Below are 109,420 nucleotides of genomic sequence, written 5' to 3' on the forward strand. Positions count from 1 at the left end.
CGGTGCCGGCCACCCACGAACATCACCCACCGTCACCTCTACGGGTGTCGATCAGGTTTTGAATGGCCCTCCGGGCGCAAAGGCGCATACCGGGTATTAATAGTCCGCTGCTCTGCCGATTGAGCTAACAGCCCGCAAGGTTCAAGACTACCGCAACGTCGAGTCCGAGTCTGATGCCCTCTGACCTGCGGGTTCGGGACCGCCGCGGTGTTGTCGGTGTGTCAGGTCTGCTGTTGGTGGGGCAACGCGGTCGACTCTTGCGGGAGATCGACGTGGAGATGGAGCCGCGCCGGTGGGCAGCTTATCGGGGTGAGGTGTGGCCGTGGCCTGCTCCAGGGGATGGGGGTGCCCTGGGCTGAGGTCCCCCGCTTTCGTGGAGCGGTGGTTACCTGACGCCGGTCGGCGCCGGGATGGTTCCGTCCGAGTCTGGCTGATCGATGCATGTCGACGCCCAGGCGGGTGGTGTGGGTGGTGATCACCATCCGGCTGCCGGCCGGTAGCCGCTGTGCGAGCTGGGTTGTCAGGTTGTGGAGGTGTTGGTCGTCGAGGTGGTGGGCAACGCTGGTGGCCAGGACGGCGACCGGCACTGAGAGGTCGACGCGGATGGCGACCGCCGCGGTGATGTGCGCGGGATCGGTGAGGTCGGCGTCGACCACAACCACGGATCCGGCCGGGTCGCTGATGTGCAGGGCGCGGCAGTGAGTTAGGACGAGCGGGTCGTGGTCGACGTACACGATCGTGCTGGTCGGGGCGGCCTGTTGGGCGATGGTGTGGGGGTCGGTACGGTCCGGGTCGGGTAGGCCGGCGCCGAGGTCGACGAACTGGCGTATCCCGTCGGCGACGGTGCGGGCGGCCGCCTGTCCGGCGGCGCGACCGTCAGCCGGTCCTGCCCAACGGGCTACGACGGGTCGGCCAGACCCGCACTCTTCAGAACGTCGAGCACGTCGGCGACGGCCGGATGGTCGGGGACGAGCGTCTCTAGGGCGGCGGCGAGGGAATTCCCCGGTGCCAGGTGCCGGTATGACGCGAAACTCCGCACCAGAGAGAACAGCTCCACCCGGGCGGCGGTGTCACGCCGTAGCTGGTGCACAATCACCGGGGGCAGCAGTTCGTAGACCTGTTCACGGAAGGCCGGCTCGGTCATCCGTGGGATAGCGAGCAACCGATCCACCAGAGCGCGGTACAGGTCGGCCGTAGCGCGGGCCGACGGCGTCGTCAGGGGGAGCCGATCGCCGGACGGTCGGGGTGCCGGAGCATCGGTCATCGACAGGGCCTCCCTCAGGTGGCGTTTCAGGGCCACGTAGGAACGGTGCCGCTGTGAATCCGGCTTGATGATCGAGAAGTGGTCACCGGGTAGCACCCCTACCTCGGGGAAGACACTCCTCGCCGAGACGGGTGTCACGACTCCGTCGCTTTCACCGGCGTAGGCGACAATTGGGATCGGGCAGGTGGCGGCTGTGACGGCGGTGGCGTGGATGATTTGGTTGACGACGAGCCGGTGCGCGTCGGAGATAGCCTGGTTCAGCGGCCGCAGTTCACGCTCCTGGGGATGCCGCCACAGGCCGCCTCGGCGCAGCAACAGGGCCAGTTCGGAGCCGGAGTTGGGACAGGCGAACAGGACGATCCGGCGGATACGGGCCAGCTCCGGGCCTCCTCCGTCGGCGAGGGTACGGGCAAGCATCCGCTGCACCACGAGACCCCCTTGGCTATGCGTGACCAGTATGAGTCCAGAGTGGTCACTGCAGTCGTTCGTCAGGTAGGTGCGAAGACTGTCGGCGATGTCATTGATGTTCGGAATCCGTCGCAGCGGGCTCAGTGAGACGGGCGGGCTCGGGTACTCGAAGGTGTAGGGGTCGAGGGCCACGAGGTCGGCGTCGGTCTCGATGATCCGCAGAAGTGGCGACCATGTGTCGGCCGACGACAGAAACCCGTGTACGAGCACGACTCCGAGGCGCCCTGACATGGTGACAACCTACCGCAGGAGGGCAACTTGGCGGGTTCCCGAAGTGGACTCCGGACGCCACCTACCGCTTCCGGAATCGTCACCTGGTACGACATGATGAGCGAAGGATCCGTGGCGACGTGAGGAGACGCCGGTCGTGAGCCAATCGATCGACGACATTGAGTCGGACCTGGTGGACCTCACGGAGGTGACACTTTCCGATCTTCCGAGGTATGACGAGCAGATCCTCGCCGCGACCATGCGACGGCTGCTGCAGCGGATCGATGATCCCGAAAGCATCACCAGTGGATACAATCCTCAGCGCATCGACTGAACGATTGGCTTGGAAATTCCGGATGGGCAATGACGGTGCTGTGCACAGGCCGCCCCGCCAACATCGACTCGACGAGCAGCACGTCAGCGTGCTTTTTGCCGGCGGCGGTGACGCGCGCACCGTCGCTGAGCTCCTCGCCGTCGAGCGGAGCTGGCGCCTCCTGCAGTTGCGCGCCCTGCTCGACATCGTCGGCCCCCACTTCGACGTGAGCCCGCTTCCGTCCGTCTGGACCGCCTGGGAACTGCTCTCCGAGGTGGAGCAACATGATCCTGCTGTGGTCGACGCCCTACTGCTGCACCCCCAAGCGGGTGTCTGGGCGGGTTACACGTTGCGGCGTCTGCGTGGCAGCGCCCGCTCCGCGGCACCGCTATGGGTCGACCTCGGCTATTTGCACACTCTCGCCGCAGCAGCAGCCCTACGTGCCGGTATCGGCTTCAGCATCGCCGTGCCGGTGCGGGACGGTTTCACGGTGCTGCCGACCCTCGGCGCCGTCGCCATACCGGGTGCCGCGCAGTGGGATGTCACCGAGGTGCGCGGGTCTGCCGGCCACGGTGTCGTCGGCACGCTGGCGGGCGAGGTTGGAGTGGGTGGCGACGGCTGGAATGCCATGCCCAGTGTGCATGTCCAGGCCGACGGACACACCCTTGCGGTGCGGCTGGATTGCCTCGACCCGTACCGGAATCTGCGGGCTCCGACGCCGCCCCGGGCGCTGAGCGAACCGGAACTCGATCGTTGGCGTGGTCTGCTCACGCATGCGTGGCAGTTGCTCGTCGAGACCAGCCCGGCGCTGGCATTGCCGATGACACTGGGCCTTTTCTCGGTGGTGCCGCAGCCGCAGGCGGAGCGGTTCCGAACGATGAGTGCCTCGGCCGGTGATGCTTTCGGCAGCATGATCATGTCGGAGCCGCGTGACGCCCTGGAGCTCGCGGTGACGCTGGTGCACGAGTTCCAGCACATCAAGCTCGGCGCCCTTCTGCACCTGGCTCCGTTGCACACCGCCGAGCCCGCCGAGCGTCTGTACGCGCCGTGGCGAGACGATCCCCGGCCGTTGGGTGGTCTGCTGCAGGGGGTGTACGCGTTCGCAGGCATAGCCGAGTTCTGGCGGGCGGTGCGCTATCGGGCCACGGGCAGCGCCGGCACGCTGGCGCACTTCGAGTTCGCCCGGTGGCACCGTCAGGTACGCACCGTACTGGCCCTGATGGCAGAGTTGCCGCAGCTCACTGAGGTCGGCCGCCGACTCGTGGCAGGCCTCACAGCGACTGCGGACCGATGGCAGACCGACAACGTCCCCGATCAACCACTCGCCGCCGCCGGCGATGCTGCCGCAGACCATCGGGCCCGTTGGCGGCTGCATCATCTGCGACCGCCCGTCGAGGTGGTCACTGCGTTTACGGAGGCCTGGACGGTCGGCGCTGACCGACCCGACCTACCCGCCGTCGCGCCGGCTCTGGAAGCCGACCCCAGCGCCCGCGGACTCGACGCGCGAGCGGTCCTGGAGCTCTGGCGCCTGACCGACGCCGCCGGGTTCGAGCGGCTTCGAGAGGGCCCAGCGACGATCGGCGACCAGGTGACGGGTGCGAGCCCCGCAGACTTGGCCTACGTGGCCGGTGATCGGGAGACCGCCCGGCGCGGGTATCTGCACGAGTTGTCGGCAGATCACGACCTGCCGAGCGCCTGGGCCGGACTCGGGCTGGTCTTGGCGAATACGCGGCCAGGCCCAGCCGCGGACGCGCTGCGGGAACGTCCTGAGTTGGTTCGGGCCGTGCACCGGGCTGTGCGCCGTTGCGGCGGTGCCGCTGACCCTGTCGAGCTTGCAGCATGGATCGGGCCGGGCTGACCGGCATCGCCTACAGCGGCAGTGGGTCCATGTCGCAGTTGGCCCGCCGGTTCAGGTCTACTGCGGCTGCTGTGGCCGGATGATCGTCGCCGAGGAGTTGCCGGAACAGTGCCACCGTCGCCGTATGCAGCTCTGCGGACTCCTGCTCGCGGCCTATTTTGAGCAGGTCCATCGCTAGATTGCCGTAGCCGGCCAGAGTGGTCGGATGCTCCGCACCCAGAACACGCCGTAGTCGTTCGGTTGCGTCCACGTCCCGCTCGTGCGCCTGCTCGTAGTCGCCCTCGGCGTAGTGGTCGCTTGCGAGGTTGAGCGCCGCGGCCAGGGTGAGCGGATGGTCGTCGCCGAGTTGCTCCCGCAGTTGGGCGAATCCCTTCTCGTCCATCTGCCGTGCCTGCGCGAAATGGCCGCGCATCCGCTCGGTGACGGCCCAGTTGAGCCGGGCGGCGATAGTGTGCGGGTGTTGGTCATTCTGCAGCAGCCGGCGGTAGCTCTTGTACACCTGCTCGCCTAGCTGGGCAGCGCCGTCGAGATCGCCGGTCTCCCGGAGGTCGCTGGACAGGTTCAGGGACGCGGCGATGGTATTCGGATTGTCCTGACCGTAGCGGGTGAGGAAGCCGTCGCGGACTTCTTCGGAGATTCGGCGGGCTGCCTGGTGGTCGCCGGCTTTGCGTAACGTGACGGCCAGGGTCCGTAATGTGCGCAGGGTCTGTGGATGGCCGGGGCTGAGTTGGTGACGCAGCCGGTCGGCGACCGCCTCCGCCTCCGCGCGGGCGCCCACGTAATCGCCGAGCTCACGCCGGCTGGTGATAAGGTTGCGGACGCTCTCTAGGGTCATCGGATGATCTGTACCGTAGAGCTGGATTTGCAGTCGCTGGTTCTGCTGGTCGAGCTCGTAGGCCCGTTTCAGGTCGCCGGAAAGCCGTAGGCTCACGGCGAGGTTGTGGCTCGCTGTGATGGTCTCCGGGTCTTCCGGTCCTAGGGCCCGCACGTGCCGTTGATAGATCTCCTCGGCGAGTTCCAGGGCGCCCTTGAAGTCGCCAGCCACCCGACGGTCGGCGGCAACGGCGCCGAGCGCGCGCAGCAGGTCCTCATTGTCCTCCTGCGCTATCTCCTGGTAGGCGTTGAGCACCTCCTGGTTGTGACGGGCTGCCTCCTCGAACCGGCCGAGGACGAACAGCAGCCAGCCCACCCAGTGGCCCATCCGTAGCGTGAACGGATTGTCGGCACCGAACTGGTCGCGCCGGACTTCGTAGGATCGCTCGGCCAGGTCGAATGCGGCCTGGTGGTCTCCCCACCAATAGAGATAGCGGGAAAGATTGTCGACAAGCTGCTGCACCCACGGATCGGTTGACCGGAATGCCTGGGCCGCCATTGCGTGCGGGTACAGGTCAGCGTAGGTGCGCCAGTTGTCCGGTGAGCTCGGGTCGTTCGGGTCGCCGTCGGCGAGCATGAGGTGGGCGCTGTGCAGCATCGTCGTCTGCTCGGCGTCGTTGAGCCGGTCCAACAGTACCGCCTGGACTAGCCGGTGCATCTGGACTGAGTTTGTTCGATAGTCGATCTTGGCCAGGGCATAGCGGTTGATCTCGCGGATGGCCATGTTCAGCCGCATCGGGTCGCGCCGCACCTCGTCGAGTTCCGGGTGAACGTTGCTGGCCCGGCCACGGCTGAACAGGGCCCGGGGGATGGGCTCGGGGGCGAAGTACGAGCACACCTGCAGGAGCCGCAGCGCTCCGGGGCTGAAGTCGGCCAGCCGGTCAAGGGACACGTTCCAGGCGGCGGCGACCGGCAGCTGATAGTCCAGAGGCACCGAGACCTCGAGTAGCTCGGTGCGCTTCTCCTCGTACAACCGTAGGTACTCGTCGGCGGGCATGCCGGTCTCGGCGCGCCAGGTCGCAGCCTGGTCCAAGGCCAGCGGAAGGTCGCCCATGGCCTCGGCCAACCGGTTGGCGTCCTCGTCGCTGAGTTCCGGGCTGCGGCGGCGGAGCAGTTCGATGCTCTCCTGCCGGGCGAATACGTCGACTTCAACTTGGTGGGCTATGTTCGACCACTGTGGGTTGCGGGAGGTGACCATGATGCGGCCGGGCCCGCCGCTGGGAAAGTAGCGCCGTACCGCTGCTGGGCTTTCCGCGTTATCGAAGATCAAAAGCCAGTTCGCGTACGGCTGCCCGAGTCGCAGCGCCTCCCGCACAGCTGGGACAGCGGCGTTGGCCTCCGGGCCCACCGGCAGTTGCAGGCGCTGTGCGAGCTCGGCCAGCGCGTTGCTGATCTGGGCTGAACGCTCCGACGGAATCCACCAGATCACGTCGTATTCGCCCTGGTGGCTGTAGACGTACTCGACCGCCAACTGCGACTTGCCGACGCCGCCCATGCCGTGCAGCGCGTGCGGCAGCACGGCCGTCGTGCCCTCCCGCATGCGCTGGTGTAGGTGCTCTAGCAGCGACTCGCGGCCGGTGAAGTTGGGGTTGCGAGGCGGGACGCTGCCCCAAACGACAGGCGCGCCGGCCGGTGCTCTCTGTGGTTCAGCCACATCCGCAACCCCGCTCGACATGGTTGGCGCTCCTTCTGTCGTTCGCTCATCGGCACCCGATGTCGTCTCCATTGTCACAGGAGGCGTGCCCGGTGTAGTAGTGGCCGATGGCGTGTCCGCATCGATACCGAGCGCCTCGTGTAGATAGCGCGCGCGGGCGAGATAGCGACCGGACAGCGCGTGGAGCACCGCCTGCTCGACCCGCAGGAAGGGGGCAGTCTCCGAGGTCACCGATGGCACCGGCGTGGCGTCGGGGTCGTCGAGCATCCGGCTAAGTCCGCGGACCGCCGGAACCCTCGGCCCCAGCTGCTCGTCGACCACCCGCAGCACCCGTACCGCGTCCGCCCGGCGCCCGGCTGCGAGTAGTTCCTCGCGGACTCCCCGGTGGAACTCGTAGGTCACCTCTGCGCTGTCGGCCGCATCGACCGCAGTGGCGACTGGGTGCAGCAGTTCGCTGTTGAGAATTTCGGACAGGTGTGATGTCTGTGAGTCCGGGATCAGGGCTCGCTGCACCCGTCGCATCACGGCCAGGTTGAGCGGGGCAGCGGCGAGCTGCGTGGCGAGCGTGACTGCGGTCGGCGTGGCCCACGCGGTGAACTCGCGCACGCGCGTTCGCGCGGAATGGGCTACTTCCGTCGCGGGCGGCGCGACGGTGTCCGTGACCCGTGTGGCGGCCAGCACCGCGGGTAGTTGGGACTCGCCGCCGTTGAACAGCCGGACCCAGGCAGCGAGCCAGTGTGGATCGAGTTCGAGCACAGGCACCGGGACTGGGTCGCCGCCTGCGGGCTCGCAATCGTCAAAGAAGTGCGGAACCGGGTTCTGCACCTCCCACGCTAGGTCGGCGTTGGCGGCACTGCCGGACGCGGCTTGCCACATCCGCAACCGCCGGGGTCGGATTCCGGTCCGGTGCCACTGTGTTTGAGGCAGCAGGTGCACGATGGCGACCGGTGCGCGGCGGCCCCAGGCTCGAAGCAGCGCCGGCATCGTTCCGGCGAGCCAGGCCCGACCCGCGCCATCGGACAGCACCAGAACTATCCGACCGTCGGTCGCAACGTGCCCGACCTGGCTTGCTCGGTCCATTTCGGAGGTGTCGAACATGACCACCTCGACGTTGCCGAAATCTTCATGATCCCGGAAAACGGCCACCACACGTTCGACAGTGTCTCGCCACACCGCCATCGAGGGGGCGTCGTCGACCAGCACCGTCACCCCCCACCTGGTCGCCGGGGCGGGCGAAGATCCGGAGGGTGGCCGCAGCGCCTGGGAGATCGCCTCCCAGTCGTCCTGCGCGTCGACCCCGGTCACGAACTCTCCCGTGTTCCTCGATCAGCGGGAGCGCCCAGCGCGTCGGGCCTGCGCTCCGGATCGTCCCAGAGGATCGTCAGATGGTGGCCGATGTGGCCGTCCCGCAGAGCGGGCTCGAGCCGTAGCGCCTGATGCCGCAGTTCTTTGGCACGGGTCGGCAGTTGTCCCAGACCTCCGTCGCCTACCAGACCGGTGACCGCTTCCCGGAACTCGGCGCTGGTACAGTCACCCCGATGCCAGATGATCACCGGCAGTCCGGCCCGGAGGGCCGCCTCCATTTCCTGCTGACCGGTTTCGCCGCGCTGCGTCGGTGGCTCGCTGAGAACCAGTGAGACCACACGGTCGTCGGCTTTCAGCTCGGACTCGAGTCGGGTGAAGTAGTCCTTGCCGCTGGGGTGGCTCCAGAAAACGGCGCTGTGGGCAGGAGCCGCGAGCAGTTGCCGCCAGCGCTCGTGCCAGGCGCGGTGCCAGCGCCGGGTCCGCAGCCGTTCCAAAATGCGGACCACCACCGGATAGTCCATGGCTAGCGCGATCGGCCGCGAGCTGTCGATCTCCTTGCGCCAGCGGTCCACCCCGACGTTGAGCAGTTCCCAGGGCAGGACGAACTCGACCACGACGGTACCGGTTCGGTCCGACCAATCGATTTCCATCTGCTCGATCACCCGCTCCACTTCCCGTTCCAGGTCATGGAGACGGACCAGGCGCGGTTCACCCCGCCGGGAATGCCAGGCGTCGGCGCCGTACCACTGGCGGAAGTGCGACACCGCGTAAGTGTCGTCGCTACCGCCGGGATCCAGGTGGGGCTCCACCTGGACGACCAGGTAGGCCGTGGTCTTCGTCGGCTGTTCACCACCGCTGCGCAGGTATGCCCGCCGATCCTCCAGCTGTGACGTCAGACCCTGTCCGGTGGCCAGCCGGCTGTTGCGTAGCCGGATCCACCGGGCGTCTTGTGCGTCGAGCTGGTCCTCGAGTAGCACCAGGAAGGCGACGCTGGGCGGCAGGCCGTCGGGACCGGCATTCTGCCCGGCAAGGTGAACAAACGCCTGCCAGGCGTCGGCGCACCACGATGGCGGCCCGGGCGACCGGTGCTCGGTGGCGCGCTGGTACAGAACCGTCATGTTGGTGGGCACGAAATTCCCCAGGAGAGGACGCAGCCGGGTCCAGTCGTCTTCGGTCAGGACCTCGACCGCATCCCACTCGTCCCGGAGACGCAGCAGCCAAACAACCTCCTCCGTGCCCGGTTCCAGGTGCTCGACCGTCTCCACCAGGATCTGCAGCCCGTCGGGGAGCCGGCTGCATACACGCACCAGTTCAGCCATCTGTAGCCGCAACTCGGGGTGTTCACGGAGCGGGAAGAGGCCGAGACGATCCTGGAGCTGTTCGATGAGGAGTTGGCGGCTGCTCTGCCCTCGCATGAGCCGGGTGCGTTCGAGCACACCGACGAGCACCGTCTGAATCCGGTGCCGCATCTGGTCACCGCTAGTCTGCGCAGACTTCATGGGCTCACAGGTTTAGGGCATGGCGGTTTGGCCGGGCGGACCCCGGTCGTCACAGGCTACCCTCTGGCGGTCCTCGACGGGGGCTCGTGAGAATGTCAGAAAGTGTCCCGGTTGGATCCGGGACGATCGGCGGCAGCGGCCCCGCACCTGACCTGGAAGATCCTCAAGACCAGCTACCACCGGATCATGACTGACTTCCCCGACACGCTACGCACCATCACCGCCCTGGGGAGCTCCAGCACCACCGCACCGAGTTGTGAACGGCCTTCAGGGCTCAGTTCAGCCGATACGGCCGACGCCGCCGAACAGGTAGACCTCCGGCTCATCGGACTCCGGGTCCGGACGCCAGCGCGAGCACGTGACGACGCCGGGCTCCAGCAGATCCATTCCACCGAAGAAGCGTTCGAGCTCCATTTTGGTCCTGGCGCGGATCGGCGTGCCGCCGCGCTCGGTGGTTTCCCGCATCACGCGTAGCATCGGCTCGCCGTGGATCTCCGCGGTGGAGTGGGTGAGCACGAGGTAGCTGCCGGCGGGCATCGCCCGCACCAGTTGCGCGACCGAGCCGTACGCCACATCGTCGTCCAGGATGTGGTTGACGACACCGAGGAGCATGAGCCCGATCGGCTGTGAGAAGTCGAGCGTCCGCCGCACGGACGCGAGGATCGTGTCCGGCTGCCGCAGATCGGCTTCGACGTAGTCGCAACTGCCTTCGGGGGTGCTGGTCAGCAGTGCCCGCGCGTGCGCCATGACGAGCGGGTCGTTGTCGATGTAGACCACCCGGCAGCACGGGTCGATTGACTGTGCGACCTCGTGGGTGTTGTCCGCCGAGGGAAGCCCGGTGCCGACGTCGAGAAACTGCCGGATACCGGCATCCTCGACGAGGAACGAGACGACGCGCTTGAGGAACGCGCGCTCGGACCTGGCCCCAATGGGGATGTCCGGGATGTGTGCGGTCACCTGATCACCGACGGCTCGGTCGACCGCGAAGTTGTCCTTGCCGCCGAGCCAGTAGTTCCAGATCCGGGCCGAGTGCGGGGCAGCGGTGTCCAGCTTGGAGCCCGGAGGTAGCTCGCAGTCCTCGGTCATGGAGGGATTGTCCCGCGCCGAGGGGTCGGCGACGCAAGTGGAGCGGTGGCCCGACGTACCGCGCGGGGCTCCAGTGGGGCGTCAAGCCGTGTTCCGGGCTCCTCGCTGTCGTGGTGAGGCGGGTGGGGTGATGACCTTTACCTGGTTCGCGGCGAGGGCGTCCCGCAGCTCGGCGGGCGGCAGCGTGTCGGTGACCAGGTAGTCTGCGCTGCCCAGCTCGGAGACCTGGGCGAACAGCCGACGGCCGAACTTCAAGGAGTCTGCGAGGATGGCCACTCGACCAGCGCGGGAGATCATCTCCTGCATCATCGCGGCCTCGGCGAGATTGCTCGTCGTGTAACCGGCCTCCGCGTCGACCGCGCCGACACCGATCAGTGCCAGATCGCAGCTGATGTCCAGTTCGGCGCCGCTGGTGGCCTGGAACCGCACCGGCCCGATGGTGGCGAGAGTCAGGGTGCGTACCGCACCGCCGAAGACGTAGATGTCGCGGACCGCCGTGGGCGGCAGCGCTCCGGGCACCAGCAGGTTGTTCGTCGCGACGGTGAGATCGCGGTGCTGACCGAGGTTGCGGGCGACCGCAAGGGTCGTCGTTCCACCGTTGATCATGATTGTCGAGCTGTCCTGGACCAACGCCGCAGCCAGTGTCGCGATCTTCTCCTTCTCCTGCTCCTGCAGACTGAGTCGCTGGTCGACAGCGCGGTCGGTACGGGAGACTGTGGACAGACTGACTGCTCCGCCGTAGGTGCGTACGAGCGCCCCGTCGGCACTGAGCTGGTCGAGATCCCGCCGCACGGTGTCGATCGAGACGCCGAAGCGTTCGGCCAGCTCGTTCACCGTGACCTGACCGGTATCGGCGACGTACGCGGCCAGCTGGGCCTTGCGCCCGGCGGGCAGGTTCCGCTGCCGCTCGTCCTTGTCGACGTTCATACATCCCCCTTGTCAAGGCGGGAGTATGCCACAACCCTGCACTTCCTGCCGAGTCTGCTGCATGGAACAGCACCGACCGGCAGGCGGGCACCTCTGGTCAGAGAGTCGTCACTACGACCCCTGGAACAGGGAAGACAGCGCCCAAGGCCCTTCGCCCGAGGCGCGCCGACCCCGGTACGGCCGCGTGAGTCTGCGGTGCTCCGCGTTTTTTTGCTGTTCTACTCTTGTCCTTGCCCGTAACACGTTGCTAACGTGGCGCCAACATCGCATAGAAGCGAACGATCTCCATATAGAAGGGGTCCGCCATGGTGTTTCGTGTCAGCCGGCTGAGTAGACTGGTGGGGGCGGTGACTGCGGCGACGACAGTCGCGTTCGTCGCGGCATGTGGTGCGGACGAGGGCGGCTCGGACGGGGACGGCACCGTCACGCTCGAGTTCGCCCAGTGGTGGGGTGCCGAACTGCCGGCCGGGGAGTTCGACCGGATCATCGACGAGTTCACGGCACAGAACCCGAACATCGAGATCGAGTTGCTGAGCGCACCGTACGCCTCGACCAAACAGCAACTACTCACCGGCGCCGCCTCGAAGACCCTGCCCGACGTGGTCGGTCTCGACGGTGCCTGGGTGAACGACTTCGCCAAGCAGGGCGCGATCACCGACCTGTCCAGCCTGATGGCCGACGCGGACTACGACGACAGCCAACTGGCCAGCCAGATCCAGATCGACGGCAGCACCTACATGATTCCGGTGGTCAACTTCGTCTACCCGCTGTTCGTCAACAAGGAACTGCTCGCCGAGGCGGGCGTCGCGGATGTGCCCACCACCCGCGGTGAGTTCCTCGACGCGGCCACGAAGATCAGCTCGAGTGGCGGCGACGTCAAGGGCTGGGCGCTCCCGCTCGACACCGCCGTGCCCAACGGCATCCAGAACGACGTCATGTCCTGGCTCTGGGCCTCCGGCGGCAGCATGCTCACCGACGATGGCAAACCGAATCTGACCAGCCCGGAGGTCAAGAACACCGTCGAGTACGTGAAGAGCCTGAACGACGCCGACGTCATCGCCCCCGGCACGCTCACCATGAAGGAGCAGGACAAGGTCGAGAAGTTCAGCAACGGCCAGATCGGCATGATGATCGACTCGCTCGCGCACATCAACCTGATCCGGGAGAACCAGCCGGACATGGAGTTCGAGGTGGCGGCCCTGCCGGCCGAGGACAGCTACACCGGCGAGCGCGGCATCCCGTACGCGTCGTGGGGCATCGGCATCTCCGACTCCAGCGAACACAAGGCCGAGGCGTTCAAGTTCGTGTCGTACCTGATGAGCCAGGAGACAAACGCGCAGTTGAGCACGATCGCGAACGGCTTCCCCGGCAACAAGAACGCCGAGCCCGACTTCGACAGTAGCGATCCGCTGTTCCGGACCGCCTTCGAGATCTACCAACAGGGCTACCCGGCCAACGAGTTCGTCGGCCTACCCAAGTCCGAGGACTTGATGCGTAGCTTCGCCGAGCAGCTTCAGCTGGTACTGACCGGCGGGGCGAGCGTTGACGACGCACTCGGAGCAGCGCAGGAGAACTGGTCCTCGGTCATCGAGTAGTCCGGCCCGGGTGCCGCGCTGGGTCCTACAGCGCGGCACCCGACCAAGGAGAAGCCATGACACTGACGGCACCCCGGGCCTCGACCCGCGCCGCACCGGCCGCCTCTCGGCGGCCCCGATCCACGCTAGCCCGGCGCCTGGTCCCGTACGGCTATCTGTCCCCAACGGTGCTGCTGATCGTGGGCCTGATGGTGGTCCCCATCGTCATGGTGGTCGGCTACTCGTTCCGGGACAACGTGATCGTCCAGCAGAATTCGGTCTTCGCTGGGTTCGCCAACTACACCAAAGTGCTTACCGACCCGGACTTCCTGGCCGCGCTGCGCAACACCGCCGTCTTCATCTCGGTCAGCACCCTGGCGCATCTGGTCCTCGGTCTCACCTTCGCGATGATGCTCAACACCCAGCTGCTGAGCGGGGTCACGAAGGCCATCTTCCGAATCGTCTACATCCTGCCCTGGCTGTTCACGATCGCCGTGATCGCGGTCATCTGGCGACTGCTGTTCGACCCGTCCGGCGTGGTCAACTACGTGCTGCAGACGGTGGGGCTGGTCCAGCAGGGCGTGAACTGGCTCGGCGACCCGACCACGGCGCTCTGGGCGGTGACGTTCGTCAACATCTGGTCCGGCTATCCGTTCTTCATGATCAGCCTGCTGGCCGGACTGCAGGGGATCCCCGCCGACCTGTACGAGGCCGCCGCCGTGGACGGCACCAACTGGTGGCAGCGGTTCCGTCACGTGACACTGCCCCAGCTGCGGCCGGTGATCGTCAGCATGGCGGTGCTCGACCTGATCTGGACGTCCCACCAGTTCGCCTTGATCTGGATGACGACCGGTGGCGGACCGTTGAACTCCACCGAGATGCTCAGCACCTTCACCTACAAGCTGGCCTTCAGCGAGTACGAGTTCGCCACGGCATCCGCTGCCGCCGTGATCGTCCTGCTGCTCACGATGGTGTTGGCCTTCTTCTACGTACGCTCGCAAAGGGAGCGGTGAGGCACATGACCGCCGTCAAGACTCGGCGTACCCTCGCGAAGGCCGGCGTCGTCACCGGGCTGGTCCTCGGCGGACTGTTCGCCGGCCTGCCGGTACTGTGGATGCTCTCCACCTCGTTGAAGCGCAACGGTGAGGTCTTCCAGAGCCCGCCGCAGCTGATCACCGAGGGCTTCTCGTTCGACGCCTACCGGGAGATCCTGGGCAACGGCACCCAGCTGCGGTTCTTCCTCAACAGCTATATCGTCGCATTCGCGGTGACCATCCTGACGCTGCTGGTGGCGGTCCTGGCCGGCTACGCATTCAGCCGGTTCAGGTTCCCCTTCCAGAAAACCATCAACACGGTGATCATCAGCGTCCAGGCGGTGCCGCCGATCACGCTCGTAATCCCGTACTTCGGGCTCATCGTCGCGCTCGGCCTGTACGACACCTACGCCGGCCTGATCCTGACGCACATGGTGTTCACTCTCCCGTACGCGATCATCATGATCACCGCGTACCTGAACACGCTACCCCGGGAGCTGGACGAGTCCGTCAAGGTCGACGGTGGCACCGGGTGGACCGCACTGTGGCGGATCCTGGTGCCGGTCTCGGTGCCCGGCCTGGTCGCGGTCGGTGTCTACACCTTCATGATCTCGTGGAACGAGTACCTGTTCGCCCTCACGCTGACCCGCACCGAAGACATGCGGACCGTGCCGATCGGTATCCAGCTGCTCATGGGGCAGCACTCGTACGAGTGGAACCAGATGATGGCGATGAGCATCCTCGGGTCCATTCCGGTACTTGTTCTCTTCCTTCTTTTCCAGCGTCGCTTCGTTGGCGGACTGACCGCCGGCGCGGTGAAGACCTGAGACCTGCGGTGCAGACCTTAAAGCTCCGAACGTCAACCAGCAATCAAGGAGAAAATCGGAAATGCTGACGACCGGCAAGGCGATCCTCGATGTCGCCAATGCGCACAGCTTCGCCGTGCCCGCCTTCAACATCAGCGACTGGGCGATGTTCAAGGGCATCGTGGAGATCAGCGAGGAGACGAACGCACCGCTGATCGTCGGGATCCACCCGGACGAGATGCGGCACATCGGGCGCGAGATGATTCGCGGCATCGCTGAACGCTCGCACAACTCGAGCGTCCCGATCGCGATCCACTGGGATCACGGCGCCACCTACGAGCAGATCCTGCAGGCGGTCCAGTTCGGCTTCACCTCGGTGATGATCGACGGGTCGCTGAAGCCGTTCGAAGAAAACATCGCGATCACCAGGAAGGTGACCGACTCGGCGCATGTTCTCGGCGTGTCGGTGGAGGGCGAACTCGGCACGATCGGCGGCAACGACAGCTACGCCGAGGCTGGTGCCGCCGAGATCATCTACACCGACCCCGACGACGCCGTCACGTTCATCGAAGAGACCGGCGTGGACAGCCTCGCTATCGCGATCGGCACCTTCCACGGCCTCTACCCGGCCCATCTGAAGCCGGAGTTGAAGCTCGACCTGCTCAAGGAGATCAAGAGCCAGGTACAGATCCCGCTGGTGCTGCACGGCGGCTCCGGCAACCCGGACGACGAGATCCGCGAGGCGGCGCGGATCGGGATCAACAAGATCAACATCTCTACCGACATCAAGGTCGCATATCATGACAAGATGCGCGAGGTCCTCGGCAGCGACCGCAAGGTACGCGAGCCGAACGCCATCCAGCCGGCCTGCATCGAGGCCATGAAGGTGGTAGCCGCCCAGAAGATCGAGCTGTTCGGTGCCGCCGGCAAGGCATCGCTCTACTGACATGGCGGACCCGTCCCGCGTCGTCCTCGGCCTCGGCGGTTGCGTCGACTACGAGCTGAAGCTCACCGCCGACGCCCTGGAACAGCTAGTCGCCGACTACCGCGTCGCCGCCGCGGAGCTGACCTCGCCGGTCACGGTGGCCAGCGAACGGGATCTCGTGGTGTCGATCCTCGGGTACGTCGCCCGGGGCGGCGGCGGTGAACACTACGTCGCCTCCGCCCCGGCGCTGGAGCTCTTCGCCAGCAGGTTCCCGCACCGGGTGGCGCTGGGCGGCACGTCGGTGCGGGCCGGGATCCTGATGAGTCGGCTGGGCGTGCCGTCGACCCTGCACCTGGTCAGCGTCGACGACACCGTACGCCGGCTGCTGCCATCGGACGGCGAGTACCTGTCCAGCGGCATCGAGGACACCCTGCACCCGCACCTGATCGTCCAGTACGACCGGGGTCTGCGGATCCGCGCCGGTGAGCTCGACATCACCGCGCCGTTCCCGAACCGGCTGATCTACGTCAACGATCCGGCCAACGGCACGATGCTGCTCAGCGACGAGCTCGGCGACCGGCTCAGCCGGGCGGACGTATTCCTGATCTCCGGATTCAACGCCATGCGCTCCGCCGAGCAACTCGAGCGCCGACTGGCCGAACTGCGCGTACACATGCGGCGGTTGCCACCCGGGGCGGTGACCTACTTCGAGGACGCCGCCTACCACGAACCCGCGCTCAACCACCGGGTCCTGGCCGCGCTGCGCGACGCGATCGACGTGTACGGCCTGAACGAGGACGAGATGCAGTCCTATCTCGGGCACCCGGTCGACCTGCTGTCGGCTGGGGAGGTCGCCGACGCGCTGACGGCCATGCACGCGCTCGTACCCGTACCGATGCTGGTCCTGCACACGAAGTACTGGGCCGCTGCCTTCGGCGCGCAGGCCGCCAGCTACGCCGAGGCGCTCGACACCGGCACCGTCATGGCCGCCCTGCGCTACCGCCACGGCGACGACTTCACCGACTCCGACATCGAGCGGCTGCGCCGGCATCCGCGACGGCCCGGGTCCGTTGCCTTTGCCGCCGAGCTGCGGGCGCGGCTCGGCGACCGGGTGCACTGCGTACCCGCGTTCGCACTCGACGTCACGAACCCCACCACGGTCGGGCTGGGTGACACGTTCGTCGGCGGCTTCCTCACCGCGCTCGCCCGCCGGAGCACCGCTGCGGCCACCAGCCCGCCCCCGCACCAGCGATCGGACCATGATCGATGACCGTCGAGGTACTGTCCGCCAACCAGCCGGAGACGTTCTACCGGGGTGCCGGCCGGATAGCCGGGTTCCGCAACGGTGCCGCACTGCCCGACCGCCCCGAGGACTGGGTCGGCTCGGTGACCACCCGGTTCGACCTCGGCCCGGCCGGATTGTCCACCCTGTCCGACGGACGCGTGCTCGCCGACGCGATCGCCGCGGACCCACGCTGGTGGCTCGGTCCGCTCCGCACCGACGCCGGCGTGCTTGTGAAGCTGCTCGACGCAGGCCAACGACTGCCGCTGCACGTACACCCGGACCGCCGCTTCGCCATGACACACCTGGCGTCGCCGTACGGCAAGACCGAAGCCTGGGTGATCGTCTCCGCGCGACCCGACGCGTACGTCCATCTCGGTTTCGCCCGGGACGTCTCCGCCGACGAACTCGCCGGCTGGGTGACCAACCAGCAGACCGGGCAGCTGCTCGACGCCACCAACAAGATCCCGGTGTCGGCCGGCGACGGGATTCTCTGCCCCGCCGGCCTGCCACACGCCATCGGCGACGGCATCCTGCTGGTCGAGGTCCAGGAGCCGACCGACTTCTCCGTGCTACTCGAGTACGCCGATTTCGGCGTCGCCGACGGACACCTGGGCCTCGGCTACGACCTGGCCCTGCGGTGCGTCGACCGCAGCAAGTGGACGCCACAGCAGCTCGACCGTCTGCGGGGCGGGCGACACCTGCTGCCCGACGCCGCTGACGAATTCTTCACCGCCCGCCGACTGCGCGACGGCGACCGACTGGAACAGGGGTTCAGCGTCCTGGTCGGGATGGCGGGACAGGGACGGATCATCGGTGAGCACGACGACGTGCTGTTGCGCCGTGGGGACACCTTGCTGGTGCCGTACGCCGCCGGGCCGCTGCGGCTGGCCGGCTCGATCGAGGCGATCCGGCTGGCCGGGCCGCAGCAGCCCGGGTCACGGTGACCTCGACAGCCGGGCCCTCTCCGGTCACAGCGGCTCGACCGACGGCTCCCATCCACCGGGACTCGACCGACGGCTCCGATCCACCGAACGCCTGCTACCGGGACGCGGCGGTCGTGGCGGGCACCCGGATCTCGAAGTGCACCACTCGGGAGCCGTGCGGACTGCCGTCGCGGGGGTCGTGCACCACCTCGGCCACGTTCCGCCAGAACGCCTCCGCGCCGGGGACCCCGGTGTCGGTGTGCAGGTAGACCGCCCGGTAGCCGGGTTGATCGGCGGCGAATGCGACGGCCCGTCGGACCAGAGCGCGGGCGAGCCCGTTGCGGCGGTGTTCCGGCCGTACGTAGACCCGGAACAGCTGGGCGGTGCTCGCCGCCGGGTAGCGATCGACGAGCCAGCGGGGATGCGGCGGGCTGTTCGGCGCGGCGGCGCGCACGGCGGTGGTGGCGACCACCTCGTCGCCCTTGACCGCTACGAACAGCGCGTGCCGCTCGGGCCGCAGGTAGGTGCCGGCGAGGTCGATCACGTCGGCGTGCCACTGCGGCTGGTAGCCGTAGCCGAACACCTGGTAAAAGGTGTCGAACATGACGCTGCGGGCGCCGTCGAGGTGCTGCGGCGTGGCGGTCCGGATGTCGTACGGCCCGATGTTCTGGTCGTTCACGTGGTGCTCATCTCTGCGGTGCTGGACGTGGTTGCGGGTCACGGTGCTGGACGTGGTTGCGGGTCACGGTGCGGTTCGCGGCAGGTCAGGGTCGAGAAGCGCACGGGTCAGCGGTTGCTGGCCGGCGGTCAGCAGGGTGGCGGCGGGTCCGTGTTCGACGACGCGTCCCTGGTCGAGCACGGTGATGTGGTCGGCGAGCCGGTCGACGACGTCCGGGTCGTGCGTGATGACCAGCAGCGCGAGCCGGTGGGCGCGGCACAGGCCGTCGAGCAGGTCGAGAATCCGGTTCTGGTTGACGTGGTCGAGACCGGACGTGATCTCGTCGCAGACCAGCAGGCGGGGTCGGGCCACCAGCGCCCGGGCGAGAGCGGCGCGTTGCAGTTCACCGCCGGAGAGTTGGTCGGGGCGGCGGGCGGCGAGAGCAGCACCGATCCCGACCTGCTCCAGCAGGTCGCGGGCGGCCCGCAGCGCGTCGGCGGTCGGTTGGCGGTGCAGCCGCACAGCGGGGCGGGCGACTTGGTCGAGCAGGGCTGCGTACGGCTGGAAACTGGCCCGCGGATCTTGGAAGACGTACTGCACGACGGCGAGGTCGGCCCGCTCCCGGCGGTCGATCGAGTCGGCGAGCCGGCGGCCGTCGAGCTCGACACTGCCGCCGCTCGGCGGGTGCAGTCCGGCCAGGCACCGGGCGACGGTGGTCTTTCCGCTGCCGGAGCGGCCGACCAGGGCGAGACGCTGACCCGGGCCGATGACCACGTCGATGCCGTGCAGCACGGTACGGTCGTGGTGCGCCGCGGTGAGCCCGGCGACCCGCAGCAGTTGGCCGGAGCCGCCCGCCGGGTCGGCGTCCGGCGTAGACCGTGGTCGGATGGCGAGTGCCGGCTGTGGCCAGTCGGCCGGAGCCGGCCCCGGCCGGGCCAGGCCGGTGTGATCGAGGACCGTGTCGGTCGGTCCGGTGGCGACGACGGCGCCCCGGTCGAGCACGAGGACGCCGTCGGCGACCGCCCGGACCAGGTGCAGGTCGTGGGTGAGCAGGACGATCGCGACGCCGGAGCCGGCGAGACCACGTATCTCGGCGGCGACATCGCGGCGGCTGAGGCAGTCCTGCCCGGTGGTGGGTTCGTCGGCGACCAGGACACGGGCCCCAGCCAGCAGGACGTGCGCGATGACCAGCCGCTGCTGCTGGCCGCCGGAGAGCTGGTGCGGGTAGCGCCGCAGCAGGTCGCGGTCGTCCGGCAGGCCGACGCGGGCCAGCACTGCCCGGACCGCTTGCCGGACCGACCCGCGTCGCGCCCGGCGCGACGGCGTCGGGGTGTGCCGGCGGGCGATCTCGCGGAGTACCGAACCGATCCGGCGTACCGGGGTCAGCGCCGCTGCTGGCTGCTGCGGGATGTACCCGACGGTGCCGCCGGCCGGCGATGTGTCGGGGATGACCGGGCGACCGTCGATCTCGATGTCGCCGGTGAGCCGAACACCGGGTCCGGCTTCGCCGAGCAGCACCCGCCCGAGCGTGGTCTTGCCGCTGCCGGACGGACCGACGACGGCGAGGACCTCGCCGGCCGGCACGGTGAACGACACGTCACGCAGCAACCGGTGTCCAGCTGCGTCGGCGCACAGCCCGTCGACCCGGATCATTCCGCGACCTTCGGCCGGGCGACCTTCGGCCGGGTGGCCAGCAGCTGATCGGTGACCAGGTTGACCCCGACGGCGAGCGCGACGAGCAGCACGGCGGGCACTACGACCGCCCATGGCTGCAGGAAGATCCCGGCGCGGTTGCGGTCGACCATGACGGCCCAGTCGGCGGCGTCCGGGGCGACGCCGATGCCCAGGAAACTGGCGGTGGCGACCAGGTAGACAGCGCCGATGAACCGGATTCCGGCGTCGGCGAGCAGAATCCGGCGGATGCCCCGGGCGACGTACCCGATCGCCCGACGCCACCACGTCTCCCGGTAGAGCCGCATCGCTTCCATCGCGGGTCCGTGGGCCAGCGGCAGGGCCGCGGCGCGGGTGATCCGGGCGATCTCCGGCAGGGCGATGACGGCGACGATGACCACCAACGTCACCGCCCCCCGGGGCGCGGTGGCGGCGAGCAGGATGAGCAGCAGCAGCGACGGGACAGCCAGGAGCAGGTCCAGCGGGCGCATCAGCACCTCGTCGAGCCAGCGGCGGCGGGTGAGCGCGGCGAGTAGACCGACGGGTACGCCGACCAGGTAGGCCAGGGCGGTCGCGGCGGCGGCGACCGCGACGACGGACCGGCCGCCGAGCAGGATCTGTCCGGTGACGTCCCGGCCGACGAAGTCGGTGCCGAGCAGCCCCGCCTGGTCGAACGGCCGGGTCCGGTCCGCGCCGTCGCCGACCAGGACCAGGTCGACCAAGGTCGGACCGGCGAGTGCGAGCAGCAGTGGTACGGCGAGCAGGACGACCCCGGTGAGCAGGCGCGGCAAGCGGCCGAACCGGCCCAGCCGGCGCGGCGCCCGGCCGGTCACCGGGATCCGCCCGTACGCGGAGCGAGCCGGAACGCGACCAGGTCGGCGGCCAGGTTGACGACCACGGTGGTGACCGCCACGATCACGCACAGCCCTTGGACGGTGGGCACGTCCCGGGCGGCGACCGCGTTGACCAGGGCGGTACCCAGACCGGGGATGACGAAGACCGCCTCGACGACGATGACGCCGCCGAGCAGCCAGTCGGTGGTACGGGCGAGCTGCTGCACGACCGGCGCGGCGGCGGTCGGCAGTGCGTGGGCCAGCCACCGCCGACGGGCACCGAGGCCGAGGCGCCGGGCGTGGGCGACGTACTCGGACCGCAGCGCGTCGACCATACCGGCGCGGGTGAGCCGGCTGAGTGAGCAGATTGGTCGGGCCAGCAGCACCAGCAGCGGCAGGACCAGCACGGCCGGCTGGGCGAGCAGGTTGGGTCCGGTGCCGACGGCGGTCGGCGGGAACCAGCCCAGCTGTACGCCGAAGACCGCAACCAGCAGGATGGCCAGGGCGAACTCCGGTACCGCGTAGAGCCCGACGGCGACGGCGCTGATGGCGCGGTCGAGCCGGCCGCCTTCGCGTCGGGCGGCGAGCATGCCGAGGCCGATCGCGAGCGGGACCAGGACGAGCAGCGTCGCGGCGGCCAGCAGCACGGTCGCGGCGGCGCTGCCGACGATCAGGTCCAGGACCGGCCGTTGGGAGATCAGTGAGACGCCGAGGTCTCCGTGCAGCAGCCCGGCGAGCCAGTCGACGTACCGGTGCCAGGGCGGCTGGTCGAGGTCGAGCTGTTCGCGGATCAGCGCGATCCGCTCCGGGTCGGGCTGGTCACCGGCGATCACCACCGCCGCGTCCCCGGGCAGCGCCTCGGTGAGCACGAACACGATGGTGGTGATGCCGGCGACCTGCCCGACGCCGAGCAGGAGCCGCCGTACGGTGTAGCGGGTCAGACTCAAGCCAGCCATACCTTGTCGAAGCGGGCCCAGTCGATGGTGTTCGCGGGTGCCTCGGCGGACACGCCGCCGACCCGGGGCGCGGTGGCGACGAGGAAGTCGGCGAAGCCCCACACCAGCAGCCCGCCCTCGGCGTGCAGCATCCGTTGCATTTCGCCGTACGCCTGCCGCCGGCCCGCGTCGTCGGTGGTGGACACCGCGGTGGCGTAGAGGTCGTCGAACTCGGGCCGCGTCCACTTGGTGGCGTTCGTCGTGGAGGTGCTCAGCAGCCGCTGCGAGATGTGGGTCTCGATCGGCATGGCGCCGGAGCGGAAGCAGGCCATCACCCCGTTGTCGAGCACCTCCCGCCAGTAGGTGTCCTTGTTGCGTTGCACCGGTTCGACGTTCAGCCCGACCGCGCGGGCCTGGTCGGCGAAGACACTGGCCGCTTCGACGAACCCGGCGGCCACCGGCGCGGTGTCCAGCGGGATCCGCAGTCCGCGGGCACCGGCCCGGTCGATGAGCGCCCGGGCCCGGTCGAGGTCGGGTTCGCGCTGTGCGATGTCGTCGGCGTAGTACTGGTAGCCCTTGCCGAACAGGTCGTTGCCGATCTGCCCGGATCCGGACAGGACCGTCTCGACCAGCTGCCGCCGGTCGGTGAGCAGGAACATCGCCTCCCGCAGGTCCCGGTTGTCGAACGGGGGCCGGTCCAGCTTCATGGTGAAGCCCTGCAGGCCGCTGTTGGCCATCCGGGTGATGGCGATCCGGTCGTCGGCGGCGTAGCTGCGGGCCGTGGTGGGGCTGAGGTCGTGGGCGTAGTCGACCTGCCCGGCGAGCAGGGCGTTGACCCGCGCCGACTCCTCGTTGGCGATTACGTACTCCAGCTCGTCGAGGTGCGCGGCGCCGTCCCAGTAGTCCGGGTACCGGGCCAGCAGCAGCGACGTACCGGGGGTGAAGCTGCTGAACGTGAACGGTCCGGAGCCGATTGGCCGGTCGAACGATTCGCTGCCCTCGGGCACGATGTACGCGCCGAACGCGGCGAGCACGTTGCCGAACTCGGCGAACGGACGGGTCAGCGCGAACTCGACCGTGCGGTCGTCGACGGCCCGGCTCGCCCGCAGATCGATCAGGGACAGGCTGGCCTTGGCGCGGAAGGCCCGGTCCGGGTCGGTGATCCGGGCATAACTGGCCAGTACGTCGGCGGCCCGTACCGGCCGGCCGTCGTGGAAGGTCGCCTCGCGCAGCGGCACCCGCCAGCGGGTGAGGTCGGCGTTGGGCTCCCAGCCCAGGGCGAGCCGGGGCTGGATCGACACGTCCGGGCCGTAGTCGGCGAGCTTGTCGAAGATCGCCTTGGCCCGGGACGCCTCGTTGAACAGGTTCGCCAGGTGCGGGTCGAGGCTTTCGGTGGCACCGCCACCGGCGAACGCGACCCGCAGCCGGCCGCCCCGCCTCGGCGTGCCGCCGCTGACGGCGGTGTCGGAACCAGCGGGGGTGTCGGCGCCGCAACCGGCGAGGAGCGCGGCGGTCACGGCGGCACCGCCGCCGAGCAGTGTCCGGCGGCGTAGTCGGGCAACAGTCGACATGTCGGTTTTTCCTTCCAGAGGGGATTTCAGGCCGCGTCGTCGCGGCGGCGGGCGACCAGGTGCAGGCGGTCGCCGTGTAGACCGGTCGCCAGCTCGGCGCCGGAATGCCAGGGTGGTTCGGTACGCGGTCCGGGGGCGTCGAACAGGGCGAGGACGTCGAACCCGGCGTGGTCCAGCAGGTGGCGCAGCTCCTGCGGAAGGAGCAGCCGCCATGCGGAGGTCTGCACCAGCTCCTGCGCCGCATCCGGCCAGGTCCATACCCGACGGCGGCGCAGCAGCTGCGCCGCCGCGTCGATCCACAGTGTGGTACGGGAAGTGTAGGTGACACCACGCCAGTGCACCGACCGAATGGTGGGCCCGTCGAGCAGGTCGGGGTTGCCGAGGAAGTACGCACCGTTGCGCATCTCGGCGACGAGCAGCCCACCGGGGGCCAGCTGCCGCCGACAGTTGGCGAGGGCGGCGGTCAGGTCGGCGTTGTCGTGGCAGTACAGCAACGCACTGTCCAGGCAGGTGATCACGTCGAAGCCGTCGCCGAGCGCGAACGTGCGCAGGTCACCTTCGACGAACCGGACCCGCTGGTGGTGGCGGCGGGCGTAGGCCAGCATCCGGGTGGACAGGTCCAACCCGGTGACGTCGTAGCCGATGCCGGCGAGGTATCCGGCGTCGCGGCCGGTGCCGCAGCCGAGGTCGAGCAGCCGCCGGCCGGACAGGTCGGGCGCGAACCGGTCGACCAGGTCGGCCACGAATCTCGCCGCCCGGTGCTCCGGGTCGGGAAACTGGGCCTCGTACAGCTGCGGGTTGTCGGTGAGCAGGTTGTCGCCGGTCACCACCGGCCCGCCCTCCCGCGTCACCACCGGCCCGCTCACCGGTCCGCCTTCCCGGCGGCGGCCGGCACCGTACGGGGGGCGAGCAGGCCCCGGCGGTGCAGCGCCCAGACGGCGGCGCCGCAGGCCAGGCCCAGCCCGGCGCAGAGCAGCCAGGCTCCGGCGGGTACGCCCTGCGCTGCCCCGTCCGGCTCGCCACCGTTCTGCATGAACCGGCCGACGGCGGTGGTGGCCAGCGCCGCTACGACCCCCGAGGCCAGGTAGAACACCCCGAAGTAGGTGCCGGTCAGCCCGTCGCGGGCGAAGCCGGGCACCAGTTCCAGCATGAACGGCTGCGCCATCATCACCCCGACCGCCAGCGCCAGCGCGGCGGCCAGCGTCGGCAGTGCCCGTACCGGGGGCGGGCCGGTCACCGGCAGCAGCGGAAGCAGGAAACCGAGACCGGCCACCGCCATTCCGGCCGCGATGGACAGCCCACGGCTGCACCGCTGGCGCAGCCACCCGGTCAACCGCACCTGCCAGACGAGTGTGACTACTGTGGACACGACGAAGAGTGCCGCCACGGCCAGCGCAGTGCCGGCGGCGGCCTCGGCCTGCACCGGCAACACCAGGTAGAGCTGGGTCTGCAGGGCGAACAGCGCGCTCAACGCCACCGTGAAGGCCAGGAACCGGCCGTCGGTCAGGGCCTCCCGCCAGTCCCGGCCGACGCTCTGCCCGCTGCGGGTCACCGGATGCGGCGGCAGGACCCGCAGCTGCGCCACGGTCAGCCCGGCGAACACCACCGTCGCGCCGATCGCGGCGGCCCGGAAGTCGACCAGCAGCAGCGCGCTGCCGAGCAGCGGCCCGAGCAGTGCACCCGCACTGGCGAAGACGTTGAACAGGGCGAACGCCTCGGCCCGGCGCTCGGGGGCGGCCTGGGCGAGGTAGGCGCGTACCGCCGGGTTGAACAGCGCCCCGGCCAGCCCGGTCAGCACCGAGGCGGCCAGCAGCGCGGGCAGCGACCCGCCGACCGCGAACACCGCGAAGCCGACCGCCCGCAGCCCGCAACCGGCGATGATCACGCCGCGGGCGCCGAGCCGGTCGGCGGCCGACCCACCGACCAGGAACAACCCTTGCTGGCTCAGGTTGCGCACGCCGAGGACCAGGCCGACCAGGGTGGCCGACAGGCCGATGTCGTCACGCAGGTAGCCGGCCAGGTAGGGCAGCAGCATGTAGAAGCCGACGTTGACGCCGAGCTGATTGACCACCAGGAGCCGGATCGCCGGCGGGAAACTGGTCAGCGTCGTCCAGGTCGCCCTCACCGCGCCGCCTCCGTCACGCCGAGGCCGGGGGTGTCCGCCAGACGCAGCACGCCGTCGTGGCCGCCGATCCCGGTCCACGGGTCGTCGGCGATCAGCAGGTGTCCGTCCAGGTCGACCCAGCGGGCGAGGCCGGCCAGGTGCACGGCCGGTGCGACGCCGAGCGTGCTGGCGGCCAGGCAGCCGAGCATGATGTCCAGGCCGCGTTCCCGGGCGGCGTCGGCGATCCGGGTGGCGGCGGCGATTCCGCCGCACTTGGCCAGTTTGACGTTGACCCCGGCGACGGTCCCGGTGAGTCGGTCCAGGTCGGCCAGGCACTCGGCGTCCTCGTCGGCGACGACCGGGATCGCGGTGCTGGCGGCCACCCGAGCCAGCAAGTCGGGCCGTCCCGGCGGGATCGGCTGCTCGACGGCGTCGATCCGGTACGGGGTGAGCCCGTCGAGCAGCCGTACCGCCTGCTCGGCGGACCAGCCGCCGTTGGGGTCGAGCAGCAGCCGGGCCGACGGCGCCTCGGCGCGTACCGCCGCCACCCGGGCCACGTCGGCGTCGTCGCCGGCCTTCACCTTCAGTACCACGAACCCGGCGGCGACCAGCCGCCGCGCGGCCGCCGCCGCGGCCGCGACCGGCACCAGACCGATCGTGTACGCCGTGGCGACCGGCGTGGGCACCGGCACTCCCAGCTCTCGGTGCACCGGGAGCCCGCTGGCCTGGCCGAGCAGGTCGTGCACGGCCGTGTCCAACGCCGAGAGCACTCCGGGCGGTCCGTCGAACAGGCTCAGCTCGTCGCGCAGGGCCGTCGGATCCGGGTAGCGGGCGAGCTGACCGGTCCAGCCGGCACAGGTCCGTTCGATCGCGGCCCGGTCGAGTCCGTAGTAGCGGCTGGTGACGACCTCGCCGTGGCCGGTGCGCCCATCGTGGGTGACGGTCAGCCGGACCGCTTCGCGGTGTGCCATCACCGACCGGGAGATGCGCAGCGGTTCGCGCAGCACCAGCTGGTACGAGTGCCAGGACAGTTTCATGCCGGCACCCGCTCATGGCGCAGCGGGTCGTCGGCCACCCGGCAGCGGCTCCACCGGGTGACCTTCACCGCACCGGCGTGCGGTATCTCGACCGGATGGCCAGGGGCGGGGCCGAGCAGCCCGTGCCGGACGCACCAGCCGTCGTCGAAGATGGAGTCGAGGTAGCGGTGCGGGCCGTCGGGGAAGACCGCCAGCACCCGGGTGTCCGGCTGGGTGCGTGCCGCCCAGGCTGCCACCCTGGCGACCGCGCCGGTGGACCACCCGCCGGTGACGAACGCCGTACGGGCCAGCCGGCGGCAGGTGTCCACCGCTTCCGCCGGCCCCAACCAGTGCACCTCGTCGAACGCCGGATAGTCCACGTTGTTCGGATAGATGCTGCTACCCAGCCCGCGCATCACCCGCCGCCGGGCCGGCTGGCCGAAGATCGTCGAACCGATCGAGTCCACGCCGATCAGGCGCAGCTGCGGCCAGTACCGGCGCAGCGTCCGGGCCAGTCCGGCGCTGTGCCCACCGGTGCCGACGCTGCACACCAGCACGTCCACCGCGTCTACCTGGGCGGCGATCTCGTCGCCGAGGCCCGCATACCCGGCGACGTTGTCGGGGTTGTGGTACTGGTCCGGCCAGTACGCGCCGGGCAGCGCCGCCAGCACCTGCGTCAGCCGCTCCCGGCGGGCCTGCTGCCAGCCACCCGTCGGGTGGGGCCGGTCGACCACCTCCAGCCGTGCCCCGTACGCGCGCAGCAGCGCCCGCATCGACGGCTCCAGCTCCCGGTCGACGACCAGCACCACCGGGTGGCCGAGGGCCTGACCGGCGAACACCAGTCCGATGCCGAGGGTGCCGCTGGTCGACTCCACCACCGGTGCGCCGTCGCGTAGCTCGCCGCGTCGCCGCGCGCCGGCCAGCATCGCCACCGCCGCGCGGGCCTTCATCCCGCCCGGCGCGGCGGACTCGACCTTCGCCCAGAAGCCGCCGTGCGGGTGCGGCAGCGGCGCGTCGACGTACACCAGCGGGGTGTGCCCCACCAGGTTCAGCAGCTGCGGTGCTCTCACCCGGACACCCCGTACTGGTAGACGGTGGTGGGGCCGCCGTCGAGCCAGAAGAACGGGTACGGCTCGGCCGACACCGCCGTCAGCCCGGCGCCGCGGAACCACGGCAGCACCGCGCTACCGGTCTGCGCGAACGCCACGAACGGCTTGCCCTCGGCGGCGGCGTGGGCCAGTAGCGGCTCGAAGGTTCCGTTGCCGAGCGTCATCCCCGAGGCGAGGATCGCGTCGCAGCGGTCCAGCAGCGCCGCGGCGTCGGGCAGACACGGCTCGTCCCATTCGGTGCGGCCGCCGGCCAGGTCGCACGGCAGGTACCGTCGGTCGGCGGCGCGGAGCCGGGCCAGCAGCGAGTTCACCACCCCGACGACCAGGACCGGGCCGCTGGTAGCCGGCAGCAGGTCGACCACGGCGGCGGCCCGGGCCTGCGACTTGGCCAGCGAGCTGCCGGCGGGGACGGTGACCACCGTGTCGGCCGCCTCGGCGTGCGGGCGCTGCGCCATCAGGTACGCGTCCAGCGCGGCCACCCGTACCGGCGGCAACGGGTGGGCGAGCAGATCGGCGACCGAGGCGCCGACGCAGTCGTAGACGACCTCGTCGGGCAGCTCCCCGGGCTCGACCGCGCAGGAGCCCACCGCCGCGTCGACCCGCAAGCTCAGTACCTGGTTGCGGTAGCTGCGGAACCGACTTGCGTGCCGCGCGCCCTGCCTGGTCACGAATCCCACGCTGACCTGCCGGCAAGCCGGATCCGCGCCGTGTCGTCCGGCCCGTACCGCGTCGATCAGTGCGGCGAGGGACCGGTACGCCGGCCGGGCCGGCGATTCGGACGCCGCCGGGGTGCTGTCGGTGGCCGCCGTCATACCGCCGCTCCGGCCGGCGCGGCGGCGGACCGGTCCCGGTCGGTGCTGCCGTCCTCGTCGACGTAGCCGACGCGTACCTGTGCGGCCAGGCCGTCGGCGACGGTCCGCGCGCCGGCCCCGGCCGTGTCGACCACCATCACGTGGCCCAGGTAGTCGTTGTTGCTGCCGCTGTCACCGGCCCGGTGGCCGGCGGGTTTCACCGACCAGTCGACCACCCGCGGGTCTGTCCGCCAGGCCCGGGTTCCGTCGATCCGGGCGATGGCACCGGGGCGCGGCGGCAGCACGAACGCGATCGCCGCGCTGCGTACGCCGGTGTCGGCGGGTGCGAGGTCGGCGGTCTCGCCGAGCGCCAGTTGTGCGTACACCATGGGCAGGTCGATGCCGGTGACCCGGCGCACCAGCTCGGTGATCTGGTTGCCGGCCGGCCGGGGGTTGACCTCCACCACCCGTGGTCCGGTCGGGGTCAACCGCAGTTCGGTGTGGGCGACGCCGCGGTCCAGCCCGACCGCCGCCAGCGCGGACACCGCCACCTCACCGGCCCTGCGGGTGGTCGCCGGGTCGAGCAGCGCCGGGAACATGTGTCCGGTCTCGACGAACCCAGAGGCGCCGCCGAGGCTCTTGTCGGTCACTCCGACGACCGTCGTGTCCCCGTCCACGGTGACCGTCTCCACGCTCACCTCCGGGCCGGACAGCAGCTCTTCCAGCAGCACAGTCGGCACCCGGGGCTGGTGTCGGGCGTTGACCGGGAACCCGGTGAGGGCGTCGAACGCCGCCCGCAGCCCGGCCTCGTCGGCAACTTCGCGCACGTACATGCCGGCGCAGAGGTCGACCGGTTTGACCACCAGCGGGAAGCCCAGCTCCCGAGCGGTCCGTGCGACGTCGGACCAGCTCTGCGCGAGCGCGTACCGGGGTTGCGGCACGCCGGCGGCGTCCATCGCCGCTCGGGCGAGGTCCTTGCGGTACGCGCGGCGCACCGCCGCCGGGTCCGCGCCGGGTAGTCCCAGGTGGGCGGCCAGCTGGGCGGTGGTGTCGAGGTAGTAGTCGCAGGAGGTGAGTACGGCGTCGAAGCGCAGCGCCCGGTGCAGCTGTTCCGCGTGCTCCAACAGTCCGGGCAGGTCGTTGGTCTCGGCGGTCAGCACGTTGTGGGCGCCGAGCAGCGGATGCGCACCTCCGGCCGGTGCGCCGCGCAGGTAGTGGTGCAGGTCCCGGGTCAGGAAGGAGAACCGGTGCCCGGCCTCCAGTACCGCCCTGGGCAGCAGGCGGGCCATCGCGCCGACCCAGCTCTCCACCAGCAACACATGCGCCATCGACGTCTCCTCGCTCGACAACCGGCATGGCGATGATAACGGTTTTCGTTTCCTAGCGTAAGGCAGCTGGTCCGGCAGGTGGTCAGCGACCTCGTGGGTGTTGTCCGCCGAGGCAAGCCGGTGCCGACATCGAGGAACTGCCGGATACCGGCATCCTCGACAAGGAACGAGACGACGCGCCCGGGGAACGCGCGCTCGGACCCGGCCCCGATGGGAATGTCCAGGATGGCGGCCGGGGGAGCGGGGCGGGTCGCGCTACCGGACGTCGGTCACGCAGTCGGCGTCGTGGCAGGCGGGGCAGTCCGGCAGCGGTTCTCGTGGTCAGGGATAATTCAGCCCTGTCTTGGGCGCGCTGGATGGCAAGCAGGGCAGGCGACCCGGTGTCCGACGGTCCAGCGGCTCGGGCCTGATCATGAAGCAGGGAAACGACCTTGACGATGAAACGCCGTTCACCGGTCATGGTCCCGATTCCGGGCACGTCCCCGGTCACTCACCTCGAGGAGAACATGGGCGCGGCCGGCATCGAACTGACCGACGAGGAGTTCGACCTCCTCTCCAGCGCCTCCTGAAGCCGGCTTGATGATCATCCTGATCCACAGTTCAAAGACGATGCGTCCACCGCCGGAGGCGCTCGGTCGCGGAACACTCGGGGTGCCGGCTCTGCTGGAGCGCTCCACCGAGTTGATCACGTACCTGCGGACCCTGTCGGACGCTCAGCTCGGCCGGATGATGGCCGTCTCGGCCGAGCTGGCGGCTCGGACGAAGCAGCAGTACGCCGAGTGGAGTGCCGAGCCGCAGCGGCAGAGCCCGGCGGCGACGGCGTTCGTCGGCGACATCTACAGCGGGCTGCAGGTCGACACGTTCAGCGCGGCGGACCGGGCACACGCCGACCACCACCTGCGAATCCTTTCCGGCCTGTACGGGATCCTGCGCCCCTTCGACGGTGTCTGCCCGTACCGGCTGGAGATGGGCTACCGGCTGCCGGCCACCGCACCGAACGCCAGCCTCTACCGGTTCTGGGGAGGGTCGATCGCCGCGCAGCTGCCCGCGGACGGCCGGATCGTCAACCTCGCCGCGAACGAGTACAGCAAGGCCGTACTGCCACATGTCGACGCCGGTCGGGTGGTCACCCCCAGGTTCCTGACCGTCGATCCCGCGTCGGGCAGGCCGAAGTTCGTGGTGGTCCACGCCAAGATCGCTCGCGGCGCGCTCGCCCGCTGGCTGGTGCGCCGGCGGGTCGCCGACGCTGTCGAGGACCCGGTCGACGTGCTGTGCGGGTTCGACGACATCGGCTACCGCTACGACGAGGCGGCCAGTACGCCGGCCGAGCCGACCTTCGTCTGCCAGGAGTTCGGCGGCAAGGGTTTGTCGGTCCGGCTCACCTGAGCCCGGTGTCGTTGACTGATCCGGATTCTGGTCCGCGGTCACCAGTGGTCAGACGGCTTGCCACCTGGTCCGGTCAGGGACGGCGGGCGGCCAGCCGTTCGATCAGGCCGAGCCGTAGCCGGCGCCGGCGCTCGGCGACGAATCCCTGCCGTAGCGCCAGATCGGCCGGTCGGGTCTGCCGCCAGCGGCGTTCGTAGTGGTCGAGCAGCAGCAGCCGGCCACCGGGTCGCAGCACCCGGTGCATCTCGGCGAGGGCGCCTTCCCGGTCGGCCACGGCGCAGAGCGCCAGGGTGCAGACGACGGCGTCGAACGATGCGTCGGCGTACGGCAACGTGGTGGCGTCGGCCTGGCGAATCTCGATGTCCCGGCCCAGGGTGGCGGCACGGTTGCGGGCGACGTCGAGCATGCCGGCGCTGGAGTCGATGGCGACGAGGGTCACCCCCGGCGGGTAGAACGAGAAGTTGCGGCCGGTGCCGGCGGCGACTTCCAGGGTGCGGCCGGTGGCCTGTTCACACAGCCAGGCACGGCTGTCTCCGACGATCAGTCGTTCGGCGCGCAGCCCGATGGTGTCGTAGCGGGCGGCGCGGCGGTCCCAGGGGTTCGTGGTGTTCGGCTTGACCATGGCTCCCACTCTGCATGTTAATGTCAACATGAAGTCAACTCACCTCTCCGCCGAGTTCAGCATCGGCGAGCTTGCCGGCCACTTCGGGCTGGCCACCCACGTGCTGCGGCACTGGGAGTCGGCGGGGTTGCTGCAGCCGGCGCGGCGGGTCAACGGACGCCGCCGGTACACCGCCGAACACCGGACCCGGGTGGCGATCATCGTGCACGGCCGGCAGGCCGGTTTCCCGCTGGACGAGCTGCGCCACCTGCTCACCGCAGGCGACGGCGCCGGCCGGCGTGAGGTGCTGCGCCGGCAGTCGGCGGCGCTGGCCACCCGGATCGACCAGCTGGCCATCTCGAAGGAGCTCGTCGACCATGCGCTCGGCTGCGCGGCGGAGGATTTCCTGCAGTGCCCGGAGTTCCTGCGCCTGGTGCACCCGCTCGCCCCGTCAGCCGGCTGTCAACACACCGACGACCGCTCCGAGCACCAGGAAGGGACCGAACGGCAACTGCTGTGACCAGCTGATCCGCCTGGCGGCGAGGAGCAGCACCGCCGTCACGCCGGAGCCGAGGAAGGCGACCAGCATGCCGAGCAGGACGACCGGCCAGCCGAACCAGCCGAGGACCGCGCCGATGCTCAACGCCAGCTTCGCGTCACCCAGCCCGAACCCTCGGGTGCCGAAGACCAGCGTGGTCGCCGCGAACAGCAACGCGAGACCGCCGGCGGCGGCGATCGCCCGCACCCAGGCAGCCGGCTCGCCGGTGACCCCGGCGGCGAGGCCGAGCAACGCCCAGCTGCCGGCGGCGGCCGGGTAGGTCAGCCGGTCCGGTAGTCGATGCACGGCGACGTCGACGAAGGCCAACGGGATCATCCAGCCGGTCCACCAGACCAACGCGACGGTGACCGGCCAGGGATGACCGGCCGACAGGGTCGTCACCAGCGCCAGCACCGCGACCGCTTCGACGGCGAAGGGCGGGGCACCGATCCGCGTACCGCAGGCGGAGCAGCGGGCCAGCGGCGACAAGGCGCGTGGTGGTCCGGCCGCATCGATCGGCGTGCGGCACCCTGGGCAGGCGGTGCGCCACGGTTCGCCGGGCGGGACCGAGTGGGTGGCGACGGCCCAGCGCAGCACGGGCGTGATCGCGAGTACGCCGAGCAGCCGACCCCATCGACGGCCCGACCCCCCGGCGGTACGCAGATCCGCCCGGCTGCCAACCGGACGCTCGCTGCGCACGGTCACCGGCACCACCGGCCGACACCCCGGCAACCCAGGTCACCGTAAGTAGTTTCATGATCGCTGACGCTGGGTTGATCACCGGTCGACCCGGCCCTGCCGGCGGGCTCACGGGCACCACGGTCGTCGTCTCGGCGACAGCAGGACGCCGCCCACCAGCCAGGTTCCAAATGGGACAGAATGCGATCGTTGCCGGCAATTCGCTGGGGTCGCTGCCCGTTTTTGATCAGTCCAGCGGCCTTGACATCCGCCCCCTCGTGCTTGCCGAGGAAAAGGCCGGAATGGAAGAGCATCGAACCGCCTCCCGCTGCCACCAGACTTGAAGATCGTGACCCTGAGTATTGCTCGGAATTGCCCCTGTTGCTGTCGCGAACGTCAGCCTATGCTCCCCCATTGAGCGATGCACTACCGCCGGGAAACATCCGACCGACCGGCGGAATTGCATCGTCGGCACGTAGTCGGACCAGCCGGAGGCAGCCCTGGGTCATTCCAGCGGACAGTACAGCAGCACGCCGACACATCGATGTTGGCATTAGTGCCGGTGGCCTTCCGCCATGATGGCCAGGCCGGCAGGCACCGAGGAGGACGGACCGTGGGGCCGACGCAGCCACGCTGGGCAGCGAGGACGCTGGCCGCGACACTGTTCGCGGTAGCCGTCCTCAGCGCCTGCGCCACCGAGTCCTCCGCCACGCTGCCGCCGCTGCGGGCACCGGCGGCAACCGACGAACCCGCGGCCGCCGACGCCGCCGCCGCGGCGCTCGCGGCCTACACCGGCTACCTCGCCGCCGCCGAGGAAGCCGAGCACGAAGCCGACCACAATCATCCCGATCTAAAGAAGTACCTGGGTGATCCGCTCTTGACACAGGTGCGGCTGGGCATTCGAGAAGCGAAGGAGCACGGCGCCATGCGTACCGGCTCGCTAATCTCCGAACCAACGGTGACCGAGGTCAATCTGGATTCGGTTCCGGCGACGGTGGTGATCCAGGACTGCCTGGACGCCACGAATTACCGGATGGTCTACGCCGACGACACCGACAAGCTCGTCCCCGGCATGCAGGTCGGCCGCTACCTGGCCACCGCCACCGCGACCCGGTACGACGACGGTCGCTGGTTGATCAGCAACGGCTCCGCGCACCGGGACCAGCCATGCTGACCAGGGTCGATGCCCCGAGACGTCGGCGGTTCGCCGGCCTGGCGGTCGTCGCCCTGCTGGCCAGCACCGGGCTCACCGCTGTCAGCCTGGCCACCGCCGGGCCGGCAGCCGCGCAGAGCGGTGGCGGCTGCGGCGGGGTCACCCAACCCGTGTGCGACGGCTGGGTCGAGGAGCCGGGCAATCCTGGCAATCCCGGTGGCCCCGGCGGTGGCGGCCCCGGACCCGGCAACGGTGGTGGCGGCAGCGCAGCCCCCTGCTACCGCAACGGCGTCGAGCTGCCCTGCTACGACAGTGTCGTCGGCTGGTTCAACCGCGAGGACGGGTGCTACTACCAGGCGTTCGAGCCGCAGCCACCGGGCGATGGCCACGAGGGGCAGACGGCGTACCGGACCAGTTGCATCGCCGGTCAGTCCTCTTCGGAGCCGGTCTGGCGGGACGACCCGCCGCCCGGCTTCGAAGAAGCCCCACCCGACCCGGACGAGCTGCGCCGATACGCGTACGCCCAGATCCGGTTCGACCCTCCGGTGATCCACACCGCGCCCGGCTCCGGCAAGGCCGGCCTGGTCGGGTTGCCGGTCTGGATCTGGTCACAACCCAACCGCTCCGTCTGGGGGCCGCTCGAAGGGCGCGAACGCGACCGCGACGTCAGCGTGCTGGTGGAGGCCGAAGTCGCCGAGATCGAAATCACGATGGGCAACGGTGACACGGTCACCTGCGCGCCCGACGACGTCTTCACTGCGTACGACCCGGACCGCCGCGACCCGTGGGACCCCGACTGCGGCTACGAGCCGGGCTACCCGGCGCCGGGCAGCTACGAGGTCGTCGCCAGCGTCCAATGGGATGTTTCCTGGTACATCAACGGGGAGTTCCAGGACATCTTCGACAGCGTGACGACGACCAACAGCGACAATCCGGCGATCGTCGAGATCGATGAGCTTCAGGTGGTACGGGAATGACCGTGGCGACCACACGTACCGACCCTGGTGGCGTCGACGCCCCGGTCAGCCCGCCGAAGATCGTCCGGCAGCGGCGGGTGCGTCCCGGGCTGCTCGGCCTGGCGGTGCTGCTGATCGCCCTCGGCGGGCTCGGATCCGCGTTCGCGGTCACCTCGGTGCGGGCCACCGGCTCCTACCTGGCCATCGCCCGGGACGTGCCGGTCGGCACCGTGCTCTCCGCCGACGACCTGATGACCGTGCAGGTCGCCGGTGGGCAGGCGCTCTCCCCGGTGCCGGCCAGCCAGCTCGATCAGGTGATCGGGCTGCGGGCGGCGGTCGCCCTGGTGCCGGGCAGCCTGCTCACCCCGGCCCAGCTGACCAACGAGCCGATGATCGGGCCGGACCAGCAGCAGATCGCCCTCGGGCTGCAGGCCGACCAGGTGCCGGCCCGGCAGCTGCATCCCGGCGACAAGGTGCTGCTGGTCGGCACCCCGGCCCGGGGCGACGGTGACGCGGTGACCCGGTTCGAGTCGACCGTGATCGACGTCGCGCCCAACGAGCGCAGCGGGGTCATCGTCTACCTGGCGCTGGCCTCCCGGGACGTGCCGGCGGTCGTGGTGCTCGCCGCGGAGAGTCGGATCGCGGTAGTGCTGACCTCGGCGGCCTGACCCGATGGCCATCGTCGCCCTCGTCTCCGCAAAGGGCTCCCCCGGAGTCACCACCAGCGCGCTGGCCTGCACGCTGTCCTGGCATCACCGGGTGGTACTCGCCGAGTGCGACCCGGCCGGCGGTTCGCTGATGGCCGGCTACCTGGGCGGCGCGTTGGACGGCCCGCGCGGAATCGGGGAGCTCGCGGTCAGCGAGCTGCGCGACGGCAACCTGGAAGAGGCGTTCTGGGCGCAGTTGGTCGATCTGGACGCGCCCCGACGGGAACGGCTGCTGCTGCCCGGCGTGGTCGATCCGACGCAGATCGGCAGCGTACTGCCGCTGTGGCAGCGCTTCGCCGACTTCTTCACCAGCCTGGAGCGGGGCCGGCCACCGTACGACGTGATCGTCGACTGTGGTCGCCTGTACGTGGGGAGCCCGCCCTGGCCGATCCTGCGGGCCGCCACGATCGTCCTGGTGGTGGCGGCCGCCCACCTGCCCGACCTGTCGAGTGCCCGAGCCGCCGTGACCGCGATCGAGCGCGACTTCGCCGAACACCGGGTGCCCCCGGGGTCGCTGCGGTTGCTGCTGGTCGGCGACGGGCACAGTCGGGCCGAGATCAGCAGGGCGCTGCAACTGCCGGTGATCGCCCGGCTGCCGGCCGATCCGCGGACCGCCGAGGTGCTCAGCCACGGCGGCACCGTCAAGCTCAACCGGCCGCTGCTGCGGGCGGCCGGGGCGCTGGAGGTCCCGGTCCGGTCGTTGATCGAGCGACGGCAGGCCCGGCTGCGCTGGCCCGCGTTGGAAGGAGCGCCCAATGCGGTTTGAACCGGTGCTGAACGATCCCCGCGACGATCCCGCCGACGACCAACGGCGGCGACCAGCCCAGCCGCAGCAGCCCGCTCAGCCGCAGCCCGGTCAGCCACCGCCCGGTCAGCCACCGCAGCCTTGGCATGGTCGGCCGGACGCGGTCACCTCGATCACGCCGCCGCTGGGCCCCAACGGCATCCCCGGCGAAACCGCACCGCACGACAACGCGCTGCCCGCCGGACGACACAACTGGCCGCTGATCGCCCCGGTGAGCGCGGTGCCCATTACACCGCCGGTGCCCACTGTGCCGCCGGTGCCCGGCATTCCAGTGCCGCCACGGCTGGACAGGCCGGTGGCACCGCGTACCGGCGGAGCCGTCCGGCCGGCACGGCAACCCGGCGCGGCACCACCCACCCTGCCCGCCGCGGTCCCGACCAACGGCCACCGCCCGGCAGCGGGCGGCGGCCCGGCCAACAGCGGCCCGCCCACCGGCGGCACCGCGACCATCGGCAGCGGGCCACCCCGGCCCCGCACCGACTTCGCCCTGGTCCGCGAACTGCGCCGGGAGCTCAGCACCCGGCTGACCCGCTGGCAGCGCGGCCGCGAGTTCACCATCGACGAGGAAGACGTCGAACGGGCCCGGATCGCCATCGCGGTCGTCGCCGAGTACGCCGACCAGGCCCGCCGGGCCGGGACCCCGCTCACCGCGCACGAGGAGCGGATGCTGCTCGACCAGGTCACCGCCGAACTCGTCGGGCTCGGCCGGCTGCAGACCCTGCTGGTCGACGACACGATCGAAGAGGTGCACATCCTCGGCTGCGACCAGGTGCGGATCACCCGGCGCAGCGGGCAGGTCGACTGGCACGATCCGATCGCCGACAGCGACGACGAGCTGGTCGAGATCCTGCAGGCCGCCGCCCGGCGGGCCGGTGCCACCGAGCGCTCGCTGTCCACCTCGAAGCCGACGCTCGACCTGCAACTGCCCGACGGCAGCCGACTCGCCGCCGTCTACCTGGTCAGCCACCGCCCGTACGCGGTGATCCGCAAACACAACACCCTCGACATCAGCCTCGACGACGTGGCCGGCGGCCGGGCCGACCTGGACGAGATGATCGACGTACTGATCCGCGACTTCCTGCGGGCGTCGATGCGCGCCGGGCTGAACATCATGGTCGCCGGGCTGGCCGGAGCCGGCAAGACCACCATCATCCGGGCACTGATGAACGAGATCCCCGCCGACGAGCCGTACGTGCTGCTGGAGGAGAGCCGCGAGCTGCTGCCGGCCCGGCGCACCGACCGGCACCGGGCGGTGATGAGCTTCGAGGCCCGCGAAGGCCACGGCGAACGCGGCTTCGACGGCCGGCCGGCCGGTGAAGTCAGCATCGCCGACCTGATCCCGGTCTCGCTGCGGATGGGCGTGCTGCGGATCATCGTCGGCGAGGTCCGCTCCCGGGAGATCGTCCCGATGCTGCAGGCGATGACCACCAGCCGGGGCTCGATGTGCACGATCCACGCCCGTACCCCGTCCGGGGTCGGTGAACGGATCGTCGAGCTGGCGCTGTCGCACGGCCGGGAGATGACCGTCGACCAGGCGCGGCGGATGGCCGGCAACGCCCTCGACCTGATCGTGTACGTCGCGGTCGACGACGAGACCGGCATCGGCGGGCGTAAACACCGCTTCATCTCGCACATCGAGGAAGTGATCGGCGTCGGCGAGGGCGGCCGGATCTCCACCACCACAGTCTTCGGCCCCGGGCCGGACGGCCGGGCCATCCCCCGGCACCTGCCCGAACGCGTCCGCGAGCAGTTGCTGCGGATTGGCTACGACGTCCGCGGGCTCACCCGTTACATCGAGGCCGGGGTCGGCGGTTGGCGCCGGCCCAAGCACAGTGTGCTGCGGGGGCACCGATGAACCTGCCCGCCAACATCGAGGTGCTCGCGGTGATCGCCGGGGCGGCCTGCGTCGGCGGCCTGGTCCTCGCCGTGGTCGCGTTGATCGGCACCAGCAGACCACCGGGCCCCCCGTCGCGCACCAACCGGCTGCTGCGTCGGCTCTGGCAGGGCTCCGGCACCAACCGCACCGAGCAACGCCAGCATCAGGCACTACTCGTCGCCGCCGCGCTGGCCGGCGGGTTCGCGTTCCTGATCACCGGGCTGCCAGTGGCCGGCATCCTGGTCACGGTCGCGGTGCCCGGCGCGCCGTGGCTGTTCAGCGTCGGCAAGGCGGAGCGCCGGGCGATCGCCCGCATCGAGGCCGTCGGCGAGTGGACCCGCCGGCTCAAGGACGTCTCCGGCACCGGCCAGGGCCTGCAGCAGGCGATCGTCGGGACGGTCGCGACCGCGCCAGCTGAGATCAATCCGGAGGTACGCGACCTCGCCGCCCGGTTGCAGGCGGGTTGGTTGGGGCGGACCGCGTTACTGGCGTTCGCCGACGAGATCGGTGACCCGGTGTGTGACCAGGTGGTGGCGGCGCTGATCCTGCACCTCACCGACCGGGGTGAGCGGCTCGGTGACGTGCTCGGGTCGATCGCGAACGCGGCCGCCGCCGAAGTCGCTACCCGCCGGGAAATCGAGGCCAAACGCACCCAGCCCCGGTTCGCGGTCCGGTTCCTGACCGTGATGACCCTGCTGGTCCTCGGGTACGGGCTGGTCAACCCCGACTACATGGCCCCGTACGGCACGACGACCGGGCAGGTAGTGATGATCGCCCTGGGTGTCCTGTTCGTGGCGCTGCTCGCCTGGGTGCGGCAGATGAGCACCCCACCCCGGCCGACCCGGGTCCTCGCCGCCCCGGATCCGGAGGAGGTGCTCGCGTGATCCTCAACTGGCAGTTGACCATCGCGGTGGTCGGTGGCGCGCTGGTCGGGCTCGGGGTGTTCCTGCTGATCCGGGAGACCAGCCCGGCGACGCCGGCGCTCGCTCCGGCGCTGCGCCGGCTGCACCAGGGTAAGCAACGACCGAGCGCGGTCGGCACCGGCGGTGGCGATCTGCAGTGGTTGACCGGTGTGACCCGGTGGCTGCGGCCACCGCACAGGGAGTTGGCGCTGCTCGGCCGGACCCCCGAGCAGTACGCCCTGTCGCTGCTGCTGTCGGCGCTGATCGGGCTGGCCGCGCCGCCGGTGGCGGCCATCGGGCTGGCCGCCGTCGGGATCGAACTGCCGTTGGCGCTCCCGGTGCTGGTCGGGCTGGCGTTGGCCGCCGGCGGGGCGCTGATCGCCCATCAGGATGTGCTGAGCAAGGCCAGTCAGGCCCGCCGCGAGTTCAGCCGGGCGGTCTGCACCTATCTGGACCTGGTGGCGTTGCAGATGGCGGCGGCGCACGGGCCGGTGCAGGCCCTGGAACGGGCGGCCAAGGTGTGTGACGGCTGGGTTTTCGATCGGATCCGGGAGGCGTTGCGCCTGGCCCAGCTGCAGATGCACTCACCCTGGGACGAACTGCGGGACCTGTCCGACCAGATCGGCGTACCGGAACTCGGCGACGTCGGATCGATCATGCAGTCCTCGGGCACCGAAGGTGCCCAGGTGCACGAGACGTTGCGCAGCCGCGCCGACTCGTTGCGCGACCAGATCAGGACCGACAACCTGGCCCGCGCCGAGGCGGTCACCGGCCGCCTCGACATCCCGGGTGCCTTTCTGGTCTTCGTCCTCATCGGATTCGTCCTCTACCCCTTCCTGGCCCGCATCTGACCGTGCGGACCCCGCCAGGGTCTTGAAAGGACAGCCTGACATGCAGTTGTTGACCTACCTGCAGGTCGTGATCGCCGAACGGATCGGCGAAATCCGCAGCGCCGAGGAACGGGACCGCGGCGACAGCCCGGTGCCCACCGCAGTCATCATCGTCGGCCTCGCGCTGGTGGCGATCGCCGTTCTCGCCTGGGCGTCGAACCTGGCTCTCGACTTCATGAACGCCCAGCCGGATCCGGCGACCCAGTTGCCGAACCCGGGCAACGTGCCGGGCGCCGGCGGCTGACCCGTACATGCGCCTGCACCTCACCCGCTGGTCGGGTCGGGCCGCTGCCACCCCGGCGGCCCGGCCCGACCAGCCCTGTCCGCGCGCCGTGCCCCCGCGCGGCGCGGGACGGGGTCGCGCGGGACAGGATCGCGGCGCGGCTCCGGTGGAGTTGGCCATCCTGCTGCCCGGCATTCTGCTGCTGCTGTTCGCCTCCATCCAGGTCGCCTCGCTGTTCCTGGCCCGGACGGTGGCGCTCAGCGCGGCGCAGCAGGCGGTCAGCGCCGAACGCGGCTACGACGCGCTCGGCAGCGGCGACGCCGACACCGGGGTGGGCGCGCAGCGGGCCGCCGCGTTCATCGCCGACGCCGGCGACTGGCTCGATCCGGACCCGCTGCCCGGCCCGGTCGTCGCCCCCAACGGCCGGTACGTGTCGTACACGGTCAGCGGCACCGCGTTGTCCCTGGTGCCCGGGGTGACGTTCACCGTCAGCGAGACCGCCAACGGCGAGATCGAACGCTTCGAACCGGCGGGAGGCTGACCGACCATGCGACGGCGTCTGCCGCAGCCGGCGGACCGGGGGTCCATCTCGGTGGAGGTGGCCATCCTCACCCCGGTGTTCCTGCTGCTGATCGTCGTCGCCTGGGTGAGCGGGCGCACCGTGCTGGCCCGAAACGCCCTCGACGCGGCCGCACACGACGCCGCCCGCGCCGCCTCCATCTCCCGGGACTACGCGCAGGCGCAGCAGAACGCGGCGAACGCCGTGCAGCAGCGCCTCGACTGGGAGGGCATCTCCTGCGTCAACCAGCCGCAGCACACCTTCACCAACTACGGGGTGGACACCCTGTCGCAGGCGTTCAGCAGCGCACCCGGCACCACCACCGCACTGATCCACGTACGGGTGCAGTGCACGGTCGGCTTCGGCGACCTGGGCCTGCCCTGGGCGCCGCCCGACCGGACTCTCGTCGCCGAGTTCCGGTCGCCGCTGGACCGCTACCGGGGTCGGTCATGAACCGCCGGCCGCGCGGCCGCTCCCGCCGCGACGCCGACCGTCGTACCCACGGTCCGGACCGTGGTCTCGCCCGTGGTCTCGTCCGTGGTCGGGACGACGGTCGGGTCAGCGTCTTCGTCGCGATCACCTGCATGGCGGTGCTCATCGTCATCGGGCTGACCGTCGACGCCGCCGGTAAGTACCGGGCCATGCAGCGGGCCGAGAACCTGGCGGCCGAGGCCGCCCGCACCGGCGGGCAGCAGATCGACGTCGAGTTGGCCGTCGCCGGTGACGGCCAGTTCATCGACTTCCCGGCGGCGAGCCAGGCCGTGACGGCCTATCTCGCCGGCATGCCAGGGGTGGTCGGCCACCAGACGACTCAACTGCCGGGTGGGCAGGGACTCCAGGTGACCGTCGACATGACCTACCAGACCACCATGCTCAGCCTCTTCGGCTACCCGTCGTCCATCTCGGTCAGCGGGCAGGCCACCGCGGTGCTCCAGACAGACCCCTAACAAGGAGCGGCCATGCACGCGTCACGCGTCACCCCAGCCCGCCGGCTCGGCCAGGTCGTCACCGGCCTGGGTGCCCTGATCGTTCTGCTGATCCTGATCGCCGGTGCGCCGGTCGCCTTGATCGCTTTCGCCGGCAACCCACTACCCGACCAGGTACCTTCGCTCGCCGACATCGGCTCCGCACTGACCAGCCGCGACGACGGGCAGTTGTTCCTACGCGCCCTGGCGGTCGTCGGCTGGCTGGGCTGGGCGACGTTCCTGCTCTCCGTACTGGTGGAGGTCCCGGCCCAGCTGGCCCGCCGCCCGGCGCCCAGGTTGCCGGGCCTGGGTCGTCAGCAGCGGGTCGCCGCCGCCCTGGTCGGCTCGATCTCGCTGATCCTGATCGCGAGTCCGGCGGCCGCCTTCGCGGCACCGGGGCCGGCGGAGGCGGCGACCGTGGTGGTGGCCAGCTCCGGCTTCGGTGCGGCTCCCGAGCATGCCGCCCCGGCCAGCCGGCCGTATACCTCAACCCAGCTGACCCCGAACCAGCTGACCGGCCCGGCCACTCAGACTGCCTCCGCCGGTCAGAGCTCCTCAGCCGGTCAGGCAGCCTCGGCGGCAGCCGGGTCGCTGGTGTCCCCCACCGCCTTGGCCGCACTAGCCGCCGCCCCGTCCGGCGCCGACCAACCCGGTGCCCCGTCCGGCGCCGACCAACCCGGTGCCCCGTCCGGCGCCGACCAGACGGCGGACGCGCCGGTGTACGAGGTCGCCAAGGGCGACTACCTCGGCCACATCGCCAACCGCTACCTCGGCGAGTTCAGCGACTACCGGCAGTTGGCGGCGCTCAACGACATCGACGACCCGGACCGGATCCGGGCCGGGCAGTTGCTGCGGCTGCCGACCGAGGCGACCGATTCCGGCGTACGGGCACACGCCAGCGGTGCCGTGCTGCCGGTGACCGACCAGCCGGCACCGCGGACCCCGCCGCCCGCGGAGAAGCCGTCGCCCACGCCGGCAGCACCGCAGACCGAAGCACCACCGGCCGCTGATGCGCCGCAGACCCCGGCCGAGCGGCCCACCTGGCAGATCGACAACGACCGACCGGGCAACCTCGGTGGCGGCGTCTCGGCTGGTCGGTCCGGTCCGGAGCAGAACCTGAACCGGCCACTTGCGATCGCTGCGGTGATCACTGCTGCCAGCATCGTCGGTGCCCAGATCGGCACGGTGCTCGGGCTGAAGGGGCGTACCGCCGGATCACCGGCGGACTCGGGTCGCCACCGCCGCGAGCGGGAGTGATCTGCTCAGCGGTCGCTCTGTCAGGTCCGACCCCGCCACGGTCGACGGCTACGGACGAGCCGGGCCGGTTCAGCTCAGGGCAGCTGAGCCTGCACGACGCCGGCCACCACCCGGCTGCGCAGCACCTGCTGGTCGGTGGCGGCCGGACCGTGCGCGACGGTGCCGTCGGTGAGCCGGAACGCGCTGCCGTGCCACGGACAGACGACGCAGGCGTGCCCGTTCGAACTGATCACGCTGCCTTCGTCGAGCGGGCCGTTCTGATGCGCGCAGTGCGCCAGCAGCACGGTGACGTCCTCGCCGTGCCGGTAGACCAGCACCGGCACGTCGTCCACCTGCCGGCTGATCATCGTCGAATCGGGAAGATTGGCGAAGTCGGCCACCGGATGCCAACCGGCAGAGATCCGGTGCAGTTCGGGGGCGGCCTGGTTGACCCCGGCCGCCTGCTTGTAGGCCAGATGCCCGCCGAGGAAACCGCCGGCACTGACCGCGGCCAGGCCGAGGAATCCGAGCGTACGGCCGGTCTGGTGCTGCCCGCGCAGCCGCGCGACCAGCGAACCGGCGTAGCAGGCCAGGCCGACCGAGTTGGCGACGGCGTGCACCAGGCCGACCCGGCGCTGTTCCCGCGACAGGCTCGCCCAGTCGTTCGCCCCGGTGACGGCGGCCGGGATCGCGGCTGCCGTCCCGACCCCGACCAGGGTCGTCGCGGCCCGCCGCTGGCCGGGCAGCATGTCGAGTACGGCAGCGCTCAGCCAGGCACCCATCGGCACCTGGATCAGCACCGGGTGCAGCGGATGCCCCAGCCACACCCCGTGCAGCAGGTCGCGGACCCGTTCGTCGCTGATCCGCCGCTGGACGCTCTGCTGCAGCCGGTCGCCGATCCGGTCCAGCCCGGTCGCCTGCTCGATCCTCATCAACAGTGCCCGCATCGCTGCGACGTTCCCACCTGTCACTGCGTCAAACGTGTGTCGTGCCCAGCGGCGCTGGACCCCGGGGCGCCCGCCCGGATCTCCCATCCATTGCCCGGATTCACCGGGATGCGGTCCGGCCGGGGACCGCGCGACCCGCCGCCGGGCGATCCCCGGGCACGGGGAGAGCCGGGGTGCCGACGCCGCGAGCGGCGGGGTGTGGGGAGCGGTAAGGCGTGACGCCCCGGGGCGTCTCAGCAGGGACCGAGCGGCCTGTCTCGGTCCCGGTCGGGGTCCCCCGAGGCGGGGGCGACGATGGGGTTGCCCGCCCCGGGGGGAGCTCTTGGTGACCGCGCCCGGTCGGGCGAGCGCGTCCTTGTACGGCCGGACCGTGACCGCCTTGCCGTCGCGGTCAGGTTCGCTGTCGTTGATCTCCCGGCCGGTGAGCATCACCCAGGATCGCGTCTGCGGGGCTGGCCACACCTCGATCACCCACAGCCGGATCGGGCGGCGCCCGTCGAGGTGGTCGCACTGCCGCAGTGCCACCAGGTCACCCGGGCACACCAGCCGGTCAGTCGTCACGATCGTCATGTGGGTAGCCGGCCGGCGTCAGCCCGGAGAGCTGCAGTACCGCGCGGATCCGCCGGGCGTTCGCCGGCTCCCACCGGTCGAGGACCGCGATCGCCCGCAGGAACGGCCGGCACGGCCCGGGGATTCCGCCGCACCGGTGACATTCGCCGGTGGAGCGGTTCGGCAGGTGGGTCCGGGCGGTCGAGTTCGCATCGTGGATCGCCCGGGACAGTTCAGCGGACCGGCCGGGAGCCACGCCGCGCGGCTCGGCAAGTTGGAAGCGGCTGTCCTGATCCGGGTCGGTCTCCCCCGGGGTCCGCTTCGGCAGCGCCGGCCGGCCCGGGGTCGGCGGCGTTCCTATCGAGACGTACCGAGCAAGGCGGGGAGTCCCACCGATTCCGTCGTTCCTGAGCATTCTTACCCCCTCAGGTGAAGTCGATCAAGGATGTCGTCCGTCGATTTCTACCCTGGACTGTCGAGTGGGCATCAGGGAATATGAGTACCGGGCACTACAACGACACCAACACACATCCGGGGGTGATCAAACGTGAGTGAACTACCCGCCGAGATCCGGCGGCTTCGCATTGCGCGTGGGATGAATCAGAGCCAGCTCGCCGCTGCGCTGCGGGTGTCCAAGTCGCTGGTCGCGGGGTTCGAGTCGGGGCGGCACATCCCGCAGGCGGACACCGCCGAGACCATGGACAAGATCCTCGACAGCCGCGACCAGATCCAGAAGAAGTCGGCGATTGCCCGCGAGGACCGTCACCCGTGGATGCGTTCGTGGGCCGAGCATGAGCGCCGGGCGATCCTGTTACGCAGCTACCAGCCGCTGCTCGTCCCGGGACTGCTCCAGTCCGAGGCGTACATGCGGCTGGTCCTGGAAACGGTCGCGGGGAACGAGGGGCGGATCGACGAGCTGATGCGCACCCGGCTGGAGCGGCAGTCGGCGACGCTGGGGCGGGACAAGCCGGTGGCCATCTCCGCCATCATCGGCGAGTACGCACTGCTGCGCGGCCCCCGCGAGGTGATGAAAGACCAACTCGGGCACCTGGTGGACCTCGGCCACCGCCCGTCCGTCCGTATCCGGGTGATGCCGGATGACGTCGGGCTCCACACCGGCCTCGGCGGCGCGTTCGTGATCGCCAACCTGCCGGACGGCCGCAGATGCGGCTACCTGGACAACCAGTTGAAGGGCACCGTGGTGACCAGCCATGGCGAAGTGACCGACCTCGAACTAGCCTGGGAAGCCGTAGATGGACTCGCGCTGCCCGTGGTGCAGTCCCGGGATCTGATGCTAAGGATGATCGATGAACGCAAGTGAACCGCGCTGGCGCAAGTCCAGCCGATCAGGCAACGGCGGCGACACCTGCGTCGAGGTCGCCGACAACCTGCCCGGCCAGGTCCTCGTCCGGGACACCAAGGACCGCGACGGCGGGACGCTCACCTTCACCCCATCGTCGTGGGCAGGCTTCGTCGAGTTCGCGAAGCGCCACTGAGCCGCTGGCCCCGCACCCGACGCCGTCGATGTGAGGCTGAGATACCCAACACCGCACTCATTGGGTATCTCAGCCTCACATCGGTGGCGGAGACGGATCAGCCCTGGTACGGCTGCACCCGCTCATGCGGCCTACCGTTCCTTCTGGCCACCGAGTTGGTAGAGCGCAAGGTCGACGCGACGCGCCGACCACCGGTGTCCCTGGTCGGCCAAACTCTGTCAAGCCCGCCCACACCGGTCCGGCTGGTCACACACGCCGTAGGGTCACGGACGTGGACGTGTTCCTGCTTTGGCATGTTCGGCACTCGCCTTTCGTCGATGGAAGGTCCACTCTGCATCGGGGTGAGGACGGCGAACTGATCTGGGACGAGGAAGCCGGAGACGACCTGAAGATCCTTGGCGTCTACTCCAGTCAGCAGAAGGTCGACGAACGCATCGTGGCGGCACGAGAGCTTCCCGAGTCTCGCGACGAGCCGGACTGCTTCCTTGTCGACTCCTTCACCCTCGACGAAGACCGGTGGATACAGGGATTTGTCATGGTCTGACCTATTCGATCGCCGCCTTCAGTATTCAGGAGGTGGGTCGCGGACGGCCGGGAAGGTCAGTGCGCCCGGTGGACCACAGGAGCACCTGGGCCGGATCGCCGGCCGGAGCGTCGGGGAAGAGCCGGGTGAGCACGGCGCTGCAGAGTGATCTCGGCGGATGCCAGTGGATGCCGAGCCCTTCGGTGATGTCATAGGTGTGCACCAGCGTCTCGTTCACGCCCAGCGCCGCGAAGCCGCTCGGGTCGGTCGGCCCCCAGTGCCAGGCCCGTACCGACGGGTCGGACGCGGCCAGCATTGTGCTCAACAACCTTCCCGCGCCGGTGACTGTTCGCAGCAGGTCGCGGGGCGACGCGTCGTCGCGTACCACCAGGTCGAACGGGAGGTACGCGGAGTCAGGTCGGGCGGCGAGTTGCCCGGCGTACGCGAGGAGGTCATGCGCGACATGGGCGACTGTTTCCCAGCAGCTCCAGTCGAGCGTCCCGGCCGGGCGTCGCCAGTCCGCCGACTCGTGCGGTGTCAGCACCCGCACCATCTCGGCCACGGCTTGGTCGACATCACGGTTGTCCATCGGGCGCACAACGAGAAGCCTGCCAGATCCTGCGCCGCCTCGCCGTACAATATGGACTTGCGCAAACAGGTTTGCCGTGGAGACCTGTTGCTATGACCACTGCATCGATGTCCGCCGGAGATCACCGGCGCCTCCTCTCCGACATACGCGACCTGGCCGGCCGCGTACGCCGCGACCAGCGCTCCTGCTCGCCTACACGGCGATCGCATAAGCTATGTACGGGCTGCTCGGGCTGCTCGGGCTGCTCGGGCTGCTCGGGCTGCTCGGGCTGCTCGGGCTGCTCGGGCTGCTCGGGCGCGAGGGCTGGGTGCCCGTGTGCTGCCATATGCGATCACCGGTGCCGCGACAGCCGTCGTGTTCACGGCCGCATATACGGCAGCCGCCGCCTATTTCCCGACCAACCCGCCTTCCGGAGGCGGTCCGATGCCCTTCTGGTGGATCGTTTTGGACCGGCTTATCGCACCATGGGGCCTGATCGGGCTTACGCTGCTTGTGCTGGCTCGTCTCGAACGCAACGTCGCGCTGCTGGCGTTCACCCTGAGCTACCTGGTGCTGGTACTGATGGTGTTACCGACGACCGAAGGCATGCAGATTCCGGAGGGTCATTCAAAACTCGGTCGACACTCATGGATGTTACGCTGAGTGAGATTCGAGGGCGGCTGCGCCACGGAGGACTGTCCGGAGTAGACGCAGCGGCCGGGATCCTGTAGATCATCTTTTGTGAGGAAGTTGATCGAGGGCCAGCCGCTGCGCTGTGAAAGTATGACAGGACTTCCCGCCGACCGGCTCGCCGACCTGATCGGCAGGGTACGTGAGATCGTCGGCGATGAGTGGGAGACGCCGCCGGTCGGGCGTCCGCACGTGTTGCCGCTGCCCACGGCGGTGATCGCGGTACTGTTCGGGCTGCGGCACAACCTGCCCGACGAGGTCCTCGGCGAGGTTTCGGCTGTTCCCAGGCGACCATCACCCGCTATCACCAGATTCTGCAGCCGGTCCTGCGCTGGGTCACCCGACCCGAGGTCGATCAGCGTCTCGACCAGGCTCACCGGGACGGTGTGCTGGTCGACGGGTTCGTCGCCCCGGTCGGCGAACGCGAGGACTACCACGGCCTGTTCTCCGGCAAGAAGCACGTGTGCGGGCAGAACGTGCAGGTCATCGCCGACCTCGACGGCCGGATCGCCGACGTGGGCGAGCCCGTCAACGGCGCCCGCCACGACGCGGCCGCGTTCTTCATCTCTGGCATCGCCGAACGCTGGGCAGACCACATGGCCACCGGCGGACCGGGCATGATCGGCGACTGCGGCTACCAGGGCACCGGCCCGATCACCCCACACAAGAAGCCGCCCGGCGGGGAACTCACCGCCAAGCAAAAGGCCTACAACTACAGCGTCAACCGGCTCCGCGCCGCCGTCGAACGCGCCATCAGCCACCTGAAGAACTGGAAAATCCTCAAGACCGGCTACCACCGGATCATGACCGACTTCCCCGATACGTTACGCACCGTCACCGCACTGGAGATCTTCAGAACCGCCACACCGGGTTTTGAATAACCCTCCCGGACTGGGCGGTCCCGTCGTTCATGTCAGCAACAAACATGTACCCGCGACTGTCCATGACGCCGTCCCAGCTCCTCATCGGGGCCGCCCTCATGGCTGCCGGGATCGCCTTTTGCAACGCACGCCGGAGGCAGCAATGACCGTCGACATCAACGCCCCGGACCCGACCGACCACCCGGCCGCCGGCCTCGATGAGGTCGTGCACCAGCGGGTGCGGCTATGCATTCTCGCGATCGCGCACGAGGCTCGGCGAGTCGAATTCGGCTACCTGCGTATCCATCTCGACCTGACCGCCGGCAACCTCTCCAAACACTTGAGCGTGCTGGAGACGGCCGGCCTGGTCGAGATCGAGAAGGGCTACGAGGGCAAGCGCGCCCGCACCTGGATCACCCTCACCACCGCCGGAAGCGCTGCCCTGGCCGAGGAGATCGGCCACCTCAAGATGCTGATCGCCCGGGTCGAAACCAACACCGAGGTCCAGCGATCCTGAGCTGCCGCCTGCTCGCCGGCGTGCAGCCGTCGAGGAACTCGTCGCCGAGGGTGATGTCGCCGGTGATGGCCCACAGCGTGATCGGCTTTCAGGCGCGGTCGTGGAGGGTGACCTGGTAGCCGTCGGAGTCGGCGAAGGTGAACGTCCGGCCAAAGGGGCCGTCGATCGGTGCGGAGACGATGGTGTGGCCGTCGGCGACGAGAGCATCGTGAATGGCCTGGACGTCGGTGGCGTGCAGCCAGATCGCGGCACCGATGCCGGGCTGAGCGACGGATGCGAGGTCGGTGCCGGGAACGATGTCGCGCAGCGCGAAGGCGATGGGCTTCGTCTCGAAGACGACGGCGTGCGGAGGTCCGGTCGGCGAGCGCACGAGGCCGAGGTACTGCTCATAGAACGCCCGTGAGGCGTCGAGGTCGCGCGCTTGCAGCGAGATGAAGTCGGGGCCGGTGACGGGCATGATGATCTCCGTTCTACGTGTCAGTTTCCTGACACCAGAGAGCCTATGTCAGAATGCTGACATGAGTCAAGACGGGGTGGGCGTCGACCTGGAGACGTCCCTGGGCTACCTGCTGAAAGAGGCGTCGAGCGCACTGCGCCAAGCCATGGAGGAGGTGCTGCGGCCGCTCGGGATGAGCGTGACGCGCTACTCGTGCCTCGAGCTGCTGGCTCAACGACCGGGCTTGTCGAACTCCGAGCTCGCGCGGGGCGCGTTCGTGACCCGGCAGTCGATGAACGTGCTGCTCCAGGCCCTGGAGCGCGAGGGCTACGTGACCCGGCCGGCGGAGGCGCCCGTCGGGAAGGTTCTCCCCACGCGGCTCACGCCCCGCGGTCGGCGGAGTCTCGAGAAGGCGACCGTGGCGGTCCGGTCAGTCGAGGTCAGGATGCTGGCCGGCCTGACCGAGACCGAGCAGTCAGACGCGCTCCGGATCCTGCAGAGCATGGTCCGTTCCCTGCGCGACGGCAACAACGGCGGGTAGTTCGCTCCCCGCCATGCTGCCGGAGTTGTACGAGCTCTTGGCAGCTACCACGGTCGGTTGGACCTGCTCGGGGTCGACGCCGTGCACGTTGAGCGGCGGGTGCAGCCGCCGGACAAGCTCGGCCTCGATGCCCGCCGGCTCCGCGTACTCCGCCCAGGTCAGACGCAGGTTCGCGAACATCCACGCGGTCAGCCGCGCCTCATCCTCAGAAATCAGGACGACCCGGTCGGTCCAGGTCGTCCGGAAGCCCTCGGACACCAGAAGCCCGGCCAACGTACGACGCAGGGTCGAGCTGCCCGACCGCCGCAGATGGTTGCGCAGGATCCGGCCGCGCAGGCTGGTCGCCCGCCCGAGATACAGCATCCGCAGCGACGGGACGCTCCCGTTCGGCGGCCCCGGCAGGTCGGGAAGGACCGACGGCGCAGCCCACCAGGCGTAGACGCCGCTGCCACGGCTCAGCCGCCCGGTGGCGACGTCGAGTCCGACCGGCACTCCGGAGAGCAGCCGCAGGGCTTCGTCGACCCGAGGCCTGTCTGCCGGGCCGTCACCAGGTCGCGTCTCAGGAATGGCCATCGCGCCATCTTAAGGCGTTGAACTCGGACATCGACCCTGTCACGATCTTGCGGGTTGGCAGGGTGCACCGGTCGCCCCCATCCGAGTTTCGAAGATCCGCGAGGGGCGGTGTGGCCATGACTGGTGTGGATCCCGGGCATGCACGCATCCGTCCTCATGTCCGCCGTGCCGTCGACCGCGCTCGTCGGGTGCTGCTCGACTTCGACGGTGTGATGTTCAACGTGAAGGACGCGCTCGGCTCCGATACCCGGGAGAAGGCGATCGCAACGTTGCTGGCGGACCGGGACCACCGTCCACGGCCGGTGCCGATCACCTTCGCCTGGTTCGGCGTGCACCATGACCCTGGAGTATCTCGCGGAGCGTGAGCCCGATGTTGCCGCCGAGGCGGAAGCGGTGGTGTCGGCACTCGAACTGGATGCCGCCCTCACCGCACTGCCCGCCGAAGGTCTGCCGGAGCTCCTCGACGCGTGCGTGGCCAGCGGACGCCAGGTGGCGGTGATCAGCGACCTGTCCGAACCTGCGGTACTCGCGACGCTGCGAGCGCGTGGGATGAACGGACGTGTCGCTGCCGTGGCGCCCGGCATGGACTCGACCTGGCGATCCGTGACGCCGCGCGTCCGGCTGAACGCGCTGCTGACCTGCTCGGCGTCGGCGTGACAGAGTGCCTCGTGGTGAGTGGGATTGCTCGGATGCTCTACGCCGCTCGCGAAATAGGGGCCGTCAGCCTTGGCTGCGAGTGTGGGCGGGACCGGCGCAAACACCTCGCGTGGACAGAGATACCCGTCGTCTCCAACATCAGGACCCTGACCCGAGCACTGCTCAGCTTACGGCCAGCCATGGGCTCCACCATGGCGGCCTACACCGCAGTCTTCACCGACCAGCAGCCAGCCGGCGTTCATCGAGGATGCGATCGGTGCCGGTTGGGAACCGGCGGCGCTGCCACCCAGTCTCATGAACATGAGTGTCCGACGGATCAGCTTGTTGCTCGTGGCCGTCCTGGCAGTGGCAGCCTGTTCGAACGGCACCGAGCGCGCGCTCTACCTCACTCAGCCGGTTCTTTCCTGCCCGTCCGTGGACGGGCTGGCCGGACAACGCCTTGCCGACCCGTTGCCTGCGGATTTCCGTCCGGTCTCGGCCGTCCGGTGCACCTTCCGGCTGGCCCTCACGAAATCCGTAAGCTCGCCCACACCCGGCTTCGCCTGGGTTGCCGCGCACCGGTCCGCCGGTCCGTTCGACGACCTCGTCCAGGCGCTGCACCTACCGCCGCAGGAGCAAATCGGCGAGCCGGTGTGTGCGGCGGTCTTCGTCATGCCGGTGTTGCTGGCGCTGACGGACGCGTCAGGCAATACGCTCCTGCCGGCCCTGCCGGGTACCGTGTGCCGCAGCCCGCTTCCCGAGGTGCAGTCGACGCTCGACGGACTGACCTGGGTGGAGATCGACCGTCAGCAGTAGGCACTGAGCTACGGTGTTCCGATGCAGGCGGATGCAGCCCGGCGAGCAACACAGGCAGCCATGTCGATCGCTCATCGCTCGGCCTGGCTGCCTACGACGCCACCGTCCTGCAGAACTCGAACAAGCTCACCCTGCGTCTGCAGCCCTGCGGTGTGCTGGCACGGGTGGCACCGGCGGCGCACTATCGTGCCCAGTTTAAAGTGGATGTTGCTGGGCGGCTGTCCGAGGTCGGGAGCCCGGTGGCCGCGCTGGAAACGACCAAGGTCTTCGTCCAGGACGACTACGTAGTAATTCTGTGGACATACTACGAACCGTTGGCCTCTCGAGCGATTTCACCCGCGCGGACTACGCCAGAGCACTCGAACGTCTGCACGCCGGGATGCGCCGGGTCGACCTGCCCACCCCGCACGTCACGCACCGGGTTTCCGAGGCCCAGACGCTCGTGGCGGACCACGACCGGACGCCGAAGCTGGCCGACGCGGACCGGATCCTTCTCGCCGACACGTTGGAGCGCCGGTGCCGAGCGGTCGGCGGTAGCGGCCGGCCCGAACAGCTCCTGCACGGTGAACCTCACCCAGGCAACCTCCTCTCGACCCCGGTCGGCCTGCGTTTCATCGACTTCGAGACATGCTGCCAGGGACCAATCGAATTCGACCTGGCCCACGCACCCGACGAGGTCGGCAACCTCTACCCGGGCGTCGATCGCCAGCTGCTCCGAGATCGCCGGACCCTCATGCTTGCGATGATCACTACGTGGCGCTGGGATCGCGACGACCAGTTCCCCGACTGCCACCAGCTCGGCATCGAGTGGCTGAGCGAACTCCGGAAAGCGACGGCCCGGTAAGACACCGAGCCCGGAATCCTTCCCTACAGTGGAACGGCATGGGGATGTACGCCTCGGCACCGTTCAACTGGACGCTGTACCTGTTCTACGGCGGTGACATCCGTGAAGCGGGGCTGCCCTGGCTTCGCGAACAGGTCACCGAGTTGGCCGCGATGCGGCCGGTCGACGATGACGGAGATCGTCCTGCCGGCCTGTTCCTGGTCACGGATGAGCGCGGTGGAGCTTGCCTGTGGCAGGTCCGCGGTGGGTCCGTGGACGAAGGGCCGGCGACGTCCCTGGCGTGGCTCGGTGAGTAGGACACTGTCGGTAGAACCTCCGTCGGAAGGGGACCACTGGCGAGGTGATCAGCCGCGCTGTCGGTAGCTGCTGCTGAGCCTCGGTCGCCGATCGAGAGAACAGAGTTACCTTTCCACGACCGGTCTGCGGCAGATTCGGGCGCATGATCTTGGAGAGCCGTCTCGCAGGTAGGAAGGCACCGCCGAGGACTCGGCTCAACGGCCTGTGCGTTCCGGGACATCAGCCGATCGGATGACCAAAGGCGACGATCGGCTATTTCCATGTGCGCCAGACACCCTGCGACCCTTAGGAAGGAGGCATGGCCAACGAGGTAACCGTTCCCCTGCTGCCGTGCGCATCCATTGACGACATCGAAACCTTTTACGGAGCTCTGGGTTTCCGCACCACGTACAAGCAACGCAAGCCCCACGGGTGTGTGGCGGTGCAGCGGGAAGATCTGAATCTGCAATTCTTCGAGATCGCCGGGTTCGACCCGGAGCAGTCCTATGGCTCCTGTCTCGTAATCTCCGCAGACATCGAGGGACTACACCGGGCATTCGCAGCCGGCATGCGCGCCGCGTACGGCAAGGTACTGGTGTCCGGAACGCCCCGGATGACCCGGCCAAGGGCGCGGAAGAACGCCGACGGGTCGGGCGGATTCAGCGTCATCGACCCGGGTGGCAACTGGATCCGCGTCTTTCGGGATGCCGCCACCGCGCCCAAGCCGGCCACCACGCCTGCCGGGCGGCTGACCAAGGCCCTAGCGAATGCTGTCGTGCAGGCCGATTCCAGGGGAAACGTCGGACAGGCCGTTCGGATCCTCGACAGCGCGTTGGCCCGCCCGCAGGCCGACGACGACCCGGTCGAGCAGGTAGAGGTCCTGGTCTACCGTGCCGAACTCGCGATGGTGCTGCACGATTCAAAAACTGCGGCCGAGATGCTGGCCTGCGCCCAGTCCGTCACGCTCACGGAAGACGAATCCGAGAGGGCGGCACCCGCGTTCGACAACGCCGCCGAACTCGCAGCAGCGCTGCGGTGACTCACCCTAGGAACGCCTCGCTCATCTCGGCACGTCCGGAAGCTGGCGACCAGCAACCACCCTCACCCACGGTGCCTATCAGTTCGCGGCAGATCCGGCGCGCCGTCGGCGCGGTGCATGGCGGCGGCCGTCGGCGGGATGCCCGTCAGATCCGGGGTGCGGTACTGCCGTGCGTGAGCCCTCCACTCAACGACGGACCGGGACGTGGCGGACCGACGTGCCCGCCCGTACCAAGCAGATCCGGGTGTCGGGAGGGACATGGTCCATGCCGGCGGGCTGGCCAGAGCGCACGGCAGCGCAGGCGCGCGGGCGTTCTGGCTCCCGGCTAGATCGCGGCCAGGATCCGCGCCAGCTCTGCCGGTCGCGTCAGCGTCGGCCAGTGTCCGGAGTCGATGCCGACCAGGTCGAGGTGGCCGCCGTGGCTGCGGTCGCGGCCCGCTTCGGCGCGGCACTTCCGCTGGTGGCGCCCGATGCCGTGCCCAGCGACTAGCCCATCGACCATCGACGGTTCAGGGCAGGGCCCGGCTGGTCGCGATGGCGGCGTACCTGGTCGTGCTCGGTTTAGGGGTACGGGCGAACGTTTCCCGGTCCACCGTGTGCAGGCCGAAGTGGAACCGGTAGCCGGCGGCCCACTCGAAGTTGTCCAGCAGGGTCCAGTGGCAGTAGCCGAGCACTGGTACGCCGTCGTCGATCGCGTCGAGCAGCCCGGCCAGCGACGGTTCGACGAAGGCCGCCCGCAGGGTGTCGTCGTCGACCCCGACGCCGTGTTCGGTCACGAAGACCGGCACACCGCTGACCTCGTACGCGTACCGCACCGCGCCACCGAGCGCCCTCGGGTCGATCGCCGAGCCCAGTTGGTGCAGGGTGGCCTGCGGCGGTGGCGGCAACAGCCCGTTGGCGTCGTAGACCGCGCTCTCGTAGTTCTGGATGCCGATGAAGTCGTCGTCGCGGGCCAGCCGCAGCCAGTGGTCGTACACCTCGGCGCGCTTTCGGTCGCGCAGCGTCGCGTCGTCGCCGGCCACCCTGTCGTCCACGATGGCGATGGAGAGCCCCACCGGCAGATCGGGCCGCCTGGCCTTTAGCGCCGTACGGGCGGCGAGATGGCCCGCCGTCATCCCGTCGCGCATCGCGTCGAAGTCCTCCGGCAGCATCATGGTGCTGACCCGATAGCGGGGCACCCCGGCGGCGGCGCTGGCCGCCTCCAGGGTGGCCCGCTCCAGCTTCCGAGCCGATTCCGGCACGTCCGCCCAGGAGAGCAGCTGCGGCAGGTTCGGCTCGTTGAGCGTGACCGCCATCGTGATCCGATCACCGAAGTGGCGCATCACCTGGTCGCATTGACATCCTCGCCGTCCTAAACGGCGGCGATTCCAGCCACGCTGCGCGTGACACGCGCAGCGTTCTGGTGGGTTACCGTTTCACCGCGCGGTGCCGAGACGAGTCCCGGTCCTACCCGCGCTCCACGGTCGTTGAAGTCCGCCTGCCCGGCGGCCTTGATGTTGATCGCGGCGTTGACGTCCCGGTCGTGGTGACTGCCACACGGACACACCCACGACCGAACGTTCAACGCCATCCTGCCGTTGACGCGCCCGCAGTCGGAACACGTCCGGGTGGACGGGAGCCACCGGTCCACCCGGCCGAACGTGCGTCCGTACCTCGCCGCCTTGTACTCCAGCATTGCGGTGAAGCTGGCCCAGCCCGCGTCGTGCACGGACCTGGCCAGCCGGGTCCGGCCGAGACCGGCAACGGCAAGGTCCTCGACGTACACCGCTTGGTTCTCACGGATGATCGTCGTGGACAGCTTGTGCTGCCAGTCCCGCCGGGTGTCGGCCACCCGGGCGTGTGCCCTGGCGACCTTCACGACAGCCTTCTTACGGCGGTTGCTGCCCCGCTGCTTGCGGGACAGATCCTGTTGCAGCCGCTCGACCTCCAGCGTACCTACGAGGACGGGCCGGTGGTCGTCGCCACCGGAGAGGGTCGCGGCACCAGCGTCGAGCATGGACCGTTCCGCTTCGCCTTCAACGATCTGTTCACGTTCCGCGACGGGCTCGTCGCCCGCGTCGACTCCTACGTCGTCCCGCTGCCCTGACCCGCTGGTCAGGTGAGTTGCGCTACGGCGGACTGGATGGCGCGGTGCACCGTCGGGTACGCGTAGATCATGTGCCGCAGGCTGGTCAACGGCACCTCGCCGTGCACCGCCACGGCGAGTGCGCCGAGCACCTCGCCGCCGGTCGGGCCGGCCGACGTCGCCCCGACCAGCACGCCCCGGTCGACGTCGGCGACCAGCTTGATGAAGCCGTCGTTGCCCGGCCCGTGAATCCAGCCCCGTGACGAGTCCGGCACCTCGGTCACCGCCACCGCGACGTCGATGCCCTGCTCGCGGGCCTGCTGCTCGGTCAGCCCGACGGCGCCGATCTCCGGATCGGTGAAGGTGACCCGGGGCACCGCCCGGTACTCGGCCGCCGGCCCGCCCTGGTCGAGGATGTCGCGGACCGCCACGTCCGCCTGGTACGTGGCGAGATGGGTGAAGGCGCCGTGGCCGGCGATGTCGCCGACCGCCCACATCCCGTCGCCGACCCGCATCCGGTCGTCGACCGGCAGGTAGTGGCCAGCCGGGTCGAGCCCGACCGTGTCCAGGCCGAGGCTGCCCAGGTCACCGCGGCGGCCGGTGGCGACCAGCAGCCGCTGCCCGCTCTCCGGGCCGCCCTGGGACAGGTGTACGGCGAACGTGTCGTCGTGGTGCTCGACCCACTCGGCCCGGGTGCCGAGCCGGATCCGGACTCCGTCGGCGCCGAGGACCCGCTCGGCCAGCGCGGAGGATTCCGGCTCCTCGTGGGAGAGCACCCGCTCGCCGGGCTCGACGATGGTCACCCGTACGCCGAACCGGGCGAAGACCTGGGCCAGCTCCAGCCCGATCGCCCCGCCGCCGAGCACCACCAGCGACTCGGGCAGCTCGGCGACCTCGATGGCTTCCTTGTTGGTCCAGTACGGGGTGCCGGCCAGCCCGTCGATCGGCGGCACGGCCGGCACGGTGCCGGTGGCGATCACCACGCCCCGGCGGGCGGTGAACTCCTGCCCGTCGACGTCGACCCGGCCTGGGCCGGTGAGCCGGGCGGTGCCGTGCAGTACGCGTACCCCTTTGTCGGTGAGCCGGTCCACGGCGGCGGTGTCGGTCCAGTCGGCGGTGGCCTCGTCGCGGATCCGCCGCGCCACCGGCGTCCAGTCTGGATGCACGTCGGCGGTGCCGGCCAGGTCGGCGATCCGGCGGCCCTCGGCGAGCGCGTTCGCGGCCCGGATCATCATTTTGCTGGGGACGCAGCCCCAGTAGGGGCATTCGCCGCCGACCAGTCGCCGCTCGACGCCGACGACGGCCAGTCCGGCCTGGGCGAGCCGGCCGGCGACCTCCTCGCCACCGACCCCGAGCCCGACGACCACGACATCCACCTGTTCCGGCTCACGCATGAGGCCAGCATGGCAGAGGGCACGAACCGCCACCGACCGGGCGGCCAGGATCAGTGGTCGGACAGGATCAGCGGTCGGACAGTGGCGGCGGGTAGTCGAGGCCGGCGCGGACGGCCAGCGGCAGCTGCCAGGGCTCGTGGACGGCGGCGCCGGCGACGCCGGCCAGCTCCGGCAGCCAGCGGCGGACGTAGTCGCCGGCCGGGTCGAAGCGGTGCGCCTGGCGCAGCGGGTTGAACCGCCGGTTGGGTCGGGTGTCGTTGCCGGTGCCGGCCACCCACTGCCAGTTGCCGGAGTTGTTCGGCAGGTCGCCGTCGAGCAGCCACCGGTCGAACCAGGCCCGCCCGGCCCGCCAGTCCAGGCGGAGCTCCTTGGTCAGGTACGCGGCGGTGATCAGCCGCGCCCGGTTGTGCATCCAGCCCTGCGCCAGCAGCTGGCGCATGCCGGCGTCGACGATCGGCAGCCCGGTGTGCCCGGTCTGCCAGGCGTCCAGCGCGGCGGCGTCGTAGCGCCATTCCTCCTTGGCGTTGCGCCGGTAGGCCGTGGTCGCCAGGTCCGGGAATGCGTGCGCGACCTGGTAGTGGAAGTCGCGCCAGCAGAGCTGCCGGACGAACGGCCCGTCGCGGTCACCGGCGGCCTGCGCCACCTCCAGCGGGGACAGGCAGCCGAACCGCAGGTACGGGCTGAGCCGGGAGGTGGCGTCGCCGGGCAGGTCGTCGTGCTGGTCGCCGTACCGGTCGAGGTTGCCGAGCCAGTCGCGCAGCCGGTGGCGGCCGACGGTCTCGCCACCGGCGGCGGCCTGCGGTGACTCGCCGGTCGGCAGGGCCGGCAACCGGCCGACGGCGAGCCCGGCGGGCAGCCGGATCTGCTCCGGCGCGGCGCAGGCGGTCCGCCAGTCGGCGGCGCTCCAGGCCCGGAAGTACGGGGTGAAGACCTTGTAGTGGTCGCCACCGGTCGGGGTGAGCGCCGCCGGGTCGACGACGGTCAGGCCGGGGAATTCGCGGTACGCGATGCGGTGCCGCTCGCATTCGTCGCGTAGCCGCCGTTGCCTGCTTCGGGCGTAGTGGCTGACGTCGGCGGAGACGGCGATGCCGCCGGCGTCGATGTCGCGGGCGAGCCGGATCGTCTCGGTCACCGGGTCGCCGTGGCGCAGCACCAGGTCGCCGCCGCGTTCGCGCAGCACGGCGCGCAGGTCGGCGAGGGCCTGGTGCAGGAACCGGTCCCGGTTGGCGGATCGCCCGGCGAGCCGCGGGTCGAGCACGAACAGCGGCACCACCTGCTCGGCGGTGGCGCAGGCGGTGGCCAGCGCCGGGTGGTCGTGCACCCGCAGGTCGCGGGTGAACAGGACGACAGCGGTACGCACGGCGGTTACGGGGCGACCGGCAGCGACGCCTCGGCCGGTGACGGGTGTGCGGGTGACGGCGAGTCTGTCGCGGCTGGCCGGTCGGCGCTCACCGGTGAAAGCTCGGCGGTTGCCGACCGGACCGGGCCGGGCAGGGTCACCGGGGTGCCGGCGGGGGTGAGCAGGGCGCGCAGGGCGACGGCGGCGCGACGCCGGTTCGGCACGGTGGCCCGGCGGGTGAAGACGTCGAACCCGTTGGCGGCGACCTCGTCGAGGATGCCGCCGTAGAGGGCGTACGCGGTGCGCATGCAAGCCTGCGAGGCGGGCTCCAGCATGGTGATGCCCGGTGCGGCCGCGGCGTAGTGTGCCTGTGCCCGGGCGACCTCGTACTCGATGAGCTCGATGATGGCTGGGGTGGCCCGCCGCTGCCGGGCGGCGTCGGTCAGGTCGGCGCGGGTGACGCCGAACCGGGCCAGGTCCTCGTCGGGCAGGTAGGTGCGGCCCCGCTCCAGGTCCTCGGCGACGTCGCGGATGAAGTTGGTGAGTTGGAACGCGAAGCCGAGTTGGCGGGCCGGCTCCCGGGCGGCGGCCCGGTCGGTGCTGCCGAGGATCGGCAGCATCATGGTGCCGATCACCGCCGCTGAACCCTCCATGTAGTCGAGCAGGTCGGCGTAGCGCGGGTACGAGGTGACGGTCAGGTCCATCGCCATGCTGCGCAGGAATGCGGTGAAGTCCGCCTTGTCCAGGTCGAACACCGCGATGGTGTGCAGGACGGCGGGGAGCAGCGGGTCGTCGACCGGGGCGCCGTGCAGGCCGGCGAGGAACTGCCGCGACCACTGGTCGAGCGCGGCGGCCCGGTCGGCGGTCGGCAGCGCGTCGGTGCGGTCGACGATCTCATCGGCATAGCGGGTGAATCCATATAAAGCATGAACATGCCGTCGTTTCCACTGCGGCAGCAGCCGAGTCGCGAGATAGTAGGTGCGGCCGTGTCGCTTGTGCAGCTCACGACACCGGGCATAGGCGGTTGCCAGGTCCGCGCCCGTCGGCCCCTTTTGGTTCGCGCCCACCGGCCCTCCTCAATATCGACGCAAGAATCGACGCAACTTCAGAGCCTAGGGTACGCTCGTTCCCGTGGCCAATCACACAGTTGCGGGCAACACGCTCAGCGTGGCGGCGAACGTCCCGCCGACTACGGCCACCCACGGACCGCCGTCCGCCCGCGTCCACGCCCAGCTGAGCGCCGCCGTCGACGACACCCTGATCGATTTCCTCTCCACCGAGCTGTCCGCGCTCGACGTGATCGACCCGGCGTTGCAACCGTTCGCCCAAATCGCCCGGGACACCGTGCTCGGCGGCGGCAAGCGGCTGCGCCCGGTCTTCGCCCACTCGGGCTGGCGCGGCGTCGTCGGCCCCGACGCGGCGCTCGCCCCGGTGCTGCCGGCGCTGGCCGCGCTGGAGTTGCTGCACACCTTCGCCCTGATCCACGACGACGTGATGGACGCCTCGGCGACCCGCCGCGGTCGGCCCACCGCACACCAGCGGCTGGCCGGCCAACACCGCGACGCCGGCCGGACCGGTGACGCCGACCGGTTCGGTGAGGCGGCCGCCGTACTCGTCGGCGATCTCTGCCTGGTCTGGGCCGATCGGCTGCTCGCCATGGCCGACGTGCCGGCATCCACCATGCGGCAGGTGCGCCGCTGCTACGACCAGATGCGGGTGGAGACGATCGCCGGGCAGTACCTCGACGTCCTCGGCGAGACCGACGCCGGCAACTGGTCGGTCGACCGGGCGCTGCGGGTGGCCCGACACAAGACCGCCTGCTACACGGTGCTGCGTCCACTGCAGCTGGGCGCGGCGCTGGCCGGCCCGGCCGCCGATCCCCCGGTGTGGGACGCGTACCGGCGCTACGGCGCCGACGTCGGTGAGGCGTTCCAACTGCGCGACGACCTGCTCGGCGTGGTCGGCGACCCGGCGCGGACCGGCAAACCCGCCGGCGACGACCTGCGCACCGGCAAGCCGACCGTGCTGCTGCTGATCGCCCGCGAGCTGGCCACCGGGGCGCAACGCGCCGAGCTGGCCGCACCGCCGGTCGGCACCGGCTCCGAGGTCGACCGGTGGGTGGCCCGGATGACCGAGGTCGTGGTCGAGACCGGAGCCGTCGCCAAGGTGGAACGGATGATCGAGCAACGGGTGCAGGCGGCCCTCGCCGCCGTCACGGCCGCACCGATCGACGCCGACGCCCGAGCCGCGCTCACCGACCTGGCCGTGGCCGCCACCACTCGACAGGCATGATGTGAGCAACGCTCATCAAGGAGGTGGTCGCGGCATGCGTACCGTGAGCGGGGCAACCGAGCAGGTGGTCGTAGTCGGCGCCGGGCTGGGCGGGCTGGCCTGCGCGCTGCACCTGGCCGGTGCCGGCCGACAGGTGACCCTGCTCGAGCGCGAGGCGGTGCCGGGTGGGCGGGCCGGACGGCGGGCGGTCGACGGGTACGAGTTCGACACCGGCCCGACCGTGCTGACCATGCCCGACCTGATCGCCGAGGCGCTCGGCGCGGTCGGCGAGGAGCTGTCGGACTGGCTGGACCTGACGCCGCTGGATCCGGCGTACCGGGCCTACTTCCCTGACGGCTCCACTCTGGATGTGATCACCGACACTGCCCGGATGGCCGCCGAGGTGTCCCGGGTCTGCGGGCCCCGGGAGGCCGACGGCTACCTGCGGTTCGTCGACTACGCCCGCCGGCTGTGGCAGCTGGAACGCAACGACTTCATTGACCGCAACCTGGACAGCCCGCCCGACCTGATCACCGGGAACCTGCTGCGGCTGCTGGCCGCCGGGGCGTTCCGGCGGATGCAGACCAAGATCGACCAGTTCTTCACCGACCCCCGTACCCGGCGGATCTTCTCCTTCCAGGCGATGTACGCGGGCCTCGCGCCGCACGACGCCCTCGCGATCTACACGGTGATCGCCTACCTGGACTCCGTTGCCGGCGTGTCGTTCCCGCGCGGCGGCATGCACGCGGTGCCCCGGGCGCTGGCCGGCGCCGCCGAGAAGCACGGGGTGAAGATCCGCTACGGCTGCACCGTCACCAAGGTGGAGACCGCCGGCGGGCGGGCCCGTGCGGTGCTCACCGCCGACGGCGAACGGATCCCCGCCGACGTCGTGGTGCTCAACCCGGATCTGCCGGTCGCCTACCGCGAGCTGTTGCCACCGAGCCGCCAACGCCGGTTGCGCTACTCGCCGTCCTGCGTCGTGCTGCACATCGGCTCCCGGCAGGGCTACCAGCGGATCGGCCACCACAACATCCACTTCGGGCGGCTCTGGAAGGGCACCTTCGACGAGGTGATCCGCCGGGGCGAGCTGATGAGTGACCCGTCGCTGCTGGTCACCAACCCGAGCCGGACCGACCCGTCGGTCGCGCCGGCCGGGCGGCACACCTACTACGTGCTGGCGCCGGTGCCCAACCTGGACCGGGGTCAGCTGGACTGGCGCGGCGACCTGCCGCAGCGGTACGCCGACGAGTTGATCCACACCTTGGAGGAGCGCGGCTATCGTGGCTTCGCCGACGGCATCGAGGTACGCGAGGTGGTGACCCCGGCCGACTGGGCCGATGCCGGGATGGCGGCCGGTACGCCGTTCGCCGCCGCACACAGCCTGTTCCAGACCGGGCCGTTCCGTCCCGGCAACCTGCACCCCACACTGGAGAATGTGGTCTTCGTCGGCTCAGGCACCCAACCCGGGGTCGGTGTACCGATGGTGTTGATTTCCGGGAAGCTGGCTGCGGCACGGGTGACCGGCGGAGCCCCGCGGAGCGGCCGCCGTGGTGGCGGACGCGCGAGCACGAGAGGTGCCGGATGACCGTCCACGCACGAGAAGGCCATCTGGTCGAGTTGGTCGATCCGACCGGTCGACCGGTCGGATCGACAACCGTCGCCGATGCCCACCAGCCTCCTGGCCAACTGCACCGGGCGTTCTCGGTGCTCCTGGTCGACGAACGCGGCCGGCTACTGCTGCAGCAGCGGGCCGCGGTGAAGACCCGCTTTCCGCTGCGCTGGGCGAACACCTGCTGCGGCCATCCGCTACCCGGGGAGGACCTGTCGGTGGCCGCCAACCGACGCCTCGGCGAGGAGGTCGGCGTCGAGCCGGTCGCGTTGACCGAGATCGGGGTGCACACGTACCAGGCCACCGACCCGGTCACCGGACGGACCGAGTACGAGTACGACCACGTACTGCTGGGTTCCCTGGACCCGCAGGCCACGCTGCGGCCCGACCCGCAGGAGGTCGCGCAGCTGCGGTGGGTCCCCGCGCGGGAGCTGCAGGCCGGGCTGGCCGACGAACCGGACACGTACGCCCCGTGGCTCGCCGGAGTCGCCGACCACCTGTTCGCTCAGAGCCACCTGTTCCCAGACGGCGGCGGGTCGGCTCCGGGCAGGCAGGAGTACGGCTCTGTCACGGAGCGGTCGGGTGGGCGATGACGCGCTGAGCGCGGGCAACGCGGCGCGCCGACTCGGCGTGGCGGTGACCACGCTGCGGACCTGGCATCAACGCTACGGCCTGGGGCCGACCCGACACGTCAAGGGTCACCATCGCCGGTACAGCCGCGAGGACCTGGCTCGGCTCGAGGTGATGCGCCGGCTCACCGCCGAAGGGGTGGCACCCGCCGAGGCGGCCCGCTGGGCGGCGACGGCCGGCGGGCCGGGTCCCTCCGCTACCGCCGCCGGTCCGCGTCCGTCCGCGGCGGTGGCGACCGGGCGGGCCGGCGGCCGGTTCGCCATCGGGGTCGGTGCCGCCGGTCCGGCAGCGCGCGGCCTGGCCCGGGCGGCCGTCCGGCTGGACAACCTGACCATGCGGGAGATCCTGGAACAGGCGCTGCTCAGCGACGGGGTCATCGCCACCTGGGATCAGGTGGTGCGCCCGGTGTTGGCTGGTGTCGGCGACCGGTACGCGACGACAGCCGGCTTCGTGGAGGTGGAGCATCTGCTGTCGCGCTGCGTCTCCGAGGCGCTGTCGATGGTGAACCGGCCGACGTCGACCGGCTTCGCAACCGGCAGCGCGGTCGGCCACGGCGCTGCGGCCGTGGGCGGGTCGGGCGTGCTGCTGGCCTGCGCCGACGAGGAACAGCACACGCTTCCGTTGGAGGCTTTGGCGGCGGCGCTCGCCGAGGTCGGGGTACTCACCCGGCTGCTGAGCGCCCGGGTGCCGACGTCGGCGCTGGTCGCGGCGGTCGGCCGGACCGGTCCGGCCGCGGTGGCACTGTGGTCGCAGACGCCGGCGACAGCCGACACCGGTCAGCTGCTGGCGGTACGTGCCGGGCGGCACCGCCCGGTGCTGGTGTTGGCGGTCGGACCCGGCTGGTCGCTGGCGGAGCTGCCGGCCGGGGTACGGCACGCGGGCAACCTGACCGAAGCGGTCGAGCTCTGCCGGGCCGCCGAGGTCGCTACCGGTCCGCGCTCCGCGGATCCGGTCGCCGCGCTCCTGCGCGCCGACGCGCCGGCGGACGACTGAGCGAGCACCCGGCGGGCTACTGAGCGATTGCTCAGCAGAAAGGGTCGAACTGTACGCATTGATCGGCTAACGTATGCAGTCGCTCGGTCTCCGCCAAACCCCCCCGCCCGGAGTCGACATGTCGAGACGCACCGTTTTCGCGGCTGGACTGACCGTGTTCGCCCTGTTCGTCGGCAGCGAAAGTATCTCCGCCATGCGTGGCGCCCGTGAGGTGCCCGCACAGTGGTCGGCCGTCGCCGGATTCGGCGCGGCACCCGGTCAGCCAGATGGACTGTCTGTTGTGGTCCCCGCGCCCCGACCCGCCCCGTCGGTCGACGACACCAATGATTCCCGACCGCCGCCGGCGGGGACCGCCACACCTGGCGCGTCGCCCCGGCCCACGGTCGATCCGGGCCTGTTGCAGCGCCGCACCGGCAACCGCCAGGTGGCGATCACCTTCGACGACGGCCCACACCCACAGTGGACCCCATTGATCCTCGACGAGCTGCGCACCGCCGGGGTGAAGGCGACGTTCTGCCTGGTCGGCGCCCAGGTACGCCGGTATCCCGCACTTGTCACCCGGATCGTCCGGGAGGGTCACACGTTGTGCAACCACAGCTGGGGGCACGAGCTCGATCTTGGGCTCCTACCGGAAGCGGAGATTCGCGCCAATCTGCTGCGTACGACCAAGGAGATCCACAGGGTTGTTCCGGGCGCGCCGGTCGAGCACTTCCGGCATCCGGCCGGCGCCTGGACCCCGGCGGCGGTGGCGGTCGCCGACGAGTTGGGCATGGTGTCGCTGGACTGGGACGTCGACCCGCGCGATTGGGACAAACCAACCAAGGATCAGCTCATCGAGCACATCCAGACCGAGTCCCGACTCGGCTCGGTGATCCTGCTGCACGACGGCGGCGGTGACCGGTCCGCAACCGTCGCGGCCCTGCCGACGATCCTCCAGGAGCTGAGGCAGCGGTACGGGATCATGCCGCTCGGTGCTAACCTTTCCCCCTGATCGTCCGGTCCACCGGGCTGGTTTGGCCCGGGGCATGCTCGTCGCGTATGCTTTCGCAAGCTTCCGGCGGGGCCGGATGGGAGCACTACCGTCAAAGTCGCGATGTGCGATGATGATGGGGCCGCCCTCATCGTCTAGCGGCCCAGGACGCCGCCCTTTCAAGGCGGTAGCACGGGTTCGAATCCCGTTGGGGGCACCAACCGGCCAACCGGCCGGCGCAACGCCGAGGTCCTGTGGAGCAGTTGGAGTGCTCGCCGCCCTGTCAAGGCGGAGGTCGCGGGTTCAAGTCCCGTCAGGACCGCAACACCGGTCGCCGCGTGTTTCGATACGCGGCGATTAGTGTTCTGGGGCACGTTCACCGGGTCTGGAGACCACCGTCGCCGATCCGGGTATGATGACCCGGTTGCCCGGCCAGGTAGCTCAGTTGGTACGAGCGTCCGACTGAAAATCGGAAGGTCGGCGGTTCGACCCCGCCCCTGGCCACAAAGCCTCTCGCCGGGCTTCAGCAGCGCCCGACCGCAGTCTGCGGTCGGGCGCTTCGCTGTTCCTGGGGTTTGCGAGTCGCTGGAGTGGGCGCTCGTCCAGCTCGACGAACTCCGCGACCGGACGCCTGGCAGGCGACCACCGGGCGGGCACCGGTCGGGCACCACCCTGGGTGGGTGGGCTTGACATTCTGCGACGGCCGGTGAGACTGCCGGCATGGCCGAACACGACGACGCCGGCCACGGTCCGGCGTCCGAGCCCACCACGGCGCCGCCCCGCCGGGTGCGGATCGTGCTGGGCGAGGTCAACCGCCGCAGCGGCGCCGACCGGCTCCGCACCGACCTGGCCGAACAGACCCAGGTCGGCGAGGCACTCGTGCGCGGGCTGGTCCGGGCTCAACTGGCCCTGGCGCTGCGGCTGGCGGCGGTGGTGGCGATCGGCCTGGGCGCACTGCCGATGCTGTTCACCGTGGCACCGGCGGTCGGCAGCACCAAGATCGGCGGCGTCAACCTGGCCTGGCTGCTGCTCGGAGTGGCCGCCTTCCCCTTTCTCCTCGCGGTCGGCCTGGCGTACGTGTATCTCGCCGAACGCAACGAGCAGGACTTCGCCGCGCTGGTCCGCCGGCCAGAGCGCTGAGCAGCGCCGATGGCCAACCCGTACCTGATTCCGGCGCTGGTGGCGGTCACCCTGGTGACCGTCGCCATCGGGTTCTACGGGTTGAAACTGGCCCGCACCACGTCCGATTTCCTGGTCGCCTCGCGTACCGTCAGCCCGGGCTGGAACGCTGCGGCGATCGGCGGCGAGTACCTGTCGGCGGCGTCGTTCCTCGGCATCGCCGGGCTGATCCTCAAGTACGGCGTGGACGTGCTCTGGTACCCGGTCGGTTTCGCCGCCGGCTACCTGGCCCTGCTGCTGTTCGTGGCGGCCCCGCTGCGTCGCTCGGGGGCGTTCACCCTGCCGGACTTCTGCGAGATCAGGCTCGGTTCGCGGCGGCTACGCAGGCTCGCCACCCTCTTCGTGATATTCATCGGCTGGTTCTACCTGCTGCCGCAGCTACAGGGTGCCGGGCTGACCCTGGCCACGGTCACCGGCGCGCCGTACCCGCTGGGGGCGTTGCTGGTCGGCGGGGTGGTCACGGCGAACGTGGCACTGGGCGGGATGCGGGCGGTCACCTTCGTGCAGGCGTTCCAGTACTGGCTCAAGCTGACCGCGCTCGCCGTACCGGCGATCTTCCTCGCGTTGCAGTGGCAGTCCGACGGTCGGCCGCCGATCACCCCGCCAGAGGGGGCGGCCTTCATCGAGACCACCACGGTCCTGATCGAACGGTCGGCGACCCTGACCTACCTCGACGGACGCACCGAGCAGGTGGAGCCGGGCACCGAGCTGACCTTCGACGCCGGCGACCCGGTGCCACAGGTCTCCGGAGTCGACGCCGACCGGGGGTTGGCCTGGCTGCTGCCGGGTGACCCGGAGCGCGGTGACCAGGGGCTGTTCGCCACCTATTCCCTGATTCTCGCGACGTTTCTCGGCACGATGGGGCTGCCGCACGTACTGGTGCGGTTCTACACCAACCCGGACGGCGCCGCCGCCCGCCGCACCACGCTGGTGGTGCTCGGCCTGGTCGGCATGTTCTACCTGTTCCCGACGCTGTACGGGGTGCTCGGCCGGATCTACACCCCGCAGTTGCTGATGACCGGCCGCTCGGACGCGGTGGTGATCCTGTTGCCGGAGGCGGCGCTCAGCGGCGGGACGCTCGGTCAGCTGCTCGCCGCACTGGTCGCCGCCGGCGCGTTCGCGGCCTTCCTGTCCACCTCGTCCGGGCTGCTGACCAGCGTCGCCGGCGCGGTCTCCACCGATGTGCTGCGGCGTCCCTCCGTACGCGGGTTCCGGCTGGCGACGCTGGTCGCCGGCGCGGTGCCGATGGTGCTCGCGTTGAACGTCTCCGGGCTCGACGTGTCCCAGGTCGTCGGGCTGGCCTTCGCGGTGGCCGCGTCGAGCTTCTGCCCGCTGTTGGTGCTGGGCATCTGGTGGCGAGGGCTGACCGACGCCGGTGCGGCGGCCGGCATCATCGTCGGCGGCGGCGCCGCGATCGGCGCGGTGCTGTGGACCATGCTCGGCCCCGCACTGTCCGGTTGGCCGGCGGTCCTGGTGGCGCAGCCGGCCGCGTGGACGGTGCCGCTGGCGTTCGCGGTGATGATCCTGGTGTCGGCGCTGACCCGGCGTCGGCTGCCCAATCAGGTGAACGCGGTGATGCTGCGTCTGCACGCCCCGGAGAGCCTGCGCGGCTAGGTCTTCCCCATCCGGCGGGCTCATCCGGCGGGCTCATCCGGCGGGCTCATCCGGCGACGGAGGAGCCTCGCCACCAGGTAGGAGACGTGAATCCTTCCCCGGCCCGAATGCCAACCTGGCCGGCGCTGGCTACGGTCGTACCGTGAACAGCGACCCGATGGACACCGCACGCCCGAGCGCGTTGACCCTGCGTGGGCTCGCCAAACGGTTCGATCACAAGATCGCGGTGGCCGGAGTGCACCTCGACGTGCCGGGCGGGTCCTTCTACGGGCTACTCGGCCCGAACGGCGCGGGCAAGACGACCACGTTGTCGATGGCCGTCGGCCTGCTGCGGCCGGATGCCGGCAGCGCACACGTGCTCGGTCACGACGTCTGGACGGACCCGACCCGGGCCAAGCAGCTGCTCGGCGTACTGCCGGACGGGGTGCGGCTGTTCGACCGGCTCACCGGCGCCGAGCTGCTCGCGTACCACGGACTGCTGCGGGGCATGGACCCCGCGGTGGTCGACCAACGGGCCCGGGAGCTGATCGACGTGCTCGCCCTGGGTGACGCCGGGCGTACCCTCGTCGTCGACTACTCCGCCGGGATGAAGAAGAAGATCGGTCTGGCCTGCGCGCTGCTGCACGGTCCGCGACTGCTGGTCCTCGACGAGCCGTTCGAGGCGGTCGACCCGGTGTCCGCGGCGCTGATCCGCGACATCCTGCAGCGGTACGTCACCGGCGGTGGCACTGTGGTCTTCTCCAGCCACGTGATGGACGTGGTCGAACGGCTCTGCAGCCACGTCGCCATCCTCGCCGACGGGGTGATCAAGCAGGTCGGCACGCTGGACTTCGTCCGCGCCGGGCGTTCCCTCGAGGAGGTGTTCGTCCAGGTCGTCGGCGGTCGCACGGCGACCGGCGAGGAGCTGGCATGGCTGTGATCACGCCGACGCCGCCGCTGGGAGCTGCGGCCGACGGCGTCGCCCGGCCGGTGCGCTCCCGGCACTTCGTCCGGCTCAAGCTGCGGGTGATGGGCAACAACCTGCGCGGCCAGGGCTGGCGGATCGGGTTGTTCATCGGTGGTCTGTTGGCCGGGCTGTGGTTCGCCGGCACCGGATTCCTGATGCTGGCCGCGCCGGGCCTGGGTGACTACCCGCAGGGCATGCTGCTGACCACGGGCTTCGGCGGAGCGCTGCTGGTGCTCGGCTGGCTGCTACTGCCGCTGGTCTTCTTCGGGGTGGACGAGTCGCTCGATCCGGCCCGCTTCGCGCTGTTGCCGCTGCCCCGCCGGACGCTGGTCGCCGGGCTGCTGGCGGCGGCGCTGGTCGGCGTGCCGACGATCGCCACCGGGCTGGCGACGCTGGGGACGGTGCTCAGCGCCCTCCTGCTCGGCGGGGCGCTGGCCGGGTTCGTCCAGCTGGTCGGGATCGCCGCCGGGCTGGTGCTCTGCGTGGTCGCGAGCCGGGCCATCACCAGCGCCTTCGCCGGGATGCTGCGCTCTCGCAAGGTCCGCGACCTGGCCGCGGTGCTGTTGGCGGTGCTGGCCGCGCTGCTCGGCCCGTTGCAGTTGGTGGTGATCGGTGGTCTCGGCAACGCCGACTGGGATCGGCTGGCGGACATCGCGCGGATCGTCGGCTGGACGCCGCTGGCCGCGCCGTACACCATGGGCTTCGATGTGGTCGAGGGGCGGCTCTGGGCGGTCCCGGTGAAGCTGCTCATCGCCGCGGTGACCGTGCTCGCGCTGCTGGCCTGGTGGGCGCGTTCGCTGGAATCGGCGATGGTGGGCTCCGCGAGCACCGGTACGGCGAAGGCCGCCACCGGCGAGCTCGGCGCTCCGGTGGCGCAGCTGTTCCCCCGGCTGCTCGGCCGGACCCCGCGCAACCGCTACGGCGCGCTGGTCGCCCGCGAGACGCGTTACTGGTGGCGGGACATGCGGCGACGGGCCAATCTGATCACGGTCGCCGTGGTCGGGGTCTTCGTACCGGCGTTGATCAACGTCGGCGGATCCGGTGGATTCGTGTTCGGCGGTGACGGCCCGGTGGACGTGGGTCCGACCACGTCGACGACCACGGTCAGCCTCTCGATGCTCTTCGTCGGCGCGCTCGCCACGGTGACGCTGGCAAACCAGTTCGGTTTCGACGGCAGCGCGTACGCGGCGAACGTGATCGCCGGGGTGCCGGGCCGGTTGGAGCTGCGCGCCCGGGTGGTCGGCTTCTCCGTGTACATCGTGCCGATGCTGGTGGTCATCTCCGCCGGTCTGGGCTTCCTCCTCCAGGAGCCCGGCTGGATCCCGATCGCGGCCGGGACGCTGTTCGCCGCGTACGGGGCGGGGTTGGCGGTGAACCTGGTCATCTCGGTAATCGGCGCCTACTCGCTGCCGGAGACGTCGAACCCGTTCGCGTTGAACAGCGGGGCCGGGATGGCAAAGAGCCTGCTCGCGTTCGTGGCGATGATCGCGGCGGCGGTGGCCGCCGTGCCGATGGTGGTGGCGACCGCGGTACTCGGTGACGTCTGGGTCTGGCTGGCGCTGCCGGTCGGCCTCGGGTACGGCGTCGGCGCGGTGCTCCTCGGCCTGTACATTACCGGCGATCTGCTCGACCGGCGCATGCCGGAGCTGCTGGCCACGGTGACTCCCCGCCGGTGAGGTGCGCGGCGGGGCCGCCCGCGACCGGGCCACAATGTTTCACGTGAATCATCTAGAGCCAGGTGCCGAGATCCACTACCGCGACCCGTTCGCCGCCGCCGCGACGGAGCGCTCGCCGGTGCGGCGACTGCGCGGGCGGCTGGCCGCTCCGGTCGTACTCTGGACCGTCGGCACGGTGGGTCCGGCCCAGCCGGACAGCAACACGAATCCGACCGGCCCGGCACGCGGGACGGCGGTGCCGCTGGCCGGGCTGACCGTGTCGTCGACCGTCCTGGTCGACGGCGAACCGCCACGGCTGCTCGGCCTACTCGACGAGGAGTCCCAGCTGTGGGAGGTGCTCCAGGAGGCACAGCGGTTCGCGGTCACCCCGTTGGGTCCGTCGCACCGTCAGTTGGCGGATCGGTTCGCCGGCCTGATGCCCGCGCCGGGCGGCCCGTTCAAGGGGGTGGACTGGCGGTTCACCGAGCACGGCCCGGTTCTCGCGGCAGCGACGAGTTGGGCTGGCTGCCGACTTGACGGCGCCCGACCGTTCGGATGGTCGATGTTGATCGAGGCAACCGTCGAGTCGGTGACGGTCGGCGACGAACCCGACCCTGGTCCGTTGATCCACTACCGCGGTCGGTACCGCCAACTGGCCGACCCGACCGGCCCCCGATGACCGGCCGAACACCGTCGGCATCCGACCCTCCGGCCTGGGTGGCGACCTCCGCCGAGTCGCCCGCGTACCAGTAGGCTTGGGGTCATGCTGCCTGTTCCCCGATTCGGCGACGGCCATCGCGTGCTGGTCACCGGTGGTGCCGGTTTCGTCGGAAGCCATCTGGTCGACCAGCTGATCGCGCGCGGTTGCTCGGTGGTCGTGGTGGACAACTTCGTCACCGGTTCCAAGGAGAACGTCGCGCATCTGCTCGACGGCCCCCGGTTCACCCTGGTCGAGGCGGATGTCTCCGACGGGCTGCCGGATCACCACTCAGCTGTAGGACGGCGATTCGACGCGATCATGCACCTGGCCTCGCCGGCCAGCCCAACCGACTTCGCCACCCTGCCGATCGAGATCCTGCGGGTCGGCTCGATCGCCACGTTGCACCTGCTCGACCGCGCGGTCACCGACGGTGCCCGGTTCATCATGGCGTCGACGTCGGAAGCGTACGGGGATCCGTTGGTGCACCCGCAGCCGGAGACCTACTGGGGAAACGTCAACCCGATCGGTGTCCGTAGCGTCTACGACGAGGGCAAACGGTTCTCCGAGTCCGCCACGATGGCCTATCACCGCTACCGAGGGCTGGATGCCGGGATCGTTCGGATCTTCAACACCTACGGCCCCCGGATGCGTCCGGACGATGGGCGGGCGATCCCGACTTTCATCAGCCAGGCGTTGCGCGGGGAGTCGATCACGGTGCACGGCACCGGGGGACAGACCCGGTCGATCTGCTATGTGACCGACCTGGTCGCCGGCATCGTGGCGTTGCTGGACTCCACCGAGATCGGGCCGATCAACTGCGGCACCGAGCACGAGTTGTCGATGCGCGACCTCGCCGAGTTGATCATCGAGTTGGTCGGCAGCAGCTCGACGATCGATTTCGTCGGCAGGTCGTCCGACGATCCGGAGATGCGCCGCCCCAACCTCACCCTGGCCCGGACCCTACTCGGCTACCAGCCCTCGGTCGAGCCGTCGGACGGACTGGCGCGCACCATCGCGTACTTCCGGCAGCGGCTCGGCTGAATCTCACCGGGCGACTGCCGGCGCACCGGTTCAGAACTCCGGCGCCGACTCAGGAGTCGGCGAGCGTGCGGTACGTACGCTGGAGGCATGTCAGTCAGCAGCCACTACGGTGACCCGTCCGGATCCGCGCCCGGATCCGGACCGGGACGGCCGGTCCGCGCCGGATCCACTGGTCGGGCCCAGGTGCCCGGCGGTCCAGGCGGCCGAGGCCCGGGTGGCCCCGGCGGCTACCAGGGCGGGCAGTACGGTGGCCGGCCCCGCCGGGCACGCCCGCGCTGGGGTCGCATCGCGCTGGTGGGCCTGGTTGCGCTGCTGTTGGTCGCGCTGGTCGCCGGCGGCGGGCTCTGGGCCTACGCGCGAGGGCTGGACCAGGACCTCGCCCGTACCGACCCGTTCTCGGCGATCACCGACGGCCGGCCGCCAGCGGCGGTCGACGGCGCGTTGAACATCCTGATGATCGGCACCGACTCGCGGGATCCGGACGCCCAGCTGGACCAGGCCGGCCGGTGGCGGGCCGACACGATCATCGTGATGCACATTCCGTCGTCGCACGACCGGGCATACCTGGTGTCCATTCCGCGTGACCTGTACGTCACCGTCCCGGCGGAGGCCGGTGCGGCCTGCGACAGCGGACAGCGGGCGAAGATCAACGCCGCGTTCGCCTTCGGCGGGATGCCGCTGGCGGTCCGGACCGTGGAGTGTTTCTCCGGCGTACGGATCGACCACGTGATGGCCATCGACTTCGGCGGGTTCGTCGAGGTGACCGACGCCCTCGGCGGCGTGGACCTGACCGTCGAGCAGGACACCACTTCGATCCACAAGCCGTACCGGCAGTTCACCCAGGGGGTGAATCACATGAACGGGGCCGAGGCGCTCGACTGGGTCCGCCAGCGTAAGCAGTTCCCGGAGGGTGACTTCGCCCGGATGCGGCACCAGCAGGAGTTCCTGCGGGCCCTGATGGACAAGGCTGTGAGTTCCGGCACACTGTCGAACCCGGCCAAGCTGAACTCGTTTCTCAAGGCGACGACCAAAGCGGTGACGGTCGACGAGGGGTTCTCGCTGATCGACATGGCCCTGGAGTTCCGCAAGCTGCGAGGAGAGAACCTGCAGTTCCTGACCAGCCCGCACAACGGCAGCGACACCATCAACGGCGAGTCGGTGGTCGTCTCGGACCGGGAGAAGGCATTGACCATGTACCAGGCGATGGCCGACGACCAGATGACCGCCTGGGTACAAGCGAATGTCACGCCGAGTCCGGGGGCCAGTGACTGAGTGACGACCATCGCTAGCATCAGACGGTAACCAACTCGATCCGACGCGAATTCGAAACCCAAGTAGGGTCGATTTCTCCATCAAACGTCCGTACAGTGGGCACGCCTTATTGTCACGCCCTTCAGGAGCAGACATGCCGGTTCAGACCCGCCGACGTTCGACGTCGACCGAGTCGGCTGGCCCGCATGCCGGTCGGACCGGCCGCCAGCCCGGCAACCGCAGCGGCGGCAAGGGCGGCGCAGGCAAGCGTCCCCGCCGCAAGGACCCGGTCTGGGCCCGCACGATGGTGATTCTGGGCGCGCTGCTGATGATGGTCAGCGGCACCACGATCGTCGGCAGCAAGTGGTTCATCGCGCAGGCGACCAGCGGGATCGAGCAGTCGAACCTGCTCGGCACGGCAGGCAAGACCGACGCCGAGGGCGGCGACAGTCTGGAAGGCCCGATCGACCTGCTGCTGCTCGGCATCGACCACCGCTCCAGCTGGGCGGAGTCGGACACCCGGGCTGACACGATCATCATCCTGCACATTCCGGCGACCCACGACCAGGCCTATCTGATCTCGCTGCCACGCGACACCGAGGTCGAGGTGCCGCCCTTCCCCGCCAGCGGCTACGGCGGTGGGGTGGCCAAGGCCACCGAGGCCTTCTTCCACGGCGCGCAGAACGGCGCCGGACACGCCGGCGGGGCCCAGTTGATGGCCAAGACCATCAAGAACATGAGCGGGATCAGCTTCGACGGCGCCGCGATCATCAACTTCAGCGGGTTCAAATCGGTCATCGACAGCCTCGGCAGCATCCCGATCTGCGTCGACGAGGACACGCCGTCGACCCACATGACCCTGGTCGACGGTGAGCCGATGTGGAACGCCGACGCCGAAAAGGTCTACGGCGACAAGCAGCAGGTGGTGCACAAGAAGGGCTGCCGCGAGATGGAGGGCTGGGCGGCCCTGGACTTCTCCCGGCAGCGGTACGGCCTGGCCAACGGCGACTACGACCGGCAGAAGAACCAGCAGAAGCTGATCAAGGGCATGGCCAAGAAGGCGATGTCCGCCGGGGTGATGACCAACCCGCTCAAGATCAGCGAGTTGACCAAGGCCGCTGGCGAGGCGTTCGTGCTGGACGTCGGCGACGCGGACGTCGCCGACTTCGTCTTCACGATGCGTGGTGTGGCGGCGAACGACCTGGTCATGCTGCGGACCAACGGCGGCAGCTTCAACGGAAACGACTCCGGCCGGGAAGTGCTCGACCCCCTGAGCATGGAGATGTTCCAGGCGGTCAAGAACGACGCCCTCGACGACTTCGTGCTGGCCAACCCGACCGTGCTCGCCGGTCAGCAATAGGCTGGGCGGCATGTTCGGACCCACTGTCCCCACGGTCGTCGTCGCCGACGTCACCGACGAGGCATACCTGATCGACGTACGCGAGCCGCAGGAGTGGGTTGCCGGGCACGCGCCCGGCGCCCACCATCTGCCGATGATGGAGATCCCGCAGCGACTCGCCGAGGTGCCACAGGACGGCGACGTGGTGGTCGTCTGCCGATCCGGCGGCCGGTCCGGTCAGGTCGTGGCGTACCTGCGGCAGCACGGCTGGGACAACGTCCGCAACCTGGCCGGCGGCATGCAGGACTGGGCGGCGGGCGCCCGGCCGATGGTCAGCGAAACCGGTCAGCCGGCGCGGGTCCTCTGACCGGGCGTCCACGACCTCATGTCGACCGACTGGCACCGTCGGCCGCACGCCGGCGGCCTGGCCACTGCCCAAATGGGCCGACAGACGGCAGACTCACAGGCATGCCGGAACGCCCCGACTACCCGAGCCTGATCGCCGGTCACACCGTGGTCCTCGACATGATCAACAACGGGGACGCCGGGCTGCCGGTCCTGCACCATCTGCTACGACTGGCCCAACGCGCCCTCGGCGCCGCCGGCACGTCGTTCGCCGAGTACGGCCCGACCAGTGGCCGGATCATCGCCGCGGCCGGGGCAGCCGAGTGGTCGATCGGCCGGCCGGTCGACCTCGGCGATCCGGTGACCGCCCAACTGCTCGCTGGTCCGCGAACGGTCGAGTTCCCGGTGACGGCGCTCTCCGCCGAGCAGGCCGACCAGATCGCCGGGCGTGGCCTGCACCGGATGCTGACCGCCCGGGCCGAGATCGGCGGAGTGCTGATCGGCAGCCTGCACGCCTACTATCCCGACCTGGACGGCGAGGCCAGCCCGGAGCACCACACTCTCATCGCCTACCTGTCGTCGCACATCGCGCACATGTACGGCGACCAGAGCGGGCTGCCGGTGCACGGCGACGGTCCCGTGGTCGCCGCGCTCGCCGACGGGCTCGCCATCATCGACGACGAGTCCTGCGTACGGCTGTGGAACCCGGCGGCCGAGCGGCTGACCGGCAGTCTCGCCCGGGAACGCCTGCACCGACCGATCCCGTTCCCGGTGCCACCGTCCGGTCAGGTCGTCGACCACCAACAGCCGGACGGCCGCTGGCTGCGGGTCACCTCCGGAGAGCTGCCAGGTTTCGTCGCGTCGCGGGTCGTCACCTTCCGGGACATCAGCGATCAACACCGCCGGGACCACGACGTCGATCTGTTCATCGCGGTCACCAGCCACGAACTCCGCACTCCGGTGACCGTCATCAAGGGATATGCCGAAACACTGGGCGACCACTGGGATTCGTTGAGCGATCAGGAGCGCCGGGAGGCAGCCCGGGTGCTGGGGCAGCGGGCCACCGAACTCGCCCGCCTGGTCGACCGGCTGCTCGCCGCCGCGAACGACGCCGGCCCGGTGGCCGGTGGCCGGCTCGCCACGTTCGACCTCGCCGAGACGCTTCGTGCGGCGGTCGACACGCTCCCCGCCGAGCTACGGCGCCGGCTCACCGTGGACCTGCCACCCGAGCTGCCCAAGGCGTTCGGGGACCGGAGCAGCCTGGCCACGGTACTCACCGAGCTCGCCACCAACGCCGACAAGTACTCGCCGGGAAGCACCCCGGTGGAGTTGACCGCCACGGCCGACGAGCGCACCGTCGTGTTCCGGATTAGCGATCGCGGCATCGGGGTACATCCCGAGCACGTGGAACGGGCGTTCGACCGCTTCTGGCAGGGCGAATCGGGCGATCAGCGTCGCTACCCGGGCGCGGGTCTCGGGCTCTATCTGGTCCGTCAGATCGTCGAGCGCCAACACGGCTGGGTGTCTCTACGACCGCGAGACGGCGGAGGAACGGTAGCCCAGGTACGGCTGCCCCGCGGATGAGAGGAGACCGTCGTGACCGCGGCGCTGATGGGACGGACGTGGAGCGTCCTGGTACCCCACCATGTCAGCGGTGGGCGGCTGGCCCGGCATCAACTGACCAGGATGTTGGCCAGTCGGATTCGGCCCAGTTTCCTGGCTGACGTGATGACGGTCGTCGCCGAGCTGGTCGGCAACGCCGTACGGCACGCCCGGCCGCTGCCCGACGGCATGATCCGCGTCACCTGCCAGCTGATTCCAGCGCGGCCGAGCGGCACGATCCGAATCCGGGTGACCGACGGCGGTTCCAGCGGCAGCCCGCAGCTGCGCGCGGCCACCCCGGAGGCGCTCAGCGGTCGCGGGCTGTCCATCGTCGCCGCGTTGGCCAGACGGTGGGGGGTGGAGAACATCGGCACCGGGCGGTGCGTCTGGGCCGAACTCTGCGGTCCGGACACCGGCCGCTGACCGAGCCGGGCACGACCCGGCCGCCGAGCGCCGGCCGCACCGGAGCGACGGCGGCGATGCCCCCGCACCCCGATCCGATCCTCTAGGCTGACTGGCCGTGAGCAAGCGCCGAAAGCAGGACCGGGCCGCCAGCGGCGGCAAGCGGGAGAAGATCCGCGACGTGTACGTACCCCGGCCGTTCGCCGGGCTCACCGCCGAGCCGGACTGGATCGCGTTACGCGAACTCGTCCCGGCCGCGACCGCGCCCCTGGTGCTCGCCGCCGACCTGGCCGACCGGTACCCCGATCGGACGGTGACGCTGGCCACCGTGCTGCCGATGGCGGTGCCGGCGTTGGTGCGGGCCGACGGCCAGATCATGATCGGGCTGCAGCGGCACGCCCAGTCCGGTGACGTGTCCCGGGACCTGGCCGCCGCGTTGCTCGCCGCGCTGGAGACCGATCCCGGGGACACCGTGGTGGTGCCGCCGCTGCCTGGTCCCGGGCCCCGGCTGCAGGACGTCCTGACCGACGGGGCGCTCGCGGTGACGGTGCACGACAGCTTCGCGTTCTGGGTGGCGGCGGAGGCGGCGGCCGATCCGGCGGTGCAGGCCTCCCTCGAACGGGCCGACGCCTCCATCTATCCGACGACCCGGATGACCGCCGCGACCGCCGCGTACTGGTGTCGGGTCGGCGAGCGGGCACACGTGCGCTGGGTGCTGGGTGACGAGGAGGATCGGGCGCTCGACACGCTGGCCCGGCTCAGCGCGGCGGGTGACCTCCCGCTGGGGCCGCAGACCAAGTTCGCCGGCATGTTCCGGGCGCACGGGCTGCTGGTGCCGGTCTGGGATCTGCCGTCGGGCCCGGCGGCCGACGAGTGGGAGGATCCACTGACCCGGTTCGTCAAGCGCTACGCCGAGGCGGCCGCGGACACCGGCGACCTCGACGCCGCTGCCCGCCGATCCCGGCAGGGCCTGCTGGGACGCCAGCTCACCCTGCGCTGAGTCCATCGGGCAGTCGGACGGCAGCTCACCCGGTAGGCGAGCCGGGCAGTCGGCTGGGTCGTGGGCGGGCCGGATCGCGGACCAGCGGTGCCGACATGCATCGTGGTCCGCCTCGGCCGGACCCGAGTTCGGTGCCGAAGATGGTCACGACGTCGATGCCGGCTCGCCGGAGCGCGGTGTTGGTCGCGGTGTTGCGCTCGTAGGCGACACAGACGCCGGGCGACAGGGCCAACGTGTTGTTGCCGTCGTCCCACTGTTCGCGCTCGGCGGTGACCGGATCCAGTCCGGTGTCGACCACCCGGAGCCGGTCCAGGTCCATCGCGTCGGCGGCAGCCGGCAGGAACGGCGCGGGCCCGTCCACCTGCAGGTCGCCGGAGCCGTCGAGGATCACCGTGTACGCGGTCAGTTCCTCGGCCATCGGCGGATACATCAGCACGGTGTCGACGTCGACGAGGGTGCAGATGGTGTCCAGGTGCATGGTCGCCCGGCGCTGGGCGATCGGCACCACCAGGATGGTGTGGGCCAACGCGGCGCCGAGCACCCGGCGGGCGAGGTGCTCCACACCGGCTGGCGTGCTCCGCTCGCCGGTGCCGATCGCGACGACCCCGGGGGCGAGCAACAGCACGTCGCCGCCTTCGACATGGTCGAAGGCGGCCCGGTAGAGCAGCTCGGTGCCGACGAAACGCGGATGATGCCGGTAGATCAGGTCGGTGAGCTGGCCTTCCCTGCGCCGGGCCGGCATGGCGAGGCTGGTCACCGCGACCTGATCCCGGATCCACACTGATGAATCCCTGGTGAACAACAGATTGGGTAGCGGGTCGACGACGAACTCGTGCTCGCGCATCAGGGCGTACCCGAGTCCGGGTGGTCGCCCGGCGCCGACCCGCAGCTCCCCACGGGCGACGCCGGCGACGAGCACCCGGGCCAACCCGGCCGGATCGAGGTACGCGAGTTGGTCGGCCACCCGTTGGCGCAGCGTCTGCCCGAGCCGGCTGCCGGCGAGCACGGTCTCGATGGCTTCGGCCCGCGCGGTGTCGTCGGCGACCGTCTCGGCGAGCAGCTGTTCGAGGTAGAGCACCTCCACGTCCCGGCAGCGCAGCACCTCGGCGAAGGCGTCGTGTTCTTCCTGGGCACGGGCGACCCAGGGGATCGCGTCGAACAGCAGGGCCCCGCTGTTGCGCGGGGTCAACCGGGCCAGTTCGGTGCCGGGGCGGTGCAGCAGGACAGTACGGAGGTGGCCGACCTCACTGTCGACGTAGTGCGTCACACGCGCGCCCCATGGCTGTCGTTTGGCACCATCTGTCTAAAGAGTCGTAGGGTGAATAGGGCATTCATCCCTACTCACTCCGGCTTGGCGCCTTGCTTCAGTACCGGTGTCGCCACGTACGGTAGTGGGAAGTCCAAAGTCCAGGGGACCTTTTGCCGGAGGTCGTGATGACTGTGTTCCATGAGCGCCGAGTTCTGCCCGCGCAGCGGGCCCTGCCACATCAAGCAGATGCACGGCCCATGGAGGAGTCCCCCTCCGATGCGCTGGAGGCCATCCGGCCGTCGCCGATGGAGTGGGCCCGACGTCGACGGGCCGAGCGGGGTGCCCGGCGCATCGAGGCCGCCGGTGCCCGCGCGGTGCATCGACTCGATCATCTCGGGCCGGCCTGGCACGCGGTCAACTGGCCACGAACGGACAGCCCGGACCATGTGCTCGGGCTGGAGACCGCCGGCCGGGGCGAGCGCGCCGGCTTCCTCGCCATCGGCCCCAGCGGGCTGTTCGCGGTCACCGTCGTCGATCATGGCCGCAGCCGGGTGCTGGTCGCCGGCGACGTCGTCCAGATCAACGGCAAGCGCCCAGCGTACGTCGCCGAAGCCCGCCGCGACGCGAAGCGGGCCAGCAAGGCGATGACCGCCGCGGTCGGCCACACCATCCCGGTCGCGCCGGTCCTGACCTTCGTCGGCTCCGGGGTGATCAGCGTCTACGGGCTCCCCAAGGAGTGCATGGTCACCACCCACCGGGAGCTCGACCGGCTGCTCATCGCCGGTGGAAGCCGGATCAGCGCGGCCACCGCCGAGAAGCTCTACCAGGTCGCCCGGCATCCGGGCACCTGGGGCAACGCCCCGTACCGGTCCAACGCCGACTACCGGTGGTACGGCGCGGACCGAACGGCGGCTGACAAGCCGTCCGGCCGGCGGTAGCCTCGGGCCGAAACGCTACAACCTCCCTGCGGCCTACGTCCGCTGCTATCGGACATGTGACGCCTGCGGGTGTCTGCACATCCGTCGGATCGCCGGCTCGTCCCGGCGTCATTCGACGGACGTGCAGAGACCGGTTAGCGTTGCGGTTGTCCGGTGGAGTCAGGGGAGGCGCGATGGCGCACGTCGAGCTCTCAATTTCTGAGCCGTTGGTGCCGCAGGCCCGCGAGTCGATCGAGACGTTGCGGTTGGACAACTTCCAGCTGTGGATCTCCGCCGCTGCCGTCGCACTCGAGCCGTGCCTGGTGATCGATCAGGGACTGACGATCGCAGCGGCCTCGCCGGCCTGCTGCGAACTGCTCGGCCTCGGCGATCCGGGCACAGTGGCCGGTCGGCCGCTGCTGGCCGGCCTGCGCCTGGTCGATTTCACCGCACAACGCGGCGAGCTCGACGAGAACGAAATCGACAAGATCCCGCCGCTGCTCGCCCTGACCTCCGGTCGCCTCGCCCGAGGGCTGCTCCGGCTGGCCGGCGCCGCCGAGAACGGCCCGGATGACGGCACCGTGGACGCGATCGCCACTCCGGTCTGGAGCGGCAAACGGGTGACCGGTTCGCTGACCTTCTTCGCCCCGATCACCACCGCCTTCTCCACCAGCTGACCAACGGCGTCGCCGCCCGGCTGACCGATCAGTCCGTACCCCGCACCGACCGACCGGCTCGCATTCCGGCGCCACTGTCGTACGCTGCCCCCATGCTCGACCTCGTACTGCTGCCCGAGGAGTACGCCATCTGCCGGCTCCCGGCCGGCTCCTCGCTGCCGGCCGGCCTACTCGCCGGCCCAGCCGATGGCATCGTCTCGGTCACCTGGACCGAGGACGAGGTGTCGATCATCTGCCGGGCGGACCGGGCCCCGGCCGAGGCCACGGCCGCCACTCCCTGGCGGTGTCTGCAGGTGGCCGGTCCGCTGGACCTCGCGATGACCGGAGTTCTCGCTTCGCTGGCCGGGCCACTGGCCGACGCCCGGGTCAACATCGTGGCGTTCTCCACGTACGACACCGACTATCTGCTGGTGCCGACGGTCCGGCTGGCCGAAGCGCTCGCCACGCTGACCGGGACCGGTCACCGGGTGGCTGGCTGAGCCCCTACCATGAGCTGGTGCTTTGCGCGCACCAGCGGCGTCGGGCAGACAGCTCCCGGACCAGCAGGCAGACTTCGGCTGCTTGCCGTGCGCTGCTGATCGGCACGCTACTGGTCGGCACGGCGCTGAGCGCCAGCGGCTGCGGCCGCCCGCCCGAGCTACCCGGGCAGACACCGTCCGACCGGGCGCTTCCATCGACCACCAGCACGACCGCTCCGGCGACGCCCGATCCACCGCCCCGTACCAGCGCCCCGACTACCCCGACCACCCCGACGCCCACCGGCAGCCCCGGCTTCGGTGAACGGGTCGCTGTCGACTGCGCCGGCCGGCCCTCCGCGGACCAGGTCGTGGCACTGCTGCGGCGGAGCACCGAGCTACTGCCCGCCGGCGCCCAGGTTTCCGTCCCGGTGACGCCGCGCTGCGCCGGGACCTGGCAGTACACCGTGGTGCAGATCCCTGACCGCGAACCGTTGCAGGTGGTGACCGAAGGCTTGCCCACCTCATTCTCGATGGTCACCGCCGGCACCGACGTCTGCGTCATCCCGGTGCGCGTCGGCGCCCCGACCGGTATCCGCACCCTTGCCTGTGAGTTGGTGCCGATCCCGTCGGGCACTGCGTAAGCTGGCCGGCATGTCCGTCGTCGCACCGACCCGCTTCGCCTACCTTGGCCCCGAAGGCACCTTCGCCGAGCAGGCACTGCGGACCATCCCGGCGGCGGAGCAAGGTGTACGACTGCCGGCGCGCAGCGTCCCGGAGGCGCTGGAGGCGGTCCGGACCGGCGCCGCCGACGCCGCGCTGGTGCCGTTGGAGAACTCCATCGGGGGGGCGGTCGGGGTCACCTTCGACGAGCTGACCAACGGCACGCCGCTGGTCATCACCCAGGAAGTCGTGTTGCCGGTCGAGTTCGTGCTCGCCGCCCGCGCTGGGACGAGCCTGGAGCAGATCGGCAGCATCGCCGCCCATCCGCAGGCGTCCACCCAGTGCCGGGGCTGGCTACGCCAGCACGTCCCGGACGCGACCGTGGTCGACGTGCTGTCCAACGGCGCGGCCGCCGCCGGGGTGGCCGCCGGCGATCACGACGCCGCCATCTGCGCGCCCATCGGAGCGACCGGCCACGGGCTGACCGTACTGGCCCACAAGATCGCCGACCACTGCGACGCGGTGACCCGCTTCGTCCTGGTCCGCCGCCCCGGCCCGCCGCCCCCGCCCACCGGCGACGACATCACCACGCTGGCGGTCTACATCGCGCACGACAGTGTCGGTGCGCTGCTCGCCGTGCTGATGGAGCTGGCGGTACGGGAGGTCAACCTGACCCGGATCGAGTCCCGCCCGACCGGCGAGGCGCTCGGCCGGTACGCGTTCTTCCTCGACTGCTCCGGTCACGTCGCCGACGACCGGCTCGGTGACGCGCTACGCGGCCTGCACCGGGTCTGCGCCGAAGTGCGGTTCCTCGGCTCGTACCCCCGACACGACTGGCCACCGGCCGGCGGCGGGCGGGCCGGCGGCGACCAGGCCGACCGGCGCGACGACGACTACGCACAGGCGGCTGCCTGGCTGGCCCGGGTCCGCGCCGGTCGACTGGACTGACGGGGGCTACTGCTGCTGCTGGCCGGCGCCTCGCACCGGCGGCTCCTCGGACGGCTGGACGATCACGAAGCCCTGGCCGGCGAAGCTCATGGTGAACGCCTCCCCGGTCCGCCGGCCGAGCAGCGTGCCCAGGCCCAACTGCTCAGCGCGGTGGTAGCCGGTCTGCAGCCCGGCCGACCAGCAGACGGCCGCCTGCGGGTCGACGTAGGTGGGCTGGTCGACGGTCAGCACCACCGGGGTGCCCTTGGTGGTGATGGCGATCCGCCCCTGGCCGGTGAAGACGCAGTTGAACAGCCCAGCGGAGGAGGCGAAGCCCATCCCCTGCACCATCCGGATGTCGTACTGCAGACCGGCGTCGAAGGCCAGCACGCTGGACCCGTTGATCGACAGCGCGTCACCCGGCTCCAGATCGATCAGGTGCACGTCGCTGGCCTCGTTGGCGAGGAAGACGTCGCCCTGGCCGGTCAGTTTCATCAGCGGCACGCCCTCGCCGGTGAGCTTCTGCTTGAGGAAGTTGCCCAGGCCGCCGGAGCCCAGCGCCTGGAACTGGACACTGCCCTGGTAGGCGACCATCGCACCGGTCCGGGCCATCGCTTCGCCGTTGAGCTCGATCTTCAGCAGCTTGGAGTTCTGCAGCCGCAGGCCGGGCTGGGCCGACTCCTTCTCCAGATGCTCGGCGGAGAACAGGGCACTGCGCATGAGGGTTCCTCCTGGTCAGGGGCTATCGACCGAAGGGTAGTGATCGCACGCAACCCGAGTCGAGTCGTTGCCTGAGCGAGCAGCCCGGCGGGCGAGTCTTCCGGGCGGTCCGATGGTCAGCCCCAGCCGAGGTCGTGCAGCCGTTCGTCGTCGATGCCGAAGTGGTGGGCAATCTCGTGTACGACGGTGATCGCCACCTCGTCGACGACGTCGGCTTCGGTCTCGCAGATCCGCAGGATCGGATTGCGGTAGATCAGGATCCGGTCGGGCAGCACCCCGGCGTAGTCCCAGCCCCGGCTGGTCAACGCGTGGCCCTCGTAGAGGCCGAGCAGCTCGGGCTCACCGGCCGGGGTGTCGTCCTCGACGAGGATCACCACGTTGCTCATCAGCTTGAGCAGTTCCGGCGGCACCTCGTCGAGGGCCTCCCCGACGAGTTCCTCGAAGCGTTCGCGGCTCATCTCGACCGGCATCGGTCCATTCTGCCGCACCACGACGGCCATTGAACGATCTTGGGCTTGTCGCGTGATCAGGTGATCACGCGACAAGCCCAAGATCGTTCGATGTGGCTGCTTGCAGTCGCGGGGTTCAGACCGAGAGGCTGGCGTTCAGCGTGATCTCGGCACCCGGCGAGAGCAGCCGGGAGATCGGGCAGTTGGCCTTCGCCGCCTCGGCGAGCTTCTGGAAGGTGTCCGGGTCGACACCGGGCACCTCGCCGACCGTCTCCAGATCGATCCGGGTGACGGTCATCCCGGCGTCGGTCTTGCCCAGATGCACGGACGCGGTGGTCTGAACCGACGTCGGCGTGAAGCCGGCGTCCGCCAACCCTTTCGAGAACGCCATCGAGAAGCAGCCGGCGTGCGCCGCCCCGATCAACTCCTCGGGGTTGGTGCCCTCGCCCTCCTCGAAACGGGACTTGAACGAATAGTTCCCCTCATATCCGCCCTTGCCGGTGCGGATGGTGCCAGAACCCTCGGTCAGATTGCCCTGCCAGCGGGCTGATGCGGTACGGATAGGCATGGCCATGACGCTAGCTCACCGCGGTGGCCGGTGCGACGATGCCTTGGGCCAACGACACCGTGGGCCGACGACACTCCAGGAGGGCCAGCCGCGATGGCCGACGACGACAGCCGTACTCCCGCGGACGCCGGCGCCCGAACCGAGCCGGTCGTGCTGGACTTCGGCGGCGCACCGACCCCGCCGGCCGGCCCGCCGCACCGCTGGTCCGGCTCGGTCACCCAGCTCACCCAGCGGCTGCGGGCCACCGTCAGCGGCCTCCGCACCCCGCCCGCGACCGGCCGTACGGCGAGTCTGGCCCTGGCCGCCCTCGGAGCGCTGGCCGGAGCCGTCTCCGCCGGCGGTGTCTGGATCGACTTCGTGTTCCCGGAGGTGAGCGTCGACGACGGCGAGCCGTACGCCGACGCCTTGCTGGTGTCCGGCCTCGGCGGGTACGGCACTGCGTACCTGCTCGGCTTCTTGGTGCTACTGATCGGTGCGGCGCTGGCGCTGTTCGGCTCAGCCAAGCTCCGCCGCGACACGCGGATCGCCGCGCTGGCCCTCGGCGGCGGTCTGCTGGTGTTGCTCGTCGTGGTCACCAGCAACGCCGAAGGGCTGGTCCGCTCCCCGCTGGGAGCCGGGCGGCACCTGGTCGTGCAGACCGAGACAGGCGCCGGTCTGACCGCCGCTCTCGTCGGCGTCGGCACGCTGATGCTCGCCGTCCACCTGGCCGGTCGCGCGGACGCACCGCACGACACTGGCAGCGGCCAGGGCGATGCCGTGGTGCCGACGGTCGCCAGACCAGCCGCTGAGCTGGCGACCGGGCCGGATGCTGAGCTGGTACCACCTGCCGACCTGACGGTCGCGCCGACCGACCCCTTCGTCCGGCCGGACCAGCCGCCGTACCAGAACCGACGCTGGTGATGCGGCGTAAACCTGCGCGCGGGCGAACCACCCGGCCCGGTATCGTTGACATCCGTGATCGATCTCCGTCTGCTCCGCGACGACCCGGACCTGTTCCGTGCCAGCCAGCGTGCCCGCGGTGAGTCCGAGTCCCGGGTGGACGACCTGATCGCCACCGACGAGGCCCGCCGCGCGTCGGTGCAGGCCTTCGAGGCGTTGCGCGCCGAGCAGAAGCAGCTCGGTAAACGACTGCCCCGGGCCGAACCGGCCGAGAAGGCCGAGCTGCTCGCCCGTACCAAGGAGCTCTCGGCCCAGGTGAAGGCGGCCGAGGCCGCCGTGACCGAGGCCGAGCAGGCGCTGCGCCGGGCGCAGTTGGCCTTCCCCAACCTGGTCGAGGCAGGCGCACCGGCCGGTGGCGAGGACGACTACGTGGTGCTGCGTGAGGTCGGCACCCGGCCGGAGATCGACGCCCCCCGCGACCATCTGGCGATCGGCGAGGCGCTCGGCGCGATCGACGTCGAACGAGGCGCCAAGGTCTCCGGCAGCCGGTTCTACTACCTGACCGGCGTCGGCGCGCTGCTGCAACTCGGGCTGCTGCAGCTGGCCATCGCCCAGGCCGTCGAGTACGGCCTCACCCCGACGATCACCCCGGTGCTGGTCAAGCCGGAGTCGATGGAGGGCACCGGCTTCCTCGGCGAGCACGCCAGCGAGATCTACCGGCTCGAAGCCGACGACCTGTATCTCGTCGGCACCAGCGAGGTGCCGCTGGCCGCCTACCACTCGAACGAGATCCTGACCCTCGACGGGCCGCAACGCTACGCCGGCTGGTCGTCGTGCTTCCGGCGCGAAGCCGGCTCGTACGGCCGGGACGTCCGCGGCATCCTGCGGGTGCACCAGTTCGACAAGGTGGAGATGTTCTCCTTCTGCCCGCCGGAGCAGGCACACGACGAGCACCTGCGGCTGCTCGCCTGGGAGGAGGAGATGCTGGCCAAGGTCGAGATCCCGTACCGGGTGATCGACGTAGCCGCCGGCGACCTCGGCACCAGCGCGGCCCGCAAGTACGACTGCGAGGCGTGGGTGCCGTCGCAGGGCCGCTACCGCGAGGTCACCTCGACGTCGAACTGCACCACGTTCCAGGCCCGCCGGCTGAACATCCGCTACCGCGACGCCGACGGCCGCACCCAGCCGGTGGCGACCCTCAACGGCACGCTCGCGACTACCCGGTGGCTGATCCCGATCCTGGAGAACCACCAGCAGCCGGACGGCTCGGTCCGGGTGCCGAAAGCACTTCAGCCGTACCTCGGCGGCCGGGACGTGCTGGAACCCCTCGCCACCGCCTGACCACTGTGCGGGTTCCGTTCCGGCATCTGCCGGTCGACCAGTCAGAAGTCAGGTACCTGCACGGCCCCGATTCGCTACGCCTACCCGGTGTGCCGGTCGGTCGGACCATCGAGTTCGACTGGGCGGACAGCGCAATCTATCCGGGTACGGCCCGAAAGTTCTGGGTGCACCTGCCGGCGCGGTACGACCCGTCGCGCCCGGCTGCCCTGCTGGTGTTCCAGGACGGCTGGTGGAACCTGGACCCGGCTGGCGAGGTCCGTGCCGCCCTCGTCCTGGACAACCTGATCCATGAAGGCGACCTCCCGCCCATGATCGGCCTCTTCGTCGACCCTGGGTCCATGCCTGACGGCGCTGGCGCTGGTGACGGCCTCGATCGCAGGCAGCGCAACGTCGAGTACGACGCTTTCGACGACCGCTATGCCACCTTCCTGTTGAGCGAGATCATCCCGCAGGTGAGGGAGCGTTTTCCGATCACCGACAACCCGGATCAGTGGGGGATCTGCGGCATCAGCAGTGGCGGCAACTGTGCCTTCACTGTCGCCTGGCTGCGCCCGGACAGGTTTCGCCGGGTGCTCTGCTGCCTGTCCAGCTTCGCCCAGATGCCCGGTGGCAACCCTTATCCGGAGCTGATCAGGGACACCCCGCGTAAGTCGGTGCGGATCTTTCTGCAGACCGGGCACCGGGACATCAACTGGAACGAGCCGGAGCACAACTGGCTCGCCAGCAACTTGCACGTCGCGGCCGCCCTGGCTCAAACGGGGTACGACTTCCGACTCGTGCTCGGCGACGGTGGGCACAGCCCGAACCACCCTGGGGTGCTGCTGCCAGATGCGCTGCGCTGGCTGTGGCTGCCGCCGGACCCCGGCTGAGCGACGTCGAGTGGAGGGCTGGGATACGTAATTCTCGCGGAATTTCGTATCCCCGCCCTCCACTCGACGGGGTGCTGGGTTGACGCCGCCCTACTTCGGTTCAGCCACGAACACGCACGACGCCGTGGGCACTCTCGACCAGGCCCTCGGTCCGCAGGGCGTGCATGGCGTAGCGGATCACCGAATCCGAGATCTTGTGTTCAGCCTTGAGCTGGGCAGTTGACGGGAGCTTGTCGCCGCCCACCTGGGCGCTGGGCCGGATGCTCGACGAGGCGCGGACACTCGACATGGACCGGCTGCTCGCGGTCTGCGCGATCGGCAACGACGCCTCGGCCAGGACGATCGAACGGTGCGGCGGCGTCTTCGAAGGCGTGCGTGACACCGCGTTCGGGTCGGTCCGGCGGTACTGGATCATGCTGTGACGTCGAACATCGATGCCTGGTCAGTGTGCATCTCGGCTTCGCGCGCAAGTCATGGTCAGGTCACGGTACGCGAGGTACGGTTGCTGCCCCGTCGACCGGGGATCAAGGAGGACAGCATGCCGCGCCCTGGCCTACCCAAGCTGATCGCGACGGACCTCGACGGCACTCTGGTCCGCAGCGACGAGACCGTTTCCGCGTACACCCATGAAGTTCTCGACCGTGCCCGGTCCCTGGGCATCCCGGTGGTCGGGGCCACCGGCCGAGGTCCCCGGTTGATGGAGCTGACCCGCAACGACATCCGGGCCGGCGACTTCCTGGTGATGGCCGGCGGCGGCCGGGTCGTCGACCAGAGCGATCCGGCCGGCCCAACGGTGCTGCGCGACGAACGGCTGCCCGGCGAAACCCTGGCGGAGATCATCACCAACTTGGAGGCGGCGGTCGGCCCGCTCACGGTCATGGTCGAGGCGTCCGACGAACACGACGCGCCGCTGTGGGGCGACTTCGACCCGCACTGGCGCTACCCGGAGCGTTTCGAGGCCCGCACCCGGCAGCAGTGCCTGGCCGGTGACGTGATCAAGGCGTTCGCCCGGACTCCGTCGCACGACGTGGACGCCCTGCTCGCGGCGGCAATCCGGCTCATCCCGCCCACGCTGGCGACGGTCACCCAGGCCGGGCTCGGCTACATCGAGATCTGCCCACCCGGGGTGGACAAGGCCACCGGTCTGGCGGTGGTCGCCGAGTCACTCGGCGTCGACCCGGCGGACGTGCTGGTCTTCGGTGACATGCCGAACGACCTGCCGATGTTCGCCTGGGCCGGCGGGGGCCGGGTGGCAGTGTCGAACGCGCATCCGACAGTACGCCGGGCCGCCGATGAGATTACACTGCGTAACGACGATGATGGTGTAGCGGTTTACCTCGATCGGCTAATGTCCGGAGATGCAAGTGCGTCCGCACGTGGTCGCCACCGACCTCGACGGGACACTGCTGCGGCCCGATAAGTCGCTCAGTGCCCGGACCGCCGCTGCACTCGACGCGTTCCACGCCTGCGGCGGGCAGGTGCTGCTGGTCACCGGTCGCCCGGTCCGCTGGCTGCCCGCCGTCTACGCACAGCTACGCGAACCGGTGCCGGCGGTCTGCGCGAACGGCGCGGTGGTCTACGACCCCCGGACCGACACCGTGCTGCGCGCCGACCCACTCGCTCCGGGGATCATGGCCGAGGTCGCGCGGCGGCTGCGGGCGGAGGTGCCCGACGTCGTCTTCGCCGTCGAGGTGGACGACGGCCGGTCGATGCGGCACACCGCCGAATGGCCCGCGCACTGGAACAGCGAGCACCCGACCGCCCAGGTGGTGACCGATCCGGCCGAGCTGCTCACCTCGCCTGCGGTGAAACTTCTGGTACGCAGCAGCCACGACGACCCTGACGTGTTCGTCCGGATCGTCGCGGGCGCGCTCGCCGGGCTGGCCGAGGCAACCCACTCGTCGAAGTCCGGGCTGGTGGAGATCTCGGCGGCCGGCGTGACGAAGGCAGCCGGCCTGGCGTGGCTCTGCGCCCGACTGGGCGCGACCGCCGACGACGTGGTCGCGTTCGGCGACATGCCCAACGACGTACCGATGCTGACCTGGGCCGGACGGGCGGTGGCGGTGGCCAACGCCCACCCGGCCGTACGCGAGATCGCCGACGCGGTGACGGCGTCGAATGCCGACGACGGCGTCGCCGTGTACCTGGAGGGCCTGCTGGCCGAGGCCGAGCGAACCGCTCCCGAGGCGAGCTGAGTCAGAGATACTGGCCGGTGCGGGAGCCGCCGCCGTCACCGGGCTGACCCTGCTGACCCGGCATGCCGGGGATCATTCCGCCCGGACCCATCGGCAACGCGGGCCGGTTGCCGGTGCGCATCTGCTCCAGCTGCAACCTGGCCGCCATCTGCTGGGCCATCAGCGCCGCCTGGATGCCGTGGAACAACCCTTCCAGCCAGCCGACCAGTTGCGCCTGCGCCACCCGCAGCTCGCCTTCGCTCGGGGTCGCGCCGTCCTCGAACGGCAACGAGATTCGCTCCAGCTCCTCGCGCAGCTCCGGGGCCAGCCCGTCCTCCAGTTCGGTGATCGACCGCTGGTGGATCTCGCGCAGCCGCTGCCGGCTCGCCTCGTCCAGCGGCGCGGCGCGGACCTCTTCGAGCAGCTGCTTGATCATGCTGCCGATCCGCATGACCTTGGCGGGTTGCTCGATCAACCGCGACGGATCGTCCGGATCGGCGGCGTCATCGTCGGCAGTGGCGCCGGTGCCGACCGTGCCGATCGGCCGACCGTCCGGGCCGACCACCACCACCGCACCGGGTCGGCCACCGGTAGGTACGGACTCGTCGGTTTCTTCCGGGGAGCCTGGTGTATCGGTCATACGACCATCTTGACGCAGTGACCCGGCCGACCGCTCGCCGGTCCCCCGATCGCCCGCCCCGGCCAGCGCCCCAGGCATCCGGACCGCCGCGACACCCGTCGACAACGTCTCCGCAACAATTCGGCACCAATAGGACGGCGTCCGCGCTCACACCGCATTGCCCGTCAGCTACCCAGGGCGGTGGATCACCTAGCATTGACGCGACACGGCAGAGCGGGTAGAACGCCGGATGGGCGGTAGACCAGCGCCGTCGCAACCCCTTGCGAGAGGACCACCCCTGTGCCCAACATCGACCGCCGGCAAGCCTTGAAGCTGCTGGCCGCGCTCGGCGTCACCGGGCTGGCCAGCGCGTGCAGCATCGGCACCGAGGATGATCCGGACACCGGGGGCGACCTGGTCAGCGACGTGCCGATCCGGATCGGGTTGATCGTCCCGCAGACCGGTGGTTACAAGCCGATCGGCGACGAGATGCTCAACGGCTTCCAGCTCTACCTCGACAACAACCAGCGTCGCCTCGGCGGCCGGCCGGTCGACCTGGTCATCGCCGACGAAGGGGAGACCCCCCAGTCCGGTCAGGCGGCGGTGGATTCGTTGTTGCAGCAGAACGTGCTGGCGCTCACCGGCGTGGCGAACGCCGCCGTGATGCTCGCCATCCGCGACGCGGTGGAGCAGGCGCAGGTCCCGTTGGTCGGCTCGAACGCCTCACCGCGCAGTCTGCAGAGCGTCGTGTACATCTGGCGTACCTCTTATGTCTCGGACGAGCCGGGCGTGGCCCTGGGCGGGTACCTCGCCCAGGAGATCTCCCGCAACGGCGAGGTGACGATCGTCGCGGCCGACCAGCCGGCCGGCCGCGACCTGGTGCAGGGCTTCCGGGAAGGGTTCGGCACCGGCGACGACCGGATCTCCGCACCCGTCATCTGGGCCGACTCCACGCCGAATCCGGGCCGGGACACCTTCGCCGACCCGATCGAGGAGCTCATCGACCGCGACCCGGAAGCGGTCTACTGCTTCTTCACCGGCAGCGCCGCGGTGACGTTCATCCGCCAGCTGCGCGACGCCGGCTACGACGGACCGATCTACGGCCCCGGATTCCTCACCGAGGGCACGGTCGTCGACGAGCTCGGCGAGGAGGCCAGTGGCATCATCACGGCCCTCAACTACTCGGCTGACCTGGACAACTCGGCGAACCTGCTCTTCGCCAGCGGCTACCGCAAGCGGTACGGCGCGTCGCCGACCACGTACGCCATGGCCTCGTACGACGCGGCCCAGGTGCTGGACAAGGCGATCCGCACCGCTGGGGCCGGGGTGAACGCTCAGCAGTTGAACCTGGCGCTCGGCCGGCTCGGCCAGATCGACAGCCCGCGCGGATCGTGGCAGTTCAATCAGCCCCGTACCCCACAGCAGAAGTGGTACCTGCGGGAGGTCCTGCGCGACGGGCCGGTGCTGTCGAACGTGCTGATCACCGAGCTGGCCACGCTCGGCTGAGCGAGGAGCAGAAAGGTAGCGAGCGGGCCCGGCCGGGGACGGGGACGGGGACCAGCCAGTCCGCTCAGCCGCGCAGTTCGGCCACGCAGCACTTCACGCTGCCCCCGCCCTTGTGCAACTCGGTCAGCTCCACCAACACCGGCTGATAGCCGGCGGCGGCGAGTTTGTCGGCCATCGTGGTCGCCTCGCTGTTGAGCACCACGTGCTGGCCGTCGCTGACCAGGTTGAGCCCGAACGCGAGCGCGTCGGCCCGGCTCGCGAGCAGCGCGTGCGGGAACAGTTGCCGCAGCACCCGCTGCGAGGCGGGTGAGAACGCCGCCGGGTGGTATGCGATGTTCTCGTCGTCGAGCGCGGCCAGCGCCGTGTCGAGGTGGTAGAAGAGCGGATCCACCAGCCGCAACGACACCACCGGCCGGCTGAGTGTCTCCTGCAACTGCCGGTGCGCGTCCGGATCGGTGCGGAACCCGTAGCCGGCGAGGATCGTGCCGCCGTAGGCGGCCGGCAGGTAGGCGAAGTCCCCGTCGCCCTCGTTGGTCTCGGTTGGCCGGACGTATCGCCAGCCCAGTTGCTGCTGGTAGAAGTCGCGGTGCGCGGCGGCCTCCGGTGCCCGCTGCGGGTGGGTGAACCTGGCTCCGAACGCGGTGCCGTCGACGGAGAAGGCACCGTTCGCGGTGTAGACCATGTCGGGCAGTCCGGGGCGCGGCGACAGCAGGTGGATCTGGTGGCCCAGCCCGACCAGGGTTTCCCGCAGACCGTCCCACTGCTTGAGGGCGAGTTCGGTGTCGACCGGTTGTCCCGGGTCCATCCACGGGTTGATCGCGTATTCGACGGTGAAGTGCTCCGGCGGGCACATCAGGTAGGAGCGTGCCGGGTCGGCGGTGACGCTCGGGGAAGTCACGGGAACCAAGAGTAGGTAGGCTGTCACACAATAAGAAGCCACGATTGTTGCACGTGAGGAATAAAACGTTGCAAATCGATGCAGTCGACCAGCGAATCATTGCGTCACTGGTGGTAAATGCCCGTTCCTCGTACGCGGAGGTCGGCGCCCGGGTTTCGCTGTCCGCGCCAGCCGTGAAACGCCGGGTGGACCGGCTGCGGACGGCAGGGGTGATCCGTGGCTTCACCGCCGTGATCGACCCCGCCGCGGTCGGTTGGACCACCGAGGCGTTCATCGAGCTCTTCTGCACCGGGCGGACCACTCCGGCGCAGATCGCGGCGGCTACCCGGCGGCATCCGGAGGTGGTCGGCGCCTACACGGTCAGCGGTGAGGCGGACGCCCTGGTACACCTGCGCGCCGCCGACATCGCCCACCTGGAGCAGGCCCTCGAACGGCTACGGGCCGAGTCGTTCATCACCTCCACCCGCAGCATGATCGTGCTGTCCCGGCTGGTCGACGCTCCGCCACCGGTCGCCGTCCCCGATCCGCCCGGCTGACCAGCCCGCCGGCGGCACCACCGCGGCGCGACACCCCGACAGCGCGGCAGGTTCAGAGATACATTCCGGTAGGGGGGTCAGCTGACCCGCCCCGGGACGGCTTGTCACCATCGCCGAAGAACCGCTTGCCGCCGAACTCACCGTGCAGCCGGTCGTCCAACTCGTCGGCCAGCCCGGTCATCACCTGCACCGCGAGCATCAGATGGGTGGCCTGGAAGTTGCGGCCGAACACCGGGATCGACGCCCACACGGTGTCGTTGGTGCAGTAGAGCCGGCCGATCGGCATCCGATTGGTCAACTCGGACAGCTTCACGTAGAGCTGCTCGGTTGGCTCCACCTCGGTCAGCACCGGCGAGAAAACGTCCACCAGCGGCGGGTTGTCCCGGATCCGGACGAAGACCATCGCCGATCCGGCCCGGATGCCGATGTCACCGTCGGCATCGACGCTCAGGTGCTCCGGGGTGCTGCGCATCATCGTGGCGACCACCGTGCGTACCCGCTCGTCCAGCGGCATCGCGTCGGCCGGTTCGACGTCATCGTCGTCGCCGGCGAGTTCGGCGGCGGTGGGCAGGCCGAGGTTGTCGCCGATCGACGACTCCGGCCGGGCGGTGCCGAACGGCTCCACCTCGATCGGATCGTCGTTGGCGTCCTGCACCGAGTAGACCAGGAAAGCCGGATGCGGGGTGCCGTAGACGTGCCGCAGGGTGTGGGTGATCAGCGACGCCAGCCGGGTGATCTCGGCGGTCGTGGTGGCCAGTCCGAAGTTGTCGCCGGATCCCGGCACCACCCCGGGCGGCGACCAGCCGAGCGCGACCAGGTCGGCCACGGTGTCCCGGTTCATCCGGTAGCTCGGCGGCAGCGTGGCATTGCTCACCGCCGAGGCGCTCAGCCGGTCCTGCAGGCCGATCCGCACGCCGACCGAGTAGATCGCGTCTCCGGTGCCGGACGCGGTCGGATCCAGGGTGAGCTCGACCTGAGCGCCGGACGGCAGGGTCGGCAGCGTGCTCGCCAGGGCGGCGGCGAAGTCCCGCCACGCCTGGTTCACCTTTTCCCGCAGGTCGGCCATGCTCGGCTCGTCGAGCAGGAGCGGCTCGTGGGCGGTCGGTTCGTTCCCGACCGTCGGTTCGTTCCCGGTCACCTGGTCCCCTGTTGCCGGCACCTGCTCCCCCACGTGATCATCTCCGGAGTTCCGTGCGCACACCCTACCCACGTCGCCTACCGCACCGGCTAGCCCGGCCGCGGTCGGATAGCCGGCAACATCCCGCCAGGAACCGGTCGTACCGCCGCTGGCCTGCCCGTTCGGGTGCCTCACGGTGTGGCACCGCGATCGCCAAGCGTGAGAAGGTGGCAGGCATGGCCCGTTCCGCCCCCCGCGACGACGCCGGCGACCGCGATCTGCGCGTCGGCGACCCGGCGACCGCCGCGGCCGGGCTGCCGGGCGTCACCCACGCGCTGCGGGCCGGCTTCGCGCAGATGGGGGTACGCCGAACCGCGCTGACCCTGCTGCGGGTCAACCAGCCCGGCGGCTTCGACTGCCCGGGCTGCGCCTGGCCGGAGCCGGCCGCCGAACGCCGCGCGCACGCCGAGTTCTGCGAGAACGGCGCCAAGGCGGTCGCCGAGGAAGCGACCCTGCGCCGGGTCACCCCGGAGTTCTTCGCCGCCCATTCGATCAGCGAGCTCGCCACCCGCTCCGACCACTGGCTCGGCCAGCAGGGCCGGCTCACCCACCCGATGGTCCGCCGACCCGACGCCGACCACTACACCCCGATCGGCTGGGACGAGGCGTTCGAGCTGGTCGCCGGCGGGCTGCGCGACCTGGACTCGGCCGACCAGGCCGCCTTCTACACCTCGGGCCGCACCTCCAACGAGGCCGCGTTCCTCTACCAGCTGTTCGCCCGCTCGCTGGGCACCAACAACCTGCCGGACTGCTCGAACATGTGCCACGAGTCGTCCGGGGTGGCGCTGCTGAGCACCATCGGCATCGGCAAGGGTTCGGTCAGCCTGGACGACCTGCACCGGGCGAAACTGATCGTGGTGGTCGGGCAGAACCCGGGCACCAACCATCCCCGGATGCTCTCCGCCCTGGAGAAGGCCAAGCGCGACGGCGCCACCATCGTCGCGGTCAACCCGCTGCCCGAGGCCGGGCTGATGCGCTTTCGCAACCCGCAGCGCCCCGGCGGGCTGGTCGGCTCCGGCACCGCGCTGGCCGACCACTTCCTGCAGGTCCGCATCGGCGGCGACCTGGCCCTGTTCCAGGCGATCGGCGCGCTGCTGGTCTCCGCCGGCGCGGTCGACACCGGCTTCGTCGACACCCACACCAGCGGGTACGCCGACTACCGTGCCGCCCGCACCGAGGTGGACTGGCCGACCGTGACCGCCGCCACCGGGCTCGACCGGGCACAGATCGTCGAAGTCGCCAACCTGTTCGCCGCCTCCGACGCCACCATCGTCTGCTGGGCGATGGGGCTCACCCAGCGGCAGGACTCGGTCGACGCGATCCGGGAAATCGCCAACGTGCAGCTGCTACGCGGCATGATCGGCAAGCCGGGCGCCGGTCTCTGCCCGGTGCGCGGGCACTCCAACGTGCAGGGCGACCGCACCATGGGCATCTGGCACGAGCCGCCGGCCTGGCTGCCGGCGCTCGGCCGGCGACTCGGCGTGGACCTGCCGACCAGCACCGGGCTGGACACCGTCGGTGCCATCCGGGCGATGCGCGACGGCGACGTCCGCGTGTTCATGGCGCTGGGCGGCAATTTCGCCGCCGCCAGCCCGGACACCGACGTGACGGTGGCCGCCCTGGCGTCGTGCGCGTTGACCGTGCACGTGTCGACCAAACTGAACCGCTCGCATGTGGTGCCCGGTGCCACCTCGCTGATCCTGCCCTGCCTGGGCCGCACCGAACGGGACAGGCAGGCCGGCGGCGACCAGTTCGTCACCGTCGAGGACTCGATGTCGGCGGTGCACGCCTCCCAGGGTCGGCTCGACCCCGCCGCCGACCAGCTGCTCTCCGAGGTGGCCATCGTCGCCCGGCTGGCCCGTGCCACGCTGCCCGACTCGCCGGTGCCGTGGGAGTCCTACCAGGCCGACTACACGACGATCCGGGCCACCATCGCCGACGTCGTGCCGGGCTTCGCCGACTTCGAGCAGCGGGTCGCCGGGCCGGACGGCTTCGTCCTGCCGCACCCGCCGAGGGACCGACGCTCCTTCGCCACGGCCTCGGGCAAGGCGGCGTTCACGGTCAGCCCGCTGACGGTGATCGAGGTGCCGCCGGGCCGGCTGCTGCTGCAGACGATGCGCAGCCACGACCAGTACAACAGCACGATCTACGGCCTCGACGACCGCTACCGCGGCATCCGGGGCGGGCGGCGGGTGGTGTTCGTCCACCCGGACGACCTGGCCGCGCTCGGCTTCGCCGACGGCGACCTGGTCGACCTGGTGTCGCAGTGGTCCGACCAGGTCGAGCGACGGGCTACCGCCTTCCGTGCGGTCAGCTACCCGACCGCGAAGGGGTGCGCGGCGGCGTACTTCCCGGAAGCGAACGTCCTGGTGCCGCTGGACTCCACCGCCGCCGGCTCGAACACCCCGACCTCCAAGCAGATCATCATCCGCCTGGAACCGGCGTGACCCCTTCGCCGTAGGCACGGGCCAGGGCCGCCAGCCGGGCGCCGGCTTCGACCGGGTCGGCGCCACGACCGACAGCCAGCCCCAGCAGGTACGCGGTGACCGGCGCACCCGGCCGCAGCACGTTGTGCGCCACGTCGCGGGCCAGATCCAGCACCACCGGCACCGGCACGTCACCGGGTTCGAGCCCGAGTTCGGCGGCGGCCGACGCCACCCACTGCCCCATCGTGTCGCTCATCCCTCACTCCTATCACCGGTCCGGCTACGACGCATCGAGGTGCGGCCCATCCACGTCATCCGTGCTTCCCCCGGTGATCATTTCACTCCTCGGTCGATGCTCAGACGTCTGACGTGCGGGCAGTCGGTGAAGCCCACGAAGCTGTACGAATATCTCCCGCCGCTCGGCGGCGTTTCCGTCGATGTCGATCGCATAGCCGGTCAGCCAGCACCAGCCCTGGTACGTCCACTTCGGGTCTACCGAGATCACCCGGAATCGCAGACTACGACCGCCGGCGAACTGCACACTCGCGTCCCGGCCGATGATCAGCGCGTCCCCTGGCTTCGGAGCCGGTACGGCGAGTAGTCGGCTAGCCACCACGCCTACCCATCGGCCATGTTGGACTCCCACAGCCTGGCCACCACCAGGACTTCCGCCTGGTGGTCGCGGTGCCGTGGCAGCCGGCACAGTCGACATTCGTGACAGCGGGCGGTTTCGGCGTGTTCACCGGTGGGTGCCCGCCTGCTGAAGGCTCCCCTGGGCGAAGGCGGCCTGGGTGGTCTGCCATCGACGCAGCGCGTCCTTGATTCGGTCGTTCTGCTCCCAGGTGCGGTCCAGTTCGGCGTAGACGATGCCGAGGTCGTGTGCGATCCGATCGAGGAAGGCGGCGACGTCGGCCGGGTCCAAGCCGCGGCCGTGCGCGGTACGGCCGACAGTGCGAAAGCGCTGGCTGCGGACCTGCCACGGTCGGATCGGCCGGTATGCGCCTGCCCGCTGGTTGCGGCCGGCGCTCGGTGCGCGGTGGACACCGTTCCCACCGGGCCAGTCGGCCGGTGGGTGGTCGCCATCTTCCGACGTTGCCGGCGGACCTGCCAGCGGCGCCATAGTTCTCGCATCTGGTCTTCCTTCCTTTCGCTGGTGCTCTGCTACGAGAGCCGAGGGTCTGGAAGGGGGTGGCCCTGCCCGTTGCCGATCCGGCAGGGCCACCCCCGACCCCAACCGCCGCAGCCCTCCTTGGCAGTACGGCGACCAGGGCAACCTTCGGGGCCGGGACGCCCGGCGACATGACTCGCCGACCGCCCCGACCAGCCGCGCGGAGTCCTCTTCTGAGGTTGGAGACCAAGGAGGAAACCTCGCACCGAGAACTTAAGCGAAGTAGTTCGCTGAAGTGAACAGCACTAGTTCGCTGTACCGGCATCTTGCCCCCTGAACTGGGGCGTGATCTCATGGTCGACGGAGACCAAGGAGTGCCCCGATGCCCGCGACCAAGTGGGAGAAGCTTGCCGACCACATTCGCGCTCAGATCAAGAGCGGCGAGTTGCAGCCAGGCGACAAGCTCCCGTCAACTGCCCAACTCAAGGCCGAGCACGACATCTCGGACTCGGTGATCCGCTACGCAATGCATGCCCTGCGCACTGAGGGCCTGGTCGAGAGCGCTCACGGCGTCGGCGTGTTCGTCGCCGAACCCAAGTGAGCGCTAGCTAGATCCGCTACGCCGCGCCACCTGAAGTCCACTCGTCTGCCCGCTGGACGTCCTGGTCGGTGTCGCAATCGAACCACGGTGGCGGGCCGGCTTCGCGCCACGTCACCTCGGCGACGGTCAGGTCGGCGAACAACGCGCGCATCGACGCCCCGGCCAAGGTGCCGTCGCGTCGTCCGGCGAGTCGGTCGATCGCGTCGCGCAGCCGGTCGGTGCGCCACACACCGCAGAGCAGCTGCCGACGGCCGGTGTCGTCGACGTACAGCGCCCCGTCGACGGGCCGCCTGACCAGGGTCTCGATCAGCCGGTCGACCGCGTGGATGGTGAGCAGCGGCAGGTCGCCGGCGAGCACCGCGACGAAGTCGGATCCCGTAAGCGCTGCGGGCCCGGTGAGAACTGCAAGCCCGGCGGCGGTGGCGGCAACCGGGCCCGCGCCGGGCGGCTCCTCGCGTACCGCCAGGACACCCGGCGGTGGGTCGGCCAGCGGGCCCACGACGATCCGGGGGTCGGCGGCCGCGACGGCCGCGAGCACCCGGTCGCGCATGGCCACCCCACCCACCGGTACGCCGGGCTTGTCCACGCCGCCCATCCGGCGCGCCGCGCCGCCGGCCAGCACCACCGCCGCGAATCCGGTCATGCCGGTCACCGTAGTCGACCGCCCGCCACCGACGAGGTGTTCGGAGCGGGCGGCCGACCGACGGCAGAGGTCACCGACAGCTACGGCCGGTGTTGATGCACCTGGCGATCTTCCGCACCTGCTTCACGGAATTGACGTTGATGACGTCGTTGTGGTCGAGAACGAGTTGTGGTCCTCCTTGGGGAACGAGTCGAGCAGACACTGACCGTTGACCTGGACGTCGCGCGGACAGGTGCGACCGGTGGTTCTCACTGTCGATGTTCTTGCCGTCTCAGCAGCCGGTGGTCGGTTACCGCATCGGCCGCAACTCGCCGAACCAGCGTCCGTCCACGCGGAACAGGTCACTCACTGCCAGCCCGCTGGCGGCCGGCGTGTCCCGTACCGCCGCAACGTCCAGACGCGCCCAGCGGAAAGCCGGCCCCGACCGGTGTCGGCCATGCTTGGGCACGGTCGTCACGTACGCGTGCCCACGCCACAGGCCCACTCCGGGCGGCTCCAACTCGACCAGCAGGGTTCCCCGTGGGTGGATCAGCTCACGGCAGCGGCGCAGCAGCGCGACCGGGTCGCCGCCGATGCCGATGTTGCCGTCGAGCAGGACGGCGTGCGCCCACCGGCCCTCACCGGGCAGTCGGTCGAACAGGTCCCGGTGGACCGCGACCACGCCCCGGGACCGGGTCAACGAGACCGCCTGCGCCGAGACGTCGACCCCGAGGGCGGTCACCCCGGCCCCGGCCAGGGCGGCGGTGACCCGGCCCGGTCCGCAGCCGAGATCGAGCGTCGGCCCGGTGCACCGGGCCACCACCGCGTCGACCGCCGGCTCGGCCGCACCGTGCCACCGCCGCACCGGCAGCCGCCACCGCGTCCCGTCGCCCTGTACCAGCCAGTGCCCGCCCCGCACGACGGCGTCGAGCGGGGCCACGAAGCCGCTGTCTGCTGTGCGCTGACGGATGTCGACGCTCACCGAACGACCTCGGGGACCGTCGCCGGCCGGGCCGGCCGCAGCGCCGCAACCTGGCGGGCGAACCGGCTGCCGGGGGCCAGCCGCGCCACCGTCAACGCGTCGCCCCAGTCGTCCACGTCCCGTAGCAACGGCAGTCGGGCCACGAACAGCCCCCGACCGTGCAGGGCGAGCCAGGTCCGCCGCCCGGTGTCCGCCGTGGACATCGGGACGGTACGCAGCACCTCGGCGTCGCAGGGGTTCTGCAGGCCGAGCGCCCACCAGCCCCCGTCGACGGCCGGGCCGAGCACCGCGCCGGCGTCGGTCAGCAGGTCGACGGCGTCGGTCAGCCGGTCGGCGGTCAACTGTGGGGTGTCCATCCCGATCTGCAGCACCTGTCGTCCCGGGTAGGCGGCCGCCACATCGGCGTGCGCGTTCGCCAACCGGTCGGCGAGGTCGGCGCCGCGCTGCGGCAACACCTGCCAGCCGCTGGTCGCCGCCGTCAACTCGGCGGCCGTACCGGCGGAACCGTCGGCCTCGGCGAGCCGACCAGCCAATGCCAGCACCGGGCTGACCCCTGCGGTGTTCCGCACCGCGTCGACCGTGTCCAGCAGCGCCGCCGCGGCGATCCGGGCCGCATCGGCCGGCGTAGCCGGTGGGCAGAGCCGGGTCTTCACCTGCCCGGCGACCGGGGACTTGGCCATCACCATCAGGACGGTCACCGGGAGTGGCCCACCGTACGCAGCACACCGACGAAGTCGCGGGTCGCGCGGAACGTGCCACGGACGGAACCGGAGACCTTCGACCGGGTGCCGGCCGCTCGTGGCGCATATCTGACGTCCAGCTCGACGATCCGCCACCCGGCGCCCGCCGCCCGGATCAGCAGCTCCAGCGGATAGCCGAACGCCCGGTCTTCGACCCCGAGATCCAGTAGCGCCTGCCGGCGGGCCACCCGGATCGGGCTCAGGTCCCACAGCGGCACGCCCCGGTGCCGCAGCAACGCCGCCACCAGTGCGGTGCCGGCGCGGGCATGCCAGGGCCAGGCCGACGCCGAGACCGGACGACGGCGGCCGACGGCCAGCTCCGCCCGCCCCGCCGCCACCAGCTCGACGAGCGGCGGCAGTTGCGCCGGATCGAACGAACCGTCCGCGTCCAGAACGCAGACCAGCTCCGTCTCGGCGGCCAGCAGGCCGGCGTGGACGGCGGCCCCGTACCCCCGGCGTGCCTCGTGCACCACGCGGGCACCGTGCCGGGCCGCGACCTCCGGTGAGCCGTCGCGCGAACCGTTGTCGACCACGACCGCCCGGTAACCGGGCGGCAGTGCGGCAAGTACGCCCGGCAGGGCAGCGGCCTCGTCGAGGCAGGGCAGCACAACGTCGATCGGTGTCGGCATATCGCAGACGCTAGGGCCTGCCGCCGCCGCCCGGAGATGATCGATGCTTACGGAACTCTTACCGCGCGAAGGGATTCTTACCGAACGATTACCGCCGCGCCGGCACGCCCTCCGACGCCGGCCGGAGGCCGTACGTTCCGGTGGTCATGACCACAAATTCTGTCTCGACCATCGCCCGGCGGTCCAGCCGCGCCGACCTGATCGTGCTCGGTGTCGAGCTGACGCTGATCGCCGCCGCCATCGTCGTCGGGGCGGTGCTCAACCGGCGGGGCGTGGGGCTGTACGCGGAAACCGCCCCGATCTACGCCTTCTGGCGACCGCACCTCGGCTGGGGTACGCCGATCGCCGTCGCCGTCGCGGTCGCCGTCATCGTCTGGGGCGTACGCTGGGCGCGCACCGCCCGCTGGGGTCCGCTGCTCGGCGCTGGCTACCTCGCCGCTGTCGCCTGGACCCTGGCCCTGGCTCTGGTCGACGGCTGGTCCGCCGGTGTCGCCGAGCGACTCACCAACCAGGCCGAGTACCTGCACGAGGTGCACCGGATCACCGACATCGCCGCCATGCTGGCCGGCTTCAGCGACCGGATCCTCGACTTCGAGCCGGGATCCTGGTCGACGCACACCGCCGGTCATCCACCGGGCGCGCTGCTGGTCTTCGTCTGGTTGGACCGCATCGGCCTCGGTGGTGGTGCCGCCGCCGGCCTGGCCTGCATCCTGATCGGCGCGACCATGGTGGTCTCCATCCCGGCGACGCTGCGTTCGCTCGGTGCGGCGGACGCCGCCCGCACCGTGCTGCCGTTCCTGGTCCTGCTGCCCGGAGCGGTGTGGATCGGCGCGTCCGGTGACGGCGTCTTCACCGGAGTCGTCGCCGCCGGGCTGGCCCTGCTCGCCGCCCGACATCCGGTCGGGCCGCTCGCCGGCGGCGTGCTGCTCGGCTTCGCCCTCTACCTGTCGTACGGGTTCGTCCTCGTCGGACTGCTCGCCCTCGCGGTACTGGCGCTGCGACCCGGACGATTCCTGCCCGCACTGCTCAGTGCCGCCGCCGGGGTGGCCGCCGTCGCCGCCGCCTTCACCGTCGCCGGCTTCTGGTGGTGGGACGGCTACCAGCTGGTCGTGGTGCGCTACTACCAGGGCTGGGCCGCCGAACGCCCGTACGCCTACTGGGTGTGGGCCAACCTGGCAGCGATGCTGCTCTCCGCCGGCCTCGTCGTCGGTCCGGCGCTGCGTCGCACGATCGACGCAGCCCGGCGCGCCCGGCTCGGCCTGGGCGACCTGAGCGACGGCGCCGTGACCCGCGGGTGGCTCCGGGCGGCGGCCCGACCCACCATCCTGCTTCCGCTCACCGCGGCGGTCGCGATCGCCGCGGCCGACCTGTCCGGGCTGAGCAAGGCCGAGGTCGAACGGATCTGGCTGCCGTTCGTCGTCTGGCTGCTGGTCGCCACCGCCCACCTGCCGGCCCGCACCCACCGTTGGTGGCTGGCCGGGCAGGCGGCCACCGCGCTGGCGGTCAACCACCTGCTGCTCACGTTCTCCTGACCAGCGGTCGGCAGCTCAGCCGACGCCGACCGCCGGCTCCCGCCCGACGCCGACCGCCGGCTCCCGCAGCGGGTCGGTCGCGAACGCCGCCACCCCGTCGGCGAACCGGACCCCGGCGGTGAACCCCAGCAGGTCCGCCGCCCGGCTGGGATCGGCCACCACGTGCCGGACGTCTGCGGCGCGGGCACCGCCGACGACCAGCGGGGCAGGTCCCCCCATCGCCGTGGCCAGCGTCCGTGCCAGGTCGCCGACCGTGTGCGGCTCGCCGGAACAGACGTTCACCGGCACCAAAGCGCCCACCGGTGCCTCGGCGACCAACGCCCGGACGTTGACCCGCGCGACGTCGGTGACGTGGACGAAGTCACGCTGCTGCCGACCGTCCTCCAACACCCGTGGCGGCCGGCCGTCGGCCAGCGCCGACCGGAAGATCGACGCAACCCCCGCGTACGGGGTGTCGCGGGGCATCCGGGGGCCGTACACGTTGTGGTAGCGAAGCGCCCAGCAGCCGCCGCCGGTCTGGCGGGCCCACGCCGACGCCAGATGCTCCTGGGCGAGCTTGGTCGCCGCGTAGGTGCTGCGCGGGTCCAGGGGCGCGTCCTCCGGGACCGTCGCCCACGCCAACGCGTCGCCGCAACGTGGGCAGCCGGGGTCGTACCGGCCGGCGGCCAGGTCCTCCGGACGGCGCGGCGCCGGCCGTACGTTGCCGTGTCTGGCACAGGTGTACCGACCCTCGCCGTACACCACCATCGAGCTGGCCAGCACCAGGCTGGTCACCCGGGCCCGGTGCATCGCGGCGAGCAGCACCGCCGTCGCGTAGTCGTTGTGGCCCGCGTAGCTCGGCGCGTCCGACGGGTCGAGGCCGTGCCCCACCATCGCCGCCTGGTGGCAGACCGCGTCCACGCCGGGAAGCAGCCGGTCGAGCAGCTCACCGTCGCGCACGTCCCCGTGGATCAGGTCGTGTCGGCCGGTCCATTCGGGAGGCTCACCGCCGTGTGCCTGCGGCAGCAGCGCGTCCAGCGCCAGCACCTCGTGTCCGTCGTCGACCAACAGGTCGGCGATGTGCGACCCGATGAACCCGGCCGCGCCGGTGAGCAGTATCCGCATCCGCTCACCGTACGACCGGCATCGGCACGCCCAGTTCCGCTGCCGGCTGCCGTCAGAATTTCGTAACAACCGCCGGCGATTCGGATCGCACCACCGCCGGGGTCCGGTCGCGTAAGGAATCCGTAAGCGCCGAACCGGCCATTGTCCCCGGCTGCGGCGAATAGCCTGCTGGCACCCGGTCGGCTCCGTGACCGTCCCGAGGAGACAATCGTGCCCGTCGACGAACCCGCACCACCGCCGTCCGACGACGCCGCACCCATCGGGGCGGCTCCCAGCGCGACCGGCACCACGGCGGGTCCCCGCGTCGCCCTGCTCGTCCGGTGGCGCAGCCCGCTGCGCGGGGCCTGGCTGACCTCGGTCCTCGGGGCCGTCCTGCTGGTCGGCCTGCCGCTGGTCATCGTCACCGGACTGCTCGACTACAGCGCCTACGGACCGCAGGCGATGCCGGCCGACGTGGGCTGGCTGCGGCTGCCGTCCTTCGACTGGCCGACCCGGCCGTCCTGGCTGTTCCGGGTCAGTCAGGGCCTGCACGTCGCCCTCGGCATCGCGCTGATCCCGGTGATCCTGGTCAAGCTCTGGTCGGTCATTCCGAAACTGTTCACCTGGCCGCCGGTCCGCTCGGTGGCACACGCACTGGAACGCGTTTCTCTGCTGTTGCTCGTTGGCGGAATTCTGTTCCAGACCGTCACCGGCGTACTCAACGTGCAGTACGCGTATCTGTTCGGGTTCGACTTCTACACCGCCCACTACTTCGGTGCCTGGGTGTTCACCGCCGCGTTCGTCGTCCACGTCATCCTCAAGCTGCCCCGGATGATCGCCACGCTGCGGTCCCGACCCGGCCGCGTCGAGCCTGACGAGCTGGTCGCCCCGCACCCCGGTCCGGCGACCATGAGCCGACGCGGGCTACTCGCCCTCACCGGCGGCGGATCGCTGCTGCTGGCCGTGACGACGGTCGGGCAGAGCCTCGACGGCCCGTGGCGGCGCCTCGCGGTGCTGCTGCCCCGGGGCCGGCAGCCCGGCGACGGACCGAACGGCTTCCCGGTCAACCGGACGGCCGCCGCCGCCGGCATCCGGCCAGCCGACACCGGCCCAGACTGGCGGCTGGAGCTGCGGGACGCCGCCGGCCGCACCGTACGGCTCGACCGCGATCAACTATTCGCGATGCCGCTGCACACCGCCCGGCTGCCGATCGCCTGCGTCGAAGGCTGGTCGACGCTGCAGACCTGGACCGGCGTACGACTGCGTGACCTCGCCGCCCTCGCCGGGGTGCCCGAGCCGACGTCGGCGCTGGTCCGCTCCATCCAGCGCAGCGGGCTGTTCAACAAGGCGACGCTGCAGGCCAATCAGGTGCTCGACGGCGACTCGTTGCTGGCCCTGCGGGTCAACGGGGTCGACCTGTCAGCGGACCACGGCTTCCCGGCCCGGATCATCGTGCCGGCCCTGCCCGGGGTGCGGTGCACCAAATGGGTCCGCGCCATCGAGTTCCAGGGCCCACGCCGATGACCCGAATCAGGTACGGCGCGCCGATCTGGCAGTTGCCGCTGCTGGTCGCCTGCTTCACCGTCACCGGGTGGATCGTCGCGCGGCTGTCCGGCGAGGCCACCGCCGTACGGATGCTGACCTGGTTCCTGGCCGCGGTCGTCGCCCACGACCTGGTCCTCTACCCGCTCGCCGCGACGGCCGACCGAGTCCTGGTCACCGCCGCCGGCATCGGCGGCCGGCTCCGACCTGCCGTACGGCGGGCGGTGGTGAACCACGTCCGAGTCCCCGCCCTCGGCGCGGCGCTGCTGTTCCTCGTGTACCTGCCGGGCATCCTGCGCCTCGGCGGTGGTGCCTTCACCGCCGCGACCGGCCTGACCCAGGAGCCTTACCTGAGTCGCTGGCTGCTGGTCAGCTCGACGATGTTCGCCGTCAGCGGCCTGCTGCTCGCCGCACGGCTGACGCTCCGCCGGACTCGGCGGCGGTAGCCTGACCAGATGATCGGACGACTCTCGGCGATCGTTCTCGACTGCCCGGACCCGCAGCGGCTGGCCCGGTTCTACTGCGAACTGCTCGGGTACGAGATCACCCGGGTCGACGGCAGTTGGATCGACATCTCCGACGGCGACGGCCCACGGATCAGCTTTCAGCACGCCCCGGACCATCAGCCACCCCGCTGGCCGGACCCGGGCCGGCCGCAGCAGGTCCATCTGGATGTCCGGGTCGACGACATCGATCGTGCCGAACAGGCCGTGCTCGCGCTCGGCGCCACCCGGCTGTCGGACGTCGAGCCAGGCTTCCGGGTGTACGCCGACCCCGCCGGCCACCCGTTCTGCCTCGAATTCGACTAGACCGCCACAATGCGCCCGAAGACGTCGGCGTCGGTCTCCTGCAGCCAACCGGACCGGTGAGCTGTCGGCCGAGATCGGCGGCAGGATGGGTGGCATGGGCAGGGCGAGTGAGCGCCGGACGGTGCTGCGGATCGACGTCGGCGACGAGAGCGACACTGGCGGGCCGACTCGGCGGGTACGCCGGATGGACACCGTCGCGGGTGAGGAGCCGCTGGAGATCCGGGTCGGCCCGGCCGGGCCGGGCCGGCGGCCCCCGCTGGCGGTCACCATGCGTACGCCGGGTCACGACATCGACCTGGCGATCGGCTTCCTGCTGACCGAAGGGCTGATCGGGGCCGCCGACGACGTGGTGACCGCCCAATTGTGCGCCGGCACCGACACCCCGAACACATACAACGTGGTCGACGTGACCCTCGCCGAGCATGTGCCGCCACCGGAGACGGACCCGGCCCGCAACTTCTACACGACCAGTTCGTGCGGGGTGTGCGGCAAGGCCAGCATCGACGCCGTCCGCACCCGGTCCAGCTTCGACGTGGCCGCCGACCGGACCACGCTCACCCCGCGACTGCTGGCCGGCCTGCCGGACCGGCTGCGCGCCGCCCAACAGGGCTTCGACCGCACCGGTGGGCTGCACGCCGCCGGGCTGTTCACCGCCGACGGGCAACTGCGCGTGGTCCGCGAGGACGTCGGCCGGCACAACGCCGTCGACAAGGTGATCGGCTGGGCGGCCCGGGAGAAGCAGCTGCCACTGCACGGTCACCTGCTGCTGGTCTCCGGGCGGGCGAGTTTCGAGCTCACCCAGAAGGCATGGATGGCCGGCATTCCCGTGCTCGCGGCGATCTCCGCACCGAGCACCCTGGCGGTGGCGCTCGCCGAGGAAGCCGGCATGACTCTGGTCGGCTTCCTGCGCGGTTCGACGATGAACGTCTACGCCGGGGCCGAGCGCCTCGCCGACTAGGCCGCCGGGCAGGGCCCGAGCCAGTAGGGCGGGGCGGCCGGAATCGATGTCTGTTCCACCGTGATCCCGTAGCGGGATCAAAATCCCGCTACGGGATCACGCCAGAAGAGTTCCGAGCGCCCAGACATCGACCGGTGGTCGGGTGACCAGCTCTTCTCCGTCACGGCTGGCAGGGCACACGTCGCGTCGCTGCTGCCTCGCTGTCAGGAGAGTCGCGCCGGGCAATCCTCATCAAGGTGTACGGACATCCCTGCCCGGCTTCGCCGCCACGGCGAGAGGCGGAGGAGGAACCCTGCGATTCCGGCGAGGATCTTGAGTACCAAGACGCTCGCCTCACCCGCGCTCCGCCACCGGCTGGTGCGCGTCTGCGGGATCTTGCCCCGGTTGGCTAAGCCGTCCGGGTCTTGCAGCGCTACCACAGAACAACCTCCTTCGGCCGGGAGAGCGTTCGCCTCCCGCGCGCCGAGGCGAACGGTTGCTTTCCGACCGCGAGGCCGTTTCCAGTGGTGCACCAAACACTCTAGTTGCCGCCTGTAGCCGCCCTGGCGCGGGCATCGACCCGGCGGTAGCTGTCCGGCGATCAGCCCGAAGGCAATCTGAGTCAAAACCGCCA

General features: G+C 70.4%; 116 protein-coding genes, 3 tRNA genes and 4 pseudogenes. 78 read left to right on the forward strand and 45 right to left on the reverse strand.

All coding sequences use genetic code 11. The features are described 5' to 3' along the window. Positions 1-221: 221 nt before the first annotated feature. Both ACFHVL_RS02205 and ACFHVL_RS02210 read right to left on the reverse strand, forming a co-directional pair. Positions 222-845, reverse strand: a pseudogene (locus tag ACFHVL_RS02205) (SAM-dependent methyltransferase); the annotation flags it as partial. A 53-nt stretch (positions 846-898) separates the two neighbouring features. Next, positions 899-1,963, reverse strand: coding sequence for an alpha/beta fold hydrolase (locus ACFHVL_RS02210; RefSeq protein WP_416625077.1), 1,065 nt, complete (start codon positions 1,961-1,963; stop codon positions 899-901). A gap of 136 nt (positions 1,964-2,099) precedes the next feature. On the opposite strand from ACFHVL_RS02210, the gene ACFHVL_RS02215 reads away from it, so the two are divergent. Further along, positions 2,100-2,276 (forward strand): hypothetical protein, encoded by a 177-nt coding sequence (locus ACFHVL_RS02215; RefSeq protein ID WP_416625079.1) that lies wholly within the window; start codon positions 2,100-2,102, stop codon positions 2,274-2,276. 40 nt (positions 2,277-2,316) lie between these two features. Continuing rightward, positions 2,317-4,113: an HEXXH motif domain-containing protein gene (locus tag ACFHVL_RS02220; protein ID WP_416625081.1), complete on the forward strand. Its 1,797-nt coding sequence runs from the start codon at positions 2,317-2,319 to the stop codon at positions 4,111-4,113. Between the two features lie 10 nt (positions 4,114-4,123). Here the strand turns inward: ACFHVL_RS02220 and fxsT are convergent, their stop codons facing one another. The 4 genes from fxsT to ACFHVL_RS02240 form a co-directional block, all read right to left on the reverse strand. Further along, a complete protein-coding gene (fxsT, locus tag ACFHVL_RS02225) occupies positions 4,124-7,945 on the reverse strand; it encodes an FxSxx-COOH system tetratricopeptide repeat protein (RefSeq protein ID WP_416625083.1) in 3,822 nt (1,273 codons plus the stop codon). Then, positions 7,942-9,414, reverse strand: coding sequence for an effector-associated domain 2-containing protein (locus tag ACFHVL_RS02230; protein ID WP_416625085.1), 1,473 nt, complete (start codon positions 9,412-9,414; stop codon positions 7,942-7,944). Before ACFHVL_RS02230 ends, fxsT begins: the two co-directional genes overlap by 4 nt. Positions 9,415-9,723: 309 nt before the next feature. After that, positions 9,724-10,530 (reverse strand): SAM-dependent methyltransferase, encoded by an 807-nt coding sequence (locus ACFHVL_RS02235; RefSeq protein WP_416625087.1) that lies wholly within the window; start codon positions 10,528-10,530, stop codon positions 9,724-9,726. Between the two features lie 81 nt (positions 10,531-10,611). Then, the gene (locus tag ACFHVL_RS02240) at positions 10,612-11,457 is read right to left on the reverse strand and encodes a DeoR/GlpR family DNA-binding transcription regulator (RefSeq protein WP_416625089.1); all 846 of its coding nucleotides are present in this window, start codon (positions 11,455-11,457) and stop codon (positions 10,612-10,614) included. A 305-nt stretch (positions 11,458-11,762) separates the two neighbouring features. Between ACFHVL_RS02240 and ACFHVL_RS02245 the strand changes: the two genes are divergently transcribed. From ACFHVL_RS02245 to ACFHVL_RS02270, 6 genes are all read left to right on the forward strand, one after another. Next, positions 11,763-13,052, forward strand: coding sequence for an ABC transporter substrate-binding protein (locus ACFHVL_RS02245; protein WP_416625091.1), 1,290 nt, complete (start codon positions 11,763-11,765; stop codon positions 13,050-13,052). Positions 13,053-13,108: 56 nt separating this feature from the next. Beyond that, entirely contained in the window at positions 13,109-14,044 is a 936-nt protein-coding gene (locus ACFHVL_RS02250) for a carbohydrate ABC transporter permease (protein ID WP_416625092.1), read from the forward strand. Positions 14,045-14,049: 5 nt separating this feature from the next. After that, positions 14,050-14,892: a carbohydrate ABC transporter permease gene (locus ACFHVL_RS02255; RefSeq protein ID WP_416625094.1), complete on the forward strand. Its 843-nt coding sequence runs from the start codon at positions 14,050-14,052 to the stop codon at positions 14,890-14,892. A gap of 61 nt (positions 14,893-14,953) precedes the next feature. Continuing rightward, positions 14,954-15,817, forward strand: a complete 864-nt coding sequence (locus ACFHVL_RS02260; RefSeq protein WP_416625096.1) for a ketose-bisphosphate aldolase — start codon at positions 14,954-14,956, stop codon at positions 15,815-15,817. A gap of 1 nt (position 15,818) precedes the next feature. After that, a complete protein-coding gene (locus ACFHVL_RS02265; RefSeq protein WP_416625097.1) occupies positions 15,819-17,066 on the forward strand; it encodes an ADP-dependent glucokinase/phosphofructokinase in 1,248 nt (415 codons plus the stop codon). Beyond that, positions 17,063-18,025 (forward strand): class I mannose-6-phosphate isomerase, encoded by a 963-nt coding sequence (locus ACFHVL_RS02270; RefSeq protein WP_416625099.1) that lies wholly within the window; start codon positions 17,063-17,065, stop codon positions 18,023-18,025. Before ACFHVL_RS02265 ends, ACFHVL_RS02270 begins: the two co-directional genes overlap by 4 nt. Before the next feature lie 94 nt (positions 18,026-18,119). On the opposite strand, the gene ACFHVL_RS02275 is transcribed toward ACFHVL_RS02270, so the two are convergent. The 12 genes from ACFHVL_RS02275 to ACFHVL_RS02330 all read right to left on the reverse strand — a co-directional run bounded on the left by ACFHVL_RS02275 (position 18,120) and on the right by ACFHVL_RS02330 (position 30,247). Next, positions 18,120-18,683, reverse strand: a complete 564-nt coding sequence (locus ACFHVL_RS02275; RefSeq protein WP_416625100.1) for a GNAT family N-acetyltransferase — start codon at positions 18,681-18,683, stop codon at positions 18,120-18,122. A gap of 63 nt (positions 18,684-18,746) precedes the next feature. After that, positions 18,747-20,315: an ABC transporter ATP-binding protein gene (locus tag ACFHVL_RS02280; protein ID WP_416625102.1), complete on the reverse strand. Its 1,569-nt coding sequence runs from the start codon at positions 20,313-20,315 to the stop codon at positions 18,747-18,749. Next, entirely contained in the window at positions 20,312-21,166 is an 855-nt protein-coding gene (locus ACFHVL_RS02285; RefSeq protein ID WP_416625104.1) for an ABC transporter permease subunit, read from the reverse strand. Before ACFHVL_RS02285 ends, ACFHVL_RS02280 begins: the two co-directional genes overlap by 4 nt. Further along, the gene (locus ACFHVL_RS02290) at positions 21,163-22,113 is read right to left on the reverse strand and encodes an ABC transporter permease (protein WP_416625106.1); all 951 of its coding nucleotides are present in this window, start codon (positions 22,111-22,113) and stop codon (positions 21,163-21,165) included. The genes ACFHVL_RS02285 and ACFHVL_RS02290 overlap by 4 nt, the downstream gene beginning before the upstream one ends. Beyond that, positions 22,110-23,672, reverse strand: coding sequence for an ABC transporter substrate-binding protein (locus ACFHVL_RS02295; RefSeq protein ID WP_416625107.1), 1,563 nt, complete (start codon positions 23,670-23,672; stop codon positions 22,110-22,112). Before ACFHVL_RS02295 ends, ACFHVL_RS02290 begins: the two co-directional genes overlap by 4 nt. A 26-nt stretch (positions 23,673-23,698) precedes the next feature. After that, complete coding sequence (locus ACFHVL_RS02300) at positions 23,699-24,538, reverse strand: class I SAM-dependent methyltransferase (protein ID WP_416625108.1); 840 nt, start codon at positions 24,536-24,538, stop codon at positions 23,699-23,701. Further along, a complete protein-coding gene (locus ACFHVL_RS02305; RefSeq protein WP_416625110.1) occupies positions 24,535-25,797 on the reverse strand; it encodes an MFS transporter in 1,263 nt (420 codons plus the stop codon). The genes ACFHVL_RS02300 and ACFHVL_RS02305 overlap by 4 nt, the downstream gene beginning before the upstream one ends. Then, complete coding sequence (locus ACFHVL_RS02310) at positions 25,794-26,813, reverse strand: enolase C-terminal domain-like protein (RefSeq protein WP_416625111.1); 1,020 nt, start codon at positions 26,811-26,813, stop codon at positions 25,794-25,796. The genes ACFHVL_RS02305 and ACFHVL_RS02310 overlap by 4 nt, the downstream gene beginning before the upstream one ends. Further along, positions 26,810-27,862: a PLP-dependent cysteine synthase family protein gene (locus tag ACFHVL_RS02315; protein WP_416625113.1), complete on the reverse strand. Its 1,053-nt coding sequence runs from the start codon at positions 27,860-27,862 to the stop codon at positions 26,810-26,812. The genes ACFHVL_RS02310 and ACFHVL_RS02315 overlap by 4 nt, the downstream gene beginning before the upstream one ends. Then, the gene (locus ACFHVL_RS02320; protein ID WP_416625115.1) at positions 27,859-28,713 is read right to left on the reverse strand and encodes a Rossmann-like domain-containing protein; all 855 of its coding nucleotides are present in this window, start codon (positions 28,711-28,713) and stop codon (positions 27,859-27,861) included. Before ACFHVL_RS02320 ends, ACFHVL_RS02315 begins: the two co-directional genes overlap by 4 nt. Continuing rightward, positions 28,710-30,020, reverse strand: a complete 1,311-nt coding sequence (locus ACFHVL_RS02325; RefSeq protein WP_416625116.1) for an ATP-grasp domain-containing protein — start codon at positions 30,018-30,020, stop codon at positions 28,710-28,712. The genes ACFHVL_RS02320 and ACFHVL_RS02325 overlap by 4 nt, the downstream gene beginning before the upstream one ends. Beyond that, positions 29,924-30,247 (reverse strand): SAM-dependent methyltransferase, encoded by a 324-nt coding sequence (locus tag ACFHVL_RS02330; protein ID WP_416625359.1) that lies wholly within the window; start codon positions 30,245-30,247, stop codon positions 29,924-29,926. Before ACFHVL_RS02330 ends, ACFHVL_RS02325 begins: the two co-directional genes overlap by 97 nt. Before the next feature lie 216 nt (positions 30,248-30,463). Here ACFHVL_RS02330 and ACFHVL_RS02335 point away from each other — a divergent pair. Then, a pseudogene (locus tag ACFHVL_RS02335) lies at positions 30,464-30,589 on the forward strand (oxidoreductase); the annotation flags it as partial. A 10-nt stretch (positions 30,590-30,599) separates the two neighbouring features. Then, complete coding sequence (locus ACFHVL_RS02340) at positions 30,600-31,406, forward strand: YaaA family protein (RefSeq protein ID WP_416625117.1); 807 nt, start codon at positions 30,600-30,602, stop codon at positions 31,404-31,406. Between the two features lie 73 nt (positions 31,407-31,479). Here ACFHVL_RS02340 and ACFHVL_RS02345 read toward each other — a convergent pair whose 3' ends face one another. Further along, positions 31,480-32,028, reverse strand: a complete 549-nt coding sequence (locus ACFHVL_RS02345) for a class I SAM-dependent methyltransferase (RefSeq protein WP_416625119.1) — start codon at positions 32,026-32,028, stop codon at positions 31,480-31,482. Positions 32,029-32,056: 28 nt separating this feature from the next. Here ACFHVL_RS02345 and ACFHVL_RS02350 point away from each other — a divergent pair, with 28 nt between their 5' ends. Continuing rightward, entirely contained in the window at positions 32,057-32,527 is a 471-nt protein-coding gene (locus tag ACFHVL_RS02350) for a MerR family transcriptional regulator (RefSeq protein WP_416625121.1), read from the forward strand. Here the strand turns inward: ACFHVL_RS02350 and ACFHVL_RS02355 are convergent. Continuing rightward, positions 32,459-33,208 carry a prepilin peptidase gene (locus tag ACFHVL_RS02355; protein ID WP_416625361.1) on the reverse strand — a complete coding sequence of 250 codons (750 nt, stop codon included), beginning with the start codon at positions 33,206-33,208 and terminating at the stop codon, positions 32,459-32,461. The two genes, ACFHVL_RS02350 and ACFHVL_RS02355, sit on opposite strands and share 69 nt — an antisense overlap. Before the next feature lie 92 nt (positions 33,209-33,300). Between ACFHVL_RS02355 and ACFHVL_RS02360 the strand changes: the two genes are divergently transcribed. The 13 genes from ACFHVL_RS02360 to ACFHVL_RS02420 all read left to right on the forward strand — a co-directional run bounded on the left by ACFHVL_RS02360 (position 33,301) and on the right by ACFHVL_RS02420 (position 43,516). Then, positions 33,301-33,567 (forward strand): hypothetical protein, encoded by a 267-nt coding sequence (locus ACFHVL_RS02360; RefSeq protein ID WP_416625122.1) that lies wholly within the window; start codon positions 33,301-33,303, stop codon positions 33,565-33,567. Between the two features lie 305 nt (positions 33,568-33,872). After that, the gene (locus ACFHVL_RS02365; RefSeq protein WP_416625362.1) at positions 33,873-34,397 is read left to right on the forward strand and encodes a hypothetical protein; all 525 of its coding nucleotides are present in this window, start codon (positions 33,873-33,875) and stop codon (positions 34,395-34,397) included. After that, on the forward strand, positions 34,391-35,353 hold the full coding sequence (locus ACFHVL_RS02370) for a hypothetical protein (protein WP_416625124.1): 963 nt from the start codon (positions 34,391-34,393) through the stop codon (positions 35,351-35,353). Before ACFHVL_RS02365 ends, ACFHVL_RS02370 begins: the two co-directional genes overlap by 7 nt. Next, entirely contained in the window at positions 35,350-36,000 is a 651-nt protein-coding gene (locus tag ACFHVL_RS02375; RefSeq protein ID WP_326550835.1) for an SAF domain-containing protein, read from the forward strand. The genes ACFHVL_RS02370 and ACFHVL_RS02375 overlap by 4 nt, the downstream gene beginning before the upstream one ends. A 4-nt stretch (positions 36,001-36,004) precedes the next feature. Continuing rightward, positions 36,005-36,805, forward strand: a complete 801-nt coding sequence (locus ACFHVL_RS02380) for a ParA family protein (protein WP_326550834.1) — start codon at positions 36,005-36,007, stop codon at positions 36,803-36,805. Next, the gene (locus tag ACFHVL_RS02385; protein ID WP_416625127.1) at positions 36,795-38,699 is read left to right on the forward strand and encodes a CpaF family protein; all 1,905 of its coding nucleotides are present in this window, start codon (positions 36,795-36,797) and stop codon (positions 38,697-38,699) included. Before ACFHVL_RS02380 ends, ACFHVL_RS02385 begins: the two co-directional genes overlap by 11 nt. Then, positions 38,696-39,604 carry a type II secretion system F family protein gene (locus tag ACFHVL_RS02390; protein ID WP_416625128.1) on the forward strand — a complete coding sequence of 303 codons (909 nt, stop codon included), beginning with the start codon at positions 38,696-38,698 and terminating at the stop codon, positions 39,602-39,604. Before ACFHVL_RS02385 ends, ACFHVL_RS02390 begins: the two co-directional genes overlap by 4 nt. Further along, positions 39,604-40,473 (forward strand): type II secretion system F family protein, encoded by an 870-nt coding sequence (locus ACFHVL_RS02395; RefSeq protein ID WP_416625364.1) that lies wholly within the window; start codon positions 39,604-39,606, stop codon positions 40,471-40,473. Before ACFHVL_RS02390 ends, ACFHVL_RS02395 begins: the two co-directional genes overlap by 1 nt. Before the next feature lie 40 nt (positions 40,474-40,513). Then, positions 40,514-40,756, forward strand: coding sequence for a hypothetical protein (locus ACFHVL_RS02400; protein WP_416625129.1), 243 nt, complete (start codon positions 40,514-40,516; stop codon positions 40,754-40,756). A gap of 7 nt (positions 40,757-40,763) precedes the next feature. Then, on the forward strand, positions 40,764-41,276 hold the full coding sequence (locus ACFHVL_RS02405; protein WP_416625131.1) for a TadE/TadG family type IV pilus assembly protein: 513 nt from the start codon (positions 40,764-40,766) through the stop codon (positions 41,274-41,276). A 6-nt stretch (positions 41,277-41,282) separates the two neighbouring features. Continuing rightward, positions 41,283-41,747 carry a TadE family protein gene (locus tag ACFHVL_RS02410; protein ID WP_416625132.1) on the forward strand — a complete coding sequence of 155 codons (465 nt, stop codon included), beginning with the start codon at positions 41,283-41,285 and terminating at the stop codon, positions 41,745-41,747. Beyond that, a complete protein-coding gene (locus ACFHVL_RS02415; protein ID WP_416625133.1) occupies positions 41,744-42,241 on the forward strand; it encodes a pilus assembly protein TadG-related protein in 498 nt (165 codons plus the stop codon). The genes ACFHVL_RS02410 and ACFHVL_RS02415 overlap by 4 nt, the downstream gene beginning before the upstream one ends. Before the next feature lie 12 nt (positions 42,242-42,253). After that, a complete protein-coding gene (locus ACFHVL_RS02420; RefSeq protein WP_416625135.1) occupies positions 42,254-43,516 on the forward strand; it encodes a LysM peptidoglycan-binding domain-containing protein in 1,263 nt (420 codons plus the stop codon). A gap of 74 nt (positions 43,517-43,590) precedes the next feature. Here ACFHVL_RS02420 and ACFHVL_RS02425 read toward each other — a convergent pair whose 3' ends face one another. Together ACFHVL_RS02425 and ACFHVL_RS02430 are read right to left on the reverse strand one after the other, a co-directional pair. Further along, complete coding sequence (locus ACFHVL_RS02425) at positions 43,591-45,003, reverse strand: Rieske 2Fe-2S domain-containing protein (RefSeq protein WP_416625137.1); 1,413 nt, start codon at positions 45,001-45,003, stop codon at positions 43,591-43,593. Next, positions 44,993-45,406 carry a hypothetical protein gene (locus ACFHVL_RS02430; RefSeq protein ID WP_416625138.1) on the reverse strand — a complete coding sequence of 138 codons (414 nt, stop codon included), beginning with the start codon at positions 45,404-45,406 and terminating at the stop codon, positions 44,993-44,995. The genes ACFHVL_RS02425 and ACFHVL_RS02430 overlap by 11 nt, the downstream gene beginning before the upstream one ends. A 132-nt stretch (positions 45,407-45,538) precedes the next feature. Between ACFHVL_RS02430 and ACFHVL_RS02435 the strand changes: the two genes are divergently transcribed. The 3 genes from ACFHVL_RS02435 (at position 45,539) to ACFHVL_RS02445 (ending at position 47,031) form a co-directional block, all read left to right on the forward strand. Further along, the gene (locus ACFHVL_RS02435) at positions 45,539-46,312 is read left to right on the forward strand and encodes a helix-turn-helix domain-containing protein (protein WP_416625140.1); all 774 of its coding nucleotides are present in this window, start codon (positions 45,539-45,541) and stop codon (positions 46,310-46,312) included. Continuing rightward, a complete protein-coding gene (locus ACFHVL_RS02440) occupies positions 46,299-46,487 on the forward strand; it encodes a DUF397 domain-containing protein (RefSeq protein ID WP_416625142.1) in 189 nt (62 codons plus the stop codon). Before ACFHVL_RS02435 ends, ACFHVL_RS02440 begins: the two co-directional genes overlap by 14 nt. A gap of 271 nt (positions 46,488-46,758) precedes the next feature. Then, positions 46,759-47,031 (forward strand): hypothetical protein, encoded by a 273-nt coding sequence (locus tag ACFHVL_RS02445; protein WP_416625144.1) that lies wholly within the window; start codon positions 46,759-46,761, stop codon positions 47,029-47,031. Between the two features lie 25 nt (positions 47,032-47,056). Here the strand turns inward: ACFHVL_RS02445 and ACFHVL_RS02450 are convergent, their stop codons facing one another. Beyond that, the gene (locus ACFHVL_RS02450; protein ID WP_416625146.1) at positions 47,057-47,599 is read right to left on the reverse strand and encodes a maleylpyruvate isomerase N-terminal domain-containing protein; all 543 of its coding nucleotides are present in this window, start codon (positions 47,597-47,599) and stop codon (positions 47,057-47,059) included. A gap of 315 nt (positions 47,600-47,914) precedes the next feature. Between ACFHVL_RS02450 and ACFHVL_RS02455 the strand changes: the two genes are divergently transcribed. The 3 genes from ACFHVL_RS02455 (at position 47,915) to ACFHVL_RS02465 (ending at position 49,645) form a co-directional block, all read left to right on the forward strand. Beyond that, complete coding sequence (locus ACFHVL_RS02455) at positions 47,915-48,241, forward strand: hypothetical protein (protein ID WP_416625147.1); 327 nt, start codon at positions 47,915-47,917, stop codon at positions 48,239-48,241. A 413-nt stretch (positions 48,242-48,654) separates the two neighbouring features. Beyond that, a complete protein-coding gene (locus ACFHVL_RS02460) occupies positions 48,655-49,149 on the forward strand; it encodes a transposase family protein (RefSeq protein WP_416625148.1) in 495 nt (164 codons plus the stop codon). A 142-nt stretch (positions 49,150-49,291) separates the two neighbouring features. Continuing rightward, on the forward strand, positions 49,292-49,645 hold the full coding sequence (locus ACFHVL_RS02465) for a transcriptional regulator (protein ID WP_416625149.1): 354 nt from the start codon (positions 49,292-49,294) through the stop codon (positions 49,643-49,645). An 88-nt stretch (positions 49,646-49,733) separates the two neighbouring features. Here the strand turns inward: ACFHVL_RS02465 and ACFHVL_RS02470 are convergent, their stop codons facing one another. Beyond that, positions 49,734-50,102, reverse strand: a complete 369-nt coding sequence (locus ACFHVL_RS02470; protein ID WP_416625151.1) for a VOC family protein — start codon at positions 50,100-50,102, stop codon at positions 49,734-49,736. 61 nt (positions 50,103-50,163) lie between these two features. On the opposite strand from ACFHVL_RS02470, the gene ACFHVL_RS02475 reads away from it, so the two are divergent. Then, positions 50,164-50,622: a MarR family winged helix-turn-helix transcriptional regulator gene (locus ACFHVL_RS02475; protein WP_416625153.1), complete on the forward strand. Its 459-nt coding sequence runs from the start codon at positions 50,164-50,166 to the stop codon at positions 50,620-50,622. Here the strand turns inward: ACFHVL_RS02475 and ACFHVL_RS02480 are convergent. After that, positions 50,557-51,195, reverse strand: a complete 639-nt coding sequence (locus ACFHVL_RS02480; RefSeq protein WP_416625155.1) for a GIY-YIG nuclease family protein — start codon at positions 51,193-51,195, stop codon at positions 50,557-50,559. The two genes, ACFHVL_RS02475 and ACFHVL_RS02480, sit on opposite strands and share 66 nt — an antisense overlap. Before the next feature lie 188 nt (positions 51,196-51,383). On the opposite strand from ACFHVL_RS02480, the gene ACFHVL_RS02485 reads away from it, so the two are divergent. The 6 genes from ACFHVL_RS02485 (at position 51,384) to ACFHVL_RS02510 (ending at position 54,806) form a co-directional block, all read left to right on the forward strand. Next, complete coding sequence (locus ACFHVL_RS02485) at positions 51,384-51,560, forward strand: hypothetical protein (RefSeq protein WP_416625157.1); 177 nt, start codon at positions 51,384-51,386, stop codon at positions 51,558-51,560. After that, positions 51,532-51,852: a hypothetical protein gene (locus ACFHVL_RS02490; RefSeq protein WP_416625159.1), complete on the forward strand. Its 321-nt coding sequence runs from the start codon at positions 51,532-51,534 to the stop codon at positions 51,850-51,852. The genes ACFHVL_RS02485 and ACFHVL_RS02490 overlap by 29 nt, the downstream gene beginning before the upstream one ends. A 330-nt stretch (positions 51,853-52,182) precedes the next feature. Next, entirely contained in the window at positions 52,183-52,647 is a 465-nt protein-coding gene (locus ACFHVL_RS02495) for a hypothetical protein (protein ID WP_416625160.1), read from the forward strand. Positions 52,648-53,026: 379 nt separating this feature from the next. After that, complete coding sequence (locus ACFHVL_RS02500; RefSeq protein ID WP_416625162.1) at positions 53,027-53,491, forward strand: phosphotransferase family protein; 465 nt, start codon at positions 53,027-53,029, stop codon at positions 53,489-53,491. Between the two features lie 38 nt (positions 53,492-53,529). Further along, entirely contained in the window at positions 53,530-53,787 is a 258-nt protein-coding gene (locus ACFHVL_RS02505) for a hypothetical protein (RefSeq protein WP_416625164.1), read from the forward strand. Positions 53,788-54,086: 299 nt separating this feature from the next. Continuing rightward, positions 54,087-54,806, forward strand: coding sequence for a VOC family protein (locus ACFHVL_RS02510; RefSeq protein WP_416625166.1), 720 nt, complete (start codon positions 54,087-54,089; stop codon positions 54,804-54,806). Positions 54,807-55,315: 509 nt separating this feature from the next. On the opposite strand, the gene ACFHVL_RS02515 is transcribed toward ACFHVL_RS02510, so the two are convergent. Both ACFHVL_RS02515 and ACFHVL_RS02520 read right to left on the reverse strand, forming a co-directional pair. After that, positions 55,316-56,101: a family 1 glycosylhydrolase gene (locus ACFHVL_RS02515; protein ID WP_416625168.1), complete on the reverse strand. Its 786-nt coding sequence runs from the start codon at positions 56,099-56,101 to the stop codon at positions 55,316-55,318. 56 nt (positions 56,102-56,157) lie between these two features. Continuing rightward, positions 56,158-56,736 (reverse strand): RNA-guided endonuclease InsQ/TnpB family protein, encoded by a 579-nt coding sequence (locus tag ACFHVL_RS02520; protein ID WP_416625366.1) that lies wholly within the window; start codon positions 56,734-56,736, stop codon positions 56,158-56,160. Here ACFHVL_RS02520 and ACFHVL_RS02525 point away from each other — a divergent pair. Continuing rightward, positions 56,716-56,892: a nuclear transport factor 2 family protein gene (locus ACFHVL_RS02525; RefSeq protein WP_416625380.1), complete on the forward strand. Its 177-nt coding sequence runs from the start codon at positions 56,716-56,718 to the stop codon at positions 56,890-56,892. The genes ACFHVL_RS02520 and ACFHVL_RS02525 overlap by 21 nt on opposite strands. An 8-nt stretch (positions 56,893-56,900) precedes the next feature. Here the strand turns inward: ACFHVL_RS02525 and ACFHVL_RS02530 are convergent, their stop codons facing one another. From ACFHVL_RS02530 to ACFHVL_RS02540, 3 genes and pseudogenes are all read right to left on the reverse strand, one after another. Further along, a complete protein-coding gene (locus ACFHVL_RS02530; RefSeq protein ID WP_416625169.1) occupies positions 56,901-58,265 on the reverse strand; it encodes a dihydrolipoyl dehydrogenase family protein in 1,365 nt (454 codons plus the stop codon). A 67-nt stretch (positions 58,266-58,332) separates the two neighbouring features. Then, positions 58,333-59,625 (reverse strand): cryptochrome/photolyase family protein, encoded by a 1,293-nt coding sequence (locus ACFHVL_RS02535; RefSeq protein WP_416625171.1) that lies wholly within the window; start codon positions 59,623-59,625, stop codon positions 58,333-58,335. A gap of 122 nt (positions 59,626-59,747) precedes the next feature. Then, positions 59,748-60,671 (reverse strand): annotated as a pseudogene (locus ACFHVL_RS02540) (phytoene/squalene synthase family protein); the annotation flags it as partial. Between the two features lie 64 nt (positions 60,672-60,735). On the opposite strand from ACFHVL_RS02540, the gene ACFHVL_RS02545 reads away from it, so the two are divergent. The 20 genes from ACFHVL_RS02545 (at position 60,736) to ACFHVL_RS02640 (ending at position 79,151) form a co-directional block, all read left to right on the forward strand. Beyond that, positions 60,736-61,896 (forward strand): polyprenyl synthetase family protein, encoded by a 1,161-nt coding sequence (locus ACFHVL_RS02545; protein ID WP_416625173.1) that lies wholly within the window; start codon positions 60,736-60,738, stop codon positions 61,894-61,896. Positions 61,897-61,930: 34 nt separating this feature from the next. Next, positions 61,931-63,460 (forward strand): phytoene desaturase family protein, encoded by a 1,530-nt coding sequence (crtI, locus tag ACFHVL_RS02550; RefSeq protein ID WP_416625175.1) that lies wholly within the window; start codon positions 61,931-61,933, stop codon positions 63,458-63,460. Continuing rightward, positions 63,457-64,077, forward strand: coding sequence for an isopentenyl-diphosphate Delta-isomerase (idi, locus tag ACFHVL_RS02555; RefSeq protein ID WP_416625177.1), 621 nt, complete (start codon positions 63,457-63,459; stop codon positions 64,075-64,077). Before crtI ends, idi begins: the two co-directional genes overlap by 4 nt. Beyond that, positions 64,067-65,107 (forward strand): MerR family transcriptional regulator, encoded by a 1,041-nt coding sequence (locus ACFHVL_RS02560; RefSeq protein ID WP_416625179.1) that lies wholly within the window; start codon positions 64,067-64,069, stop codon positions 65,105-65,107. The genes idi and ACFHVL_RS02560 overlap by 11 nt, the downstream gene beginning before the upstream one ends. Positions 65,108-65,225: 118 nt before the next feature. Continuing rightward, entirely contained in the window at positions 65,226-66,098 is an 873-nt protein-coding gene (locus ACFHVL_RS02565; RefSeq protein WP_416625180.1) for a polysaccharide deacetylase family protein, read from the forward strand. Positions 66,099-66,221: 123 nt separating this feature from the next. After that, positions 66,222-66,297, forward strand: a tRNA-Glu gene (locus tag ACFHVL_RS02570). Between the two features lie 28 nt (positions 66,298-66,325). Next, positions 66,326-66,399 (forward strand) — tRNA-Asp (locus ACFHVL_RS02575). Between the two features lie 108 nt (positions 66,400-66,507). Next, a tRNA-Phe gene (locus tag ACFHVL_RS02580) sits at positions 66,508-66,581 on the forward strand. A 216-nt stretch (positions 66,582-66,797) separates the two neighbouring features. After that, on the forward strand, positions 66,798-67,217 hold the full coding sequence (locus ACFHVL_RS02585; RefSeq protein WP_326550795.1) for a hypothetical protein: 420 nt from the start codon (positions 66,798-66,800) through the stop codon (positions 67,215-67,217). Between the two features lie 9 nt (positions 67,218-67,226). Next, positions 67,227-68,870, forward strand: a complete 1,644-nt coding sequence (locus tag ACFHVL_RS02590; protein ID WP_416625182.1) for a cation acetate symporter — start codon at positions 67,227-67,229, stop codon at positions 68,868-68,870. Positions 68,871-69,027: 157 nt separating this feature from the next. Then, complete coding sequence (locus ACFHVL_RS02595; protein ID WP_416625368.1) at positions 69,028-69,789, forward strand: ABC transporter ATP-binding protein; 762 nt, start codon at positions 69,028-69,030, stop codon at positions 69,787-69,789. Then, complete coding sequence (locus tag ACFHVL_RS02600; RefSeq protein WP_416625184.1) at positions 69,780-71,492, forward strand: ABC transporter permease; 1,713 nt, start codon at positions 69,780-69,782, stop codon at positions 71,490-71,492. The genes ACFHVL_RS02595 and ACFHVL_RS02600 overlap by 10 nt, the downstream gene beginning before the upstream one ends. 1 nt (position 71,493) lies before the next feature. Next, positions 71,494-72,150, forward strand: coding sequence for a flavin reductase family protein (locus ACFHVL_RS02605; RefSeq protein ID WP_416625186.1), 657 nt, complete (start codon positions 71,494-71,496; stop codon positions 72,148-72,150). Between the two features lie 84 nt (positions 72,151-72,234). Continuing rightward, positions 72,235-73,212 (forward strand): NAD-dependent epimerase/dehydratase family protein, encoded by a 978-nt coding sequence (locus ACFHVL_RS02610; protein WP_416625187.1) that lies wholly within the window; start codon positions 72,235-72,237, stop codon positions 73,210-73,212. 87 nt (positions 73,213-73,299) lie between these two features. After that, entirely contained in the window at positions 73,300-74,484 is a 1,185-nt protein-coding gene (locus tag ACFHVL_RS02615; protein WP_416625188.1) for an LCP family protein, read from the forward strand. 133 nt (positions 74,485-74,617) lie between these two features. Further along, positions 74,618-75,823 (forward strand): LCP family protein, encoded by a 1,206-nt coding sequence (locus ACFHVL_RS02620; protein WP_416625190.1) that lies wholly within the window; start codon positions 74,618-74,620, stop codon positions 75,821-75,823. A 10-nt stretch (positions 75,824-75,833) separates the two neighbouring features. Beyond that, on the forward strand, positions 75,834-76,169 hold the full coding sequence (locus ACFHVL_RS02625; RefSeq protein WP_416625192.1) for a rhodanese-like domain-containing protein: 336 nt from the start codon (positions 75,834-75,836) through the stop codon (positions 76,167-76,169). Between the two features lie 101 nt (positions 76,170-76,270). Then, positions 76,271-77,731: an ATP-binding protein gene (locus tag ACFHVL_RS02630; protein WP_416625194.1), complete on the forward strand. Its 1,461-nt coding sequence runs from the start codon at positions 76,271-76,273 to the stop codon at positions 77,729-77,731. 12 nt (positions 77,732-77,743) lie between these two features. Next, positions 77,744-78,172, forward strand: a complete 429-nt coding sequence (locus tag ACFHVL_RS02635; RefSeq protein ID WP_416625196.1) for an ATP-binding protein — start codon at positions 77,744-77,746, stop codon at positions 78,170-78,172. A 97-nt stretch (positions 78,173-78,269) separates the two neighbouring features. Beyond that, a complete protein-coding gene (locus ACFHVL_RS02640) occupies positions 78,270-79,151 on the forward strand; it encodes a DUF5926 family protein (RefSeq protein ID WP_416625197.1) in 882 nt (293 codons plus the stop codon). 25 nt (positions 79,152-79,176) lie between these two features. Here the strand turns inward: ACFHVL_RS02640 and ACFHVL_RS02645 are convergent, their stop codons facing one another. After that, the gene (locus tag ACFHVL_RS02645) at positions 79,177-80,418 is read right to left on the reverse strand and encodes an arginine deiminase (RefSeq protein WP_416625199.1); all 1,242 of its coding nucleotides are present in this window, start codon (positions 80,416-80,418) and stop codon (positions 79,177-79,179) included. A gap of 167 nt (positions 80,419-80,585) precedes the next feature. Between ACFHVL_RS02645 and ACFHVL_RS02650 the strand changes: the two genes are divergently transcribed. From ACFHVL_RS02650 to pheA, 5 genes are all read left to right on the forward strand, one after another. Beyond that, positions 80,586-81,338: a hypothetical protein gene (locus ACFHVL_RS02650; RefSeq protein WP_416625200.1), complete on the forward strand. Its 753-nt coding sequence runs from the start codon at positions 80,586-80,588 to the stop codon at positions 81,336-81,338. A gap of 173 nt (positions 81,339-81,511) precedes the next feature. Continuing rightward, positions 81,512-81,994, forward strand: a complete 483-nt coding sequence (locus ACFHVL_RS02655) for a hypothetical protein (protein WP_416625202.1) — start codon at positions 81,512-81,514, stop codon at positions 81,992-81,994. A 92-nt stretch (positions 81,995-82,086) separates the two neighbouring features. Continuing rightward, entirely contained in the window at positions 82,087-82,473 is a 387-nt protein-coding gene (locus ACFHVL_RS02660; protein WP_416625203.1) for an ACT domain-containing protein, read from the forward strand. Positions 82,474-82,490: 17 nt separating this feature from the next. Then, complete coding sequence (locus ACFHVL_RS02665) at positions 82,491-83,093, forward strand: hypothetical protein (protein ID WP_416625204.1); 603 nt, start codon at positions 82,491-82,493, stop codon at positions 83,091-83,093. 10 nt (positions 83,094-83,103) lie between these two features. Further along, complete coding sequence (pheA, locus tag ACFHVL_RS02670) at positions 83,104-84,060, forward strand: prephenate dehydratase (RefSeq protein ID WP_416625206.1); 957 nt, start codon at positions 83,104-83,106, stop codon at positions 84,058-84,060. Between the two features lie 6 nt (positions 84,061-84,066). On the opposite strand, the gene ACFHVL_RS02675 is transcribed toward pheA, so the two are convergent. The 3 genes from ACFHVL_RS02675 to ACFHVL_RS02685 all read right to left on the reverse strand — a co-directional run bounded on the left by ACFHVL_RS02675 (position 84,067) and on the right by ACFHVL_RS02685 (position 85,776). Then, positions 84,067-84,759: an AIM24 family protein gene (locus tag ACFHVL_RS02675; protein WP_416625207.1), complete on the reverse strand. Its 693-nt coding sequence runs from the start codon at positions 84,757-84,759 to the stop codon at positions 84,067-84,069. Between the two features lie 116 nt (positions 84,760-84,875). Further along, positions 84,876-85,229: a metallopeptidase family protein gene (locus ACFHVL_RS02680; protein WP_416625209.1), complete on the reverse strand. Its 354-nt coding sequence runs from the start codon at positions 85,227-85,229 to the stop codon at positions 84,876-84,878. 115 nt (positions 85,230-85,344) lie between these two features. Then, positions 85,345-85,776, reverse strand: a complete 432-nt coding sequence (locus ACFHVL_RS02685; protein WP_326550776.1) for an OsmC family protein — start codon at positions 85,774-85,776, stop codon at positions 85,345-85,347. 93 nt (positions 85,777-85,869) lie between these two features. Here ACFHVL_RS02685 and ACFHVL_RS02690 point away from each other — a divergent pair, with 93 nt between their 5' ends. From ACFHVL_RS02690 to ACFHVL_RS02700, 3 genes are read left to right on the forward strand one after another with little or no spacing between them, the layout of a single operon-like run. After that, the gene (locus ACFHVL_RS02690; protein ID WP_416625210.1) at positions 85,870-86,676 is read left to right on the forward strand and encodes a hypothetical protein; all 807 of its coding nucleotides are present in this window, start codon (positions 85,870-85,872) and stop codon (positions 86,674-86,676) included. Positions 86,677-86,730: 54 nt separating this feature from the next. After that, the gene (serS, locus tag ACFHVL_RS02695; RefSeq protein ID WP_416625212.1) at positions 86,731-87,996 is read left to right on the forward strand and encodes a serine--tRNA ligase; all 1,266 of its coding nucleotides are present in this window, start codon (positions 86,731-86,733) and stop codon (positions 87,994-87,996) included. Further along, entirely contained in the window at positions 87,993-88,865 is an 873-nt protein-coding gene (locus ACFHVL_RS02700; RefSeq protein ID WP_416625369.1) for an alpha/beta hydrolase, read from the forward strand. The genes serS and ACFHVL_RS02700 overlap by 4 nt, the downstream gene beginning before the upstream one ends. 100 nt (positions 88,866-88,965) lie before the next feature. Here ACFHVL_RS02700 and ACFHVL_RS02705 read toward each other — a convergent pair whose 3' ends face one another. Next, entirely contained in the window at positions 88,966-89,154 is a 189-nt protein-coding gene (locus ACFHVL_RS02705) for a GntR family transcriptional regulator (protein WP_416625213.1), read from the reverse strand. Between ACFHVL_RS02705 and ACFHVL_RS02710 the strand changes: the two genes are divergently transcribed. The 3 genes and pseudogenes from ACFHVL_RS02710 (at position 89,096) to ACFHVL_RS02720 (ending at position 91,060) form a co-directional block, all read left to right on the forward strand. Further along, positions 89,096-89,287: a GNAT family N-acetyltransferase gene (locus tag ACFHVL_RS02710; RefSeq protein ID WP_416625382.1), complete on the forward strand. Its 192-nt coding sequence runs from the start codon at positions 89,096-89,098 to the stop codon at positions 89,285-89,287. The two genes, ACFHVL_RS02705 and ACFHVL_RS02710, sit on opposite strands and share 59 nt — an antisense overlap. Before the next feature lie 116 nt (positions 89,288-89,403). Further along, positions 89,404-90,219 (forward strand): annotated as a pseudogene (locus ACFHVL_RS02715) (HAD family hydrolase); the annotation flags it as partial. A 4-nt stretch (positions 90,220-90,223) separates the two neighbouring features. Next, complete coding sequence (locus tag ACFHVL_RS02720; RefSeq protein WP_416625215.1) at positions 90,224-91,060, forward strand: HAD family hydrolase; 837 nt, start codon at positions 90,224-90,226, stop codon at positions 91,058-91,060. Between the two features lies 1 nt (position 91,061). Here ACFHVL_RS02720 and ACFHVL_RS02725 read toward each other — a convergent pair whose 3' ends face one another. Continuing rightward, the gene (locus ACFHVL_RS02725; protein WP_416625216.1) at positions 91,062-91,679 is read right to left on the reverse strand and encodes a bacterial proteasome activator family protein; all 618 of its coding nucleotides are present in this window, start codon (positions 91,677-91,679) and stop codon (positions 91,062-91,064) included. Positions 91,680-91,958: 279 nt separating this feature from the next. Here ACFHVL_RS02725 and ACFHVL_RS02730 point away from each other — a divergent pair, with 279 nt between their 5' ends. Then, entirely contained in the window at positions 91,959-93,164 is a 1,206-nt protein-coding gene (locus ACFHVL_RS02730; RefSeq protein ID WP_416625218.1) for an ABC transporter substrate-binding protein, read from the forward strand. A 64-nt stretch (positions 93,165-93,228) separates the two neighbouring features. Here the strand turns inward: ACFHVL_RS02730 and ddaH are convergent, their stop codons facing one another. After that, positions 93,229-94,062, reverse strand: a complete 834-nt coding sequence (ddaH, locus tag ACFHVL_RS02735; RefSeq protein WP_416625220.1) for a dimethylargininase — start codon at positions 94,060-94,062, stop codon at positions 93,229-93,231. A 68-nt stretch (positions 94,063-94,130) separates the two neighbouring features. Between ddaH and ACFHVL_RS02740 the strand changes: the two genes are divergently transcribed. Further along, on the forward strand, positions 94,131-94,598 hold the full coding sequence (locus tag ACFHVL_RS02740) for an Lrp/AsnC family transcriptional regulator (protein WP_416625222.1): 468 nt from the start codon (positions 94,131-94,133) through the stop codon (positions 94,596-94,598). Positions 94,599-94,650: 52 nt separating this feature from the next. On the opposite strand, the gene ACFHVL_RS02745 is transcribed toward ACFHVL_RS02740, so the two are convergent. Next, complete coding sequence (locus tag ACFHVL_RS02745) at positions 94,651-95,736, reverse strand: T3SS (YopN, CesT) and YbjN peptide-binding chaperone 1 (protein ID WP_416625223.1); 1,086 nt, start codon at positions 95,734-95,736, stop codon at positions 94,651-94,653. 215 nt (positions 95,737-95,951) lie between these two features. Between ACFHVL_RS02745 and ACFHVL_RS02750 the strand changes: the two genes are divergently transcribed. Then, positions 95,952-98,222, forward strand: coding sequence for an FdhF/YdeP family oxidoreductase (locus ACFHVL_RS02750; protein ID WP_416625224.1), 2,271 nt, complete (start codon positions 95,952-95,954; stop codon positions 98,220-98,222). Here the strand turns inward: ACFHVL_RS02750 and ACFHVL_RS02755 are convergent. Together ACFHVL_RS02755 and ACFHVL_RS02760 are read right to left on the reverse strand one after the other, a co-directional pair. Then, positions 98,200-98,457, reverse strand: coding sequence for a DUF6457 domain-containing protein (locus ACFHVL_RS02755; protein ID WP_416625225.1), 258 nt, complete (start codon positions 98,455-98,457; stop codon positions 98,200-98,202). The genes ACFHVL_RS02750 and ACFHVL_RS02755 overlap by 23 nt on opposite strands. 483 nt (positions 98,458-98,940) lie before the next feature. After that, on the reverse strand, positions 98,941-99,321 hold the full coding sequence (locus ACFHVL_RS02760; RefSeq protein WP_416625227.1) for a DivIVA domain-containing protein: 381 nt from the start codon (positions 99,319-99,321) through the stop codon (positions 98,941-98,943). A 370-nt stretch (positions 99,322-99,691) separates the two neighbouring features. Here ACFHVL_RS02760 and ACFHVL_RS02765 point away from each other — a divergent pair, with 370 nt between their 5' ends. After that, on the forward strand, positions 99,692-99,910 hold the full coding sequence (locus ACFHVL_RS02765) for a winged helix-turn-helix domain-containing protein (RefSeq protein WP_326550764.1): 219 nt from the start codon (positions 99,692-99,694) through the stop codon (positions 99,908-99,910). A 16-nt stretch (positions 99,911-99,926) separates the two neighbouring features. Here ACFHVL_RS02765 and mobA read toward each other — a convergent pair whose 3' ends face one another. The 4 genes from mobA to ACFHVL_RS02785 all read right to left on the reverse strand — a co-directional run bounded on the left by mobA (position 99,927) and on the right by ACFHVL_RS02785 (position 102,883). Next, positions 99,927-100,553 carry a molybdenum cofactor guanylyltransferase gene (gene mobA / locus ACFHVL_RS02770; RefSeq protein ID WP_416625228.1) on the reverse strand — a complete coding sequence of 209 codons (627 nt, stop codon included), beginning with the start codon at positions 100,551-100,553 and terminating at the stop codon, positions 99,927-99,929. A 289-nt stretch (positions 100,554-100,842) separates the two neighbouring features. Beyond that, entirely contained in the window at positions 100,843-101,514 is a 672-nt protein-coding gene (locus ACFHVL_RS02775; RefSeq protein ID WP_416625230.1) for a class I SAM-dependent methyltransferase, read from the reverse strand. Then, positions 101,511-102,212, reverse strand: a complete 702-nt coding sequence (locus ACFHVL_RS02780) for a TIGR04282 family arsenosugar biosynthesis glycosyltransferase (RefSeq protein ID WP_416625231.1) — start codon at positions 102,210-102,212, stop codon at positions 101,511-101,513. Before ACFHVL_RS02780 ends, ACFHVL_RS02775 begins: the two co-directional genes overlap by 4 nt. Then, positions 102,209-102,883, reverse strand: coding sequence for a glycosyltransferase family 2 protein (locus ACFHVL_RS02785; protein WP_416625232.1), 675 nt, complete (start codon positions 102,881-102,883; stop codon positions 102,209-102,211). Before ACFHVL_RS02785 ends, ACFHVL_RS02780 begins: the two co-directional genes overlap by 4 nt. A 146-nt stretch (positions 102,884-103,029) precedes the next feature. Here ACFHVL_RS02785 and ACFHVL_RS02790 point away from each other — a divergent pair, with 146 nt between their 5' ends. Further along, the gene (locus ACFHVL_RS02790) at positions 103,030-104,415 is read left to right on the forward strand and encodes a hypothetical protein (RefSeq protein WP_416625234.1); all 1,386 of its coding nucleotides are present in this window, start codon (positions 103,030-103,032) and stop codon (positions 104,413-104,415) included. Between the two features lie 15 nt (positions 104,416-104,430). On the opposite strand, the gene ACFHVL_RS02795 is transcribed toward ACFHVL_RS02790, so the two are convergent. Further along, positions 104,431-105,519, reverse strand: a complete 1,089-nt coding sequence (locus ACFHVL_RS02795) for an NAD-dependent epimerase/dehydratase family protein (RefSeq protein WP_416625236.1) — start codon at positions 105,517-105,519, stop codon at positions 104,431-104,433. A 210-nt stretch (positions 105,520-105,729) separates the two neighbouring features. Here ACFHVL_RS02795 and ACFHVL_RS02800 point away from each other — a divergent pair, with 210 nt between their 5' ends. The 4 genes from ACFHVL_RS02800 to fdhD all read left to right on the forward strand — a co-directional run bounded on the left by ACFHVL_RS02800 (position 105,730) and on the right by fdhD (position 108,807). Beyond that, positions 105,730-107,022, forward strand: a complete 1,293-nt coding sequence (locus ACFHVL_RS02800; protein WP_416625238.1) for a molybdopterin-dependent oxidoreductase — start codon at positions 105,730-105,732, stop codon at positions 107,020-107,022. Continuing rightward, a complete protein-coding gene (locus ACFHVL_RS02805; protein WP_416625240.1) occupies positions 107,019-107,486 on the forward strand; it encodes a hypothetical protein in 468 nt (155 codons plus the stop codon). The genes ACFHVL_RS02800 and ACFHVL_RS02805 overlap by 4 nt, the downstream gene beginning before the upstream one ends. A gap of 9 nt (positions 107,487-107,495) precedes the next feature. Continuing rightward, positions 107,496-107,849 carry a VOC family protein gene (locus ACFHVL_RS02810; RefSeq protein WP_416625241.1) on the forward strand — a complete coding sequence of 118 codons (354 nt, stop codon included), beginning with the start codon at positions 107,496-107,498 and terminating at the stop codon, positions 107,847-107,849. A 94-nt stretch (positions 107,850-107,943) separates the two neighbouring features. Next, positions 107,944-108,807 carry a formate dehydrogenase accessory sulfurtransferase FdhD gene (gene fdhD / locus ACFHVL_RS02815; protein ID WP_416625243.1) on the forward strand — a complete coding sequence of 288 codons (864 nt, stop codon included), beginning with the start codon at positions 107,944-107,946 and terminating at the stop codon, positions 108,805-108,807. Positions 108,808-109,420: the final 613 nt, after the last annotated feature.

It is taken from the genome of Micromonospora sp. LOL_023, assembly GCF_048060115.1.
Taxonomy (GTDB): Bacteria; Actinomycetota; Actinomycetes; order Mycobacteriales; family Micromonosporaceae; genus Micromonospora_E.

Excerpts from the sequence above, each read along its gene's own strand:
- ACFHVL_RS02210 (WP_416625077.1), bottom strand. The coding sequence starts at position 1,963 with ATGTCAGGGCGCCTCGGAGTCGTGCTCGTACACGGGTTTCTGTCGTCG.
- ACFHVL_RS02230 (WP_416625085.1), bottom strand. The coding sequence starts at position 9,414 with ATGCGGCACCGGATTCAGACGGTGCTCGTCGGTGTGCTCGAACGCACC.
- ACFHVL_RS02235 (WP_416625087.1), bottom strand. The coding sequence starts at position 10,530 with ATGACCGAGGACTGCGAGCTACCTCCGGGCTCCAAGCTGGACACCGCT.
- ACFHVL_RS02240 (WP_416625089.1), bottom strand. The coding sequence starts at position 11,457 with ATGAACGTCGACAAGGACGAGCGGCAGCGGAACCTGCCCGCCGGGCGC.
- ACFHVL_RS02245 (WP_416625091.1), top strand. The coding sequence starts at position 11,763 with ATGGTGTTTCGTGTCAGCCGGCTGAGTAGACTGGTGGGGGCGGTGACT.
- ACFHVL_RS02250 (WP_416625092.1), top strand. The coding sequence starts at position 13,109 with ATGACACTGACGGCACCCCGGGCCTCGACCCGCGCCGCACCGGCCGCC.
- ACFHVL_RS02255 (WP_416625094.1), top strand. The coding sequence starts at position 14,050 with ATGACCGCCGTCAAGACTCGGCGTACCCTCGCGAAGGCCGGCGTCGTC.
- ACFHVL_RS02260 (WP_416625096.1), top strand. The coding sequence starts at position 14,954 with ATGCTGACGACCGGCAAGGCGATCCTCGATGTCGCCAATGCGCACAGC.
- ACFHVL_RS02265 (WP_416625097.1), top strand. The coding sequence starts at position 15,819 with ATGGCGGACCCGTCCCGCGTCGTCCTCGGCCTCGGCGGTTGCGTCGAC.
- ACFHVL_RS02270 (WP_416625099.1), top strand. The coding sequence starts at position 17,063 with ATGACCGTCGAGGTACTGTCCGCCAACCAGCCGGAGACGTTCTACCGG.
- ACFHVL_RS02280 (WP_416625102.1), bottom strand. The coding sequence starts at position 20,315 with ATGATCCGGGTCGACGGGCTGTGCGCCGACGCAGCTGGACACCGGTTG.
- ACFHVL_RS02295 (WP_416625107.1), bottom strand. The coding sequence starts at position 23,672 with ATGTCGACTGTTGCCCGACTACGCCGCCGGACACTGCTCGGCGGCGGT.
- ACFHVL_RS02310 (WP_416625111.1), bottom strand. The coding sequence starts at position 26,813 with ATGAAACTGTCCTGGCACTCGTACCAGCTGGTGCTGCGCGAACCGCTG.
- ACFHVL_RS02320 (WP_416625115.1), bottom strand. The coding sequence starts at position 28,713 with ATGACGGCGGCCACCGACAGCACCCCGGCGGCGTCCGAATCGCCGGCC.
- ACFHVL_RS02325 (WP_416625116.1), bottom strand. The coding sequence starts at position 30,020 with ATGGCGCATGTGTTGCTGGTGGAGAGCTGGGTCGGCGCGATGGCCCGC.
- ACFHVL_RS02340 (WP_416625117.1), top strand. The coding sequence starts at position 30,600 with ATGATCATCCTGATCCACAGTTCAAAGACGATGCGTCCACCGCCGGAG.
- ACFHVL_RS02345 (WP_416625119.1), bottom strand. The coding sequence starts at position 32,028 with ATGGTCAAGCCGAACACCACGAACCCCTGGGACCGCCGCGCCGCCCGC.
- ACFHVL_RS02350 (WP_416625121.1), top strand. The coding sequence starts at position 32,057 with ATGAAGTCAACTCACCTCTCCGCCGAGTTCAGCATCGGCGAGCTTGCC.
- ACFHVL_RS02360 (WP_416625122.1), top strand. The coding sequence starts at position 33,301 with ATGATCGCTGACGCTGGGTTGATCACCGGTCGACCCGGCCCTGCCGGC.
- ACFHVL_RS02370 (WP_416625124.1), top strand. The coding sequence starts at position 34,391 with ATGCTGACCAGGGTCGATGCCCCGAGACGTCGGCGGTTCGCCGGCCTG.
- ACFHVL_RS02375 (WP_326550835.1), top strand. The coding sequence starts at position 35,350 with ATGACCGTGGCGACCACACGTACCGACCCTGGTGGCGTCGACGCCCCG.
- ACFHVL_RS02380 (WP_326550834.1), top strand. The coding sequence starts at position 36,005 with ATGGCCATCGTCGCCCTCGTCTCCGCAAAGGGCTCCCCCGGAGTCACC.
- ACFHVL_RS02385 (WP_416625127.1), top strand. The coding sequence starts at position 36,795 with ATGCGGTTTGAACCGGTGCTGAACGATCCCCGCGACGATCCCGCCGAC.
- ACFHVL_RS02390 (WP_416625128.1), top strand. The coding sequence starts at position 38,696 with ATGAACCTGCCCGCCAACATCGAGGTGCTCGCGGTGATCGCCGGGGCG.
- ACFHVL_RS02400 (WP_416625129.1), top strand. The coding sequence starts at position 40,514 with ATGCAGTTGTTGACCTACCTGCAGGTCGTGATCGCCGAACGGATCGGC.
- ACFHVL_RS02405 (WP_416625131.1), top strand. The coding sequence starts at position 40,764 with ATGCGCCTGCACCTCACCCGCTGGTCGGGTCGGGCCGCTGCCACCCCG.
- ACFHVL_RS02410 (WP_416625132.1), top strand. The coding sequence starts at position 41,283 with ATGCGACGGCGTCTGCCGCAGCCGGCGGACCGGGGGTCCATCTCGGTG.
- ACFHVL_RS02415 (WP_416625133.1), top strand. The coding sequence starts at position 41,744 with ATGAACCGCCGGCCGCGCGGCCGCTCCCGCCGCGACGCCGACCGTCGT.
- ACFHVL_RS02420 (WP_416625135.1), top strand. The coding sequence starts at position 42,254 with ATGCACGCGTCACGCGTCACCCCAGCCCGCCGGCTCGGCCAGGTCGTC.
- ACFHVL_RS02430 (WP_416625138.1), bottom strand. The coding sequence starts at position 45,406 with ATGCTCAGGAACGACGGAATCGGTGGGACTCCCCGCCTTGCTCGGTAC.
- ACFHVL_RS02440 (WP_416625142.1), top strand. The coding sequence starts at position 46,299 with ATGAACGCAAGTGAACCGCGCTGGCGCAAGTCCAGCCGATCAGGCAAC.
- ACFHVL_RS02450 (WP_416625146.1), bottom strand. The coding sequence starts at position 47,599 with ATGGACAACCGTGATGTCGACCAAGCCGTGGCCGAGATGGTGCGGGTG.
- ACFHVL_RS02465 (WP_416625149.1), top strand. The coding sequence starts at position 49,292 with ATGACCGTCGACATCAACGCCCCGGACCCGACCGACCACCCGGCCGCC.
- ACFHVL_RS02470 (WP_416625151.1), bottom strand. The coding sequence starts at position 50,102 with ATGCCCGTCACCGGCCCCGACTTCATCTCGCTGCAAGCGCGCGACCTC.
- ACFHVL_RS02475 (WP_416625153.1), top strand. The coding sequence starts at position 50,164 with ATGAGTCAAGACGGGGTGGGCGTCGACCTGGAGACGTCCCTGGGCTAC.
- ACFHVL_RS02480 (WP_416625155.1), bottom strand. The coding sequence starts at position 51,195 with ATGGCCATTCCTGAGACGCGACCTGGTGACGGCCCGGCAGACAGGCCT.
- ACFHVL_RS02490 (WP_416625159.1), top strand. The coding sequence starts at position 51,532 with ATGACCCTGGAGTATCTCGCGGAGCGTGAGCCCGATGTTGCCGCCGAG.
- ACFHVL_RS02500 (WP_416625162.1), top strand. The coding sequence starts at position 53,027 with ATGCGCCGGGTCGACCTGCCCACCCCGCACGTCACGCACCGGGTTTCC.
- ACFHVL_RS02505 (WP_416625164.1), top strand. The coding sequence starts at position 53,530 with ATGGGGATGTACGCCTCGGCACCGTTCAACTGGACGCTGTACCTGTTC.
- ACFHVL_RS02510 (WP_416625166.1), top strand. The coding sequence starts at position 54,087 with ATGGCCAACGAGGTAACCGTTCCCCTGCTGCCGTGCGCATCCATTGAC.
- ACFHVL_RS02515 (WP_416625168.1), bottom strand. The coding sequence starts at position 56,101 with ATGGCGGTCACGCTCAACGAGCCGAACCTGCCGCAGCTGCTCTCCTGG.
- ACFHVL_RS02530 (WP_416625169.1), bottom strand. The coding sequence starts at position 58,265 with ATGCGTGAGCCGGAACAGGTGGATGTCGTGGTCGTCGGGCTCGGGGTC.
- crtI (WP_416625175.1), top strand. The coding sequence starts at position 61,931 with ATGCGTACCGTGAGCGGGGCAACCGAGCAGGTGGTCGTAGTCGGCGCC.
- idi (WP_416625177.1), top strand. The coding sequence starts at position 63,457 with ATGACCGTCCACGCACGAGAAGGCCATCTGGTCGAGTTGGTCGATCCG.
- ACFHVL_RS02565 (WP_416625180.1), top strand. The coding sequence starts at position 65,226 with ATGTCGAGACGCACCGTTTTCGCGGCTGGACTGACCGTGTTCGCCCTG.
- ACFHVL_RS02585 (WP_326550795.1), top strand. The coding sequence starts at position 66,798 with ATGGCCGAACACGACGACGCCGGCCACGGTCCGGCGTCCGAGCCCACC.
- ACFHVL_RS02590 (WP_416625182.1), top strand. The coding sequence starts at position 67,227 with ATGGCCAACCCGTACCTGATTCCGGCGCTGGTGGCGGTCACCCTGGTG.
- ACFHVL_RS02595 (WP_416625368.1), top strand. The coding sequence starts at position 69,028 with ATGGACACCGCACGCCCGAGCGCGTTGACCCTGCGTGGGCTCGCCAAA.
- ACFHVL_RS02600 (WP_416625184.1), top strand. The coding sequence starts at position 69,780 with ATGGCTGTGATCACGCCGACGCCGCCGCTGGGAGCTGCGGCCGACGGC.
- ACFHVL_RS02610 (WP_416625187.1), top strand. The coding sequence starts at position 72,235 with ATGCTGCCTGTTCCCCGATTCGGCGACGGCCATCGCGTGCTGGTCACC.
- ACFHVL_RS02615 (WP_416625188.1), top strand. The coding sequence starts at position 73,300 with ATGTCAGTCAGCAGCCACTACGGTGACCCGTCCGGATCCGCGCCCGGA.
- ACFHVL_RS02620 (WP_416625190.1), top strand. The coding sequence starts at position 74,618 with ATGCCGGTTCAGACCCGCCGACGTTCGACGTCGACCGAGTCGGCTGGC.
- ACFHVL_RS02625 (WP_416625192.1), top strand. The coding sequence starts at position 75,834 with ATGTTCGGACCCACTGTCCCCACGGTCGTCGTCGCCGACGTCACCGAC.
- ACFHVL_RS02630 (WP_416625194.1), top strand. The coding sequence starts at position 76,271 with ATGCCGGAACGCCCCGACTACCCGAGCCTGATCGCCGGTCACACCGTG.
- ACFHVL_RS02650 (WP_416625200.1), top strand. The coding sequence starts at position 80,586 with ATGACTGTGTTCCATGAGCGCCGAGTTCTGCCCGCGCAGCGGGCCCTG.
- ACFHVL_RS02655 (WP_416625202.1), top strand. The coding sequence starts at position 81,512 with ATGGCGCACGTCGAGCTCTCAATTTCTGAGCCGTTGGTGCCGCAGGCC.
- ACFHVL_RS02660 (WP_416625203.1), top strand. The coding sequence starts at position 82,087 with ATGCTCGACCTCGTACTGCTGCCCGAGGAGTACGCCATCTGCCGGCTC.
- pheA (WP_416625206.1), top strand. The coding sequence starts at position 83,104 with ATGTCCGTCGTCGCACCGACCCGCTTCGCCTACCTTGGCCCCGAAGGC.
- ACFHVL_RS02675 (WP_416625207.1), bottom strand. The coding sequence starts at position 84,759 with ATGCGCAGTGCCCTGTTCTCCGCCGAGCATCTGGAGAAGGAGTCGGCC.
- ACFHVL_RS02680 (WP_416625209.1), bottom strand. The coding sequence starts at position 85,229 with ATGCCGGTCGAGATGAGCCGCGAACGCTTCGAGGAACTCGTCGGGGAG.
- ACFHVL_RS02685 (WP_326550776.1), bottom strand. The coding sequence starts at position 85,776 with ATGCCTATCCGTACCGCATCAGCCCGCTGGCAGGGCAATCTGACCGAG.
- ACFHVL_RS02690 (WP_416625210.1), top strand. The coding sequence starts at position 85,870 with ATGGCCGACGACGACAGCCGTACTCCCGCGGACGCCGGCGCCCGAACC.
- ACFHVL_RS02705 (WP_416625213.1), bottom strand. The coding sequence starts at position 89,154 with ATGTCGAGTGTCCGCGCCTCGTCGAGCATCCGGCCCAGCGCCCAGGTG.
- ACFHVL_RS02720 (WP_416625215.1), top strand. The coding sequence starts at position 90,224 with ATGCAAGTGCGTCCGCACGTGGTCGCCACCGACCTCGACGGGACACTG.
- ACFHVL_RS02725 (WP_416625216.1), bottom strand. The coding sequence starts at position 91,679 with ATGACCGATACACCAGGCTCCCCGGAAGAAACCGACGAGTCCGTACCT.
- ACFHVL_RS02750 (WP_416625224.1), top strand. The coding sequence starts at position 95,952 with ATGGCCCGTTCCGCCCCCCGCGACGACGCCGGCGACCGCGATCTGCGC.
- ACFHVL_RS02755 (WP_416625225.1), bottom strand. The coding sequence starts at position 98,457 with ATGAGCGACACGATGGGGCAGTGGGTGGCGTCGGCCGCCGCCGAACTC.
- ACFHVL_RS02760 (WP_416625227.1), bottom strand. The coding sequence starts at position 99,321 with ATGGCGCCGCTGGCAGGTCCGCCGGCAACGTCGGAAGATGGCGACCAC.
- ACFHVL_RS02765 (WP_326550764.1), top strand. The coding sequence starts at position 99,692 with ATGCCCGCGACCAAGTGGGAGAAGCTTGCCGACCACATTCGCGCTCAG.
- mobA (WP_416625228.1), bottom strand. The coding sequence starts at position 100,553 with ATGACCGGATTCGCGGCGGTGGTGCTGGCCGGCGGCGCGGCGCGCCGG.
- ACFHVL_RS02785 (WP_416625232.1), bottom strand. The coding sequence starts at position 102,883 with ATGCCGACACCGATCGACGTTGTGCTGCCCTGCCTCGACGAGGCCGCT.
- ACFHVL_RS02790 (WP_416625234.1), top strand. The coding sequence starts at position 103,030 with ATGACCACAAATTCTGTCTCGACCATCGCCCGGCGGTCCAGCCGCGCC.
- ACFHVL_RS02795 (WP_416625236.1), bottom strand. The coding sequence starts at position 105,519 with ATGCGGATACTGCTCACCGGCGCGGCCGGGTTCATCGGGTCGCACATC.
- ACFHVL_RS02805 (WP_416625240.1), top strand. The coding sequence starts at position 107,019 with ATGACCCGAATCAGGTACGGCGCGCCGATCTGGCAGTTGCCGCTGCTG.
- ACFHVL_RS02810 (WP_416625241.1), top strand. The coding sequence starts at position 107,496 with ATGATCGGACGACTCTCGGCGATCGTTCTCGACTGCCCGGACCCGCAG.
- fdhD (WP_416625243.1), top strand. The coding sequence starts at position 107,944 with ATGGGCAGGGCGAGTGAGCGCCGGACGGTGCTGCGGATCGACGTCGGC.